This is a genomic window from Deinococcus aquiradiocola, assembly GCF_014646915.1.
GTDB classification, from domain to species: Bacteria; Deinococcota; Deinococci; order Deinococcales; family Deinococcaceae; genus Deinococcus; species Deinococcus aquiradiocola.
On record NZ_BMOE01000002.1, the window covers coordinates 173858 to 289200 of the forward strand.

Genomic DNA, 115343 nt, shown 5'->3' on the forward strand with positions numbered 1-115343 from the left:
GGGTGTCCTGCGGATCGAAGGGCCGCAGGGTGCCCCCCGCCTGCCGAACAGCTTCAGGGTCGTAGGTTCCGAGGGTTCTCGGGTCGATGGCTGAGCCGATCAGGTCGTGATACCTGGCGCGGACGCTGGTGCGGCGGCCGTACGGCCGGATGCCTCCGTACCGTTCGAGCGCCTCGGCCACGGCCGACAGCCGGCTCTTCGAGGGGGTGATCCCGCGGCCGGAGGTCAGCTCGACCTCCTGGAAGCCTGGCATTCCCGCGTGCGCGGCGACATCGTAGAACACGCCCGCCGGGTGAACCGTCAGGTCGCGCACCAGGCCGAGCTGCTCGTCCACGTAGGCGCGCTGCCAGCGGTCCTCCAGGTCACCGGTGGGTGGCCGGTAGACGTCCACCGAGGATTTGGGAACCGCCGAGAGCACCATCACGCCTGGCCGGGCGTCGTCCGGCCGGAGACCGCACCCCGGGCAGTTCGACACCGGAAGGAGGCGGTGACGGCTGACCTGCGCCGTCAGCAGGTCCAGACGCCAGACGAGGCACTCGTGGTCGCCAGCCTCGTGCGTCCGGGCCGCGTGGTGGATGAGGTGCGTCACCTGCGACACCTGCGCGGCACTGAGCGGTCCGGCGTCCACGTGCGTCGGCCGGACGGCCGGACGGTCCGCGTGGATCGCTTCCCGCCGGACTGCGGCGCACCGGGCGCAGCCGGGCAGCCCGGCGCGCCGGTACGGTCCGGCCCACACGAAGCCCGGCTCCTGCCACACACACAGGTACGTCCGGTCCGGCCAGCGCCGCTCATGGGCCTCGACGGCGGCCGCGTCCCAGTGGCACAGGGCGAGCACGTCGACCGGAGGCTGAAGGCACCGTCGGCGCAGCAGGGAGGCCAGTGGACCGTCCCCGTGAACGTGCCGCTTCACCGGGCGACCTGCATTCGTCCTGCCGGGCGCGAGGTCAGCAGTGCCGCGTGAGCCACGAACGGCAGCACCGAGAGCAGCTGCGGCCCGGTGCAGGCCGGGGTGGTGACGCAGCGCCGTCCCCGACGTGCCAGGGCGGCCGCCACCCGCCGACGCAGATCCCCCGCCGCCTCCTGCGGCCCGCTGGCCCAGTCGCCGACCGGACCGAACGTGACCCTGGGCGGCTCGTACTCACGCTCACCGGACGTCCGTGCCTGGAGGTGCTGCACGGCGTCCATCAGACTGTCCCGCCGCGCCTCGGTCAGGGTGGCGGCGACTGCGGCGCTGACCATCACCCCGTTCAGGCTGACCAGACTCAGGGGCAGGGCCAGCCCGTTCGGGCACAACCACAGCTGGACGTCCTGATCCCCGAGGTCCAGCATCCGCACGAGTCGCCGGGCATCCGGATCGTCGAGCGGCTGCATGTCCCGGATCAGGGACGGAGAGGCGCCGCCGAGCGTCTCCGTCAGGTAAAGCCGCAGCAGTGCCCGTTCCTCCGCCTGCGCCCAGGTGTCGCCACTGGCGGTCACCAGAGTGCCGTCAATGAGGTCCGGGGCGCAGTCGAGCAGGTCGCCGCTCAGCACGTCCGCCATCAGGGCCGGACCTTCCGCCTGCACGAACCGTCGATGCTGCAGGTGCTCGATCGCGCGCCTCATGCACTTCACGCGGGCTTCCGCTCCGCTCAGGCCGGACCCGTACACCGCCGGGCCCCCCTGGCCGAGCTGAGCCTTGATGACATGCAGCGGCAACTGCGTCAGGTTCAGTTCGCCGAACTCGGTCACGTGGCCACGGTCCCCGATCAACGACACGGCCGCCCGCGCGAAATGCTCCGGCGCCAGCGACGGCCGATGCAGCAGACCTTCCAGCCGCACCTGTCGCGCGTCGGCCGAATCCCGGTACTCGGTCGTCGTGGTGGCCAGGGATTCCAGGTTCAGGGTGTTCACCCTGAAGGTTTCCAGTTCGACGTTCAGGGTATGGGGCTTCCCCCGGTCCTCGTCCGACCCGCAGACCCAGCGCATCATGTCGTATGCCGCCACGTTCGCCAGGTACCCGGCCGTATGCGGTGACCAGTACTCGCTCGACGGCGGCTGGTCCGCTGCGCCCCACTCGCTGAACTGCGGATCCAGCTGAGCCCACCAGTCGATCCAGGTGTGGCTGGGCCGGACAATGGGCCCCAGCCAGGCTTCGTCTCCGGCCACCATGATCGGCATCATCCACACGGACCGGTTCAGCAGGAGGGTGGTGACGTCGGCGTACCCGGCCGGGGCCGTGGAGAGCGGCGCGACCACCACGATGTCCGCGTCCTGAAGTGCCACGGTGAGGTCTGCGCCGACGGTGATGCTGACCTCCGGGTCACGTCCCCGCAGGTCAGAGAGCGCCTCCTCGATCCAACGGCACGCCTCGGGCGGTGGTGCCGGGTAGACGGCCGTACAACGGACGCCCAGCTGAGCAAACGCCACAGCCTGCCCCGGCGTGAAGTCCGGATCGCCGACCACCAGCACCGACTGCTCACGCAGGTGCTGGAAGCGGGCCGCGCCGGACCCGAAATGGGAGTCCAGAAAAGCAATCTCAGCCTCGAAGGCCAGGACGAGCGCTGCCGGAAGCGTATGCGGCAGTTCGTCAGCCGCGTCGACCAGCAGGCTGTTTTTGTGGAGGATCTGAATCAGGCGGCGGAGCTTGTGTTCCGCTGCCGGTGGCATGCCCGCGACCAGTTCCGCAAGCTCGCGCGTGCCGTCAAGGCGTGGGGTCAACCGTTCGAGCGCCTCGAAAAGTCCGGGGCCGTCCAGCTGAAACCAGCGGCCCTCGCGGTGAAAGGCGACGCCGTTGTCCTGTCTGTAGTACGTCACATCGCGCCGAAACTTGGGTTTCATGTCGGTGCTCCAGGAATGACCGGGGAGCACGACGGGCTCCCCGGAACGGCGGTTAGAGCTGCTGCAGGGCGTTTTTGCAGCTGCCGTTGGTCTGCTGACCGCTGGTGCAGCACGAGGCCCCGATCTCGACCATGCCGTGACCCAGGCTCCAGCTCTCGATGGTCTCGTCCGCCAGGTCATCGAGCAGGTCGAAGTCGAAATCCAGCACCGCCGTGTTCAGGTTCAGCTCTTCCATAAAAACCCCCGGTGACCAGTGAGAGGGACGGCAGGGCGGGCGATCCGCCCAGTTCCGATGCACCGACGGACTGCCAGGTCAGGACAGCCGCCGGGAAACATCCAAGGTCAACCCCGGGAGACCGGGGGAGGTGGCACGCTTCCGCCACCCTGATGGGCGCCAGGGTTGATCACGATCCCGCCGCTGTTCTCGGCCAGCAACGGGACCGAGTTGACCGCCCGGTGAGGGAACGAGAACCAGGCCAACACGAAAAGCCCCAACATGATCAGTGTTCGTTTCATGACGTTCCTCCGACGGTGCCGGCCTTGCTGGCGTGCGTTCAGACTAGGAGCACGCGGGAAAAGATCGGAGAATTCCCCCCGGACCCACCGGCCTTCCAGGGAAAACGACCGACGATCAACACCGCAGAACACCGCCCGGCAGGCCTTCCCGGACCACGTCACCAGATACAGACCGGATCGTGGCAGCGGTTATTATTGGAGCGGCGCTGAGGTGCTGGTGGGTGCCGACGCAGCCGGTCCGTGATCGAGGCCCGAAACGACGTTCGGAGGAAGGAGTGCTGGAAGCAGACCAGAGCGCCGATGTTCCCGTAGTCTTCCAGCACGGCATCCCGGTTGCCGGGAAAGACGAACTCACGCGGCATGAACTGCTGGACGCCTTGACGCGCAGCCACGCGCCGCTGGTGATCATTCACGGCCCCCTCGGCTTCGGCAAAACGGTCCTGGCCTCCCAGTACGCCCGCAGAACCCCGCGCGTCCTCTGGCACTCCGCACACGCACGGGAGTACCAGGCGACCCTCACGCAGACCCTGCAGCGCTTCACGCAGGAGGACGGACAGGCCGGACTGTGGGTAATCGACGACGCGCAGGCGCTGTCGGTCCTCGATCACGCCCGGCTGAGCGACTGGCTGAAGCAACGCCCCGAATGGCACCTGATGCTGGTGTCGCGCACGGACCTGACCTCCAGCTACACGTCCCTCGTGGTTGACGGGCGGGCGCAGGTGATCCCGCCCGACAGGCTGACCTTCCAGCCGGACGAGGTGGAGACGTTCTGGCACGGTGCGGACACCGGCGCCGAGCGCGCCGCCCTCCAGGGCTGGCCGCTGGGGCACGCGCTGTTCAGGAGCCTCGGAACTGCGGCGTACCAGAGCCTGGGTCAACTGCTGGAGGAGACGTTCCCGGTCGTCTGGCCCCTGCTGCCCTCCCTGGCCCTCACGCCGGACTGGGCGCAGGCGGTCCGGCCGGCGGGCGCTCCAGACCTCGCGGACGGCTGGCTCGCTGACCTGCTCGCTTCCGGCTTCCCGCTGCTGCGCGGCGCACACGACCGACTCGGGCCGCTGCCGGTCGTCCGGACCGTGCTCCTGCAGCACCTCATCAGGGATCCCGCCGCCCACACGGCGGCGGTGGCGCACCTGCGGCGCGTGACGCCCGACGAACCGGGGCGCCGCCGACTCGTGGAACACTGCGTGCGGTTCGGCTTCCGGGAGGACGCGCTGGCGCTCGTGCACGAACTGGCGGACGCGTACCGCGCGTCCTGGAACTTCTCTGCCCTGATCGACCTGCTGGGCAACGTGCCGGTCACCTGGCGGGACGACCGACTCGCCGCGATGTACGGTCACGCCCTGATCGAGACGGGTCAGGCCGCCCAGGGAGAGGTGGTCCTGCGGCGTCTCAATGCCGGCGGTTACCGTGACGCCGAGGTGCTGCACGCCCTCAGCGCCCTCGCGGGACGCCAGGGGCAGCATCACCGTCAGCTGCGGCTCGCCCAGGAGTCCCTGGACCTCGGCCTTCCGCAGGACACGTCGTGGAAGCTGCGCCGCGACTGTGCGTACGCGCTGCTCAACCTCGGGGACATCGAGACGGCCACCCGAACGGCGCAGCAGCTGGTCGAGGAGTGCGAGGACCGTGACGCCCTCGAACCGCTCGCCGAGAACCTCTGCCTGATGCAGGTGGTCCACCTGAAGGCCGGGCGCCTGTACGCGGCGGAACAGTGCCTGAAGCGGGCGCTGCAGCTCTACGCCGCGCTGGGACTGGTGGACCGCAGCCTGCTGCTGCTCAACGACCTCGCCGACCTCAAACGGCTTCAGGGGGACGTTCAGATGGGGCATCAGCTGATCCGGCAGGCGCTCGACCTGTGCGCGGCTCATCCTCACCCCATCGCCCCTGTGCTGGAGGAAACCCGGGGCGACCTGCTGATGATGGAGCAGCGGTACGCCGAAGCGCGCCTGCAGTACACCCGCGCGGCAGACCTGTGCCAGCAGCACCTGCTGGAAGCGGTGACGCAGCGGGTGCAGTTCAAACTGGCGGAAACCTGCTGCTTCCTCGGTGAAGCAGTGGAAGCGGACCTGCACCTGCGCCGGGCCCGGGGTTCGTACGCGGGCAACACGGCCCTGCAGCACTTCTACGAAGGCATGCTGCTCTTCCACCAGGGGAACGCCTCGGCCAGCCGCGCCGCCCTCACGCAGGCATCGGCCCTGGGGGTCAGCATTGACCGCCGGGTGCGCCTGCATGCCATGCTGGCCGAACTTCATGACGAGCCTGCCGAGTCGGCCGTTCACGTGCAGGCCCTGCGGGACCTCCAGGCCCAGAACGAACTTCATCTCCCGAGCCTGCTGACCGGCGAACAGTCCCGTCTGGGCGGATGGCTGCAAGCGGCCCTGACCCATGCCCCCCAGCCCGCACCCGTGCCTGTGACCGTCCGGGAACCGAGTCTGCGGATCGTCACGTTCGGCACGTTACAGGTCTGGTACGGGGACTTGCCAGTCAGACTGCCGTTCGCGAAAGCGGGCGAGCTGCTGCTGTACCTGCTCCTGCACGGCCCGACCTCCAAGGAACGGATCGTCGACGCCCTCTGGGACGGCTCAGCCGAGAAACGGCACGCCGACTACTTCAAGGTCAGCATACGGCAGCTGCGGCTGAGTCTCAGGTCGGCCACCGGCCACGAAACGCCCATCCCCCACCAGGCGGGCCGCTACGCCCTCCATCCGGACCTCCGAATCGAGGCGGACTGCTCCGCCCTCGGCCGCGCCCTCAACAGCGCGTCCGCCACGCAACTTCAGGAGGCGCTCAGCGCGTACACCGGGGACTTCCTGCCGACGTCCTACGCCACATGGGCCTGCGAGGTTCGGGCACACATGATGGAAGACGCCATGACCGTCGCGTTGCGCCTGGGCCACCATCCGGCCCTTGACTGGCAGGCGTCGGTCCGAGCGTTCGAACGCGCCCTCGAGATCGATCCCATGCGCGACGAACCCTACCAGGCATTGATCAGGCGGTACGAGGAGATCGACAACACCGAGATGGCCCGCAAGTACCAGCGCGCCTGGCAGAAGGTCCTCAGCTGAACAGTCAGGCGAGACGGCTTCAGGGCGTATCAGCCGAACTGCTCGAGAAGTATCGACTCACCTGAACGGCCCGAATGACGGCGCCTGGAGGAAACACGACCCCGGCGACCTCAAGAAAGCATGCCCTTCCGCCGCTTCCTCCGGTTCAACCGACCAGCCCTGAAACGGCTGAACACGATCGGCCGTACGAGCCATGCCGACGAGATGGAGGCCATCAAGCATTCCGAGGACTCGGGCATGCGATGAACGGGAAACGGTCCCCACCCCACCGCGCCCGGGTGAGGGTGGGCGGATCAGACCCAGGCCCGAACCGCGTGGCGGGCAACCAGCGGCAGGAAGCTCAGTGCACTGCTGGCCGCCCGTTGTCAGGAGGATCACGCCCTGACCGTGGTGTAACGGCCTCTCACTTCCCGGAATAGGTGTGAGCACGCCACCGGATCGACATCATAAGGTTTTGAGCTGAACTTGTAGAGTTCAGCCGAGCGAAGCGAGCACCAAAAAGTACGGTTTGGAGGAGATGGAAGGGATGTCGGTGCTGCTTCCGGCATCCCTGGAATCGGATCAAAACCGTATCAGACTGAAGCGCAGGCAGATCCGGTACCCGTCCACTGCGGTTCTTCTCGGTAATCACCCACGAGTCTGCCCGCAAGCGCAGATTGCCTGGATACCCGTCAATCGGAATTGAACAGGAATGAAACCAAACGGGGCTGAACTCCTGGCGTTCAGCCGAGCGAAGCGGGCACCAACAGGTCCGGTCTGGAGGAGGTGAAAGCGGGCGAGCGTCCTCATGGACGCTGATGTGCCAGGGATGCCAGTGCTGTTCCCGGCATCCCTATGAAACTGTATGACAGCCTGTTCCGGCATCACTGCCATTCATCCCTGGCGTGCACGTCGAGAGAGTACCCTTTCATAACCCTTCCCGTCAGTCAGGTGGGCAGCAGCCATTCTCCAGCCGGACGTGCCCGTGCGGCCGCAGTCGGCAGCACCTCCAGTTGACTCTGGCCGCCGTGCAGCCGCACGACACGCTGGGCGTGCGCAATCGTGCCTCTGCGGTGGGCGATGAACAGGCAGGTGCGTCCCTGCTGTACTGTGGCCAGGGCCCGCAGGAACTGCATTTCAGTCCAGGGATCGATGTTGGCCGTGGCTTCGTCCAGCACCAGGATCGGCGGTGCCTGCAGCAGGATCCGGGCCAGCACCACCAGCTGGCGCTGGCCGAGCGAGATGCCCTGCCCGCGTTCGCCGACCCGGGTATTCAGGCCGTCCGGAAGCTGCTCGGTCCACCCGGGCAGCAGGGCCTGTGCGGCGGCCTCCGCCTCTTCGGTGCTCGCCCCGGCGCGTCCAAGCCGGACGTTGTCCATCACCGTGCCGGCAAATAGGAAGGGATGCTGAGACACGTAGCCGACGTGGCGACGCAGTTCGGCAACGTCGTACTCTTCGATCGGAACGCCGTTGATCAGCAGGGCACCGCCCTGAGCCCGGTACTGTCCGGTCAGCAGTTTGGCCACCGTGGATTTTCCTGCACCCGTCTCGCCGACCAGCGCCACTGTCTCTCCGGGCGTCAGGGTCAGGGAGAAACCGTCCAGCACGGATTCTCCCTCGCGGTACGCGAAAGTGACGTCCTGAAGTTCAATCCGCGCTGCAGTCTGCGGCAGGGACCGGCGTCCGGTATGCACCGGTGCCGGATGGTCAATCAGGGCGAACACCCGCTCGGCGGCCGCCAGGCCCTGCTGAAACTGACTCCAGAATGCAGCGATGCCGGTCAGGGGCAGGACGAAGTAGTCGAGTGCCTGCACGAACAGGTACCACTGCCCGATATCGATGCCCCCGGCAATCACGGCCCGGCCACCCAGATACGCGACCAGCAGGACCGCCACGCCCGTCAGCACGCCCAGCACGGGGTAGATGGAACTGTAGATCATGCCCTGCTGCACCTGCAGGCGGTAGGCCGTCTCGTTCACGGCCCTGAATTCCTCGAGGAGCACCGACTCCTGCCCGAAGCTTTTCGCCACGGCCAGACCGCCGATGGCCTCGCTGATTGAGGTGTTGATGTTCGCTACCGCCCGCTGGGTCTGCTGGGTGCTGCGGCGTGCCCAGGCGCGAAACAGGGCGGCCACTCCGACAACCACGGGGATCAGCAGCGTGACGGCGGCCGCGAGCGGTGCGTGGACGCTCCAGAGCATCACCAGTACCCCCGCCACCAGGACCAGCTGACTCACGGCGCCCAGCGTCAGGGTCACCGTCAACGAGAACGACTGCGTATCCCCGGTGATTCGTGACACCACCTGGCCCTGGGTGGTGGTCTCGTAAAAGCGCGCGTCCTGCCGGACTGCCGCTCTGAACGCCTGCTCCTGAAGTTCCATGACGACGTTCGCCATCGCCTGCCGCGTCCAGACCCGCTGGATGTACTGCAGGGCCCAGCTTAACGCGCCCGCCAGGGTGACCGCCAGGACCAGTCCCGCCGTGAGCGGCAGGTTGTCGACACGTGTGCGGGTGAGGGCCTGCGAGACACCGTACGGCACTGCCAGTCCGATCAGGGTCGAAGTGAGCAGCGTTCCGGACACGCGCAGCAGCAGTCCCCGTTCATGCTGAAGGAGCGCGAGAATGCGCCGCAGCAACTCCCGGTCCGTGTACTGACGGTCGTACGACTCTGCCGAAAGGCCGTCCAGGATGCCGCTCATGCCGATCTTCCCATGACCGGTTCAGGCGTGTCGCCGTTCGTCTCTTCCGCCAGTTGCAGGCGCTGCTGCGGTTCAGCGGCCAGCAGGTCCGAGAGTGTGTCGAAGACGCGGACCTGCCCCGCCTGAAGCAGCACGATCCGGTCGACCCGCTCCAGGTTGGCCCAGCGATTGGTGACCATCACCACCGTCCGTTCCGGATGGCCTGCCCGTAACCCCTGCTGGACCAGCAGGCCAGTCGGCTCGTCGAGCGCGCTGGTCGGATCGTCCAGCAGCAGAATGGCCGGACGACGGATCAGGGCGCGTGCCACGGCGATGCGCTGCCGCTGCCCGCCGGAAAGACGCACGCCCCGTTCCCCCACCAGGGTGTCCATGCCCTGAGGCAACGCCAGCACGAATCCGCTCGCCTGAGCGTCGGTCAGTGCCTGCAGGATCTCGTCATCCGACACTGGCCGGGAACTCCCGAACCGGACATTGTCCGCCACCGAGCGGTTGAACAGGAACACGTCCTGTTCGACCATCGCCACCTGGGGTTTCAGGGACGCGGGGCTCCACGCTTCCAGCGGCTGATCGTCCAGCAGCACCTGTCCCGATTCCGGTTCGAGAACCCCGTTGATCAGCTGCAGGAAACTGGTCTTCCCGCTCCCCGTGGCCCCGATGACCGCCACCGTCTCGCCGGCACGGATCCGCAGGCCAACCCGGTCCAGCAGCAGCTGCCCCCCCAGTCTGAACGTCAGGTCGCGCAGACCCACCTCACCCTTCAGCGTGGCCGTGTGCTGACCGGCCCGCGCCGCCGGAGCCTCCCGCTGAAGGAGTTCAAAGATGCGCGCGGCGGAAGCCAGACCGAACTGAACGAGCGACAGGCCGTACAGGGGAACGCTGACGGGACTCTGGAACTGCGCGAACAGGCCCATGAAGGCCACCACCTCGCCCAGCGAGAGCACACTCGACGTGTGCAGCCACAGCGCGTGGGCCAGAGCGGCAGCGAACCCCACGGCGTACAGCAGCGTCGGCAGGTACCGCGCCTCGGCGCCCGCCTGGGCGATCAACGCCTCCCGGTACCCGGCGGCAGCCGCTCCGAAACGCCCGGACATTTCTGCCTGCAGACCGTGGGTCCTCACCACGTCCAGACCGTTGACCGTCTCCGACGCGACACTGTTGAGCTGACCGAACTGTCCGCGCGCGGACCAGGTGAGCGGCTCCAGCGCGGCACTGTACCGCCGGATCATCCAGAACGCCCCTCCGCTGAAGAGGACAGGCACGACCAGCAGGACAGGTTTGAGAAGCGCGATCCCGACGAGCGGCAGGACGGTCGAGAGGGCCGAGGAAAGCAGCATCGTCATGCCCGGCAGCACCATCACACTGAGCATCTGCGCGTCTCCCGTGATCCTGGCCATGAGGTCACCGCTGCGTTCCCGGGCATGAAACGCCAGGTCCCTCCCCAGCAGTTCGCTGAACGCCTCCTCGCGCGACGTCTGCTGCAGACGTTCACTGAGGGCCTGCCCGGCTGCCCCCGTCGCCATTCCCGCCAGGAAGCGGACCAGCAGCAGCCCGAGCAGCCACCACACGAACGGCGTCAACGCCTCGGCCGTCCTGGACGTCGAGAGGACGCGGTCGACGAGGCGACCCAGCAGGACGGCCGTCATCACCAGCGACGCGCCGTGCGAGATCTCTCCGACCACCGTCAGGATGAGCAGTCCAGGGCGTACCGTCAGGTGAGACCACAACCAGTGCCGCAGGGACTGCCGGTTGAAGGTGCGTCGGATGGGATCGGGCAGTCCGGCTGCTTGGGTCATGCTCCCTCCTGGTATCCACCAAGGACGTCGTTCGGTGGGGACACCTCTGCACCCGTTGTAACGGCAGGAGGGAAAACTTCAGAAAAAGATCTGTCTGAAGCTGGTTGGCGTCCGGGCACTCACGTCCGGGTCCCTCTGCCTGGATGCATCCCCCGTGTCAATAAAAGCCTTCCGGCCCCACGGTGACCGGCGGCGACACACTCGGATTCGCCTGCTGCCGGGTTCATCGTTCGCCTCCGCCCGCGTCCCACGCCATCCGGCCTAGCCTTTGTGCCTCGTCTTTAGGCCAGCCGACGGACGCTGGACGCGCGCCCCCCGGGTAGGCTCTGGAGCGTGCCGTCCGCATTCCAGAACCCTGCCTCCATCTGTCCTGCCCGAGCCGCCTGATGGCCCGGCCGCGCAGTGTCCCGTCCCCGGAGGAGCAGCTCCGGCAGCAGCGTGCCCTCGGCCGTTCCGCGACCCGGGTGGATATCGTCCCGGCAGCGGCGGGGGACCCGGGCCTGAGCCTGTTCGCCGGACCGAGAACCGTGCTGGTGGGACCGACCGACTCCGGCCATGACCGCCTCCCATGGCAGCTGTACCCGGCCGACAAGCTGGACGGGGCGCTGCGGACGCTGCACGCACAGATTCTCGAGGAGGCGCACGCCCTGCCGGACCTGCTCGCGGGTCTGGATTCGGCTGATCCCGAGGCGGCCGCGCCCCGATCGGTGCACCGGCGACTCGGGCGGATGCTGGCCCTGCGCAGCATGCTCGAACTGGCCGCCGCCTGGGAGGACGCGCCCGCGCCCGGGCAGGTCGCGCCCGGCTGGACATCCGGCCCGGACCGCCGGGTCGGCGTGCTGCCGTGGCACGCGTGGTGGGTGCAGGTCCGGCAGGGCTGGCACCTGCACCACCTCAGCCGCTGGCACGCCCCGCACCGGGGACCCGGCCCCTGGAAGGACCTGACTGCCGCGTGGATCACCCGGGCCGCCCTGCTGGAGGACATGGGACCGGACGCGCGGCCGTGCTCACCGCTCTGCGCGACGCCGGAAGGCCGGGAGCGTCAGCGGACGGCCCGGCCGGACGCCCTCTCCCGGCCCCCGGGGACGCCCGTGGCGACGCGGGTGGACACCGACCCGGACGCCTTCGCGCGCCGCGTCAGGCTGGCCCTGAGTCTGATTCTCGAACCGGCCCTGGCGGGCTTCCTGCCGGACGAGGTGCTGGCCGCCGTGCAGGGCACGAAGAGCGGCACCGCCGCCCTGTCGCGCCTGCTGCCCGGCGTGACCGCCGGACCGGTACAGGCCCTGGCGTCCATGCTGCGCGCGCAACTTCCGCACTCGGGGCACTTCGCGTCCGGTGTGGGTGCCCGTTCCGCCGTGGCCGCCGGTCCCTGCCCTGTGCGGCGTGGTGCCTGGACAGCCGCCCGGGCCGCGTTCGTCTCGCCGCTCCAGTGCCTGCGGGCCGAGGCGGCCGCCGGTCCCCTGCACCTGCTGGTGCCGGGACTGCCGCACGCCGGTCTCGGCAGTCCTGCCCTGCAGGAAGAGCGGCTCTCCGGCGCGCTGGAGGAGGTCACCGATCTGTTCACGGCCGTGGCGGCCCTGCCGGCCGAGCAGACCCTGCCGCTGCCTGACCTGAGCGGGCTGCTGACCGGGCGGGGCTTCCTGCGACTCGGCACGCACGCGCCACCCCAGGCACGCACGGAACCGCTCCCGGCGACATTCGCCGCGGACGACGTGTGGCACCGCGAGCGGGCACTGGCCCTCCTCACGGTTCCCGGACTGACGGAAGCGGTGGCGGCCCTCCAGGCAGTGAACGTCGCCCGGGAGCGGGGCCTGTCGGACGCGCGGCGCGAGGTGTGCCTCGCCAGCGGACTGAGCGCCGGCGAGCTGGAGGAAGCGACCGGTGGAGAACGCGCCTTCGACCGGACGCCCACCGACGCCGGACTGGAGCGGACCCTCCACTGGTCCGGCGGCATCTGGTCCGTGGTGCTGGCCCGCCACCCGCAGGACCTGATCTCGGACGGCCGGACGCTGTCCCACTGCGTCGGCTGGGGCGGCTACGCCCACAGCGTGCGTGCCGAGCGGACCCGCATCGTCCGGGTCCTGGCGTGTGACCCTGACGGGCCGCTGCCGGTTCCATTGCTGACGCTGGAACTGAAGCGGGCAGGGGAGGGCAGCGCCCGCGCCCAGTCCGGCTGGGTGCTCGCTCAGGCGCGCGGAGCGAACAACCGCCCCCCGACCCGCGACGAGGCGGCCCTCCTCACCCTGTGGGCCAGAGAGGTCGGCGTCCAGCTGGACGGCCAGAGCGAGGTGGCGCCCCTGAACGCCGCGGCCGCCCGAGCGGACGCCGCGCGGCTCGCCGTGGACTGGGTCGCCGTGGACCAGGAGACGCTCCCGGAGGACGGGGAGGCGACCCCCACGCCGCCCCCGATCGTCCTGCAGGCCGCAGTCGCGCAGCTCGCCGCAGCGATTTCCGCCCGCTGGACCCCGGCCGCCACCCGCACCCACCAGGAAGGCCTGCGCCGCGTGGCGCAGCTCGTGGAGCGGGCCCGGCAGCACCTTCAGACTGAACTCCTCCGGCTGCACGCGGCCGGCGAGCCACGGCTCACCGGTTCGGTCCCCGGAGACGCCCTGCTGCCCGGCACGGGCCTCCTCACCCTGGCGCGCGACGAGCGGCCACTGCTGCAGGCACTCACTCAGGCCGGGCACGGACCCACGCGGCCGGTCGGCCTGCGCATCGACGCCCGAATCGCGCTGCAGATCGACGCCGACCTGCACGCCCAGGAGCGTCGGCACACCCTGGACCTGAGGCCCGGCCGGCGGCCCGGCGAGATCGCGCTGCACTTCGTGGCGGACGGCCACGGTTCCGTGAACACCTACCTGAGCCCGGCCGGTCTGATGAACACCGGACTGCTCGATCCCCTGCACGCCGGGGGCGGCGGGAGCTGGAGCTGGGGTGTCCCGCGCCGCCGTCAGGCCGGGCTGACGCTGCTCTCCTCCCTGCTCGACGAACCGCTCGGCCCGCTCGCCACGGCCGCCACCGCCGCCACCCGCCAGCCGGGCGACACCCTGCGCGCCCAGCTGCACGCCTGGACCGGCACGCCCGCCGCCCGGCGATCTCTCGCACACCACCGGAACCGCAACGCTTCAGCAAACCGGAGTTGACCGGTCCGGCCTGCAACGCAGACCCGGCGCGGCTCTCCCAGGCCCCAGGAAGGCCCGCTCACTCGGACGACAGCGGCATTCTCGCCACACGTTCGTCGGCGCTCGTCGTCCGCCTGTCTGAATGCTCAAGTCGGACCGGGGTCGGCCGGTGACCCTTCACGGGCGTCAGGGTGTGGGGGCAGACACCTCCTGAATACGGACCAGGTTCCCGGCGGGATCCCGGAACGCGCAGTCGCGCACGCCGTAGGGCTGAAGGACCGGTTCCTGCACGACCTCGGCGTCGCTGGCCTGCAGCCGTTCGAAGATGACGTCGAGCTCGGTGGTGGCCAGGATGATGGTGGCGTAACTGCCCTTGGCCATCATCTCGGCGACCGTGCGGCGCTCGTCGTCCGTGATGCCGGGTGTCGCCTGCGGGGGGTACAGCACGATCGAGGGGCTGGCCTGACCTTCAGCGCCGAGCGTGATCCAGTGAAGGCCGTTGTAGCCGACGTCGCTGAGCACCGTGAACCCGACGGTGTCACGCCAGAAGGCCAGCGAAGCGGCCGGATCGGTGTGGGGCAGAAACGACTGATGGATGGAGATGGGCATACATTCACTGTAGACAACGCGCACGCTCCGGCGCTTCTCCATTCCTGCTCCGGCGGTCACTTCACCGCACGGGCCGGGTCACCTGTTTCGCCACGCAGGGAGGCAGGCCCTGCGTCGTCCACCTCTCACGTTGCCGGTAGGCGCCGGGCGACACCCCGACCAGTTCGGTGAAGCGGGTGGTGAAGGTCCCGAGCGACGCGCAGCCCACCTCGAAACAGACGTCCGTCACGCTGAGGTCACCACGGCGCAGCAGCATCATGGCCCGCTCGATCCGGCGCGTCATGAGGTAACGGTACGGAGATTCGCCGTACGCGCGTCGGAACTGGCGACTGAGATGCCCGGCAGACAGATGCACGCCCCGCGCGAGTGCCTCGACATCCAGCGGCTGAGCGTATTCCCGGTCGATGCGGTCACGCACGCGCCGCAGCCTCGCCAGATCACGCAGGTGAAGACCAGGAGTCGCCATGCCCCCATCATGCCACCACCGTACGGCGTCGGCCGACCCTGCCGCACGCAGGATGAACGGCCGCACGCGGTGCGCGGAAGCGGGGCCCCACGCGGCCGCTGGACTTCGTGTCGCCCGGGCGTACACTGGGTCCATTCCCCAGCGCACCCGCCTCCGTTCGGGGACAGGAGGTCCTGATGTCGCTCCCGACTCCCCCCGGTCCCGCTTTCGCCGAGATGGCCCTCCTGATCCGTGGCTATCAGCTCTCCAGGATGATCCAGGTCGCGGTTGCCCTTGGCCTGGCCGACGAGCTGAGCGGCGGCCCGCAGTTCGCCCACACGCTCGCGCTGAGGGTCGGTGCGGACCCTCAGATGCTGCTGCGGCTGTGCCGGGCGCTGGCGGCGTTCGGGGTGTTCGAGATCGGCGCCGACGGCCGTATCGGGCAGTCCGTTCATTCGGCCACCCTGAGGAAGACAGCCGCGCCGACGCTGTACCACGCGGCCCGGTACTGGGACGCCCCCCACCAGAGAGAAAGCTGGGCGAATCTGGAACACGCCGTGAGGACGGGCAGCCCGGCCTTCGAAGGGGTGTACCACATGCCGAAGTTCGAGTACCTGAAGCTCCACGCCGACGAGGCGGATCTGTTCGACCTCTTCATGCAGCACGGTCCTGACGAACGTCAGGCGGCGGTCGCGGCCGCCTCCGACTTCACGGGTGCCCGTGTGGTCGTCGACGTCGGAGGCGGCAACGGGGCCCTGCTGGCTGCGGTCCTCGGCCGGTACCCGGAGGTTCGTGGCCTGCTGTTCGATCAGGAAGCGGTGGTGGCCGGCGCGGCGCGCGCACTGGGCGGACTGGCGGAACGGGTCGAGATCCAGGCCGGGAGTTTCTTCGAGCGCGTGCCGCCGGGCGGGGACGTGTACCTGCTGTCGCTGATCCTGCACGACTGGGACGACGCGCACGCCCTGAAGATCCTGACGAACGTCCGGACGGCGATGCAGCCACACCAGCGGTTGCTCGTCATCGAACGGGTGCTGGGCGAGACAGAAGGCCCCGATCCCATGACCTTCCTGTCGGACATCAACATGATGGTCAACCTGCACGGCCGGGAACGCACCCGTGAGGAGTTCGCCGCCCTGTTCGGGAAGTCCGGCTTCGGACCGCCCCGCCTGTACCGCACCACCTCACCGTTCCTCGTCGTCGAAACCTGGAGCGTCTGAGCTCCCTTCTGACACGGTGTTGAGCTGAACTTCTGGAGTTCAGCCGAGCAGAGCGAGTACAAAAAAGTACGGTTCTGAGGAGAGGGAAGGGGTATCGGCGGTGTTCCCGCCATCCCTGAAACCGGATCAAAACCGTAGGACATCGTCAGGAAACGAGTTCCGGACCGTTCGTCCCTTCGCGGTCAACTGGACTCAGTTGATGTTCTACGGCGTGCCTCTCTGAGATCAGTCTGCCGACCATGCCCGCCACGAGGCGAGCCGGCGTCTGACCGCGTGTCACCGACCTGCGGTTCCTGACGGGCGAACAGGGCAGGCCACATCTGTCGCATCTTCCTTCAGGCCGCACCTCTAAGATGAACGTGATGTCGGCCCGGACGCACCGCCTGCAGAACGCGGGGCCCGTGCTGTTCCGGTGCCCGGAAAAGGATCCCACATGAAACGAAGCCAGATCATTCACCTCACGCTGCTGACCGGCATCTCGACCCTGACGGCCTGCGGCTCGCACGACACCGTGCAGGTCCCACCGGTGTACATGCGGACCGCCTACGCCAGCAATCAGGCGTGCCTGCAGGAGTACCGGAACATGGGCGGCCTGGATACGCCCTGCGTGCAGCAGAACGGGTCCTGGTACGGTCCGTACGGGTACCACACTGGCAGCAACTGGTACTACGTCGGCTACACCAGGGCCGGGAAGGTCATGACCAGTGGCGTCACCTACAACCGCGCGAGCGGGAAGATCAGCGCTTACCGGGACGTGAACGTGCTCGGCAGGATCGCTGCGGCGGTCAGCCGTGCCGCCCCGAACCGTACTCCAGTCGGTGCCGCCACGTCCGCTCGCGGGACCTTCGGCAGCAGCACCTCAAGGTCCGCCACGGTCAGCAGCACCTCAGGGACCAGCACTGTCAGCAGCACCACGTCCAGTCGCCGCACGTTCAGCAGCGCCGTCAGCCGTGGCGGGTTCGGCAGCAGCAGCCGCGGCAGCTTCGGCGGCTGACGTGCAGCGCGTCACGCTGCCGCCCCGGCCGGACGCGGCGCAGGCGCTGCTGAACGTCGGGATCGACTGGGCGACCGGGGGCTACTGGCAGGAGCAGGCCGCCTACGCCTTCACGGACGAGGAGATCACCCGGATCGAGCAGGCCGGGCAGCGACTGGTGGACCGCCTGATTGAAACGGCCGGTCACAGCATCGAGCACGGACGACTCGCGGAACTCGGCATTCCCGCCTGGCTGCATCCGGCCATCGAAGCGTCCTGGAATCGCCGTGACGAGAGCGTGTACATGCGGCTGGACCTCGCTTTCGACGGGCACGCCCTGCATCTGCTGGAATGCAACGGGCAGACCCCGACCTCGCTCATCGAGGCGAGCGTCGCGCAGTGGCACTGGCTGGAACAGCAGCAGGCCCTCGGGCACCTGCCGCCCGGCAGTGACCAGTACAACCGGATTCACGAGGCGCTGCTCGAACAGTGGCAGCACCTGCAGGCGCGCGGGGTGACGGACGTGCATTTCGCAGCTGGCGACAGCCGCGAAGACTGGGCGACCGTCACGTACCTGCGGGATCTCGCCGTGCAGGCGCACGTCAGCACGGCCGCACTGAACGTCGAAGACCTCGGCGTCAGCCCGGAACGGCTCACGCTGGTCGGCCTGCGTGGCGAGGAGATCCGGCACCTGATGTGGCTGTGGCCGTTCGAGTTCGCGTGGGAAGACGTGGCTGCCGAACAGCTCAGCCGCACCCGCACCCGTTTCATCGAGCCGCTCTGGAAGGCCGTGCTGTGCAGCAAGGGCCTGCTCGCCCACCTGCACGAGCGTTACCCGGACGACGAGAACGTCCTGGCAGCCAGCCTGAAACCCGGCACCCTCGGCGGTGAAGTGGTCCGCAAGCCGCTGTACTCCAGGGAAGGGCAGAACGTCACGATCATCGGCGCGAATGCCGACGCCACCCCCGGGCATTACGGGGACCTGCCGGTCGTCGAGCAGCGGTACACGTCCCTGCCGTCCTTCCCTGCCGCCGACGGGAGTGTGCGGTACCCCGTGATCGGCCTGTGGGTGGCGGGCACTGAGGTCTGCGGGATGGGCGTCCGGGAGGCGGCCGGGCGCATCACCGACGACCGGGCGAGCTTCGTGCCGCATTACCTGCTCCCGGGTCAGGCATGACCGTCCGGCCGCGCCTGCAGGCCCGGGTTTTCGAGGTTCTCGACCCGGACGACCGCCCCGCCCCGATCGAACGGGCCCTGAACCTGGCGCTCAGCGCCCTGATCGTGCTGAACGTCGCTGGAGTGGTCCTGGGGTCCGTCCCGGCCGTCGAACGCCGCTTCGGCGCGGGTCTGCACCTGCTGGAACTTTTCAGCCTCGGGGTGTTCAGCGTGGAGTACGCCGGGCGCGTCTGGACCGCGCCGATGAAATCAGGGGCACTTCCCGGCTGGCGAGGGCGGCTGCGCTGGATCTTCAGCGTGATGGGCCTGATCGACCTGGGCGTCCTGCTCGCCCTGGCACTTCCCGGGTTGGGCGGACTCACGGCCTTCCGGAGTCTGCGGCTGCTGAAACTGGTCAGCATCCTGAAATTCGGGCGGTATTCCGGGTCGCTCAGCCTGATCGGGCGCGTGCTGCGCAGCCGACGCGAGGAGCTGCTCACCACGGTCCTGATCGTTTTCGTGCTCGTGCTGATCGCCGCGACGGCACTCTTCAACCTCGAACGCGGCAACAAGGGCTTCGAGTCGATTCCGGCCGCCATGTGGTGGGCCATCGTGACGCTCACGACCGTGGGGTACGGCGACACCTACCCGCTCACCGGGGCCGGACGGGCTGTGGCCGGCTTCGTGATGCTTCTCGGGATCGGCATCGTCGCCCTTCCGGCAGGCCTGATCGCTTCGGGCTTCAACGAGGAACTGCAGCGGCGCAAAACTCCGGGCACCGGCGCCCCGGACCAGGGACACGCCCCCACCCCCTTCTGTCCTCACTGCGGCGCACGCCGCATTCCTGATCAAGCTCCGACCGAACCGTTCGTCACGCCGGACCCTTGAACGTCCGCCCAGGCGAGCATACCGACAGGGTGTGTCGGCAGACTTGCGAGCCGGGCGACGTTCACGCCGGATGCCAGGCACAGGTCCCGGCCGGATCGACTGTCAGTTCTGCCCGTCACGGTTGAGCACGAGATCCGCGGTGTCCAGCACGACCTGCAGTCACTCCCGGTCACTGCAGCAGGACGCGGTGACATGGCAACGGGTCTACCGGCACGTCTTCGTGGTCGACGTGGCCTTCCCGCACGGTGCGTCCGCGCTGCTGCATCCAGGCCCGGGCACTTCGTTTGGGCCCACTGCGCCGGAACACGTTGCTGACCCTGCGTCCAGCCTACGACGCTGGCTCTTCGCGGCCATGCCGCCGTTTCCCTGCCCGGAGCTGAGTGCTCCGGCGTGCTCGACGTCGAAAACGCCGTGGCGCTACCCTGGGGCATGTCTCCGTCATCTTCAGGCCTGCCTGCAGCTCACGTTCAGGGAACACGCTAGCGGTGCCGGGCGCCCCGTGGGAGCAGCCGGGATGGGAACAGCATGCCCGGGCATGGATCGCCGATCAGCTTGAACGCTATGGCCTGCGTTGTGACGGGGAGATCGAGCCGGTCCATCGCCTGCCGTGGTCCAGGGTGCTGAGGGTGCCGTCCGGACGGGGCGACCTGTACTTCAAGGCCTCCCCGCCGGTCTTCGGGCATGAACCGGCCCTCACGCGGACCCTCGGTCAGCTGTTCCGGGACCGGGTGCCCGAGGTGCTGGCCGCGGACCCGGAACTCGGCTGGCTGCTGATGAAGGACGCCGGAATGACCCTCCGTTCCGCCGCGTCGGGCGACGAATGGCTGCGGTGTATGGACACCGTCTTCGCCCGGATGGCGGTACTTCAGATGGGGTGCGTGGATCACTCCCCGTCGCTGCTCGCGCTCGGCGTGCCGGACCGTCGCCTTGCCGGCTTGCCGGAGCACTTCGCGCGTCTGCTGGATGAGCAGGAGCACACTCTGACGCCCGCGCCTGACGCCCTGACCCCGGGCGAGATCCGGGAGGGCCGCAGGCTGCTGGGGTCCTTCGCTGATCTCTGCTCGGACCTCGCCTCGCGCGGCGTGCCCGAAACACTCCATCACGACGATTTTCACGACGCGAACGTCTTCGTGGACGTTCGCCTGCAGCGGCCGAGGGTGGCGGACTGGGCGGAAAGCGCGGTGACCCACCCCTTCTGTACGCTGACGGTCGGACTCCGCAGCGCCGCGCACAATGCCGGGCTCCTGGAGGACTCACCCCGGCTGGGACGGCTGGTTGACGCCTACCTGGAACCCTGGTCGGCTCACGGGACGCTGCCCGAACTGCGGGAGGCGCTGAACCTGGCGCTGCGGGTGGGGCGGATCGTCCGTGCGCTCACCTGGGCACACCTGACCGCTTCTCTCCGTCCTGCCGAGCAGCGGCAGGAGAGCGCGGCTCAGGGTTGGATCCGGATGTACCTGGACGCGGAACGGCACCTGCAGGCGTGAGCGTCCGTGTGACGTGCGGAAAGGCCGTGTGACCTTCAGCGGGAAGATTGAAGGGGCCTTACCCTGAAGGCGACCCTGCCGTCCTTCGTGACTGCTCCGGACGCGGCGCTCGGCGGCGTTCCACCCGGGTCAGCTCCGGCCCTCGACCGGCGGTGACCGGACGCTTCGAGCGGTCCCGCACCGCTGCTTCACTGTGCTGCGCCTTCAGCTGGGGGGTTGACCTTCCTGTGGCTGGAACTTGTAGCGTGTCTGCGTATGCGAGGTCGCCTGATCATCTCCCGGTTCGCCGTCCTGACCGGTCTGTCTCCGAAGACCCTGCGGTACTACGACGAGATCGGCCTGCTGCGACCTGCGGACGTGGACGACCTCAACAGCTACCGGTACTACAGCGTCACGCAGATCGACCGGGCTGTCCGCATTCGTCGGTGGCGCGAACTGGGCCTGCCGCTCGAAGAGATCCGGGACCTGATCGAGCATCCGGCCCGCGTCAGGGACGTGCTCTCCCGGCACGAGCGGCGACTGGGCACTGAAATCGAGGAGCGTCAGCGGGCGCTTTCGGTGCTGCGCACCTACCTTCAGGAGGACCCGATGAACTACCGTACCGAACAGATTCCCGCCCGACAGACCCTGAGCATCCGCACGCGCCTCCACCCCCCTCACTATGAGGTCATTCCGGAGGCGATGGGGGAGCTGATGACGCACGTCAAGGCCAGAGGCTACCTGGTCGATCGCCCGAGTTTCTTCGTGCACGACAACGACGACCAGGGTGAGGGCAGTCTTCTGGAGGTCTGCGTTCCTGTCGTGGGGAACGTCGAGGGTGACGGCCGGATCGAGGTGAGGACGTTCGAGGGAGGACGGGCGTTCATCGGGCGGTTCGTCGGTCCTTACGACAAGACGGGGGCCGCGTACTACACGGTGGTCGAGGAGGCGTTGCGGCGTGAACTCACGATCACGGGCGTGACCGCCGAATTTCACGTCAAGGGCTTCTCGGATACCCCCAATCCCGAGGAGTACGAGACAGACATCGCGTTCTTTCTGGAGGAGGGGGGTGAAGACGGCTGACGGGACCCGGCGGCCGGGGCAACGCGTGGGCTGAAGTGTCGGGAGCGCTGTGCCGGATTGAGCCGGTTCGGCGGCAGGACGTATCCGCCGGGGACGGCCGTTCAGGAGGCCTCACCGACGAATGGTCAGGCCGGGAACGCCCTGGGTCTGGAGGGAAGCCTTCCGCTCCCGCCCATGAGTTACCGTGGGGAGACGAGCATCCGCCGGTCACGGTCCGTGATCCGCTTCATCTGCCCAGGAGGACGTATGACCCACCACCAGATTCCCGTGGCTCCCGGCCTGCCCCTGATCGGCAGTCTGTTCCCGATGATTCGGGACACCGAGGGCTTTCTCGCCGCGCAGTACCGCCGGTTGGGCCCGTGCTTCCGGGTCAGCGTGCTCAACACCTCCATGGTGGTGCTGGGTGGTCCCACGGCCGCTGAAGTGATGGCGGGCAACACCGGAGAACTCGATGCCTGGAAGGTCTGGGAGGGCATGATCCGCGAGTTCGGCGGGCGGCAGGTGCTGACCATGCTGGAGGGAGCCGAGCATCAGAAGTACCGGGCAGCGACCCGGAACGGTTTCGCCAGGAGCCGGGTGCTCGAACAGCTTCCGCTGGTGATGAACCTGACCAGGGAGGCGCTGGACCGCACGAACGTCAGTGGGCACCTGAAGGTGGTGCCGTTCGCGCAGCGGCTGGTGGCCGACTGTATCGGGACCCTGACCCTGGGCCGGAAGCCCGGAGTGCACCTGGCTGATTTCATGACGTACTGGCATACCCAGCTGGCGGTCCAGCTGGTCAAGTCGGCTCGCCCGTCGGCGCTTCGGCGGCCCGCCTACCTGAAGGCCCGGGCCAGTGCCCGCGCGTTCGCTCAGGAGGTGCTCGGTCAGGACGCACGGGCGATGACGTCCACCTACGTCGATGACCTGCGTACCCTGGCCCGGACCCAGCCGGAGCTCATGAACGACGAGGAGCTGCTGTTCATGATGCTGATCCCGTACGTGGCCGGGCTGGACACGGTGGTGAACGTGCTGTCGCTCAGCCTCTACGAACTGTACCGGCGTCCGGAGGTGCTCGCCCGAGTGCGGGAGGAGGCGCGCCCGCTGGTGGAGGCGGGCCTGCCTGCCGCCCGCCTGCGTGAGTTGAAGGTTCTGCACGCGGTGGTGCTGGAAGTCATGCGTCTCTACCCGATTGCCAACAATCTGCTGAGGTACGCCACCCGTGATTTCGAGGTCCAGGGGTTTCCGGTCCGGCAGGGCGAGCAGGTCCTGATGGCCCTGTTCGCGTCTCAGTGGGATCCGGACCTGTTCCGGAATCCCGATCAGTTTGACGTTGACCGTTTTCTCGATCCCCGGAACGAACACCGGCAGAAGGGGGCCTTCCAGCCGTACGGGTCGGGGGCGCACACCTGTCTGGGCGCGGGCATGGCAGAGGCGCTGCTGGCGTCGATCCTGGCGACGGTGGTGACGCACGGCCGCTTCGAGCTGTACCCGAAGGCCTTCAGGATGAGGCCCTTCCACTCGGCGAACCTCTCACCGGATCTGCGACTGACGCTGCGCCGACTTCAGTAGCGGTCCCGTCTGCTGTGGCGTCAGGTCGGCCTTGCCGGGGGTTCCGGCGGGGTGCGGGGTTGTGTCTGTCAGTCGCTGGCCTGCAGGCTGGGGTGTGGGTGGCGGTCGAGGCGGGCGCTGAGCAGGGTGAGCAGCAGACCGCCCGTGACGAAGAGGGCGCCGATCCAGGGGGTGGCGCGCAGGCCCAGGGTGCTGCTGACGACGAGGCCGCCCACCAGGGCACCGACGGCGATGCCGAGGTTGAACGCCGCGATGTTCAGGGCGCTGGCGACGTCCACTCCGCCGGGCGTGTAACGCTGCGCGAGCTGCACCACGTACACCTGCAGGCCCGGGACGTTGGCGAAGGCGAGGGCGCCCATCAGGAACAGGGTGACGACGGCGAGGGCCGGGTGCGGCGCGGTGAAGGTGAAGCCGAGCAGCACCACGGCCTGCGCGAGGAACAGTCCCACGAGTGCGCGGACGGGGTCGCGGTCGGCGAGTCGGCCGCCCACGATGTTCCCGATGGCGATGGCGACCCCGTACACGAGCAGCAGGACGCTGACCATGCCGGCACTGAAGCCGCTGATCGTTTCGAGGACGCTGCCGAGGTAGGTGAAGGTGACGAAGGTGCCGCCGTATCCGAGGGCGGTCATGCCGAGGACGAGCAGCAGGCGCGGGTGCAGGAGGACGCGTGCCTGTGTGTTGAGGGGGGTGGCCGCGCCGCGCGGCAGGGTGCGGGGGAGGAGGGCGCCGGTGGCGAGCAGTGAGACGACGCCGAGTGCGGCGATGATCCAGAAGGTGGCGCGCCATCCGAGGTGCTGGCCGACCCAGGTGCCGGCGGGCACGCCGAGGGCGGTGGCGAGGGTGAGGCCGGCGAACATGGTGGCGATGGTGCTGGCGCGTTTCTCGGGTGGGACGAGGCTGGCGGCGATGGTGCTGCCGACGCTGAAGAACACGCCATGCGCGAGGGCGCTGAGGATCCGTGCCGTCATGAGCAGCGCGTAGTTGCCGGAGAGGGCGGCGGCGATGTTCGCGCCGGTGAAGAGGGTCATCAGGCCGAGCAGGAGGTGCTTGCGGGGGAGGCGGCCGGTGAGGGCCGTCAGGATGGGGGCGCCGATGGCGACGCCGAGGGCGTAGCCGCTGACGAGCAGGCCGGCGCTGGGGACGCTGACGCCGAGGTCGGCGGCGATGGTGTTGAGCAGGCCGACGACGACGAATTCGGTCGTGCCGATGGCGAAGGCGCTGACGGCGAGGGCGAGGAGGGCTGGGGGCATGGGAACTCCTTCCGGGTGAGGGTCCGGCGGGCCGGGCGGGGTGAATGTGTTATCCTTTCACATGCTTGCGCAAGCAATCTTTGCGCGCGCAAGTAAGTTAGTCCGGTCGAGCAGACCTGTCAACCCCCGGCCCCCCGGCTCCACCTCCGCCCGCCGTTTCCCACTCCCCCGACGCCGCAGGGCACCCGCGGTCCCGCCGGATCAGGCACACTGGAACGCACATGACCGAACTCGAACACCGCTGGCAGACCCTCGACCGGCACTGGCAGACCCTCAACCGCGCCCTCGAACAGGCCCTTCAGCAGCACGCCCTCAGCGTCAGCGAGTACAGGGTGCTCGTCGCCCTCGAAGCCAAACCCGACCACCACCACCGGATGCAGGTCCTCGCCGAACTCGTCGGCCTCTCCCAGAGCGCGACCACCCGCCTCGTCACCCGCCTCGAAGCGCAGGACTGCGGCCTCCTCGCCCGCTACATGTGCGACACCGACCGCCGGGGCGTCTACACCGAGATCACCGCCGCCGGCCTGCAGAAACTCGCCGCGGCACGCACGACCGTCCACGCCACCCTCGAACGCCACCGAGGCGAGCTGCCCCCCGGCTGAAGGTCAGGACGACCGCGTGACCTTCAGCGTGACGATCTCGAAGGGCTTCACCCCGAAGGTCACCCGGCCCTCCGTCACGTCCAGCGCCCCGTCCTCCAATGCATTGTCGCCTGAAGGGTCTTCGAGCAGGTTCACGCGGCACGCGCCCGTCAGGCCCGCGAGGTGCAGGGTGGCGCGACCGCGCTCCCCGTGCGCCTCATACACGCGCACGATCACGCCGTCCCCGTCCTCGGCGCGTTTCAGGGCGCTCAGGACGAGCGGCAGGCCCGACACGCGCAGCGGCGGCGCGGCGTCCCGCTCGCCCGGCAGCACGACGAGCGGACTGTTGAGGTCCAGGCCCTCCCGCACCGTTCCGGCCGACCGCCAGTCGCCCGCGTGCGGGTAGAGGGCGTACGTGAACTCGTGCGGTCCCAGGTCCGCTTCCGGGTCGGGCCACATCGGGCCGCGCACCACGCTCAGCGCGAGCGTGCCGTGCAGGGCGCTGTGCCCGTAGCGGCCGTCGTTCAGCACGGACAGGCCCGAGCCGGGTTCGGAGAGGTCCAGCCAGCGGTGGGCGCTCACCTCGAACTGCGCGGCGTCGTGCGGCATGTTGCGGTGGTTCGCGCGGGCCTGCGCGCCCATCGCGGTTTCCGCCCACGTCTCGTGCGCGTGCAGGGTGGTGTGCGTCACGGCGCGCAGCAGCATGCGCCGCTCGTGCCAGTCCACGCGGGTCTGGACGTCCAGCCGCTGCCGGTCCGCGTGCAGCGTGAAGTCGCGCACGATCACGCTCTCCCGCCACGCCTGACGGACGCGCACCGTGGCGCGCAGCGGGCCGTCCTGCAGGACCTGCACGGTGCAGGGACCGTCGAGCGGGCGGCCGTTGGCGTGGTCTACCGTCTCGTCGAGGCCGTGCGCGACGTCCCACGCCTCCCAGGCGTACGGCAGGTCCGGGTACGCCAGCAGGCGGTGCCCGTCCGTGCCGAGCATCTCGCGGTCCTGCCGCAGGTCCGTCAGGTGCGTGAGCGTCCCGTCCGGCCCGATCACGGCCCGCAGGCCCCGGTGCGAGAGGACCGCGCGGTCGCCCTCCAGCGCGGCGCGCACCGCCGCCTCCGGGAGGCTCGCCGTGAGGTGGGCGTGGCCTGGGGCAGGGTGGTCAGAGGTGGCGGGTTCCGTGACGAGCGTGACCTGGCCGCACGCGGGAACCACGTGCCGGTCCGCGTGCACGAGCAGGCCGCCCTCGACCTCCTGCGTGGGGAGGCGCTCACCGTTCAGCGTGACGGTCACGTCGCCCGCCACGTCCGGCAGCACGGCCGTGAGGGGCCGGTCCCACAGCTGCGGGTTCGCGACCGTCCAGCGGTCCTGGACAGCGCGCTGCCCGGCCTGCACCAGCTGCCCGGCGCGCGCGACGACGCCCTCCAGTTCGGGGAGGGCCGTGTCGTACACCTCACGGATGCTGGAGCCCGGCAGGATGTCGTGAAACTGGTTGAGCAGCACGGCTTTCCACAGCGAGGCGAACACGTCCGCGCCCACCTCGCCGCTCCAGGCGGTGAGCGCTTCGGCCTCCATCAGGCGGTGCTCCGCCTGCCGGTTGAGCCGCTTCACGCGCGCCTGGGCCGTGAGCGTGCCCCGGTGCAGCTGCAGGTACAGTTCCCCGCGCCACACCGGCAGCCCCGCGCGCGGCAGGCGTGCGAAGAACTCGTCCACCCGCGTCATCCGCAGGCGGGGGAGCGCCGGGAAGTCCCGCAGCACCCGGTAGCGCTGCAGCATCTCGCCGGTCGGGCCGCCCCCACCGTCTCCGTACCCGAAGGTGAAGAGGCTCTCCGGGGCGCGCTCCTCCCACGCGGGCAGGGCGCGTCCGCGCGCGTTCCCCCACGCGCCGAGCAGGTCGCCCGCCTGCACGTCGCCGTTGTACCCGCCCAGGCCGGGACTGTGCCCGCCGGGATTGTCGACGCTGTGCGCCACCACGCGGCTCCCGTCGAGGCCCTCCCAGTGGAACAGGTCGTGCGGGAAGCGCGTCTCCTCGTTCCAGTTGAGTTTCGTGGTGAAGAATCCCGTCACGCCCGCCTGCAGCAGCAGTTGCGGCAGGGCGGGCGTGAAGCCGAAGGTGTCGGGCAGCCACGCGACCGTGCAGGTGCGCCCGAACGTCTCCCGGAAGTACCGCTGGCCGTACAGGAGCTGCCGGGCCATGGCCTCGCCGCCCGTCATCTGCGCGTCCGGCTCGACCCACATGCCGCCCACCGGTTCCACGCGCCCCTCCTGCACGCGCTCCCGCAGCTGCGCGAACAGCTGCGGGTCGTCGTGCTCCAGCCACGCGTACAGCTGCGCGGACGACTGGTTGAACACGAAGTCCGGGTCGGCCCGCATGAGTTCCAGCACCGTCCCGAGCGTCCGCTGCGCCTTGCGGCGCGTCTCGTGCACCGGCCACAGCCACCCCAGGTCCAGGTGCGCGTGCCCGCTCAGCGCGAGCTGCCCGCGCGCCGGGAACCTCTCCCGCAGGTGGGTCAGACCGGCCCGCAGCTCCGCGAGGGCCTGCCGGACCCGGACGAGCGCGTCTTCCGGCAGCGGAGACGCGGCGGGCAGCGGGTCCGGCGCCCGCCAGATGCCCTGCGTGAACGCTTCACCGCCGCCCAGCGCGTGCAGCCGCGCGAGGTGCGCGTCCGCGCCGCTCGGCCAGTCCAGGCGGCGCAGCACGCCCTCCGTCACGTTCAGCAGCGCGTCCGTCACCTCCGGATCACGCTCCTGCAGGGCGCGCGCGGCGGACGCCGTGACGGAGAGCGTGAGCGCGAGTTCCTCCACGTCCGCCTGCGGGACGCTCAGGCGCGCCGCCTCCAGGTGCGGTCTCGGGACGGGCGACCCGAACAGGCCGCGCGCCACGGCCTGCACCTCAACCGTCACGGAAGCGCCCGCCGAGACGCCCGTCCCGAGCGGAAGGCGGCGATGGTAGGGGTTCAGGCCGCCCCGGTACACCTGCTCGCCGTCCACGCTCACCGTCACGAGCGCCTCGCCGCCCACGTCGAGCTCCAGCACGAGCATCCCGCCCGTCAGGGCGTCCGGGACGCGCGCCGCTCCCCGCAGCAAGGCGGGGGCGTCCCGGCCGTCCGGGCCGGTGACCGCAGTCGGGCCGGTGCCCGCCGTGCGTGCCGGCCACGCGTCCCCCACCCGCAGCGGTGCCTGCGGCCCGCCCGGCGCCTGGAAGGTCCAGTCGTCCACCGTCACCCACGTCCGGTCCCGCCACGCGCCGATCGCCTGCACCTGCGCCTCCAGCGCCCGCAGGCGCCGCTCCGCGAGGGAGAGCGTCACGCGCTCCTCCCGCCGTCCACGGCGTGCAGGACCGTCTCGGCGAGCAGGCTGTTCGCCCACGCGAACCACGGGCGCGAGTACACGTCCGGCGCGTCCGGGTCGAAGGACTCGTGCATCAGGTCGGTCCCGGCGGTCGTGCCCGCCAGCACGCGCAGCAGGTCCCACGTCTCGGCACGCCCGGCGTCGTCCGGCTGCGCCGTCAGGGCCTGCATGCACAGCGCGATGGGCCACACCCGGCGGCCCGGCGTGTGCGGACTGCCGACACCGGCCGCGTGCGCTCCCGCGTGCCGGTGCGGGTTACTGGCGCTCAGCACGAAGTTCCGGGTGTTCAGGTACAGCGGGTCGTTCGGCGAGCAGTACCCGAGGTAGGGGAGGGACAGCAGGCTCGGCACGTTCGCGTCGTCCATCAGCACATGATGCCCCAGGCCGTCCGTCTCGTACGCCCAGATCCGCCCGAACTCCGGGTGCTCCACCGTGCCGTGCGCCTCCAGGCCCGCCTGCACGCTGCCGGCGAGTTCTGCCGCGCGCCGCGCGAGCTGCGGGTCGCCGTACACGGCCCGCGCGAGGTCCGCCGCGCGCCGCAGCGCGACCACCGCCATCGCGTTCGCGGGGATCAGGTACGGGTACGTGCACGCGTCGTCGCTCGGCCGGAACCCGGACCAGATCAGGCCCGTCACGGCGCACGGCGCGCCCCGCCCCGCGTCCGGGAGGGTGTCGGTCGGCAGGACGCAGTACTCGGCGGGCCGCTCGAAGGTGTACGCGCTGCGGGCCGCGTGGTCCTGCTCGGCCGTCATCACGTCCAGGATCACGTCCAGCGCGGGCCGCAGCGCCGAGAGCGGGTCCGCGTCGCCCGTCTCCCGCCAGTACCGCCAGGCCAGCAGCACCGGCGCGCACAGGCTGTCCAGCTCGAACTTGCGTTCCCACACCTCCGGGCCCGGCGCGGGTCTGTCGAAGGAGTACTCGCTGCCGGGGTGCCGGTTGAAGGCGTTCGCGTACGGGTCCTTCAGCACGAGGTGCGCCTGCTGCCGGATCACGCCCGCCACCAGGGCGCGCACCTCCGCGTCGTGCGCGCACAGCGGCAGGTACGGCGAGACCTGCGCGGCCGAGTCCCTCAGCCACATGGCGGGAATGTCGCCCGTCACCACGAAGGTCCGCCCGTCCCCCAGGTCCTCCAGCGTCGTCTGGAAGGTGTTCGGGTAGCAGCGTTCGAACACCTGCGCGAGCTGCGGGTCGTGCGGCAGCGCTGTCCGGACGCGGGCGACAGTGGCGTGCATGGCGGGCGTCAGGGCGCGCCGCGCGTCCGGCATGGGCGTGTTGTGGACGGGCGGCTGAGCGGGCCGGGGCGGCGTGACGGAAGGCTGGGCGGCGGGCGGGCGGGCGTCCTGAAGTCGATTCACGCGGGAAACCATCCTGAGCGCGACCCCGTTCCGGGGCCGGGAGGGAAACGGAGAGGGCAGCGCCGCGCGCCGGAAGCGGGACACGCGGCGCGCAGCGAAAGACGGGCGGGGCAGGGGAGTGCGCCCCGCCCGGCCTCAGTTGCAGCTGGACTTGTACACGTACTGCGAGAACGCGGGCAGCTTGATGTTGCTGACGGTGAGGCCCACCCCGCCTGTCGGGATGTTCTTCGGGACGCTCTGACCCATCAGGGCGCGGCGGGCGTTCTCGACGGCGAGGGCGCCCATCTCGGCGGGCTTCTGCGCCACGATCGCCTGGATCTGCCCGGCCTTCAGCGACTGCACCAGGGCGGGCGCCGCGTCGAAGCTCACGACGCTGATCTTCTCGCGCCGTTCCTGCGGCAGCTGCCGGATCGCGCCGGCCGCGACGAGCGCCTCGTTGTTCGCGATGAGGAACATGCCGGTGATGTCGGGGTTCGCCGCGAACGCCGCGCTGAACGCGGACGCGTCCTCGCTCGCCCCCTTGTACACCACCTTGATGTTGCGGTGGTTGGCTTTCATCTCGTCGAGGAAGCCCTGGATGCGGTCGGCGACGGTGGTGATGCCGGGCGTGATGGGCGGCACGAGCGCGGTCCCGGTGTTGCCCATCAGTTTCGCGAGGGTGCGGGCCGCTTCCGCGCCGAGCGCGCGGTTGTCGGAGGAGATGTTCGTCACCACGAAGCTGGAGTCCGCGAGGCGCGTGTCCACCCCGATGATCTTGATGCCCTTGTCGCTGGCGGCCTTGAGCGGCGCGTACAGGGCGCGGCCGTCGTTCACGGCGATGGCGATGGCCTGCACGTTGCTGGCGGTGACGGCGTTCACGACGGGCGTCTGCATGGTGGCGTCCCAGCGGGGCGCGCCCTGCACCGTGAGCTCCACGTCCCCGAGGCGGCGGGCGGCGGCCTGCGCGCCGCACTGCATGGAGGTGTAGAAGTTGTCGGTGGTCGTGCCGAGGATCAGCGCGATCCGGTACTTCTTGCCGCTGGCCTGCGCGTGCGCGGGGCTGACGGACGCGGCGAGCGTGAGAGTGGCGGTGACGGCGAGGGCGGCGCGGGCGATCATGGTGTGCTTCTTCATGCTGGACTCCTGTGGCTGGCCCGGTACAGGCCGTGAAGGGTGGATTCGGGTCGTGCGGGTGGAGTGGGGGAGGGGGTCAGCCGCCTTCGGTGCGGCCGCGGCGTTTCACGAGGTCGATGTACACCACGCCGATCAGGACGATGCCGACGATGATGTACTGCCAGTACGGGAGGACGCGCATCATCACGAGGCCGTTCGAGAGCACGCCGGGAATGAACACGCCGACGGCCGTACCGACCACGGTGCCCGTCCCGCCGAAGAGGCTGGTGCCGCCCAGCACCACGCCGAGCAGCGCGGTGAGGTTGTCGCCCTGGTGCGCGGCGAGGGTGGTGCTGCCGAACCGGGCGAGGCTCATGAAGCCCGCGAGGCCCGCGCCCAGCCCGGAGATGAGGTACAGGGTGATCGCGACGCGGTCCACGTTGATGCCTGCCCGGCGAGCCGCCTCGGCGTTCGAGCCGATGGCGCAGGTGTACTGCCCGAAGCGCGTCTGGGAGAGCACGAACGAGCCGATCAGCACGGCGACGCCCGCCACGATCACCGGGACCGGCAGGCCCAGCAGTCGGCCCTGGCCGATGGCGTCGAGCATGGGTTTCGGCACGTCGTACAGGTCCACGCCGCCCGTCAGGACGTACGCGGCGCCCTGCGCGACGCTGAGCGTGCCGAGCGTGACGATGATGCTCGGCACGCGCGCCTTCACGATCAGGAAGCCGTTCACGAGTCCGGCGACGAGGCCCGTCCCGAGGCAGACGAGCAGGCCGAGCAGCACCGCGCCCCACCCGCCGTCCGCGCCGCCCACGCGGCCCATCGCCGTCGCGCCGAGCACGCACGACAGGACGAGGACCGCGCCGACCGACAGGTCGAACCGGGCGCTCGTCATGATGAAGGTCAGGCCCACCCCGAGCAGCACGATGCCGGAGTAGTCGACGACCAGCGTCTGCAGGTTGTAGAGCGTGGCGAACTTGCCGGGAAACAGGGCCGAGAACACGGCCATCACGACGAGGAGCGTCCCGGTCGTCAGCATCGCCTGCGATCCGGCGAGGCGGCGCAGGGTCAGGCCCATGTGGCCCGGAGCGGCGCGGTCCGTGCGGCTGGAGGCGCTCACGCGGCCCCCGCGCTCTGGACGTTCAGGCCCGTCATGGCGGCCACGACTTCCTCGATGGTGGTGTCGTCCTTGCGGAACGTCGCGACGCGCCGCCCGAGCCGCAGGATCTCGATGCGGTCGGCGACCTCGAAGACGTGCTGCATGTTGTGGCTGACGAGCACGACGGCCACGCCGGACGCCTTGACGCGCAGGATCAGGTCGTTGACGTTGCGGGCCTGCACCACGCCGAGGGCGGCGGTGGGTTCGTCCATCAGGACCATCTTGCTGGCCCAGACCATGGCGCGCGCCACGGCGACGCCCTGCCGTTGCCCGCCGGACATGCCGATCACCTTCGCCTGCGCGTCCTGGATGTTCACGCCGAGCCGCGTGAAGGCCTCGACGGTGCGGTCGTGCATGGCGCGCCGGTCGAGCATCCCGAGCCGGCCGAGCAGGCCGGGCCTCAGAATCTCGCGGCCGAGGAAGAGGTTTCCGGCGGGGTCCATGTCGGGGACGAGCGCGAGGTCCTGGAAGACCGTCTCAATGCCGAGGTTGCGGGCGTCGAGGGGGGAGTGCAGCGTGACGGGGCGGCCCTCGAAGTACACCTGGCCGTCGTCGGGCGTGACGGTGCCGGTGATGGCCTTGACGAGGGTGCTTTTGCCTGCGCCGTTGTCGCCGAGCAGGGCGACGACCTCGCCGGGGTAGACGCTGAAGTCCGCGCCGCGCAGCGCTTCGACCTGGCCGTAGCGTTTGGTGATGCCGCGCGCTTCGAGGAGTGGGGTGGGGGGGGCGGGGTCGGTCATGGGCGCTCCTTGGGGTGTGGGCGGTCGTCACGGTGCGTGGGGGCACCATGACGGGCGGTCGTCCCGTACTGGCCGGGGCGTCGAATCCTTTATGACAACGTTGACATGACTGTACCCGGACCCCCATCCCCTGTCAATACGCCCCGCGCATGCGCAGCCCCCCTGTACAATCGGGCGCATGAGCCGCCGTCCCACCATGCACGACGTCGCCCGCATCGCCGGCGTCAGCGCCAAGACGGTCTCCAGAGTCGTGAACAACGAGACCCCCGTCGACCCCCTCACCCGCGCCCGCGTCCAGCAGGCCATCGCCGAACTCGGCTTCCGCCGCAACGAACAGGCCAGAAGCCTCCGCCCCGGCCAGACCTCCGCCCTCATCGGCCTCGTCACCGGCGACCTCGGCAACCCCTTCTACTCCGCCATCGCCCGCGGCATCGAGGACGTCGCCCACCGCCGCGGCCACCTCCTCCTCACCACCAGCAGCGACGAACGCCCCGACCGCGAACGCCAGCTCATCGACGCCCTCCTCCAGCACAACATCGAAGGGCTCATCATCGTCCCCACCCTCGGCCAGCACGACTACCTCTCGCCCGCCTTCCTGCGCGGCCTGCCCGTCGTCGCCGTCGACCGCCCCGTCCACACCCACCCGCCCCTCGACACCGTCCTCCTCGACAACCGCCACGGCGCCGCCCTCGCCGTCACCTCACTCCTGCAGGCCGGTCACACCCGCGTCGCCGTCATCGACGGCGAGAGCGCCGTCTTCACCGGCGCCGAACGCATCGCCGGCTACCACGACGCGCACCGGCAGCAGAAGGTCACCCCGGACGCCACCCTGCTCCGCCAGGGCTTCCACGGTGAAACGCAGGCCGAGACCGCCATGACCGACCTCCTCGACCTCCCTGCACCCCCCACCGCCGTGTTCGCCACCAACAACCGCATCGCCATCGGCGCCCTGAACGGCATGCACCGCCGCAAACACTGGATTCCGCTCGCCGTCTTCGACGACTTCGACCTCGCCGGCATGCTGCCCACCCCCGTCACCGTCGTCGCGTACGACGCCGTCGAGATGGGCCGTCAGGCAGCCGAACTGCTGTTCGCGCGCCTCGACGGCCTGAGCGCCGACCCGCAGGTGCGGACACTGCCCGTCACCGTGCACCAGCGCGGTCCCGGAAACCTCGCTGTGAACTGAGGCCAGCCGGCTGACGGGAGTCCGGGACGACCTCGGTGATCTATTATTTTATACACTCGACCGTTTAGACTGCTCCGCCGGAGACGAAAGCAGTATTTTCTTTTCTGCATCTCTGGACTTCCACCTCGTCCAGACGCTTTTCACCAAGCTTGGGCATGGGCGGAGGCGCTGGGCCAACGTAAATTTAGACCCATGTCATGGTTGATTTGTTCCCGATTTTAAATCATTCTTGAGGTATGCCCTCTCCTGCCCTGCCGGACCTGCGCGTGGCGCTCTCGTCGTTCGACGTGGACGGGGTGTGGGAGGCGGTCGCGCCGTTGCTGCCCCCTCATCCGCTGACGCGCCGGAATCACCGTTCGGCCCTGAAGCGCTACCTGACGTTCGCGCGGGCGCAGGGCGCGGACGTGCTGCGCCCTGACCGGGTGTTCCTGGAGGCGTACGCGCTGTCGTTCGCGCCGCTGGACGCGGGGCACGCGGCGGCGCTGCACTCGCGCCTGCGGGCGCTGTACGCGGCGTTCCGGACGCTGGGCCTCCTGCCTGCCACCTACGATCCGCTGCTGGGCCTGAAGCCCCCGCGTCCGCAGGCGCGTCCCGGGGAGGGACGGGCGCATTACGCGCCTGCCGAGGTGGACGTCCTGCTCGCGCACGTGGACGGGGAGGAGGAGCGGGCGCTGGTGCTGCTGGGCGTCCGGGCGGGCCTCACGACGGGTGAGGTGGTGCGCTTCACGTGGGCGGACGCGCAGCTCACGCAGGCGACCGTGCGGGCAGGCGCGCGCCTCGTCCCGAAGGACGCGCGGCTGGACGACGCGCTGCGTGCCTGGGCGGCGCGGAACGGGGGCCTGCTGGCCGACGGGACGGTCTTCTCGTTCCGGGACACGTTCGCCGTCAACGCGCGCCTGCGGCGCCTGTGCCTGCGCGCGAACGTCCCGTACCGCCCGTGGACGGCCCTGCGGTCCGCGTTCGCGCTGCACCTGTGGCAGAGCACGCACGACCCGGCCGTGATGGTGCGTCACCTCGGGCTGAGCAGCCTGAAGGCCGTGGAAGCGTACCGGCACATGGAGGACGCCCTGCGGGAGAGCGGGAGGAAATGACGAGCGGGACACCGTCCGCGGCGCTTCGTGAAGCGGGCTTCACCCAAGCGTGGTGCGCGAGGCCGGAATTCACGCGAAGCTGAGGGCCACGGTTCAGCTGCAGGGCCCACCGTGACGCCCCGCCCGTGCCTTGCGGCGGGCCGCGCCACGCGGACCCTGCCCCCATCCGAGACTCGAACCCTGTGGAGGTTCCATCCATGACGCAGACCGACCCGTCCCCCCGGGACACCGACCGAACCCCGCCGCACGTCCCCGCGGACCTGCCCGTGACGCTCACCGTGAACGGGGAGGAGCGCACCCTGACCCTCGACCCGCGCGTGACGCTGCTGGACGCGCTGCGCGAGCACGCGCACCTGACCGGCACCAAGAAGGGCTGCGATCACGGGCAGTGCGGGGCCTGCACCGTGCTGGTGGACGGCACGCGCGTCCTGAGCTGCCTGACGCTGGCCGTCATGCACGACGGGCAGGCCGTCACGACGGTGGAGGGCCTCGGCACGCCGGAGGCGCTGCACCCGCTGCAGGACGCTTTTCTCCGGCATGACGGGTACCAGTGCGGGTACTGCACGCCGGGGCAGCTGTGCTCCTCGGTGGGCGCGCTCGACGAGATCGCGCGCGGCGTGCCGAGCCACGTGACCCAGAACCTGGACGACGTGACCTTCAGCGCCGAGGAGCTGCGCGAGCGCCTGAGCGGGAACATCTGCCGCTGCGCGGCGTACCCGAACATCATCGCGGCCGTCAGCGAGGTGCACGCCCGGCAGAACGGGGCCGCCCCGCAGGAGGGCGCGCAGTGAGGGCCTTCACGTACGAGCGCGCGTCCACGCCCGAAGCGGCCGCCGGGGCGACCGTGGCGGGGGGCGCGAAGTTCATCGCGGGCGGCACGAACCTCCTCGACCTGATGAAGCTCGACATCGAACGCCCCTCGCACCTCGTGGACATTGGTCGCCTGGACCTGAACCGCGTCACGGACACGACGGACGGCGGGCTGCACGTGGGCGCGCTCGTCACGAACACCGACCTCGCCAGCCACCCGCGCGTGATGGCCGAGTACGGCGTGCTGTCACGCGCGACCCTGGCAGGCGCGTCCGGTCAGATCCGCAACAAGGCCACCACAGGCGGGAACCTGCTGCAGCGGGCGCGCTGCTCGTACTTCTACGACACGAACCTGCCGTGCAACAAGCGCGAACCCGGCAGCGGCTGCGCGGCCCTGACGGGCCTGAGCCGCCCGCTCGCGGTGATCGGCACGTCGGACGCCTGCATCGCGCAGCACCCGTCGGACATGGCCGTCGCGCTGCGCGTGCTGGACGCCACCGTGAACACCCTGCAGGCCGACGGCACGACGCGTGCCCTGGCCCTGGACGACTTCTACCGCCTGCCGGGCGACACGCCGCACCTGGAGACGACGCTGGAGGCGGGTGAACTCATCACGGGCGTCACGCTGCCGCCCCCGGTCGGGGGCACGCACGTGTACCGCAAGGTCCGTGACCGCGCCTCGTACGCCTTCGCGCTCGTGTCGGTCGCGGCGATCCTGAACGGCCGGGAGTCCCGCTTCGCGTTCGGCGGCGTCGCCCCCCGCCCGTGGCGGGACGAGCAGGCCGAGACTGCCGGAGCCGGGTCCGCACCTGACGGGCGTGCCCGGGCCGTGATCGGCACGGCCTTCGCGGACGCGCGCCCCACCGAACAGAACGCCTTCAAGATCCCGCTGCTGCGCCGCACGCTGACCGCCGTGCTGGAGGAGCACGCCACTCCCGGAGAGCCGAAATGAAGTTCGACCAGCCCGCCACGCCCAACCCCATCGACCAGGAACGCGTCGTCACGCGCCCCCACACCCGCATCGAAGGCCCGCTGAAGGTCACCGGGCAGGCCACGTACGCCTACGAGTACCAGCTGCCCGAGGCGCCCACGTACGGCTTCGTGCTCGGCGCCGGGATCGCCAAGGGCAAGATCACGGCCATCGACACGTCGGCCGCCGAGGCCGCCCCGGGCGTGCTGCTCGTCCTGACGCACGAGACCATGCCCGCGCAGGGCAGGTCCGACACGCCCGTCCCGCAGCAGGAGGACGCGTCCCCGCAGCTCGCCGGGCCGGAGGTGAACCACTACCACCAGGCGGTCGCGTTCGTGGTCGCCGAGACCTTCGAGCAGGCGCGCGCCGCCGCCAGCCTGATCGAGGTGACGTACGAGGCGCAGAGCGGCCAGTTCACCCTCGCGGACACGGTGGACAGCGGCAAGGAACCGGACGACGCGGTGGACAGCGTCGTCGGGAACTTCGACAAGGCCTTCGGCGCGGCCGAGGTGACGGTCGACCTGACCTTCACCACCCCGGACCAGTCGCAGGCGCCGATGGAGCCGCACGCGACCGTCGCGCACTGGGAGGGCGAGCAGCTCACCGTGTACACCGCGCACCAGGTCGTGCACTGGGTGAAGCGCGGGCTGGCCCTGACGCTGAAGGTCCCGCAGAAGAACGTCCGTGTCGTGAGCGCCTACGTGGGTGGGGGTTTCGGCACGAAACTGCTGTACTTCTCGGACGCGGTGCTGTCCGCCGCCGCCGCGCGCCTGCTGGGCCGCCCCGTCAAGACGGCGCTGCAGCGCCCGCTGACCTTCAACAACACCTCGCACCGAGCCGCGACCATCCAGCGCGTCCGGCTCGGTGCGGACCGTGCCGGGAACCTCGCGGCCGTCGGGCACGAGGCGTGGACCGGGAACCTCCCGGGCGGCGACACGGAACCCGCCTGTGAGCAGACGAAGTACCTGTACGCCGGGGAGCACCGCCGCATCCAGACGCGCAAGACGGAACTCGACCTGCCGCCCGGCGCCAGCATGCGCGCGCCCGGCGAGGCCGTCGGGATGCTCGCCATCGAGGGCGCGATGGACGAACTCGCCGAGAAGCTCGGCCTCGACCCGGTCGAGTTGCGCCTCATGAACGACGTGCAGTTCGACCCGGAGAAAGGCCCGAAACGCCCGTTCTCGTCCCGCAGGCTCGCGCAGGCCCTCCGGACCGGCGCGAAAGCCTTCGGGTGGGACGACCGCCCGCGCACGCCAAAGGAGCGCCGGGACGGCGAGTGGTTCATCGGGTACGGCGTCGCGTCCGCGTTCCGCACGAACCTCGTCAAGCCGTCCGGCGCGACCATCCGCCTGGAGCCCGGCGGGACCGTCACCGTCGAGACGCAGATGACCGACATCGGCACCGGCAGCTACACCATCCTCGGGCAGGCGGCTGCCGAGATGCTCGGCGTGACGCTGGAGCAGGTGCAGGTGCGCCTCGGAGACAGCGAGTACCCCGAATCCAGCGGGTCCGGCGGCTCGTGGGGCGCGAACAGCGCCTCGGCGGGCGTGTACGCCGCGTGCGACGCGCTGCGCCGCGACCTCGCGAGGAAGGCCGGGTACACGTACGCGAACGCCGTGTTCCGGAACGGCAAGGTCTGGCAGGGCGCCGAGTGCACCCTGCTGAGCGACCTCGCCGGGAAGGAAGGCGTGAGCGCCACCGGCAGCATGACGTACGGCGACCTCGACGAGCAGTTCATGCAGGCGGGCTTCGGGGCGCACTTCGTGGAGGTCCGCGTAAACGCCTACACCGCCGAGATCCGCGTGAACCGCGCGCTGAGCGTCGTCGGGGCGGGACGCATTCTGAACCCCACCACGGCCCGCAGCCAGTGCCTGGGCGGCATGACCATGGGCATCGGGTCCGCGCTGATGGAGGAACTGCACGTCGACCACGACCTCGGCCTGTTCGTGAACCACGACCTTGGCGAGTACCACGTGCCGGTGCACGCGGACATCCCGGACATGGACGTGATCTTCCTCGACGAGCTCGACGACGCGTCCAGCCCGCTGCGCGCCAAGGGCCTCGGGGAACTCGGGATCAGCGGGGTCGGCGCGGCCGTCTCGAACGCCGTGTACAACGCCACGGGCGTCCGCGTGCGCGACTTCCCGATCACGCTCGACAAGGTCCTCGCCGGCTGGGACGACTGATCCGGACTCCGGACGAGACGCGTTCCGCAGCGGACAGCGGGGGAGGGCAGGCCCGGTCGGCCTGCCCTCCCCGCTGCTCTGCCCGCTAGCATGCGGGCATGACTTCTTCTCTTCCATCCGTGCGGGCCGCGTCCGGGCGTGACGTTCCCGGCATCGTGGCGCTCGTGCGGGAACTCGCGGCGTTCGAGGCGCTGGAGCATGAGGTGCAGCTCACGCCGGAGCGCCTGAACGCGGCGCTGTTCGGGGAGCGTCCGGCAGTGGAGGCGGTCGTCGCGGAACTGGACGGTCGCCTCGTGGCGTATGCGCTGTACTTCACGAACTTCTCGTCGTTCCTGGGCCTGCCGGGCCTGTATCTGGAGGACCTGTACGTGCAGCCCGCCCAGCGGGGCGCGGGGCTGGGAGAGGCGCTGCTGCGGCACCTGGCGGGCGTGGCCGTGGCGCGCGGGTACGGCCGCTTCGAGTGGACGGTCCTCGACTGGAACGTGGACGCGCAGCGCTTCTACCGCCGCCTGGGCGCGGACGTGCTGCCGGACTGGCGGGTGTGCCGCGTCACGGGCGACGCCCTCGGCGTGCTGGCCGTCCCGCAGGCGCGCACGGCCGGCTGATCCCGGATTGCGCTGACCTCCGGGTGTTCAGCCGGGCGGTGCGAGCGTCCGCCGAGCGCGCCCCCGCTCTGGCCGGTTCAGAAGACCTTGCTGCCGAGTTTCGCGGCGGTGAGCGGGACGAGCGGGGTCGCCTCGCCGCTGTCCGCTCCGGGCACCTGCACGCCCAGGATCAGCACCTCGGACGTCACGTCGCCCACCTGCCGGGCCGGGAAGTTCAGCACGCCGAGCACCTGCTGGCCCACCAGGGCGTCCGGGGACGCCTGCGTGAAGCGGCCCACGCTGGTCTTCACGCCGTACTTCCCGAAGTCGACGGTGAGGCGGTACGCGGGTTTCGGGGCGCCGGGTTCCGGGTCCGCGCGGACGATCCGGCCGAGGCGCACGTCGAGGCGGCCCAGGGTGTCTTCGGGGTCCACGGCCTGTTTGAGGGGGGTGGGCATGCGTTGCTCCTTCCGGGCGGACGCGCGCGGCGTGCCGTCCGGGCTGCAGGATACCGTGCGTGCCGGAGTTTCAGCCTGCCGGGGTGGGCGCGTAGCGGAGCAGCAGCACGCCGCCCGGGTACGGCCGGGCTTCCGTCAGGGTGAGCGTCTGCGGGGCGTGCCCGTCCGGGAAGAGGCGCTGGCCCGCGCCGAGCGTGACGGGGTACACGAGCAGGTTCAGTTCGTCCACCAGTCCGGCGCGCAGCAGGGTGAGGGCGAGGTCGCCGCTGCCGTACACGAGCAGGTCGCCGTCCAGCGTGTCCTTGAGGCGCGGCACGTCCCGTTCGACGTCCTGCAGGACGGTGGTGTTCTGCCAGGTGGCGTGCGTGAGGGTGCGGGTGACGACGTACTTGGGGACGGCGTTCATGCGGGGCGCGCCGGGGTCGGCGCTGCCGGGCCACGCCTGCGCGAAGGCCTCGTACGTGCGCCGACCGAGCAGCAGGGCCTGCGCGGCCTGCATTTCCTGCGCCTTGAAGGCCGCGATGTCGTCACTCCAGTAGGGGGCGCTCCAGGCGGGGTGTTCCATGACGCCGTCGAGGGTGAGGAATTCGCTGATCACGAGTCTGGCCATGGGGACGCTCCGGGGGGATGGGAGGCTGGGCGGGGGACAGGCCTGCTGAACTGAACGGTACTGCCCGTTCAGTCTGGCGCAGCGGCGGGCGGTCCGGCAAGCGTGGCGCCCGGACGCGCCGCCTCACGTCCGGCCGGTGAATTCCAGCGTGCCGTCGTCCAGCGGCGAGAACTGAATGGTGTACTTGTCGAGCAGGTAGTTCTGGTACACCTGCCACGGCCGCCGCGATCCCTGTTTCGGCAGCTGCCCGGCGCTGCGCGTGATGTACCCGGAGCTGAAGTCCAGCATCGGGCGTTCCTCGACGCCCGCGCCGCGGACGGGCCGCACCACGCGCTCCCCGCGGCGGCGCATGCGGTTCAGCAGGCGGCACACGTAGTCGGCGGTGAGTTCCGCCTTCAGCGTCCAGGAGGAATTCGTGTACCCGAACGCGTACGCGAAGTTCGGCACGCCGCTCAGCATCATGCCCTTGTACAGCAGGGCCCGGCTCACGTCGAGCGGCTCGCCGTCCAGCGTGAAGCGCACGTCGCCCAGCACGTTGAGTTTCAGGCCGGTGGCCGTCACGACGATGTCGGCCGGGAGGTGCTCTCCGGACGTGAGCTGCAGGCCGCCGGGCGTGAAGGCGGCGACGGTGTCGGTCACGACGGTCGCGCGCCCGTCGCGGATGGCGGTGAACAGGTCTCCGTCCGGCACGGCGCACACCCGCTGGTCCCACGGGCGGTAGCTGGGCGTGAAGTGACGCGCGTCGAAGCGCTCGCCGATCGCCTCGCGGGCCGCCTGCAGCAGGTTCGCACGGAAGAGGTCCGGGTTGCGGCGCGCCACGCTGTAGTAGAAGAGGCCCGTCAGGATGTTCTTCCAGCGCACCAGGGCGTGCGCGACGGGGGCGGGCGCGAGGCGGCGCAGGCGGACGGCCGTCTCGTCGGTCCCCGGGCGGCTCGCCACGTCGGACGGGGAGCGCTGCAGCATCGTGACGTGCGCGGCCGTGCGGGCGAGCGCGGGCACGAGCGTCACGGCGGTCGCGCCGCTGCCGATCACGACGACGCGCTTCCCGGCGTACGGGAGGTCCGGCGGCCAGAACTGCGGGTGCACGATGCGGCCCGTGAAGACCCCCTCGTCCGGGAAGGTCGGGCGGTGCGCCTCGTCGTAGCTGTAGTACCCGCTGCACAGGAACACGAAGCGGGCGCGGCGCGAGGTGGTGCGGAGCGTTCCGTCCTCGTCCTGGTGTTCGGACGTGACGGTCCAGAGGGCGTCCGGGGTGGACCAGTCGGCGCGCGTGACGCGCTGCCCGAACCGGACGCGCCGCGTGACGCCCGCCTCGTCGGCGGCCTCGCGGATGTACGCGCGGATGTCCTGGCCGTCCGCGATGGACTGGTTGCCCTCCCACGGTTTGAAGCTGTACCCGAGCGTGTGCACGTCCGAGTCGGAGCGCACGCCCGGGTACCTGAACAGGTCCCAGGTGCCGCCGATGGCGTGGCGCGCCTCGAGGATCTCGAAGGTCTGTCCGGGCGAGCGGGCGAGCAGGTGCCGGGCCGCGCCGATGCCCGACAGGCCCGCCCCGACGATCAGCACGTCGAGCGGGTCACCGTCCGGGGTGGGCGCAGCAGGCCGCGGGCGGGGGGTCGCCCCGGTGCGTCTGGAGGTCCACCACAGGCCGGCGGCGGCGAGCAGGCCGAGCGTGAGCAGCAGGGAACGGTTCTTCATGGGTGGGAGTCCAGTGTTCCGTGACGGAACGGGGGCAGCCCGCGGGCGATGGGCCGCCGGACGGGGTGGGGCAGCTGTGGATGTGGGGGCCTGGCCTCCAGTATGCACGGGGCACGGCCCGCCGTCACCGGCCTTCAGGTCAGGTCGCCCCGGGCGTGGAGGGCGAGCGCGGCGCGGCAGACGGCCTCCTGCGCGCGGACGAGCATCCGGAAGCGTTCGCCGTACACGGTTTCGTCGGGCGCCTCGGTGATCACGGTGACGGGGCACAGCAGGTGGGTGGCGGGCCGCAGCATGAACGGCCAGCCGTCCACGAGCTCGAAGTGCGGTGAGAGGGTGTGGGCGGCGTGGGCGCGCAGGGCGCGCCGCGTGAGGTCGCGTACGTCCGGCAGGGCGTCCAGGACCTGCGCGGCGGCGTGCGCGAGCGCGCGGGCCTGGCCCGCGAGGTCCGGGCGGTACAGGACGATGGTGAGGAACCCGGTCGGGACGGCCCACGACTCGAAGCCGTGCGGCGCGTACCCGCTGAAGGGCCGCACCCATTCATGCGCGGGATAGCCGTGCAGGTTCAGGTGCAGGTCCGCCTGCACGGCCCGCGCGGCCCAGTCACGGGCGCCTGCCTCCCAGCGGGTGTCGCCGGCCCGGAGTCTCGCTTCGAGGTCGTCGCCGGGCGCGGTGTAGCGGGCCGCGTGGTGCATGTGCTCCGGCTGGCGCTGCGTCAGGGCGCGGTGCAGGTCGGCCCCGTCGGGGTTTTCGAGCGGGAGGACCGCGAAGGGCCGCGGGCCTGCCGCGAGGGTGCGGATGAGGTTCAGGGCGGCGACCGGGCCGGTCGTCTCGTTGGCGTGCTGGCCGCCCGTGACGAGCACGCCGCCCCCCGCCGCGGACGCACCTGCCGCGGCGCGCAGCACGGCGGGAACGGGTCGGCCGCGCGCGCTCGTCGCGGGCACCGTCCAGGTGAGCCCGGCGTCCCGGGCGGCGGCGCGGGCCTGCGCCCATACGCGGGCCGGGGCGAGCGGACCGGACACGGCGCCGCTCCAGCCGTCCGGTGGGTCGGGCGGTTCCCAGGGGGGGGCCACGGCGGCGTGCGACCGTGCCGGGAAGGTCAGGTGCACCGTGACGCGCGTGTCCTGCCCGGGCGCGGCCAGCACGACCGGAATGATCCGGCCCGGCATCAGGGTGCGGGCGTCCACGCCCAGGCCCGCCCGCGCCTTGAGGGCGTCCAGCGTCCCGAAGTACAGGTCCTCGGCGAGCGCCTCGGTCATGCTGACGCGCTCGCCGGTCAGGGCGAGCGGCACGTCCGGTTCGGACGCGTGCACCGTGACGCGCAGGTCCTCCCAGGTGGGCTGCGCGGCTGTGCCGTGCACGGCGGCGTGCAGCCCCGGCATCACCTGTTCCGCGTACCAGTCCCACACGAGTTCCGCGTCCGTCGGGAACGCCTCACGGTGCAGGTCCGGGCCGATCTGCACCGTGAGGCGTCCGGTCGGGGCGAGCACGTCCCGGCCGTCCAGCGTCACGCGCGCGCGGAGCGGCACCTCGCACTGTCCCTCCCAAAGCGGGCGGCCCGCCCGGCTGAGCTTCGCCCGGTACACGCCCGGTTCGTCGCCCTGCGCGGCGCGGAACTGCACGCCCTCGTCTTCCAGTTCGGCCGACAGCGGGTACAGTTCCTGCAGGAACCGCCCCGTCGCGCCGGGCGGGTACGTGACGCTCAGGGTGTCGGCCCCGCTGCGGCGCCACACGGGACGCACCTCCTCCGTCAGCCAGAAGTACGCCGTCTTGTACGCGCTGCGCACCCGCACGCGGCCCGGCACGCCCCGCACCCGCAGGAGGTCCTGCAGCTGGCCGCGCAGCACCTCGCGCAGCTCCGGGGATTCCGACACGTACGCCCGGACCGTCCACGCGTCTCCCGTGGGCCGCGTGCCGAGCAGGTCCGCGAGACGGTCTCGCAGGCGCGTGCCCTCCCACGGGAAGGTGGCCGTCCAGGTGCGCGAGGCGCGAGGTGCCGTGTCCGGAGCGGGGGTGTCCGGGGTCACGCGCGGGTCACTTCGTGACGGTCCAGAACTGCTCGCTGTTCGCGGGGTTCGGCACCCAGCCGCTCAGGGTGGCGCGCGTCGCGCACAGCGGGCGCGAGTGCACGACCGGGATGCGGACGGCGGCCGCGTCGGTCAGGTCGTGCACCTGTCCGTACAGGCTCGCCTGCTGCCCGCGCGTCTTCGCGGACGCGGCGCGCACCAGCAGGTCCTGCACCTGCGCGTTCCCGTAGTTCGAGTCGCTCACGCCGCCCGGCCCGTAGAAGGCGTCGTAGAAGTTCGCGGGCGCCCCGAACTGCCCGGTCCAGCCGATCATGTACATGTCGAAGCCGGGCGCCTTGTTGCGGTCCGCGAGGTACGTCGCCCAGTCCTCGGTGCGCAGCGTGACCTTGATGCCGACCGCCTGCAGGTCCGCCGCGAACGCCTCGGCGATGGGTTTCGGGGTGGGGAAGTACGGGCGGGACACCGGCATGTACCACAGGTCGAGGGTGAGGCCGTTCGGGTACCCGGCGTCCGCGAGGAGTTTCTTGGCGGCGGCCGGGTCGGACGTGACCGCGCCGACCTTGCGGCTGTTCGCCCAGCCGAGCGCGGGCGGCAGGAAGCTGTTGTCGGCCGTGCCGAGCTCCCCCCAGAAGGCGTCCACCACGGCGCGGCGGTTCAGGGCGAGCCGGATCGCCTGGCGGACCTTGACGTTCTTCAGCGCTTCCTGCCGGGTGTTCAGGCTCAGGAAGCCGACGTTGAAGCTGGGGCGCAGCACGGCCGTGAGGGCCTTGTCGGCGCGGATGGCGGGGAGGCTGTCGGGGTTGAGGTCGCAGGCGAAGTCGACGTTCCCGGTCCGCAGTTCGTTCAGGCGGGCGCTGGGGTCCTTGATGGACCGGATGACGAGCGCGTCCGTGCGGGGACGGCCGCCCCAGTACGCCGCGTTCGCCCTGAGGCTCACCTGCACGCCGCTCTGCCAGGTCGTGAGGACGTACGGGCCGGTCCCGACCGCGCCGCCGGCGGGCGTGCCGTACGCCGCGCCGGCCTTGCGGACGGCGGTGGGGCTGGCGATGCCGAAGAAGTTCGCGCCGATCATGTCGGGGAAGTTCGCGAGGGAGCGGGCGAGCGTGAACACCACCGTGTAGTCGCCGTTCTTGCCGACGCTCTTCAGGACGCTGTCGGGGCCTCTGGACGGGCCGAACACGAGTTTCCAGCTTTCCCAGGTCTTCTGTTCGCCTGCGCTGCTGGCGGGGTTCCACCAGCGGTTGACGTTGAAGATCACGGCGTCGGCGTTGAAGGGCGTGCCGTCGTGGAAGCGGACGTTGCGGCGCAGGTTGAAGGTCCATACGCTGCGGTCGGCGTTCGCGGTCCAGCTGCTCGCGAGGCCCGGCGTGAGGGTGGTGGTGCCGGGGCGGACCTTGGTGAGCGTGTCGTAGATCTGGTTCTGGACGATGGCGGAGTTGGTGTCGTTGATGTTGCCGCTCTCCAGCGAGACGGGGTCGCCGCCGCTGCCGTACACGAGGGTGGCCGCGCCGGCGTGACCGGCGAGGAGGAGGGTGAGGCCGAGCAGAATGGACCGGGGAGCGCGCATGAAGACCTCCAGGGGGAGCGGGGGCGGGTGGGGTGCGGTCAGGGGCGGGTGAGGGCGCGGGCGGCGCCGGTCAGGACCTGCACGCCGATCTGCAGGGCGTCCTCGTCGATCCTGAAGTGCGGGTGGTGGTGCGGCGCGGCGATGCCTTTCCCGGGGTTGCCCGCGCCGATCAGCACGAAGGCGCCGGGGGCGCGCGTGAGGTACGCGCTGAAGTCCTCGCCGCCCATGGTGGGCGTGGCGTCCATCAGGACGTGCTCGCCGAGCGTGTCCGTCACGACCTGCCGCAGCACCTGGGTCACGGCCGGGTCGTTGACGGTGGCGCGGTAGCCGCGCGTGTACGTCATGGTGTGCGCCGCGCCGAAGGCGGCGGTGACGCCGCCCACCAGGCGGTCCAGCTGCGCGGGAATGGCGTCCCGCAGGGCGGGGTCGAAGGTGCGGACGGTGCCGGTGAGGGTGGCGGTGTCGGGGATGACGTTGTCGGCGTTCCCGGCGCGCAGGGTGGTGACGCTCACGACGGCCGGTTCGAGCGGGTCGCGCAGGCGGGACACGATGGACTGCATGGCCGTGATGACGTGCGCGGCGATCACGACGGGGTCAGTCGTCTCGTGCGGCATGGCGGCGTGCCCGCCCTGGCCCTTCACGGTGATCTCGAACACGTCGGGGGCGGCCATCAGTGCTCCGGCCTTCAGGGCGACCCGGCCGACCGGGAGGGTGGAGAAGAGGTGCGTGCCGACGGCGGTGTCCACGCCGTCCATGACGCCTGCGTCCACCACCTGCTGCGCGCCCCCGGGGAAGAGTTCCTCGGCGTGCTGGAAGATGAAGCGCACCTCGCCGTGCAGGTCGCGGCGTTCGCGGCTGAGGGTGAGGGCCGCGCCGAGCAGCATGGCGGTGTGCCCGTCGTGCCCGCAGGCGTGCATGACGCCCTGCCGCGTGGAGGCGTAGTCCAGGCCGGTGTCCTCCTGGATGGGGAGGGCGTCCATGTCGGCGCGCAGCAGCACGGTGCGTCCGGGCGCCGCGCCGTGCAGGACGGCGAGGACGCTGGTGGGGGTGGGGCGGGTGACCTTCAGGCCATCCATGTGGCGCAGCTGCGTCTCGACGTAGTCGGCGGTGTCGTGTTCCTGGAAGGAGAGTTCCGGGTGGCGGTGCAGGTGGCGGCGCCACGCGGTGACCTGGGCGGTGAGGTCGGGGTCTGGGACGGCGTGCATGGGCCTCCTGCGGGAGCGGGCGTGGGCGGCGTGGCCGGTGGGGGGTGTCCCGCCGGGGGTGATGAATGCTCTCAATCAGAAGAGTAGCATATGACTGAATTCATTCAAGAGGAGCGTCATGCCGCCCGAATCCCACGATCACCCCACTCAGGACCACTCCACCCGGGCCGCGCCCTTCCGGGACCGTCAGGGCCTCACGGACCTCCTGCACCGCGAGCTTCCGGCCCTCACCGGCGCGCAGCGCGTGCTGGCCCTGCACGTCCTCGCGCACCTCGAACGCGTGCCGTTCCTGAGCGCCACCGACCTCGCCGCCGCCGCGGGCGTCAGCCAGTCGTCCGTGACGCGCTTCGCGGCCCGGCTCGGCTTCACGCGCTACCCGCACTTCACCACGGGCGTCGGCGAGGCCCTGCTGCACGACGCGCCCGCACACGCGCCCGCCGAACGCTTCGAGCATGCCCCGCCCGGCAGCCCGCACGCGGCCGTCCTGCGCGGCGAGACGCTCGCCCTGCAGGCCCTCGGTCCGCTGCTCGACCACCCCGACTTCCGGCGGGCCGCCTCGTTCCTCGCGGCGGCCGATCACGTCGTCGTGGCGGGCTTCGCGGCCGCCGCCGCGCTCGCCGTGCACGCCAGCCTGTACCTCTCCAGGCTCCGTCCCGGCACGGGACTGCACACCTCCGTCGACGCGGCCCTCATGACGCAGGCGCCGCACTGGACGCCGCGCCACGCCGCCCTGCTGATCGCCGCGCCGCGCCCCGCCACCGACACCGTCCGTTTCCTCGGCCTGCTGCGGGCGCAGGGCGTGCCGGTCGTGCTCGTGGGCGACCCCGCCAGCGTCGCCGTCCTCGGCGCGGCAGACGTGACGCTCGTGGTGCCCGTCACGCTCGGCCCCACCACCGCCGTCCCCGCCGCCATGCTCACCCTCGTCAGCCTGCTCGTGGACGCCGTGGCCCTCGAACAGCCGGAACGCTCCCGTCACGCCCTGCGCCGCTTCGAGCACCTGAGCGCCGCCGGGGAGCTCTTCGTGCAGGGCGCCCCCCGGACCGGCACACACGAACAGCAGGAAGAGGCAGGGCCGTGACCGGGCCTTCAGGCCGCGCTGCAGGCACACACATGACCGCGCCCTACAGTGGGTCCATGACCGTGAACGCCGGTGATCTCGCTCCCGACTTCCTCGCCTTCCTGCCGGAACCGCTCCGCACGGCCGACTGGACGGTCCTGTACTTCTACCCGCGCGGCAACAACCCGCACTGCGTGATGCAGTCGCGCCGCTTCCAGGCGCTCCTCCCGCAGTTCAGGGAGGCTGGCGTCCGGGTGGTCGGCGTGAGCGTCGACACGGCCGAGGAGCAGGGGTACTTCCGGAACTTCTGCACCCTCAGCTTCCCGCTCATCAGCGACGCCCGGCACGAACTCAGCGCCCGCTACGGCGTGCTGGACAGCGCCGTGGTGGACGGCGAGACCGTGACGTACGCGCGCCGCGAGACCTTCCTGATCCGCCCGGACGGACGCGTGGCCCTGCACTGGACGCAGGTGGACCCCGACACGCACGCCGCGCAGGTGCTCGGCGCCGTGAAGGCCCTGACGAACATGCCCGCCTGAGCGCCCCGCGGGACTTCAGGCGGACGGCGACGCGAGCCGCGTGCAGTCGCGGCCGTCGCGTTTCGCGGTGTAGAGCGCCTGGTCGGCGGCCGTCAGCGCGTCGAGGCCGCCGCCCCGGCCGACCATGGAGGCCCCCACGCTCACCGTGACCGTCTCGGCCACCGCAGGGACGGGGGAGCGCGACACGCTCCTGCGGATGCGTTCCGCCAGCTCGCGCAGGTACGCGCCGCCCACGCCGCGCGCGATGACCGTGAACTCCTCCCCGCCGTAGCGGTACGCGCGGTCACTGCGCCGCAGGGCCGTGCAGAGCCGGGCCGCCACCTCGCGCAGCGTCGCGTCGCCGGTGGCGTGCCCGTGCGTGTCGTTGATGCGTTTGAAGTGATCGATGTCGATCACGAGCACCGCGTCGTCCGGCCCGAGGTGCGCGCGGTCATGGTCGAACTGCCGCCGGTTCGCGAGGCCCGTCAGCTCGTCGGTGCTGCTCAGGCGCTCCAGCTGTCCCTGCAGGACCTGCATGGCGTGCAGGTGCTCCCGGAGCGCCTGCGCCGCCTGTTCCGCCTCGCGCGACTGCCGGAGGGCAGCCTCCGTGCGGTGCAGCACCTCCATGCTCTTGACGTGCGTCTCGTGTTCGTAGCGGTGGCGGGCGTTCGTGGCGTCCAGCAGCACCCGCAGGGTCCGGCAGGCGGCCGCGTGGTCGTTCACGGCCTCCTCGGCCCGGGCGCGCAGGTCGAGGAACTCGATACGGAGCTCGGCCCGCATGGGGTGCCAGTCTTCCAGGTCGCGCAGCATCTCGATGGTCGTGAACGGCGCGCCGCAGTCGAGTTCCACGCGGGCCGCCGCGCCACGCAGCTGCAGCATCGACTCGCTGTGCGTCGGCGCGTCCCGGTGCGCGTCGAGCAGCGCGAACGCCTCACGGATCCGGTCGCGCGCCTGGTGCAGGCGGCCCGCACGGCGGAGCAGCGCGACCCGCAGCGTGACGTAGAACGGCCAGAACGACCACGCCGACGCGCGCAGCAGCAGGTCGTGCCCGCGCGTGACGTACGTGTCGGCGAGCGCGTCGTCGCCCAGCATCATGTGCACCTCACCGATGTTGAGGGCCGCGATGCCCTGGATCGCCGGAGCGCAGTCGGCGCGGGCCAGCAGATCGTACGCCCGTTCGAAGTACGTCAGGCCGCGCCTGGGGTCGTCGAAACTGATGAGGACGCCGATGTCGTTGTTCGCGGAGGCGTGCATCTCGGTGTCGCCGAGCGCCTCCACGATCTTCAGTTCCTCGCGCAGCAGTTCCATCGCGCGGGCCGCGTGCCCCGCCTCGTTCAGCACGACCGCCTGCACGCTGAGCGCCCGTGCGAGCCAACCCTCCTCCCCGGCCGTGCGGAGTTCCGTTTCCGCGTCCGTCGCGCACTGCAGCGCCACGTCGAGCCGGCCCGCCCGCCAGTGCAGGAAGCCCTGCACGACGCGGGCGTACCCGGCCTGTGCGGGGTCGGCCAGGCCCTGCGCGGCCCACTCGGTCGCAGCGACCGGGTCGGTGAAGCGCCGGGCCCAGGCCCGGTCCATCAACGCCGAAGGCTTCATCACCCCTTCAGTATGTGCCTCGGGTCGCACATGCGTCTGACGGTTCGCTGTGAATGAACGGCGCGCCGCGGTGGAGCGTGACAGCCGTGTGAGGTTCCAGGACATAGGATGCGCGTACCGTGACCGTGACCGACCCGCCTCCATCCGCTCCGCGTCCCGCGGTGTGGCGGGGCGTGGGCGTCACGCTGGCCGGTTACGCCGTGACACTCGCGCTGCTGCAGGCGCTGACGGTCTCGCGCGGTTCCGCCCGGGCCGCGTGGACGCCGGACGCGGTGCTGTCGCTCACGTGCGCGGCGCTGCTCGTGACGTGCACGCTGTGGCTCATCCGCCTGCAGCACAGCCTGCGGACGGAACTCACGGTGGCGCTCGTGGTGAGCATGGGGCTGCTGGCGGACCTGCTGGCCCTTCAGGGCCTGTCGGTGCTGCACGGGGCGGCCCGGCCCGACCCTGTGCAGCTGCTGCTCGGGGCGTCGTGCGCCGCGAGCCTGGTCGTGCTGACCGTCCGGGGCACCGTCGCGAGCAGGCTCGGACAGCGGCACCTGCAGCAGGTGCAGGAGACGGACGTGCTGACGGGCGTCCTGAACCGCCGGGGCGTGCTGCGGCAGTACGTGGCCATCCCGCCCGGCGCGGAGGTGAACGTCGCGCTGCTCGACGTGAACGACCTGAGGCGTCTCAACGAGAAAGACGGACACGACGCCGGTGACGCGTACCTGCGGGCGATCGCGGACCTGCTGCGCGCCCTGCTGCCGAGGGAGGCCGTGCTCGGCCGCTGGGGCGGTGACGAGTTCATGGTGCTGTCCCCTCGACCGCTGCGGGCCCTGCCGCTGCTCGACGACCCGCGCCTGCGGGCGTTGCGGCGCGACCCGGACCTGCCGGTCCTCGCGGTAGGCGAGGTGAGCGTCCCGGCGGGCGGGCCGCTCGAGCGGGTGGTGGCCCTGGCATCCGAGCAGATGTACGCGCAGAAGGCCCGCGACTACGCCGCCCGTGCCGCGCAGCGGCAGGGGCTGCACGTGGACCTGAACGCCTTCCCGCGCTACCTGCAGACGCTGGAAACACTCGACGACATCCTGCGGCTCGGCCTGCGGCGCGCGGCGGACCTCGCGGGCTTCGAAGCGTGGTACTTCATCCGGCACGGCGACCCGCTGGAGATCACGTACCAGGACGCCCTGCACGGGGACGCGCCCGACACCCTCACGTCACGCCCCATCCGGATCGTGGACGCCGTCGTGAATGGGCAGGAGACGGTGTTCGCGTCGGACTACGAGCGCAGCGAGCATGCCGAGCCGTTCTGGGTACGGGCCGGGATCAAGAGCGTGATCGCCGCGCCGGTCTGCGTGAACGGCGAGGTGACGTGCGTGCTGGCGTTCACGTCACGTCGCGGGTGGCCGACCATCACGCCCGGCACGCGCCGGCTGCTGGAGGGCGTCGCCGTGCACCTCGGGCACCACCTCGAACGGCAGGACGCGTACGCGCGCATGCAGGCGTCCGTCGAGGCAGGCATCACCGGCATGGGCATCATCCTGGAGGCGCGGGACCTGGAGACGGCCGGGCACACGGCGCGCGTGGTGAGTGCCGCGCTGCGGCTGGGGCGGGCGGCCGGGCTGGACGACGAGGAGCTGGGGGCGCTACGGCTGGGCGCGTACCTGCACGACGTCGGGAAGCTCGCGATTCCGGACGCGGTGCTGCTGAAGCCGGGGCCGCTCACCGACGCCGAGTGGACCCTGATGCGCTCGCACGCGGAACGGGGCGCCCTGATGGCCGCGCGGCTGCCGAGTGTGCCGGAAGGATCGCTGCAGGTGGTGCGCTCGCACCATGAACGCTGGGACGGGGGCGGGTACCCGGACGGCCTGGCGGGCGAGGGGATTCCGCGGCTGGCCCGGATCTTCAGCGTGTGCGACGTGTACGACGCCCTCACGAGCGGACGGCCGTACAAGGACGCGTGGACGCACGAGGCGGCCGTGGCGGAGCTCCTCGCGCAGCGCGGCCTGCAGTTCGACCCGGCGCTCACGGACCTCTTCCTTGAGGCGGTGCAGCCGGGCCTGTCGGGGGCGCGGCGTTCGGACCGGGTGGAACGTCAGGCCACCTCCTGACGTCCGGACATCCCGCACCCGAAAGCAGAAATGTCAGGAGAACACATTTTCATGACATGCAGCCCGCAAGATGAGCGTTGCGTATGAACAAATCCCTGCTCTTCCTCACGCTCGCGCTCGGCCTCTCCAGCTGCAACCTCCTCGACGCGGGCAAACCCGCCGTGCAGGACGTGGTCGTGCTCGGCCTCAACGACTTCCACGGCAACCTCGAAGCGACCGGCTTCGCGGGCATCAAGGTCCCCGACCCCAAAGACGCCACCAAGACCATCAACCTGCCCGCCGGCGGCGCCGAGATCATCGGCGGTTACGTCGACAGCGTCCGTACCACCAACCCCAACACGCTCTTCGTGGGCGGCGGCGACCTGATCGGCGCGTCCCCCGTCACCAGCAGCCTGCTGCGCGACGAGCCGAGCGTCATCGCGCTCAGCAAGATCGGCATGAAGGCCAGCGCGCTCGGCAACCACGAGTTCGACCAGGGCCTCAAGGAACTGCTGCGCATGCAGAACGGCGGCTGCGACAGCAACGACACCACCAAGGCCTGCAAGTTCGACGCGAACTACCCCGGCGCGAGCTTCAAGTGGCTCGGCGCGAACGTCGTCGACAAGACGACCGGCACCCCCGTCTTCAAACCCTACGACATCGAGACGACCGCCAGCGGCGCCAAGGTCGCCTTCGTCGGCGCGGTCCTCAAGGGCACGCCCGACATCGTCACCCCGGACGGCGTGAAAACCCTGACCTTCCTCGACGAAGCGAGCAGCATCAACAAGTACATCCCCGAGATCAAGGCGCAGAACGTCGACGCGATCATCGTGCTGATCCACCAGGGCGGCACCGCCAGCGACACCTACGACAAGACCGGCTGCAACACCCTCACCGGCCCCATCGTGGACATCGCCGCCGCCGTCGACCCGGCCGTCACCGCCATCATCAGCGGCCACACGCACCAGGGCTACAACTGCGTCGTGAACGGCCGCACCGTCATCCAGGGCGACTTCTACGGCCACCTGCTGCAGCGCCTCGACCTCAAGCTCGACACGAAGGCCCACAAGGTCCTCGAAGTCAAGGCCGCGAACGTCGTCATGGACACCCGCAGCATCGCCAAGAACGCCGACATGACCGCCCTGGTCGCCAAGGCCAAGAGCCTCACCGACGCCGTGAAACTCCAGCCGGTCGCGCCGATCGCCGCGGCCAGCATCAGCCGCACGCAGAACGCCGCCGGTGAAAGCGCCCTCGGCGACGTCATCGCCGACAGCCAGCTCGCCGCGACGAGCGACGCCGCGCACGGCTCCGCGCAGATCGCGTTCATGAACCCCGGCGGCATCCGCGCCGACCTGATCGCCAGCCTGCCCGGCAACACGGTCAGCTTCGGCGACGTGTACGCCGTCCAGCCGTTCGGGAACACCCTGACCGTCATGACGCTCACCGGCGCGCAGATCAAGACGCTGCTCGAACAGCAGTGGACGAACCTCGCCAGCCCCCGCATCCTGCAGGTCAGCAAGGGCTTCACGTACACCTACACCCCCACGTACGCCGCGGACGGCAAGACGCTTACCGCCGTCAGCGTCGATCCCGCCAGCATCAAGCTGAACGGCGCGACGCTCGACCCGGCCGCGCAGTACCGCGTCACGGCGAACAACTTCGTCGCGGCGGGCGGCGACAGCTTCGTGATCTTCAAGAGCGGCACGAACGTCCTGCAGCAGCCGAACCTCGTGGACGTCGACGCGTTCGCCGCGTACCTCAAGGCGAACAGCAGCACCCCCGTCGCCGCGCCGGTCCTCAACCGCATCATCAGGAACTGAGGGAAACGTGCAGGGCCGTCCCGCCGCGCCACCAGCGCGGCCCGGGACGGCTCTGCTTCACTGTCTCCAGAACCCCGGGACGGCCCGTCCCGGCCACCCTGCGCGCAGAACACGTCCGGGAATACCGTCCCAGACGGTATTGTTTCGACTTCCTCACAGGAAGGCCAGGAAGGGGCCTCCAGGCGCTGCCGAGGGGTACAGGAGGGGGGAAATGCCGGAGGGCGGCAGGTGAAACGCGCGGCCCGGCTGCTTATTGATACTAATGTGAATTAGTGCGAAACAGAATCCCAGCGACCGCGCACCGGTTCGGGAGGTCGGCCTACGGAATCGGTGAAGGTCGGCGGAACGTGTGCGGCCCACGGGCGCTTATGGTGAGGCATGACCTCCCACCCCTTCGTCTACCTCCGGCGAGCCTCGTGAACCCGCGGGGCGTGATGGCGCTCACCGTGCTGGGTCTCGGGTACGGCACCGGTGTACTGCGACTGCCCGTGCACGGCTGGCGACCGACCACGACGGAGGACGGCATCGGTCCCCTCACGGTCAGGCACTACTGGCTGGACGTCAGTGGAATGCCGCTCTCCCGAGCAGAGACGGTGCAGACGGCGCTTCAGTCGCTGCCCGACCTGTTCCCGCCGGCACTGGCGGTCTTCCGGCGCGTCCGGCCTGGCCCGGAAGCGACCCGGCCGGGGGACCTGTTCACCGTCCTGATGTCCGGCGTGAGGCGCGGCCGGGTCCGGGTGGCCGAGGTGACCCCCGAGCATTTCGTGCTGCAGACGCTGCGGCAGCATTCCGAGTCCGGCACGCTCGAGTTCCGGGTGGACCCGCTGCCGGACGGGGACCGGCTGTCCGTCGTGTCGCGTATGCGGTCGAGCAGCTGGTTCGACCGGGCCGCGTACCTGACCGGGGTGGGGATCGTGCAGCGCATGACCTGGGAGACGGGCCTGCGGCGCGTCCAGGCGCGCGTCGGCGGACGGAAGATGGCGCACGGGACGAGCACGCAGGAATGGCCGTGAACCCTGCCGCATGACCGGCAGCAGGAACCGGCCGCTCCCTCTGCAGGGGCGGCCGGTTCAGGGCATTTGCTCAGTTCTTGGCGAGCTTCAGCTGGTACTTGTTGAACGGGCTGTTGTCGTCGCCGCCACTGGCGATGGTGTAGCTCGACACGAGCAGGTAGTACGTGCCCGCAGCCGGGAGGGTGAAGCTGACTTCGGAGTCCGAGTCGATGCGGGGCGTGCCGCGGTCGTCGTTCTCGGTGAGGACGGTGGTGCCGTCCGGTCCGATGAGGTACAGGTACGAGTCGAGCGACCCGCCGATCTCGCCGGCCGCGAGGACGTTCGCGGTGATCTTGTCGCCTGCGGCGCCCGTGAACTTGAAGTAGTCGTTGTCCTGCGGTCTGCCGAAGATGTACGCGGTGGACGTCGTCTGACCGTAGGTGATGGTCTTGGCGTCGGCGGGCGTGTCGTTCGGCTCGTAGGGGTCGGCGGGGTTCAGGTCGGGCGAGCTGGCGGTCAGCACGATGTTCTTGCGGTCGGGGCTGGTCGCGGTGCTGCCGGACGTCGCGGTGAGCGTCCCGACGTACGTGCCGCGGTCCTCAGGGAGGCCGCCCGTGACGCTGAGGTCCGCTCCGGCCACGTACAGGTCGTACGTGCCGGGCGCGATCTCCGCGAAGTTGCCCTGGCCGGTCGCGTCGGTGGTCGTCATGTACTGCGGGGTGGGGTCGTCGGTGGCGCCCGCGCGGTAGCCCTGCCCGCGCAGGATCACGTCGGCGAGGATGCCGGGGTGCGTGCCGGTCCCGTCGATGTACTTGACGTTCACGCTGACGTTCGCGCCCCTGGCGGGCAGGGTGTCGCAGGTCTTGAAGGTCGCGGCGAGCTTCCCGGCGTCCAGCAGGCCCCAGCCGGTGTCGCGGTCGAATCCGGCGGCGTTCGAGCCGATGCTGCCGTTCGCGGTCGTTTCCAGCATGCGGCGCACCTGGTACGGGGTGGCGTTCGGGCACTTCTGCAGCGCGAGGGCCGCCATGCCGGCCGTGTGCGGGCTGGAGAAGGACGTGCCGGAGATCAGCTGGCGGCCGCCGCCGAGCCAGGTGGGGAGGGCCAGCATGTTGTCCTGGCCGGGCGCGGAGCTGCTGATGTGACGGCCGGTGGTGGAGAAGGTCGTCTTGCGGTTGCTGGCGTCGAGCGCGCCGGAGGCGATCACGCCGGGCAGCGCGGCCGGGTACTGGAACTCGTCGTGGTACGAGTTGCCCATGCTGGCCACGACGACCGTGCCGTTCGACATGGCGTAGTCGAAGGCGTCCTTGACGGCCCCGAAGGACGTACCGCCGCCCCAGGAGTTGTTGAGGACGCGGGCGCCGTTGTTGGTGGCCCACACCGCGCCGCGGGCGATGTAGAAGCTGGAGTAGAACTCGTTCTCCGTCTTGTGGGCGGGGTTGATGACGACCGGCATGAACTTCGCGTCCGGCGCGACGCCCACGATGCCCTTGCCGTCCTTGGGCGACACGATGCTGGACGCGACGGCCGTGCCGTGCTCGGCGTACGGGCTGCTGTACGCGGCGACGTACTCGGCGGGGTCGGTATACACCTTGTCGAGGAAGGGGTCGTAGGCCTTGCCGGTCCAGTTGGGGTTCAGGTCGGGGTGGGAGACGTCGCCGGGATCGTCGAGCACCGCGACGAGGACGCCCTTGCCGGTCACGCCGGCGTCCCAGGCGGCCTTGGCGTTCATGTGGCGCGGGTCGAGGGAGTACTGGGGGAGTTCGTCGAAGATCTGGTCGGCGCTGGCCGCCTGCGCGGTGAGGCTGGCGGTGCCGACGCCGGGGGTGGGCGTCTCGCCGGTCACGACGCTGTTCGGCAGGGCGTAGCGCAGGCCCGCCTGTTTCATGGCGGTGCCGGACACCTTGAGGGCGTCACCGGTGACGCGGACGAGGGCCACGCGAATCTCGGGGATGGTGGCGACGACGACGCCGTTCACCTTCGAGACGGCGTTCTGCAGGGACGCCTGGTCGGTGTACCCGACCACCAGTTCGTTCTGGACGTACTTCAGGGCGCCGCTGCTGACGACGGTGCTGCTCGCCTGGGGGGCGGTGAGGGCGGGGGTGCTGGTCGTCTGCTGGCCGCAGGCGGCGAGCAGCGCGGTGATGGCGATGACGCCGATGGTGTGGGTGGTGATCTTCCGCATCGTTGCTCCTCTCACGGTGCTGTGGGGTTCCCGGGTCCGTCGGTCGCGGCTCACTGCGCGCCCGTGATGAAGTCGTAGTTCTGGTTGACGGCGCGCGTGGCGGGGATCGGTCCGACGGTGCTGTCGGGCCAGGTGTACACCGAGTACGCGGAGACGCGGTTCCCTTCGCTGGGCGCGTACTTGTACGCGATGCCGGAGTACATCTGCCACTGGTAGGGCCGCTGGGGCTGCAGGGGCGCGCCGAACACGTTGAGCGGCAGGGACACGGTGTGGGCCGCCGCGTCGATGGGCGCGAGGTTCGGCTTGGCGGGGACGTACACGCCGGCCGTGTCGGTCAGGATGCTGCCGGCGCTGGCGGGCTTGCCGATCAGGGAGCCGCTCGAGATGAACACGAGGGCGTTGCCGGCGCTGACCTTGTTGCCGGTGTCGCCGGTGCCTTCCTCGACGCGGATGAGGGCGTTCGCGGCGTTGCCGGGCAGGTTCGGGCCGCTGAGGTTGAAGGTGTCGCGCAGCTGCAGGTTGTACCCGGCGCCGTCCGCGCCGATGGCGAGCTGGTTCGAGCTGATCTGGAAGGTGGGGGTGAGGCTCACGCCGGTGCTTTCGTTGGCGGGCGACACGAGGAGGGGCGCGAACTGCGCGAGCGGCGTGGTCTGCGTGGTGTTGCTGCTGGCCGTGTTGCTGCCGCGCGCCGTGACGCGGTACGTGAAGGTCTTGCCGACCGCGAGGTCGCTGCTGTTGTCGCGGTAGTAGAAGGGACGGCTCGCCTGGTTGGTGGCGGAGCAGCTGGCGCTGGCGCCGCCGCCGACCGTGCCGACCTTGGTGAACGTGGTGCCGTCGGCGCTGCGTTCGATGTCGAACGCGAAGGGTTTCGCGGTGGCGGCGGTGTTGGTGTAGCACCAGCGGAGTTCCACGAAGAGGCCCGTGCCGGGCGCGGCGGCGTTCGGGGTGGGGTTGGCGGCGTCACCGCCGGGCGCGACGTAGGGGGTCGTCCAGGCGCCCTCCTGCTTGAGCGTGAACGCGGTCGCGGCGGCCATGGTGGGCGCGACGACGGTGTTCTGCGCGGTGCTGGAGGTGTTGATGAGCGTGACCGGGACGATGTAGCGCGAGTAGTTGTAGTTGAAGTCCACCGCGACGACTTCCAGGTACAGGGGATCGCCTGCTGCGCTGCCGAACCCGTTGATGAAGTTCGGGAAGGCGGCGTTGGGGAGGTTCACGGCGCCGGAGGACGACACGGCGGCTTCGACGGGCGGCGCGAAGTTCCAGTTGTTGGCGGTCGCGGCTCCGGTGACGGAGGACGAGCCGGGCGTCCGGCCGATCTGGGCGTACATGACGCGGACCGGGCCGAGGTGGTTGGAGTCGCTGGCGGTCTTCACGGCGAAGTCCACGGCGTTCGTGAAGGTCGCGCCGCTCAGGGGCGTGGTGCCGTCCGCGCGGGTCAGGACGAGTTTCGCGCCGTCGGTGCTGGCGGACGTGTCGAAGGCGGGCCGCTGGATGAGGCGCACGGGGGCCGTGCCGGTCCCGATGACGAGGCCGTACAGGTCGCTGCCGCCGTACCCGGCCTTGCGGGCCTTGAGGTCGTACGTGCCGGGCGCGAGGTTCGCGACGGTGAAGGACCCGTCCGCGCCGGTCGTGACGGTGTCGACGGGCGTGCCGCCGGACGTGATGGTGACGGTGCTGCCGGCGAGGGGCGCGCCGATGTTCTGGTCGACGATGGTGCCCTGGATGGCGCCCGTCCCGGTGGGGATGGCGACGCTGACGCTGTCGCTGCCGGAGCCTTTGTTTCCGGCGGCGTCGTAGGCGGTGGCGGTGTAGGTGTGGCTGCCGTTGCCGCTGCGGGTGACGGGCACGCTCAGTTCGTAGGGCGCCGTGGCGTCCTCGCCGAGTTTGGTGGTCCCTTCGTAGAATTCGACCTTGGTGACGCCGGTGTCGTCCGTGGCGGCGGCCGTCAGGGTGACGTTTCCGGCGGCCGTGACGGATTTCGGTGCGGCCGTGAGGGTCACGGTGGGCGCGGTGGTGTCGGTGGGGGTGGAGGCGGAGTTGCAGCCTGCCAGCAGTGCGCCGAGCAGGAGGGCTGAACCGATCGCGTAGGGTTTCAGGACCATGGGACGATGACTCCTTGTGAGAATAGGACGGGAAGTCCACGCCTGTGCGGTGTGGCTCTGCCGGAACGCTCTTTCCTGCGTGAATATGGCGACCTCTCCCCTCCAGGTCGGTATTTCGTGAAGTGAATGATAGGCGGCTACGAAAGATTCACAATGAAGACCAGGTCACTTTTTGGTGTCGATATTCAACCGTTCCTTTAGCCAATCATCATCAATGCGGCCGCGCCAGGATGTGGCGTACCGGCACAAACTGACGACATGATCACAATTGATTCAAATAAGGATTGTAGATACGCCAAATTGAAAAAAAGACGCCAACTTTCTTTACGCGTGAAAGAACCGGTCGGATCACGTGCGACTCTCCCGCTCAGGCGGCATACGCTGGCCTGCATAATCATTCGTTCAGCAGCGCAACGAATTCGGGCAGCCGAACGAAAGTGCTGCCCGCTCCTCACCGCCCAGCGAACGGTCAGGGGCCACGCTGAAGGTTCAGCAGGTTCCGCTCGATCCACTGCACGACCGGCCGGATCTGACGCTCCATCTCCAGGGAGTCACGCGTGTCGCTCCCGTCGTTCAGGTACGTGTACCCGAACACCCGGCCGTCCCGCGTCTCGACCTCCCCTGTCAGCGTCACGACGCGCCAGCCGGATCCGGCCTTCGCACCCCAGTACCGGGACGCGAGGTTCGGCGTCACCGGGCGGCAGCAGCCGGACGACAGCATGTCCCGGAACGCCGATCTCGTCGCGGGAGCGAGCATCCGGCCCGACATCGTCCCCACCATCAGGTCCGTGTACGCCCGCGCGGTGCTGGTGTTCTGGATGTACACCTCCAGGTCCGGCGTGTATGCCGGACCGTGAAAGGAGACGTCGAGTGCGCGCTCCACGTCCGGACCCGTCACCGCCCGCGACGCCGCGATGAGGGCTGCCGCCGTCCCGAGCCGAGCCTCGAACGGCTGGCCTGCGTACCCGCGCGCACCGGCAGCCGTGTCGCCCGTCAGGACCTGCGGCGCGAGCCCCGCCTGCGCGCCCCACCAGGCCTTGGTGGTGAGCAGCACGGTGGTGCAGGCACTCCTCGCCCGCACGATCCGTGCGAGCCGCTCCGGGCCGTACGCCAGGTGCAGGATGTCGCTGGCGGTGTTGTCACTCAGGATGATGGCGCGCCGCGCCAGCTTCAGCAGGGTGTTCGTGCCGGGCGGGTAGCTCTCGATGCTGCGGTTCTCGGCCGTCGTCGTGAAGGGTGTCCCGAGCGTGAAGCGTCCCGCGTCCACGTCCTGCAGGACGCCCTGCACCACCAGCGGCTTGAAGCTGCTCGCCAGGGGATGCACGGCGTCCGGATCGCCGAGCGTCACGGCCCGCACGGCCTTCAGGGTGACGGGATCGTACTCCGCGGCGTAGAAGCTCACGCGGCCCGTCACGCCGGACGGCAGCGGAACGGCGCTCACCGTGGACGGCACGCTTGCCCCCGACCCGCAGCGCAGGGCAGGCTCTGGCGCGGGTGGCACCGGGGGCAGCGTCGGGGCGGGGCCAGCCGGGGGCGACGAGTCCGGGAGGACCGGCGTGGACGGCGGCAGGGCGGGCAGGGCCTGCGCGGTCACGGGCGCGCCGCAGAGCAGCAGGGACAGCAGGGCCGTCCGCAGGCGGCTCACCGGGACCCCCTGCTGCTCAGGTGCCGGATGGCAGGGCCGGGCGGTCGCCTCACGAGGGCTCCGTCCCGGTGGTCGGGTGCCCGGACCGCGCGATCCGGTCGAGCAGTTCAGCCATCAGGTGCCGTTCGCCGGGCGTCAGGACCGCGATGTCCGGGAGGCAGGAACGCAGCTGGACGGCCACCGGACCGACTCCGGAGGGTGGGCCGGGCACGGCGGCCGAGATGCCCGCGAGCGCCGTCTCACGGGCCAGCCGCGACAGTGCAGGGTCGCGCTCCGCGGGGGGAAGCGACAGCAGCGTCAGGATCAGGCCCCGGCAGGCCGAGTGGTACAGCACCGCCGCGTGTTGCACCGGGACGCTCAGCCGTCCGGTCCGGGCCAGCTGCTGCAGTTTGAGATTCAGGCTGGCCCATCCGGCATCCCGGTCCGGCTCCTCCTGTGGATCGCCCGCCATGAGGGCGTACACGGCGGGGTGCGTCAGGCCGAACTGGACCTGCAGGTCCCACCCGGCGCGGAGCTGGTCGAGCGGGTCGAGGTGCACGGGCAGGCGCTCCTTCTCAGCCATGAATGCCGCGTAGCCGTGCGAGGCGACGGCCGAGAGCAGGCCGCGTTTGTCGCCGAACAGGCGGTAGAGGGCCGGGGCCTGGACGCCGGCGGCCACCGCCACGGCGCGCGTGGTGAGGGCGTCGCGGCCCTCGGCGCCGAGCAGCCGGACGGCCGCGTCGAGAATCCGGGCGCGCGTGGCGTCCTGCGGGCCCTGGGGAGCGTCTGGGGGTGGCGCTGGAGACATCGCCCTGACTATAGGGGGTTTCGTCGGTGACCAGATCGGCGCGTTATCAGTGATAACTTAATTCTGTTACCATTGATAAGAACAGCCTCGACGCCGTTCAGGGAGCAGACCATGATCGTGATCACCGGCGCCACCGGCACCCTCGGCAGCAAAACCATTCAGGCTCTCCTCACGCGCTTCCCCGCCGCGCAACTCGCTGTCAGCGTGCGCGACCCGGAACGCGCCGGGAACCTCCTGACCCTCGGCGTGCGCGCCCGGCAGGCGGACTTCAGCGACCCGGACGCGCTGCGGCACGCGTTCGAAGGCGCGTCCCAGGTGCTGCTGGTGTCGTCCGGAGTGCTGGGCGAGGCTGGCGTGCAGCTGCACCGGAACGTTGCCGAGGCGGCCCGGGACGCCGGAGCGCGGCGCGTCGTGTACACCAGCCACATGGCCGCCTCGCCGCAGTCCCACTTTCCGCCGATGTGGACGCACGCCGCGACCGAAGCCATGCTCGCACAGACCGGACTGGCCTTCACCGCCCTCCGGAACGGGTTCTACGCGAGCAGCGCCCTGCAGCTGATGGGAAACGCCGCGCAGTCCGGCGTGATCGCCGCGCCGCAGGACGGACCCGTCTCGTGGACCACGCACGACGACCTCGCGCTCGCGGCCGCCACCGTCCTCACGGACGAGGGCCGCTACGACGGCCCCACCCCACCCCTGGTGGCCGACGAGGCGCTCACCCTCGAACAGCTCGGCGAACTTTTCGGCCGCCTCACCGGGCACCCCGTCCGCCGCGAAATCATCCCGGAGGCAGACCACCGGCAGGTCCTCCAGGCGCGCGGCCTGCCCGCTGACCGCGTCGAGACCGTGATGGGACTCTACGCGGCCGCCGCACGGCAGGAGTTTCTCAGCCGCGACCGAACGCTCGGCACGCTCCTCGGCCGCGCACCGACGACCATGCGGGCAGTCCTGCAGGCCATGCTGGGCCGTTGAGAACAGGGCCTCCGCTCGAACGCAGCTTCAGCGGCGGAACAGCCCGCCGAGCCGCTTGAGCAGCGGAGCGGGGGGCGTCGTCTCGTGTCCGCTGAGGGTCGTCCGGCCCGGCAGGTCCTGAGGCACCGGCTCCGGGCTGGGGCCGTGACGGCCCACGACGACGTTCGGGCGGACCTGCTCGTCCGCGAGGGCGAGCTCCTCCTCCGGGAGTTCGTCGTCCCAGTCGTACACGTGCTTCGGGGCCGGGCGGTGGGGTTCGTTCATGCGTGCCTCCAGGCGACGGGCGCTGAAGGTCAGGGTACGCCAGGGGGTCTGACGGAGTTCTTGCAGCGTCCGGTCAGGCGGGCGGGGCAGTGCCGTCCGGTCCGGACCGCTGCCCCCGCCGGGCGGGATACGCGAGGAATCCGGCGAGGGCCGCGAGGACGCTGAGCGCCGCGCACCACAGGCTGACGCGCCGGAACCCGGCCACGAAGGCCTGCCGGACGTCCAGTTTCAGCGCGGCACGGGTGGCGGGCGGGAGGGACGCGGGCGGCGTGACCTGGGCGAGCCGGTCCGCCTGCGCGAGCATGGCGGCCGTCACGGCGGGCGGCAGGTGACGCGCCCCCACCCGCGCTTTGAGGTCGGCGCGGAACCCGCCGAGCATCACGAGGCCGAGCGCGGCGACGGCCAGCAGGCCGCCCGTGCGGGACACGGCGTTGTTCACCCCGGACGCCGTCCCGCCCTGCCGGTCGTCCACACTGCCGAGCACGGCACTCACGAGCGGCGCCACCGTGACGGCCAGCCCCAGTCCGAGCAGCGTGACGGGCAGCAGGAAGGTCCGGACGTACCCGCCGCCCACACCGGGCACCGCGAAGGCGAGGAACGCCGCCGCGCAGACGGACGGGCCGAGCGTGAGCGGCACGCGCGGCCCGACCCGCGCGCCCCACGCGCCCGCGAAGCGCGACAGCAGCGTGAGCAGCAGCGCGAGCGGGACGAGGGCCGCGCCCGCCCCGGCCGGCGAGTACCCCTGCACGCCGATCAGGTTCAGCGGCAGGAAGAACGTGGCCGCGCCGAGCGCCCCGTACAGCAGCAGGGTCAGCAGGTTCGTGCCGCGGAAGGCTGCGCTGCGGAACAACGGCAGCGGCAGCATCGGCGCGGGCGTGCGCGCCTCCCACAGCACGAACGCCAGCAGCAGCAAGGCCCCCAGTGCCCCGAGCAGCAGGACCGGCAGGCCAGCCCCCGGCGCGCTGCGGCCCGCCTGGATGAGCGCGAAGGTGACGCTGCCCAGCCCGAGCGTCACGAGCACCGATCCCCACACGTCCGGACGCGCGGCCGTCTGCGGGCGGTCGTCCGGCACGCCGCGCAGGCACCAGAGGGTCAGCAGGGCGAGCGGCACGTTGATCAGGAACGCCCAGCGCCACGACAGCGCGCCCACCAGCACCCCGCCCAGCACCGGGCCGAGGAGGTTCGTGGCGGAGGTCGCGGCGGACCACACGCCCACCGCCCGCCCGCGCCCCGCGTCGTCGAAAGCCGAGCCGATCATGGCGAGACTTCCCGGGATGAGCAGCGCGCCGCCCGCGCCCTGCAGGACGCGCGCCGCGATCAGCACGCCGAGCGTCGGGGCGAGGCCGCACAGCAGCGACGCGAGCGCGAACACCAGCACGCCCAGCCCGAACACGCGCCGCCGCCCGAACGCGTCCCCCAGCGCGCCGCCCGTCAGGATCAGGGACGCGAGCATCAGCATGTACGCGTTCACGACCCACTGACTGCCCGCCACGCCCGACCCGAACGCGGCCTGCACGGCATTCAGGGCGACGTTCACGATCGACCCGTCGATGAAGGCCATGCTGGACCCGAGCACGGTCGCGGCGACCGTCCAGCGTTGCAGGGCCGTCCAGGGTGCGGCAGTCGGAGCGGGATCGTCCTGTGGCATGGGGCCTCCCTGTGCAGGTACGGCCAGTGTACGTCGGAACCGTCAGGTGATCGCTGGCGGGGTGGCGTCCGCGTCTGCAGGCAGCGTGAGCGTGAAGGTGCTGCCGTCCGGGGGAAAGGAGGTGACGGTCACGTCGCCCCGCATGGCCCGCGCGAGACCGCGCGCAATGGTGAGGCCCACACCGCTCCCGCCGCCACCTGCCGGGCGGGACCGGGAGCGGTCCGTACGGTAGAAGCGTTCGAACACCCGCCGCTGATCCTCCGGCATTACGCCCGGCCCGGTGTCCTGCACCCGGAAGGCCACGCCCCCCGGCACGGGGGCGGCTGTCACGGTGACGGTCCCACCGGGAGGGGTGTACTTCAGGGCGTTGCCGATCAGGTTGGCGAGCACCTGCGCGACGCGTTCCGGGTCCGCGTGAACGGCGAGGCCGTGCGGCGCAGGCCTCACGTGCAGCGCCAGGTGACGTTCGGAGGCCAGCGGACCAAAACGGTCCAGCGCGCCGAGCAGCAGGTCCGGTACGGGAACAGTGCAGGAGCGCAGGTCGACGGTACCTGCCTCGACCCGCGACACGAGCGCCAGATCGTCCGTGAGGCGCTCCATGGCGCGCGTCTCGCGCAGGACGGCTGCCGACGCGTGCGCGGGCGGCATCACGCCGTCCTGCAGCGCCTCCGCGTACCCCTGCAGCGCCGTGAGTGGCGTGCGCAGTTCGTGCGCGACGTTCGTGATGAGTTCTACCCGCGATGCCTCCACGTCCGCGAGGCTGCGCGCCATGCGGTTGAAGTTGCGGGCCAGGGCCGTCAGTTCGTCCTGTCCGTCCTCCGGGAGCCTGCGGCGGTAATCGCCCTCCGCGATCGCGAGACTGCCCTCGCTGAGGCTCTGCACGGCCCGCACCACACGCCTCGCCGCCACGTACGCGGCGAGGAAGGCGACGCACATCGCGATGCCGGACGCGATCAGCAGGGCGCTCGTGAGGGTGGTGCGCATGCCCCGGCTCAGGTCGTCGCGCAGTGAGCGGCCCACCGGGCCGATCAGGCGCTCCATCTCCTGCACGTGATGCTGGATCAGGGTGGGGGCCAGCACCTCTGCCAGCACCAGCAGGGCCGCCACGGTCAGGACGACCACCAGCGCGTGCGACAGGAACAGCCGGACGAGCAGCTTCATGCGTCGGTGTCTCCCGTCACGGCGTGCCTGGATCGCGGAACCGGTATCCGTGGCCGCGCACCGTCTCGATGAAGGTCGGCGCCTCCGGGTCGTCGCCCAGCTTGCGGCGCAGCACCTGGATGTTCACGTCTACCACACGTTCCGTACCGCCGAACCCGGCCCCCCACACGCGCTCCAGCAGGCGCTCACGGCTGAACGCGACGCCCGGGTGACGGGCCAGCGTGAGCAGCAGCTCGAACTCGGTGCGGCTGAACGGCACAGCCGTCCCGGCAAGCGTGACGGTGCGGGCCTGCGCACCGATCACAAGGTCGCCGAGCGTAATGACGTCTCGTACGTTCGCGCGGCGCAGCAGGGCCTCCACCCGCGCCAGCACCTCGCGCGGACTGAAGGGCTTGACGACGTAATCGTCCGCGCCGTCCTTCAGTCCGCGCACACGGTCGTCCTCGTCGCCGCGCGCCGTGAGCAGCAGCAGCGGCAGGGCCGGGTACTGCAGGCGTGCGCGGCGGATGAGGTCCACGCCGCTCTGGCCGGGCAGCATCCAGTCCACGACGACCACGTCCACGGTCCCCAAATGACGTTCGGCGTCCATGCCGTCGCCGGACACGACGACTTCATGCCCGTCCCTGCCGAGGTATGCGTTCAGGATCTCCAGCACGGCCGGATCGTCATCCACCACCATCACTCTCGCCATGCCCCTCCCGGACTTCACCGGCCCCCACCGGGCCGGGCCGCTGCCTTCATGATGCACTTCATCGACGTCAGCGGTTCAGCACCCACGACCGGTACAGGTACATCTCGCCAGCCTGGGCCACCACGATGTCCCGGGCGAGCTTCAGGACGCGAGGGTCACCGCTGCGCTCCAGGGCGACGCGGGCCATGTCGATGGCAGACGCGTGGTGCGGCAGCATGCTGCGAACGAAAGCTTCGTCCGCGTCGTGGGCCTGCCCCACCTCGGCGACCATGTCGTGCATGGACGCCATGATGCTGGCCGCCATGGCGCGGTCCGGGCCGCCCAGGGGACGCAACAGGGCCGTCATGGTACCGATCTCTGACTGCTGCGTGCGGATGACAGCGTTCGCCCATGCACGCACCTGGGTGTCCCGGGTGCGTTTGAGTACGGCGCGCGCCATGTCGAGGGCAGCCTGATGGTGCGGGACCATCATGCTCAGGAACGCCCGGTCGAAGGCCCGGCCGTTCAGGCGCGACAGGGTCGGCCCTGCCGCCGTCATGCCGGACGGCCCGGCAGCGGAGACGGCGTGACCGCCCGGATGCGCTCCGGGCTGGCCGGGCTGCGCGAGCGCCGCGCCAGTCAGGCAGGAGGTCGTGAGGAGGAGGCGAACTGCGGCATGACGGAACGTGTTGGTCATGCGGCCCAGGGTAGGCGGTACGTGTCTGAATCGTGTAAACGGACCTGCGCGCGGGTGTAAGGTGGGACCGGCCACGGTCACAGGCAGCGGCGCGCAGCGTGAGGCCGGGGCGAGGAGGAAGGATGCCGAACACGATCTTCATCACGGGCGCCTCGACGGGACTGGGGCACGCCACGGCCCTGCTGTTCGCGCAGCGCGGCTGGAACGTCATCGCGACCATGCGCGACCCGGCGGCCGCCCCGGACCTCGCCGCGCACGCACAGGTCACGGTCCTGCCGCTCGACGTCACGAAGCCGGAGCAGGTGCAGGACGCGGCGCGGCGCGCCCTGGAGCTGGAGGACGTGGACGTGCTGTTCAACAACGCCGGGTACGGCCTCGCCGGGCCGTTCGAGGGTGCCAGCGACGAGCAGCTCGTCCGGCAGCTCGACACCAACCTGCTCGGCGTGATGCGCGTCACGCAGGCCTTCCTGCCGCACTTCCGGACGCGCGGGGCAGGCGTGATCGTCACGACGACCAGCATCGGCGGACTGGTGACGTTCCCGTTCAACTCGGTGTACCACGCGACCAAATGGGCGCTCGAAGGCTGGAGCGAGAGCCTCGCCTTCGAGCTGAAGCCCTTCGGGGTGCGCGTGAAGACGGTCGCGCCGGGCGGCATCCGCACGGATTTCGCGGGCCGGTCCATCGTGGTCACGCAGCACGACGCGTACGCGGACGCGCTCGGGAAGACGATGGCGGCCTTCTCGAAGCCCGAACGTCAGGGGCTCGGGTCGAGCGCCGAGCAGATCGCGGAGATCGTGTGGGAGGCCGTCACGGACGGCGAGGACCGCGTGCGGTACGTGGCGGGCCGGGACGCGCAGGCGACGTACGCGCAGCGTGAACAGGTGGGCGCCGAGACGTTCCGTAAGGGCGTCGCGCAGGCGTTCCTGGGCGAGTGAGCCGCGGGCAGACGCTCCCTCGGTCCTCCTTCCGGGCGGAGCGGGCGTCCCGGCGTGACGGGCGGCAGAGGTGAGTCCACTTTGGGTGCCGGATGCGGGGAGGCCCCGCCTGCCTGACCTGTCCGGGTCCGGGCCGCAGGAGTTCCGCCGGTGACGACTCTCCCCTCCCCGTCCCCCGCCGGGACCGGTCTGGCCGTGCAGGTGGACGTCGCCGTGATCGGCGCGGGGCAGGCGGGCCTGTCCGCCGGGTACCACCTGCAGCGGCGCGGTCTGACGCCGGGGCGCGGATACGTGATCCTCGACGCCTCTCCCGGTCCCGGCGGGGCGTGGAGGGAGCGCTGGCCGAGCCTGACGCTCAATACCGTGAACCGCGTCCATGACCTGCCGGGCCTGCCGTTCACGGACGTGGTCGGCACGCAGGCGGGGGAAGTGCAGGCGTCGCTGGCCGTGCCGGCGTACTTCGCCGAGTACGAGCAGCGCTACCGGCTGCCGGTGTACCGGCCGGTCCGGGTGGCGCTCGTCACGCCGCACGGCGCCCGGCTGCGCGTCGAGGCGGACCGGGTGACGCTGTCCGCGCGCGGCATCATCAACGCGACCGGCACCTGGGACGCGCCGTACATCCCGCCGTACCCGGGCGCGGAACGCTTCCGGGGCCGGACGCTGCACACCCGCGACTACCGTACCGCGCAGGCGTTCGCGGGACAGCACGTCGTCGTGATCGGGGGCGGCATCTCCGCCGTGCAGCTGCTCGACGAGATCTCACGCGTCACGGACACCACCTGGGTCACGCGGACGCCGCCCGTCTTCCGGGACGGTCCCTTTGGCGAGGAGGCCGGGCGGGCCGCCGTGCGGCTGGTGGAGGACCGCGTGCGGGCGGGCCTCCCGCCGAACTCGGTGGTGTCCGTGACGGGCCTTCCCGTGACGCCCGCCGTGCAGGCCATGCGGGCGCGCGGCGTGCTGCGGCGTCAGGAGATGTTCAGCGAGATCACCGAGGACGGCGTGCGCTGGCCGGACGGGCGGACCCTGCGGGCGGACGTGCTGCTGTGGTGCACGGGCTTCCGGAGTGCCCTGGATCACCTGGCACCGCTGATGCTGCGCGGCGAGGACGGCGGGATCGTGATGACGGGCCGCCTCGCGACGCAGGCTGCGCGGGACCCGCGCGTGCACCTGGTGGGGTACGGGCCGTCCGCGTCCACCATCGGTGCGAACCGGGCGGGAGCGGCAGCGGCAGCGGAACTGCTCGAATTCCTGAAGCGGCCGTGACGTGCGGGCGGCGCTTCAGGCGGCGGGGACGGGCGGCCGGAAGGTGCGCAGGCGCAGGGCGTTGCCGAGCACGAGGACGCTGGAGAGGCCCATCGCGGTCGCCGCGAGGACCGGGCTGAGGCGCCACCCGAACGCGGGCGTGAGCGCGCCGGCCGCGACGGGAATGAGCAGGACGTTGTACGCGAAGGCCCAGAAGAGGTTCGTGCGGATGTTGGCGAGGGTGCTGCGGCTGAGCGCGACGGCGTTCGGGACGCCGCGCAGGTCGCCGCTCATCAGGATGACGTCGGCGGTCTCCACGGCGACGTCCGTGCCGGTCCCGATGGCGACGCCGACGTCGGCCTGCGCGAGGGCGGGCGCGTCATTGATGCCGTCGCCGACGAACGCGACGCGTCTCCCCTGCGCCTGCAGGGCGGCGACGGCGGCACTCTTGCCGTCCGGCAGCACCCCGGCGAGCACAGTGTCGATGCCGAGCTGACGCGCGACGGCGTTCGCGGTGCCCGCGTGGTCGCCGGTGATCATGGCGACCTGAAGGCCGCGCGCGTGCAGGGCCTGCACGGCAGCGGCACTGCCGGGCCGGACGGGGTCGGCGACGGCGATCACGGCGGCGAGGTGTCCGTCCACGGCGGCGTACAGCGGGGTGCGGCCCAGGTCGGCGAGGCGCGCGGCAGCGTCCGCGAGCGGCGCGGTGTCGAGGCCCAGGCGCGTCATGAGGTGCCCCGCGCCGACCTGTACGTCGTGCCCGTCCACGCGGGCGCTCAGGCCGAAGCCGGGCATGGCCTGCACGTCCCCCGGCTGCGGGAGGGTGAGGCCCTCGGCGGCGGCGGCGTTCACGATGGCACGGCCGACCGGGTGTTCGCTCCGCGTCTCGGCCGCCGCGACGAGCGCGAGCACGCGGGCGCGGTCGAAGCCGGGCCGGACGTCGAAGTCCGTGAGGGTGGGGCGGCCCTCGGTGAGGGTGCCGGTCTTGTCGAGCGCGACGACCTGCACGCCCTGCAGGGCCTCCAGTGCGGCGCCGCTGCGGAACAGCACGCCGAGTTCGGCGGCGCGGCCCGTGCCGACCATGACGCTGACAGGCGTGGCGAGCCCCATCGCGCAGGGGCACGCGATGATCAGGACGGCGACCGTGTCGATCAGCGCGGTCTGGAAGGCGCCTGGACCGCCGAACAGCATCCACGCCAGGAAGGTGACGGCGGCGACAGCCAGCACGACCGGCACGAATACCCGCACCACGGCGTCCGCGAGGCCCTGGATGGGTGGTTTGCTGCCCTGCGCGCGTTCCACCATCCGGATGATCTGCGCGAGGGCCGTGTCCTGCCCGACCCGCGTGACGCGGAACCGGAAGGTGCCCGTCCCGTTGACGGTGCCGCCCACCACGGCCGCACCCACGGTCTTCTCGGCGGGGACGCTCTCGCCGGTCAGCATGCTCTCGTCCACGAAGCTGTGGCCGTCCAGCAGTACGCCGTCCAGCGGGATCTTCTCGCCGGGGCGCACGGTGATCACGTCGCCGGGCGTCACGTCGTCCACCGGCACCTCGGTTTCCGTTCCGGCGCGCAGGACGCGGGCCGTGCGGACCTGCAGGCCGAGGAGGCTCTTCATGGCGTCGCCGGAGCGGCCCTTCGCGAGCGCTTCGAGGTACTTGCCGAGCAGCACCAGCGTGATCACCACGGCGCTCGCCTCGAAGTACACGTGCGCGGTGCCCGCCTGGAAGAAGCCGGGGGCGAGCGTGACGAGAACGCTGTAAGCGAACGCGGCGGTCGTGCCGATCATGACGAGGGTGTTCATGTCGGGCGAACGGTGCCGCAGGGCCGCCCAGCCCTGCCGGTAGAAGCGCCGTCCGGGGCCGAACTGGACCGGCACGGCGAGCGCCAGCATCAGGACGTTCAGGCCCGCGCCGAGGTGCGCCGTGAGCCACATCTCGGCGGGCATGAACAGCATGGGCAGCATCGCGAGCAGCAGGAGCGGCACGGCGAACACGGCGCTGAACGTGACGGCGCGGCGCTGGTCGTGCAGGTCGCGTTCGTGCGCCTCGCGCTCGACGTCGGTGGGGTCCTCGCCCGCCCGCGCTTCGGGGACGGCGTAGCCGCTGTCCCGCACGGCGGCGCGCAGCAGGGCGGGCGTGACGGCGGCGGGCAGGTACGTGACGGTGGCGCGTTCGGTGGCGAGGTTCACGCTGGCCGTGAGGACGCCGTCCAGGCGCGTCAGGGCGCGTTCGACGCGGTTCACGCAGTTCGCGCAGGTCATGCCCTGCACGGGAAATTCGGCGGCGCCGGTCACGGGCTCGTACCCGGTCTCGCGCACGCGGTCCAGGAGGGCCTGGGGGGTGGTGAGGGCCGGATCGTAGTGGACGGTGGCGCGTTCCGTCGCGAGGTTCACGGCGACGTCCAGGGTGCCTTCCGTCTTCCTGAGTCCGCGTTCGACGCGCCCCACGCAGTTCGCGCACGTCATGCCCTGCACTCCGACCTCCAGCGTCTTCATTCCATTCGCTCCTATCCCCCCCAGGGGGGTACAGAAGCATGATAGACGCGCGTCTGCAGGCACACAAGAACCTGCGCACCTTCAGGGAACGGTGAAGGTGCGCCGCACGGCACGGATTTGGCCGGGAGGAGGCCGCCCCCCTCCTGGGGAGGGTACGGGATCAGCCGTTCAGGCGGGCGTTCAGGGCCGTCCAGCGGCCACGGGCGTCCCTCAGGGCGTCCGTGCGGGCCGGGTCGGGCCGGATGACGCTCGCCCCGGCGGCCGCGGCGCGCACGGCGGCCAGCGTATCCGGGCCGTGCCCGAGCAGGGCCGCGCCGATGGCGGACGCGTCCGGCGCGCCCTGCGAACGGACGGGCGTGCCGAGCGTGTCGGCGAGCAAGGCATTCCAGACGGGCGCGCGCGCGAGCCCCCCGGTGGCGGACACGGTCCCCTCCCCTGCCGGGGGGTCGCCCTGGCGGATCAGGTCGTGCACGGCCGCGAGGCTGAACGCCACGGCTTCCAGCGCCGCGCGCGCCACGTGGGCGCGGGTGTGGCCCAGGCGCAGGCCGTGCACGGTGGCCGTCAGGTCCGCCCGCCAGGACGGGCTGCGTTCGCCGGTCAGGTAAGGGAGCAGCGTCACGCCGTCCGCGCCGGGCGGAGTACGCTCCGCGTCGCTCAGCAGCTGCCGGAAGCCGTCCCGGGGGGCGAGGTCCGTGTACCACTGGCCGCGCACCCAGTCGACGAGCAGGCCGCCGTTGTTGATGGCGCCGCCCGCGAGATGCGTGTCCGCGTCCAGGCGGTACGTCCACGTGCGGGCCAGCGGGTCGAGCACGGGGCGCGCGGTGAGCCGCCGGGCCGCGCCGCTCGTGCCGACCGTGAGGACCGTCTCGCCCGGCCCGGCGCCGCTGCCGAGGTTGGCGAGCGCGCCGTCGCTGCTGCCCGCCAGGACCGGCACGCCGCGCCACGCGCCCGCCCGGACCGTGCCGACCGGCGACGCTGCGCCGAGGATGGGCGGCAGGAGGTCGGCCGTCACGCCGAGCGCGGCGAGCAGGTCGTCGTCCCAGGCACCGGCGCGCAGGTTCATCAGGCCGGTGGTGGACGCGAGGCCGACGCTGGTGCCCCACGCGCCCGTCAGGTCGTGCAGCACGAGGTCCGTGAGCGACACGGCGAGCGCCGCACGGCCCAGCAGGGCAGGGTCGTGCCGCGCGAGCCACCACAGGCGGGCCGGGTGGTACGGCGTCTGGACCGGGCAGCCGGTACGCAGGTAGGCGGCCTGCGGGTCGAGGGCCGCGCGCAGGTCCGGCAGGGTCGCGGCAGGCCGGGTGTCCGCCCAGGTGAGGGCCGGGGCGAGCGGCGTTCCGGCGCGGTCCACGAGGACGAGGCTGTGCATGGCGGCGCTCGGCACCACGGCCCGCACGCGCCGGGCGGGCAGGTCGGCCTGCAGTCGCGCCAGCGCCTCGCGCGCGGCCCGCACGACGGCCGCGGGGTCCTGCGTGGCCTCCCCGGCGTCGCCCGCCGTGTGCCGCGACACCCCGAGCGGGTAGCCCACCTCGTGCCGCGACACCACGCGCGCCGAGGCGTCCAGGGCGAGCGCCTTGACGGAGGTGGTGCCCAGGTCCAGGCCGACCACGAGGGCCTGGCCGGTTGTGTGGTTCCGGGCGGGCGCGTCCGTCAAAGCACCGCCAGCATCCCGCCGTCCACGTAGATCACCTGACCGTTCACGAAGCTGGACGCGTCCGACGCGAGGAACACGGCCGCGCCCGCGAGTTCGCGCGGGTGGCCCCAGCGACCGGCGGGCGTGCGGGCCCTGACCCAGCCGCTGAACTGTTCGTCCTGGACGAGAGGTGCAGTCATGTCAGTCTCAAAATACCCCGGCCCGATGCCGTTCACCTGGATGTTGTGTTCGGCCCACTCAGCGCACATGGCTTTCACGAGCATCTTCAGGCCGCCCTTGCTGGCGGTGTAGGGGCCGGTGGTGCGGCGGCCGAGTTCGCTCATCAGGGACAGCGTGCAGATGATCTTGCCGTGCCCCTGCGCGATCATGCCGGGCGCAGCGGCGCGGGAGACGAGCATCGCGGAGGTGAGGTTGTTGCGCAGCACCTCGTCCCAGGTGTCGAGGGTGACGTCGGTGAGCGGCACGCGGCGCTGGATGCCGGCGTTGTTGACGAGGATGTCGAGCGGGCCGTCCTGCAGGAGTGCCTGCATGCCGGTGTTCACGGCGGCCTCGTCGGTCACGTCAAAGGGGGCGGGGCGGGCCTCGTGGCCTTCGGCCTGGAGGGTCTGCACGGCTGCCCTGACCTTGCCGGGGTCGCGGCCGTTGATGAGGACGGCCGCGCCGTGGCGGGCGAGGCCGCGGGCGAGTTCCAGGCCGATGCCGCCGCTGCTGCCGGTGACGAGGGCGCGGCGGCCGCCGAGGTCGAAGAGCGTCACTCTCGGCCGCCCGGGTGGGGGCGGGCGGGGCGGGGCGGGCGGGCAACCGGGCGTCGGGGTGCGGTCATGGGGGCCTCCGTGGGGGACTTGCAATCTCGGTTTGATAACGTTAACATCCAGGTACCAAATACGCAAATCCCCAGGTCAGCACGCCTGAATGCCGTACCGCACGACGTTTTCACTGCCATTCGCCCTGGCCGTGACACACCTTCCCCATTCCCACGAGAGGTCCGCTTGAGCAGCCCCACCTCCAGAAGTACCGTCACCGGCCGCAAACGCCAGCGCGTCACCATCGCCGACGTCGCCCGCCACGCGGGCGTGGCCACCATGACCGCCAGCCGCGCCCTGAACCGCCCCGAGATGGTCTCCGAGGAACTCCGCGCCCGCGTCCTGCAGGCCGCCGACGACCTGAACTACATCCCCGACCGCGCGGCAGGCGGCCTCGCCAGCGGCACCAGCCTCGCCCTGCCGGTGCTCGTGCCGACCCTGCACCACAGCGTGTACGTGCAGATCCTCGAAGGCCTGCAGGAACGCCTGCCCGCCTCCGGGTACCAGATCATGCTCGGCTCCACCGAGTACAGCCGCGAGAAGGAGGAGAAGCTCGTCGAGGTGTTCCTCGGGTGGCGGCCGAGCGGCATCGTGCTGTCCGGCATCGACCACTCCGAACGCACCGTGCGCCTGCTGAAGTCCGCCGGGATCCCGGTGGTGGAGATCATGGACCTCGCCGTGGCGAGCGAGCAGTCGCAGGCGCTCGACCTGAACATCGGCTTCTCGCACGCGGTGGTCGGCGAGGCCGTCGTGCGGTACCTCGCGTCGTGCGGGTACCGGCACGTCGCGTACGCCGGGACGCTCACCGAACTCGACCCGCGCAGCGTGCGGCGCATCCACGGCTTCCAGACGGCCCTGATGCGCCTGGGCCTGCCGCACCACCTGATCGGCCGCAGCGACCTGCCGAGCAGCCTCGCGGTGGGCCGCGACCTCGTGACGGACCTGCTCCACCGCCACCCCGAGATGGACGCCGTGTTCTTCGCGAACGACGAACTGGCCGCCGGGGCGCTCTTCGAGTGCCAGCGGCGCGGCATCCGCGTCCCGGAGGACCTCGCGATCATGGGCTTCTCCGACGAGGAGATCGCCTCGCACCTCAACCCGGCCCTCACCACCGTCCGCATCCCCCGGCACGAGATGGGCCGCCTCGCGGCCGACCTGCTGCTCGCCCGGCTCGCCGGGACGCTCGGCGCGCAGCCGCCCATCGACGTCGGCTTCGAGATCGTGCAGCGCCTCACCACCCTCGCCCCCCCTCACCTCAGCCAGGAGCCGTCATGACCGCAGCCCAGGACCGCCCTCACCTCCTGATCACCGCCCCGATGATGCCCTTCGTGATGGAGGCGCTGGAACGCGAGTACGTCACGCACCGCCTGTGGGAACAGCCGGACCGGGACGCGTACCTGCAGGCGCACGGGCACGGGGTCCGCGCCGTCGCCACGAACGGCGGGGTGGGCCTGCCGCAGGCCGTGATGGCGGCCCTCCCGGACCTGGAGATGGTCGCCATCTACGGGGTGGGCCTCGACGCCATCGACCTGCACGAGGCCGCCCGGCGCGGCGTGCGCGTCAGCACCACCCCGGACGTCCTCACGAACGACGTGGCCGACCAGGGCGTCGCGCTGCTGCTGGCTGCCGCGCGCCGCGTTCCGTTCGGGGACCGGTACGTCCGCGAGGGCCGCTGGGCGCGGGAGGGCGAGATGCCGCTCACCACGCGCCTCGGCGGGAAGCGCGCCGGGATCGTCGGCATGGGCCGCGTCGGGCAGGCCATCGCGCGCCGACTCTCGGCGCTCGACATGCACGTGTCGTACACGGACCGCGCCTCCATTCCCGCCCTGCCGTACCCGCACCGCCCGGACCTGCTGACGCTGGCGCGCGAGGTGGACGTGCTGGTGGTCGCGGCCGCCGGGGGGCAGGACACGCGCGGCATCGTGAACGCCGAAGTGCTCGGCGCGCTCGGACCGGACGGCCTGCTCGTGAACGTCTCGCGCGGCAGCATCGTGGACGAGGCCGCCCTGGTGGCCGCGCTGCAGGACGGACGGCTCGGCGGGGCGGCCCTCGACGTGTTCGCCGCCGAACCGCGCGTCCCGGAAGCACTGCTCGGCATGGACCAGGTGGTGCTCGCCCCGCACGCCGCGAGCGGCACGCGCGAATCCCGGCAGGAGATGGGCGAACTGGTCCTCGCGAACCTCCGGGCGCACTTCGCGGGGCAGCCGCTCCCCACGCCCGCCCGCCTCCCGGAGCGGCGGGCGTGAAGGCGCTCGTCATCCACGCCGCGCACGACCTGCGCGTGCAGGACCTCGCCACGCCCGACCCCGCGGGGGACGAGGTGCGCGTGCGGCTCGGCGCGGGCGGCATCTGCGGCTCGGACCTGCACTACTACGGACACGGCGGGGTGGGCGACTTCCGGCTGCGCGAACCGATGGTGCTCGGGCACGAGGTGGCGGGCGACGTGACGGCCGTCGGGAAGCGCGTGACGCGCGTACAGGTCGGGGACCGGGTCGCCGTGAACCCGTCCCGGCCGTGCCTGCACTGCGGGGCGTGCCTGTCGGGGCACAGCAACCTCTGCCCGAACATGCGCTTCTACGGCAGTGCCGCCCGCTACCCGCACGTGCAGGGCGCCTTCGCCGAGGAATTCCTGGCGCGCGAGGACCAGTGCGAGGTTGTCCCGGACCACCTGAGCTACCGGGAGGCCGCCTGCGCCGAACCGCTCGCCGTGACGCTGCACGCCGCGTCGCAGGCGGGACCGCTGCTCGGACAGACGGTGCTGGTGGTGGGCGCCGGACCGATCGGGGCGCTGCTCGCCGCGTCCGCGCGCCTCGCGGGCAGCACGGCCATCACGGTCACGGACCTGCAGGACGCGCCGCTCGCCGTCGCGGCCCGCATGGGCGCCACGCGCACCGTGAACGTGACGGCGGACGACGCGGGCAGCGGGTACGACGTGGTGTTCGAGGCGTCCGGCAGTCCGGCGGGCCTCGCGTCCGCACTCGGCGCCGTCCGGGCAGGCGGACGGGTCGTGCAGGTCGGGATGCTGCCGCCCGGCGTGACGGGCGCGCCGCTCAACCCGCTCATCTCACGCGAGGTGACGCTCGTCGGCAGTTTCCGCTTCCACCGCGAGTTCGCGTGGGCCGCGCGGCTGCTCGCGGACGGCCGGGTGGACGTCACGCCCATACTCACGGCGAGCTTCCCACTCTCGCGGGCGCCGGAGGCCTTCGCGCTCGCCGGGGACCGCTCGCGCGCCGTGAAGGTCACGCTCACTCCGGACGAGGGAAGCGTGTGACCGCGCACACCCCCCGGAGCACGCTCCCCCGGACGACCCAGGCCTCCGGCCCGGGGACGCCGCTGCTGGAACTGCGCGGCCTGAGCAAGGTGTTCGGCGGGACGCGCGCCGTGGACGACGTGAGCCTCACCCTGCACCCCGGCGAGATCCTCGCGCTGCTCGGTCAGAACGGCGCGGGCAAGAGCACCATCATCAAGATGCTGGCCGGCGTGCACGCCCCGAGCGCCGGTGAGATCCGCGTGCTGGGCGAGCCGCTCGGCAGTTACGGCAAGGCGCCGCCCATCGCGTTCATCCACCAGGACCTCGGCCTGGTCGACTGGATGACCGTCACCGAGAACCTCTCGCTCGGCCAGCCGTACCCGAGGCGCGGCCCGTTCATCGACTGGCGTGCCGCGAAAGAGCAGGCGCTCCGCACGCTGGAACGCGTGGGGGGCGGCATCCGCCCGGACGCGCGCGTGCAGTCGCTGCCGCGCACGGAGCGCGCCCTGGTCGCCATCGCCCGCGCGCTGTCGGTGCAGGCGCAGGTGCTGGTGCTGGACGAACCGACGAGCAGCCTGCCCGCCGCCGACGTGCAGCGCCTCTTCCGGGTTCTGCGCGGCCTGCAGGCCCAGGGGGTCGGCATGATCTACGTGTCGCACCGGCTGGACGAGGTGTTCCAGATCAGCGACCGCACGGTCGTGCTGCGCGACGGCCGCAAGGTCGGCGAGGCCCCCACGCGCGACACCGCCCCCGAGGCGCTCGTGACGCAGATCGTGGGCCGACGCCTGGAGCAGCTGTACCCGCGCGCCCCCACGCCCGCAGGCGGAGCGGCGCGCCTGGAGGTGCAAGACCTGCAGCCGGACGGCGCAGAAACCGTCACCTTTCACGTGCAGCCGGGCGAGGTGCTGGGCGTCACGGGCCTCAAGGGGGCGGGGCAGGTCGCGGTGGGCCGCTCGCTGTTCGGCCTGCACGGCCACGCCGGGCACGTCACCCTGAACGGCCGCCCGGTCGACACCCGGACGCCCGGAGCGGCCATGGCGAGCGGCATCGGCTTCGTGAGCGCCAACCGGCGCGAGGAGAGCCTCGCCCTGCCGCTCAGCGTGCGCGAGAACTTCTTCATGAACCCCGCCCTGCAGGGCACGCCCTTCCTCGGGCGACTGTCGGCCGCCACCGAGACGCCGCGCGCGCAGGCGTGGGTGCAGCGGTACGGGGTGCGGCCCGCCGACCCGGAAGCGCCGGTCGAGACGCTGTCCGGCGGCAACCAGCAGAAGGTCGTGATGGCCCGCTGGCTGGAGTTCGGCGGACAGCTGCTCATTCTGGAGGAACCGACCCTCGGGGTGGACGTGGGCAGCAAGGCCGACATCTACCGCCTGCTGGCGGGCGCGCTGGAGCGCGGCCTGGCCGTGCTGCTCGTCTCCACCGACTTCGAGGAGATCGCGGGCGTCGCGCACCGCGCCCTCGTGTTCGACCGTGGCCGCGTCGTCAGGGAACTCGGCGGCGACACCCTCACCCTGGAGCAGCTGAACCTGTGGGCGGCCGGCGGCGCGGCCCTCCAGTCCTCATCGCCGCAAGGAGCGACCCATGCAGTCCCTGAAGAGTAACGCCCTCGAACCGGACCTGAGCGACATCCAGCAGCAGGGCCTGCAGGGCGCCGTCAGGCGCGCGGCGCGCCTCATTCCCAGCTACGGCGTCGTGCTGCTCACCCTGGCATTGATCGTGCTGTTCAGCGTGCTGCTCCCGCAGACCTTCCCGACCTGGACGAACGCCCGCCTCATCATGGGCAACCAGGCGGTGACGGCCCTCCTGGCACTCGCCGTGATGATTCCCATGGTGGCCGGCAAGATCGACATCAGCATCGGGTACGGCGTGGTGCTGTTCGAGATTCTCAGCGTGAGCCTGCAGACGCAGAATCACCTGCCTTGGCCCGTCGTGATCGGAATCGTGGTGGTGCTCGGCGCGCTGCTCGGCGTGGTGAACGCCATGCTGGTGGAACTCGCGCGGATCGACGCGTTCATCGCGACGCTCGGGACCGGCACCGTCGTGTACGCCATCGCCCTGTGGTACACGAACGGGCAGCAGGTGATCGGGGCGCTGCCGCCCAGCTTCTTCCGGCTGAGCGGCGGGAACCTGCTCGGCCTGCCGCTCCCGGCCGTGTACGTGCTCGTGCTGAGCGTCGTGATGTGGCTGGCCCTCGACCACACCCCGGTCGGACGGTACCTGTACGCGGTCGGCGCGAACCCCGAAGCGGCCCGCCTGAACGGCGTGAACACCCGGCGGTACATCGTGCTGGCCTTCGTGGCGAGCGGCGTCATCACGGCGCTCGCGGGCGTGATCCTCGCCTCGAAACTGCGGATCGGGCAGATCGGCGTGGGCCTCGACTACCTTCTTCCGGCGCTCGTCGCGGCGTTCCTCGGCTCGACCACCATCCGGCCCGGCCGGGTGAACGTGTGGGGCACGCTCGTCGGCATCGTGATCCTCGCGGTCGGCATCTCGGGCCTGCAGCAGCTCGGCGGGGCCTTCTGGGTCGAGCCGATGTTCAACGGCCTGACCCTGCTCGTCGCGATCGGCCTGGCGGGCTTCGCGGGCCGCAAACGCAGCGCCGTGAAACGCCTCCCCCCCCTCCCCTCCACGGACCTTCCCTCTCAGCCCGGCACGCCCGGAAAAGGAGAACCACAATGAAGAGCACCGCTGTCCTGAGCACCCTCGTCGCCGTGACCGCCGCCGCCTCCCTCCCCGCCCACGCGCAGGCCAGCGACCCCGTCCTCAGCAAGGCCAGGGCCTTCGTGGCGACCGCCGCCGCCCAGGCGAACCGCTGGACCGGCCCCACCACCGGACCGAAAGCGCAGGCCGGCAAGACCGTGGTGTACGTGTCGAGCGACCAGCGCAACGGCGGCGCGCAGGGCGTCGGGGTGGGCGTGCAGGAGGCCGGGAAGGCCATCGGCTGGACGGTCCGCGTCCTCGACGGGCGCGGCACGGTGTCCGGGCACGCCGACGCGCTCGGGCAGGCCATCGCCCTGAAGCCGTCCGCCATCATCCTCGGCGGCTTCGACGCTGCCGAACAGGCGGACCTGCTGGAACAGGCGAACGCCGCCGGGATCGTCGTGGCCGGCTGGCACGCGGGCGCCGCGTCCGGCCCGATCAGCAGCCCGAAGGTCTTCACGAACATCACGACGTCCGCCACCGCGACCGCCGAGGCCGCCGCGTACTACGCCATCGCGCGCAGCAACGGCAAGGCCGGCGTCGTGATCTTCACGGACAGCGCCTACGCCATCGCCCTCGCGAAGAGTGACGCCATGGCCGCCATCATCCGGCAGTGCAAGGGCTGCACGCTCCTCGAAACGCGGGTGCAGTCGCTCGGCAGCGCCACCAAGGACATGCCGACCGTCACGGCCAGCCTCCTGCAGAAGTACGGTCAGAAGTGGACGTACTCCCTCGGCATCAACGACCTGTACTTCGACGGGATGCTGCCCGCCCTGACGGCCGCGGGCATCCAGCCGACCGGGCAGCTCGCGAACGTCTCCGCCGGGGACGGCAGCCAGAGCGCGTACCAGCGCGTCCGGACCGGGCAGTACCAGGACGCCACCATTCCCGAACCCGTGAACCTGCAGGGCTGGCAGCTGGTCGACGAGCTCAACCGCGCGTTCGCGGGCCAGAAGCCCAGCGGCTTCAGCATCCCGGTGCACATCGTCACCAAGGCGAACATCGCGTACGACGGCGGCGCGAAGGACACCTTCGACCCGCAGAACGGGTACCGGAACGTGTACCGCAAGATCTGGGGCAGGTAAGTGCAGGACCCCGTGAACCTGCTGGACCTCGCCGGGGGCAGGGTTTCGGGGCCGTTCAACGAGGTCGTCATGGCGGGCGCAGGCCACCGCGTCCGCCTGACGCTCACCACCTCGCCCGGACCGTGGCACCACCACCCGAACACGCCGGAGACGTTCATCGTCCTGCAGGGCGTGCTGCGGCTGGAGTTCCGGGACGGCACGCGGATGGACCTCGGTCCCGGCACGGCGTACAGCGTGCCCGCTGGGGTCAGCCACCGCAGTCTGAGCGCGCGGGCCGTGAGCGTGAGCGTGGAAGTGCAGGATCAGCAGGTGGTGCTGGAGGACGGATGACGCAGGGAACGGAACGGCAGACCGAAGTGAGCGACGAGCGCCTGCGGCCCCTGCTGCAGGACGGCGCGGCGCTGGAGTGCCTGTACACCGGCGCGACGTGGGGCGAGGGTCCCGTGCAGCTGCCGGACGGGCGGGTCGTGTGGAGCGACATTCCCGGCAACCGCCTGCTCGTGTGGCAGGAGGGCGAGCCGGTCCGGGAGTACCTGAACCCCTCGCACTTCCAGAACGGGCACGCGCTCGACCACGAGGGCCGCATCGTCGGCTGCTCGCACGGCGAGCGCGGCATCGTCCGGCAGGAGCACGACGGCACGTGGACGATGCTGGTCGGCGAGTACGGCGGGCGGCGCCTGAACAGCCCGAACGACGTGGTCGTCGCGCGGGACGGCAGCATCTGGTTCACGGACCCGCCCTACGGGCTGATCCAGCCGCACGAGGGGTACGGCGGCACGCAGGAACAGCCGGGCCAGTACGTGTACCGCCACGACCCCGTGAGCGGCGAGACGCGCGCCGTGGTGCTGGACATGGTGTGCCCGAACGGCCTGGCGTTCAGTCCGGACGAGTCGGTGCTGTACGTGGGCGACACGGCCGGGACGCACTCCGGCGAACGCTACTGGCAGGAGGCGCACCATCACATTCTCGCGTTCGACCTGCACGGCGGCGAGGCCAGGAACGCGCGCGTGTTCGCGGAGGTGTCGCCCGGCTTCCCGGACGGGTTCCGGGTGGACGAGCACGGGAACGTCTGGACGAGCAGCGCGAGCGGCGTGCAGGTGTACGCCCCGGACGGCACGCGCCTCGGTGAGATTCCCGTGCCGGAAGTGATCGGGAACCTCACGTTCGGCGGACCGGACGGCCGCACCCTGTACATCGCCGCGAGCCGCAGCCTGTACCGCATCCGGGTCGCGGTGCGCGGCACGACCACGGCACGCCACCACACGCCCCAGGAGGGACCAAGGCCTTGAACGACGACACGACCCCCCTCACCCCGGCGCCCCTTCAGGCCACACCCGCTCGCCCCGCCGTGGCCCTCATCGGGACGGGCCTGATGGGGCGCCCCATGGCGGAGAACCTGCTGCGCGCCGGATTCCCGCTCACCGTGTACGACCGCTCGCCCGAACCGCTCGCGCTGCTCGCACGGCAGGGCGCGCAGGTGGCGGGCACGGCCGCAGGCGCGGCCCGGCACGCGGACGTGGTGATCACCATGCTGCCGAACGGCGACATCGTGAACCGGGTGCTGCTGGACGACCTGCTGCTGGACGCCCTGCGGCCCGGCACGCTCCTGATCGACATGAGCAGCATTCACCCCGGCATCGCCCGCGACCACGCAGCGCTGCTCCTGTCCCGTGGGCTGGCGTACCTCGACGCGCCCGTCAGCGGCGGCACGGTCGGCGCGGCGCAGGGCACGCTCGCCATCATGGTGGGCGGCCCCGAACGGGACGCGCAGCGCGCTGACGCCGTCTTCCGGGCGCTGGGCTCCCCCACGCACGTCGGCCCGCACGGCTCGGGGCAGCTGTGCAAGCTCGTGAATCAGGCGATCGTGGCCGTCACGATCGGCGCGGTCGCCGAGGGCCTCACGCTCGCCCGCGCGGGCGGCGCCGACCCGGCCCGCGTGCGGGAGGCCATCATGGGCGGCTTCTGCCAGAGCCGCATCCTGGACCTGCACGGGGCGCGCATGGTGGAACGCGAGTTCGAGCCGGGCGGCAGCATCACCAACCAGGTCAAGGACCTCGACGCGGTGCTCGACGTGGCTTCCCGGCACGGCGTGCAGATGCCGCTCACGCACACGGTCCGGGACCTGTTCGCGGACATGGTGGAGCGCGGCGAGGGCGGCCGCGACCACAGTGCCCTCGTCACGCAGATCGAACGGCTGGCGGGCCTGGACGCCGTGAAGGGCCCCGCCTGAACGCGTCCCGGCGGAGGCTATACCGTTTCCCTGCCCGGCGCGCGGTACGGTGACGCCCATGACGGATGTCCTGCAACGCTCCCTGCACGCCTCGGCGGCCGCTCACCCCCTGCTGGCGGGAGTGGCGGTCTTCTGCGCGAACGACCTGCTGTTCGTGCTGCTGCTCGCGCTGGCGGCCGTGGCGTGGCAGGGCCGGGCGCGCGTCACGTGGGGCTTCGCGGCGCGCGCCCTGCTGTCCGGGGTGGTCGCGGCGCTGCTCACGCTGGCGCTCAAGGGCGTGATCGTGGACGTGCGGCCCTACGTGGCGGAAGGGTACCTGCCGCTCGCGCACGCGGCCAGCGACAACGGCTTCCCGAGCGACCACACGCTCGTCGCGGCCCTCCTGGCGGGCTGGGCGTGGTGGATCCACCCGCGCGCCCTGCCGGTCTTCGTGGCGGGCACGGTCGCCGTGCTGCTCGGCCGACTCGCGATCGGCGCGCACCACACCCTCGACGTGCTCGGCAGCCTGCTGTACGCGCTGCTGGGCCTGGCCGCCGGGACCCTCTGGCGGCCCGCCGGAACATGGACGGCCCGCACTGTCCTGCCCGCGAAGCGCTGACCGTGGATGCACGCCCGCGCGTCAGACGCCGATGTTCAGGGTGACGGTGACCCGGTCTCCTCTGCCGAGCGTCTCGGCGCGCTGCACGGCCACCTTGACCGGCACGAGGTAACGGCCGTCCTTCGGGAAGAGGGAGGTGCGCCACCCGGTGTCTCCGATGCTCGCACGGACAGGGATCATGCCCCAGCCGTACGTGACGAGGGCCGCCGCGGCCCGGATGGCGTCCGCTTCCGCTTCCGGGACGGGCGCGAACAGGTAGGGCGCCGGGCCCCGCCACTCGATGAGTTCGGTGCTGAACTGGAGTTGCACGCCTCCAGTATCGGGCATGACGGGGCACGGTGGGGCGGGCAGGTCATACGGTGTTGAGCTGAACTTGTCGAGTTCAGCCGAGCGGAATGCGGAGCCGCCGCCCGGCCACGAGTACCCACAGGTCCGGCGTTGAGGAGATGGAAGCGGGCAGGCGTCCCCATGGGTGCTGTCACGTCCAAGAAGGGCTGTCGGCGCTGTTGCCGTCATCCGTGTCATTGGATCAACACCGTATCATCTCCTGCCCGCCGGGCCGCGTTCAGTATCGGGCCAGCCTGCGCCATGCCGGGCGCAGGCGGCGCGCGAGGAGGGCGTCGGCGTGCCGGAGCAGCAGGTCGTTCGGCACGGCCTGCGGCCGCAACTGCAGGACGTGCCGGGCGATCTGCAGGTCCGTCATGCGCGGCGCGAGGAGAGCGAGGACGAAACTGGCGACGGCGGTGCTGCGGCTGACGCCCGCGAAACAGTGGACGTGCAGGCGGGCGCCCGCCGGGAGGCGGCGCGCGAAGCGTTCCACTTCGAGCAGGTGCCAGGCCTGCGGCGCGCCCGGCCCGTCGTCCTCGGTGTCCTGGAAGGCGAGCGTGAGGGTGGGGACGCCCGCGGCGAGTACGGCGGGCGGCACGTCGTCGTGCGGGTCGCGGATGCTGATGACGGCAGTCACGTCGCCGAGGTCGGGGAGGTCCGCCTCGCCGCTGACACTGATCGGAAGGGGGGCGGTGCTGTGCGTGTTCACGGGTGTCCTCCTGAGGTGACTGGCGTGGGGGCCGGGAAGACCATGATGCCCCGCCGCCGAATGTTTCGCTGAACGATATGCGGACGCGGCGCGACCCTCCCCGTTGTCTGAATACACTCAAGAAAACCTCATGACATGGCTCATGATGACGTGATAGAAGTAGCCCGCCCATGAACACGCGCCTCCAGTCCGGTCGCCCGCCGCGCCGTACCCTGTCCCTTTCCTCTCGCCACACACATCCTGCACGTCGCCCTGATCGCTGGGCCGACCTCTGGCCTGCGGTGAGCCGGTGAGCGCGGACATCCTGATCGCCCTGAGCGTCCTCCCGCTGCTGCTGTGCGCGTGGAGTGTCGGCGCGGTGCGCCGGGTCTACCTGCGGTCCCACTACCACGACCGCCCGAAACAGCTGCCTTGGGCCGTGCTGATCGCCCTGCCGGGCCTCGTTGGCCTGGGTCTGGTGGCTGCCTGGGACGTGCTGTCGCTGCGCCCAGGGGCCGAGCCGGCGCAGGTCTGGTGGTGGCTCGGGGTGGCCATCAGCGTCCTGGGGACGGTCGCCGCCTGGGGGGACGACACCTGGCGGCTGCAGCAGCGTCTCGCGTTCCGGCGCTGAACACGTCGGCGGGGAGCGCCTGCGTGAGGTGGCGCGGCCCGCTGTCGTGAGGGCCGCGTGCGTTCATGAATCGGGGGCGGGCCGACATCTGCCCACCCGGGAAGTTGAGGTTTCCTTTACCTTATGGTGAGGCTGTTCTCAGAAGCGGCCCTGTGTGAAATTTTGCCGCCACGAGGGATTCACTCAGCAGGTACAGTTAGCACCGTCAGTCTCACGCTTCCCATCAGCAAAGGATGTGCCTCCCATGTCGAAGTCCACGCGCGCTGCTCTCTTCCTTCCGCTCACCGTCCTGATGCTCTCCGCCTGCGGTTCCACCCTCACGCCCGGCACGTCCAGCGCGGTCCGCTACGATCAGGTGACCACCGTTCCCCTGCAGGCGGGCGACACGCGCGCCAGCATCGAGACCGCCACGGGCGGCAAGGTCCTCACGTGGCAGGACGGCGGGTGCGGTACCGGCGAGGGCGCGTGCGCCGCGATGGTGGGCCTGCCCGCGCAGACCAGTTTGGGCACGCAGTCGCTCGCGCAGACGCTGGCGCGGCGCCTCGGACGGGCCGTGCGCGTGGAGCACAACCGCGACGCGTTCAGCATCGGCGAGAAGACCACGGCCGGGATGGAAGGCTCGCGCGTGGTGTGGGCCGGTGGCTCCCGCGTGGTGTGGGCCGGCGGATCGCGCGTGGTGTGGGCCGGCGGCTCCCGCGTCGTGTGGGCCGGCGGCACGTACACGCCCGTCCCCGAGAACAGCGGCACCTGGGCGCAGATTCAGCTGCAGTCCGCTCAGGACAAGGCGGCGCGGCTCGGTGAGGGCGTCACGGTGGCCGTCATCGACACCGGCATCGACCTGACGCACCCGGCCTTCCAGGGCGCGCTGACGGACCCCTCCACCTGGCAGGACTACGTGGGCGGCGACGTCACCCCGCAGGAGGAAGGCGTCTACGGGGAGGGCGGGTACGGGCACGGCACGAACGTCGCCGGGATCGTGCTGCAGGTCGCGCCGCTCGCGAAGATCATGCCGATCCGTGTGCTGGGCTCGGACGGCTCGGGCGACCTGAGCAGCGTCGTGCAGGCGATCTACTGGGCGGCCGACCACGGCGCGAACGTCATCAACCTCAGCCTCGGCACGACGCAGGATTCCGACAGCGTCAAGGCGGCGATCCGTGCCGTGAGCGCCAGGAACGTGCTGGTGGTGTCGTCCGCCGGCAACGAGGACCAGGACAAGATCACCTACCCCGCCGCGTACGCCGGGGACCTGCAGGGCGTGCTGAGCGTCGGCAGCGTGGACGCGCAGGACGTGAAGTCGGAGTTCTCGAACTACAGCGGCAAACTGAAGGTCGTCACGCCGGGCGAATCGGTGTATGCGCCCGCGCCCGAGAACACCATGGCGGCCTGGAGCGGCACGAGCATGTCGTCCCCGATGGCGGCCGGCGCGCTCGCACTCGCGCTCGGTCAGGGGAACGTCAGCGCAGCCGGACTGATCGGGAAACTGACCGGCAGTGCCGACAGCGTCGACGGGATCGCCGCCAACAGGGACTACCGCGGCAAGCTCGGCAGTGGCCGCCTGAACGTTTCGGCGTTCGTGACGGCCGCCGTACAATAAGCCGCTTTGTCTGACCTTCCCACCACTCCTCCTTCCGGTTCAGATTCCGCCGATCCCGTCGCCGCCAGGGCACTCGCGCAGCTGCGTGCCCTGGAACAGTCCCTGCTTGACCTCCTGAACGCGCCCCAGCCGTCTTCCGAGACGCTGGGGCTCGCTCAGGAGTTCGTGCAGCGGGCCCGTGAATCGTCTGACCCGGCCGTGGAGGGCGGCGCGCAGGAACTGCTGGCACGCGCTCACCTTCAGGTGGACGCGTACCGGGAGGCGGCAGCGGCCCTGCGGGAGGCGACCCGCCTGCACGGCGTGAGCGGCGACGCGCACCGGCAGGCGGACGCGCACGTGCTGGCCGGGAAGATGCACCTGAACCTCGGGCAGTACGACGAGGCCGAGACGCACCTGCAGGCCGCGCTGCGCCTGCTGGACGGCGCGGACCTGCCGGCCCTGCACGCCACGGCCCTGAATCACCTGGCGGGCGTGCAGTACGGACGCGGCGACGCGAGCGGAGCGCTCCTCACGCTGGGGGACGCGCTGAAGCTGTGGACGGCGCACGGAGACGCGCGAGGCCGCACGCACTGCCTGACGAACATCGGAACGCTGCAGCACGCGCTCGGGCAGTACCACGCGGGAATCGTGTCGCTGACGGAGGCGTACGGGACGGCGCAGCGGGACCTGCACGACCCGGAAGCCGAGATGTTCATCCTGAACAGCCTCGGCGACCTGCATGCCGCGATGCGCGACCACGGGCTGGCGATGGAGGTGACGCGCGGCGCGTTGGAGATCGCGCAGCGCCTCGGGCACCGGCTGATGATCGCGACCGGGCACCTGAACCTGGGCACCTTCGCGCTGGAGGCGGGACTGGACGCCGAGGCCGAAGCGTACCTGGAGACCGCACTCGCCCGGAACCGCGAGATCGGCAACGGGACCGGGGAGCTCGCGACGCTCGACAGCCTGGGCCGCGTGTACGCGCGAACCGGGCGGCACGCACAGGCGACGGAGGCGTTCGCTGCGGCCCTCTCGCTCGCCGGAACGCTCGAGGACTTGCCGGGCGAACTTGAAACGCGGCTGCACCTCGCCGAAGCGCACGTCGCAGCGAACGAGCCGGACCACGCCCTCCCGCACCTGGAGCGCGCCCTGAGTCTCGCCCGGTCGAGCGGCAACCCGCGCATGGAGGCCGACGCGTTCCGCCTGCTGAGCGACGCGGCCGAACAGAAAGGCGAGTACCGCGCGGCCCTGCAGCACACCCGCGAGCACCTGCGCCTCAAGGATTCTCTCTTCCACGTGGAACGCGACCGGCAGACCCGTAACCTCAGCATCCAGTTCGAGGTGGAACGCGCCCGGCACGACGCCGACGTGTACCGCGTCCGGACGGAGGTGGAACAGGACGCCCGGATCGTCGCCGAGCAGCTCGTGCTGGAACGCACGGCGGAGCTCGCGCGGGCGCAGCAGGAGGTCGTGACGCGCCTCGCGGTCGCCGCCGAGTACCGCGACGACACCACCGGCGAGCACACGCGCCGGGTGGGCCGCGCCGCCGCCCGCATCGCGCGCGCGCTCGGGTGGACGGAGGAACGCGCGCGCCTGCTGGGCATCGCGGCCCGCCTGCACGATGTCGGCAAGATCGGCATTCCCGATTCGGTGCTGCTGAAACCGGGCCGTCTCACGCCCGACGAGTTCCGGCTGATGCAGGGCCACACCCGGATCGGGGCGCGCATCCTGTCGGGCGGCCGTTCGGAACTGCTGCGCCTCGCGGAGGAAGTGGCCATGACGCACCACGAACGCTGGGACGGGCGCGGCTACCCGCAGGGCCTGAGCGGTGAGGACATCCCGATCAGCGGGCGGATCGTGGCGCTCGCGGACGTGTACGACGCGCTCACGCAGGCCCGGCCGTACAAGGCCGCCTGGACGGCGAAAGACGCACTGACAGAACTGAGGCGGGCGTCCGGCACGCAGTTCGACCCGCTGATCGTCCCGACGGCGCTGCGCGTGCTGGAAGGACTGCACGAACAGGCGCTCGACGACGCCGAGCACGACGGGGACGTGATGGACCGCGAGGACACCACCCGTATCCTCGGCGTGTTCGATCAGCTGCTGCTGGAACGCACGCGGGACCTCGAAGCCGCGCGGCAGGAGGCGGAACGGCGCGGATCGGCCCTCGCGCGCCTGGAGGTCACGGACGCCCTGACGGACCTCCCGAACCGGCAGGCTTTCGAGTCGGACCTGGAGGCGGCGTTCCTCACGCACAGGGAGGCCGGGCTGACCGCCGGGCCGGGCGAGGTGCACCTGCTGACCTTCGATCTCGACGACCTGAAAGGCGTCAACGACCGCCTGGGCCGCGAGGTCGGCGACCGGGTCCTGCGGGCGTTCGCGCTGGCACTGCAGGACGCGCCGGACGACCTGGGACGGGCGTACCGGCTCGGCGGGGACGTGTTCGCCATGATCGTGCACGCGCCCGTCACACCTGCACAGGCGGACGCCCTCCGTGAACGTCTGCTGACGTCGGCCAGGCAGGCGGACCTGCCGAGCTTCGGCGTGAGCGTGGGCGCGGCGTCCGCGCCCGGCGACGCCGCCACGCCCGGCGAGCTGCGCCGCGCGAGCGAGCGCCGCATGCTGGCCGACAAACGCCGCCGCCGCCAGCCCTGAACAGGCCCCCTGACGGCAGCGGCCACTGCTACAGTCAGGACATGCCGCTCCACCCTGACGCCGCCCTGCCTGCCGCTCCCGAACCTCCGGATCCAGGGGGAAAGCCGCTGGCGTTCTCACGCGCGGAGCGGGACGCCGTGTACCGCGCGATCCACGAACGGCGAGACGTGAGGTCGCAGTTCCTGCCTGCACCTGTCCCGGACGAGGTGCTGACGCGCCTGCTGACCGCCGCGCATCACGCGCCGTCCGTGGGATTCATGCAGCCGTGGGACTTCATCCTGATCGACGACCCGGAGGTGAAACGCGCCGTGAAGGCCCTGTACACCGGGGCGAACGAGCAGGCGGCGCGGCTGTTCGGCGGGGAGCGCGGGGAGCTGTACCGCCGCCTGAAACTGGAAGGCATCGAGGACAGTCCCCTGAACGTGGTGGTGACCTGCTCGCGCACCCGGGGCGGGCCGCACGTGCTGGGGCGCACGTCGTCCGTCGACATGGACCTCTTCAGCACGTGTCTGGCGGTGCAGAACTTCTGGCTGGCGGCGAGAGCCGAGGGGGTCGGGGTGGGCTGGGTCAGCATTCTCGACGAGCAGGAGCTCGCGCGGCTGCTGCAGCTCCCGCAGGACGTGGTGCCGCTCGCGTACCTGTGCGTGGGGTACGTCACTGAGTTCCTGCCGGAACCGGAGCTGCAGGCGCGCGGGTGGCGGGCACGCCTGCCGCTGGAGGACCTGCTGCACCGCAACCGCTGGACGCCGCGCGGGCCGACCTGACGCTCGGCGGGCCCTGAACCTCAGCTGTGGGGCACGACCTCCCGTGGAAGCCAGGCGTGCACGCGTCCGGCGATCTCCTCCCACTCGACGGCCGTCTGACGGCCCGCCTCGAAGTCGCGGGTGAGGTCGGCGTGCAGCGCCTGCAGCCGCGCGTCGCCCTTCGGGACGGTGACGCCGGTGTGTGAGTGGATCAGGAACACGAGGCCCGCGAGGCCGCTGTCGCGCGTGAGGCTCAGTTCGAGCGGGCGGCCCAGCAGGCGCGGCACGTCGAAGGGCGCGTACATCGGCCAGAACTTGTTCAGGCCGTCCGCATGAATCCCGGCGCGGGTGCGGTGCGCGTCCCGGCCGAACAGCGGGTACTGGGCGGGCACGCCCTGGCCGAGCGTGTCGTACAGCGCCGCGAGATCGTTCAGGACGTGGAAGTCCGGCGAGCCGTCCGGCATGAACCCCATGCCGAGCAGGTGCAGGAGCACGCCCTCCAGTGGGGCGTTCCCGGTGCGTTCACCCTTGCCGAGCAGCGTGCCGTTGATGACGGCGCAGCCCGCCGTGACCGCCGCGAGGCAGTTCGCGACGCCGAGGTGCGTGTCGTTGTGCGGGTGGAACTCCATCAACTCCGGCGGCACCCCTGCCGCCCGCAGGGCCTGCACGAGGCGCGGCACGCTGCGCGGCCATTCGACCGTCTCATAGGGCAGGCCCAGCCCGAGCGTGTCGCACAGCCGGAACTTCGGGCGCTGCGCCTCGCCGTACCTGGAGGCGAGGTCCTGCACGGCCGTCACGAACGGCAGCAGGAACGCTTCCGGGGCGCGCGTGGCGTCCTCGAGGTGCAGTCTGGGCCGCAGGCCCGCGTCCAGCACGGCCTGCACCGCGTCCAGGTACGTCGTGGCCGCCTGTGCGCGTCCGCCGGGCGTGAACTTGTGGAAGGTGTGGTAGTCGCTGGCGCTGGCGAGCATGCCGGTTTCGCGCACGCCGAGCGCCGACACGAGGTCCGCGTCGCGGCGCGTCGCCCGGATCCAGGTGGTCGGCTCGACGGGCGCGCCGCTCGCGTGGCGTTCCACGGCGGCCTGCAGCATGGCGCGGTCGGCGGGGTGGTACACGAAAAATTCCGCCTGCCGGACGGCGCCGCTCGTGCCGGTGAAGGCGCACATCAGGTCGTAGATGCGGACGCCCTGCTCTGCCGTGAGCGGCAGGCCGCCCTGCTGTCCGTCGCGGTGGGTGGTTTCGGTCGTCCAGGCCTGTGCGGGCAGGGTGGCGGGCGGCGTCCAGCGGTACTGCGGGAAGCGGTCCGGGGGGAAGGTGTCCGGGTAGAGTTCGGGCGTGGCCGGGTCCGGGACGGCGTGCGTGTGCGGGTGCGTCATGGGTCCTCCTGCCCTGAGGGTGCGCCACTTGACTCGGGGCGTCAATCTTGATTCGGGAATCAACTGTGCGGGTGCTACGGTGGGATATGGCGACGACCCTGACAGCCTCCGAGGCGACCGAGCGGCTCGGCGTGAACCGCGCGACGCTGTACGCGTACGTGAGCCGCGGCCTGATCCGCTCCGAGGCAGGCGAGGGCCCCAGCCGCGCCCGGCGGTACTCCGCTGAGGACGTGGAGACCCTCGTGCGTCGGCGCGACGACCGCCGTGACCCGCAGCGCACCGTGCAGGGCGCGCTGCGCTGGGGCGCGCCGCTGCTGGAGTCCGAACTGACGCTCATCCGGGACGGGCAGGTGTGGTACAGGGGGCGGGACGCCGTGCGCCTCGCGGAGCGCGCGACGCTGGAGGTCACGGCGGGCCTGCTGTGGACGGGCGAGCCCGTCCCGGTGCCGCTCCCGCTGCGCCTGCAGTTCGCGCACCTGCCGCTGCTGCCCGGCACGGGCCTGCTCGAAGCGTACGGGCACGCCCTCACGCTGGCGGGCGCGCGGGACCTGCAGGCGAGCGACGCGCGCCCGCAGGCGCAGGCGACGAACGCCGCCCGGGTGCTCGCCCTGATGTTCGCGGTCACGGAACGCGCCGGGAGCATCCCCGCCGCGCCGGACCTGCCGCTGCACGAACGGCTCGGGCGGGCCTGGGCGGGCGGAAACGCGGCCCTGACGGACCTGCTGCGCCGCGCGCTCGTCCTCACGGCCGATCACGAACTGAACCTGTCGAGCTTCACGGTGCGCTGCGCGGCGTCCAGCGGCGCGAGCCTGCACCACGCGGTCCTGGCAGGCCTGTGCGCCCTGCAGGGACACCGGCACGGGCTGGGCGTGCAGGCCTGCCAGGAGCTGCTGGGGGACACCGAAACGCACGGCGCGCGGGACGCCCTGCGCCGCACCCTGCGGCACGCGCGGACCCTGCCGGGCTTCGGGCACCCGCTGTACCCGGACGGCGACCCGCGCGCCGCCGCGCTCCTCGCGCCGATCCAGGCGGCCTTCCCGGACCATCCCGCCGTGCGCGCCGCGACGGCCCTCACGCGCGCCGTGCAGGACGACCTCGGGGAGCGGCCCACCGTGGACCTCCCGCTCGCGGTCCTCGCCCGCCTGACCGGCGGACCACCTGAGCGCGGCGTGGCACTCTTCGCGCTCGGCCGCACGGTCGGCTGGCTCGCGCACGCGGCCGAGGAGGCAAGGCAGGGGCAGCTCATCCGCCCGCGCGCGCGGTACGTCGGCCCCCCTCCCGGCCAGGACGACCTGCGGCCCGTCAGCCTTCCCGGCCTGCACGCACGGTAGCATCAGGCATGACGACGCCCACCGCCGGCGCGGGACGCCGCGCATGATCACGCCTGACCTGCTGCGCCCGCTGGACCTGTTCTCGTCCCTGACCGACGACGCGCTGGAGGACGTCGCGCACGTCAGCGCCGACGTGCGCCTCAACGAGGGCGAGTACCTGCTGCAGGAAGGGGACGCCGCGTCCTTCTACGTGCTGCTCGAAGGCGAGATCGACGTGACGAAGGAAGTGAACGGCGTCGTCCACCCGCTCGACACGTACTTCCCCGGCGACTCCTTCGGGGAACTGCCGATCCTGCTCGGCTCGCCCGCCGCTGCCACACTGCACGCCCGGACCGCCATCCGGGCGCTGAGGCTCGAACCGCTGGACTTCACGGCGCTCCTCGCGCAGTCGGAGGGCCTGTCGGCCGCCGTGATGCGCAACCTGACGCGCCGCGTCGGGAACCTGAAACGCGCGACGCTGCAGGGCGCGCCCGCCATCACCACCCTCGTCGGCGAGGCGGCCGACCTCGACTGCCTGGGCCTGCGCGAATTCCTGGCGCGCAACCAGCTCCCATTCCGCTGGCTGGACCCCGCCGACGGCTGCGACCTGTCGGACCTGCCCGCTGAAGCGCAGCAGGCGCCTCAGCCGACGGTCGTGCTGCCGGACGGCGAGGTGCTCAGCCGCCCGCACGTCCGGGACCTCGCCGAGCGCCTCGGGCTGCAGGTCGCCCCCACCCTCGGGGAGTACGACCTCGTCGTGATCGGCGGCGGCCCGGCGGGGCTCGCGGCGGCCGTGTACGCCGCGTCCGAGGGCCTGTGCACGCTGCTGGTCGAGAAGAACGCCCCGGGCGGGCAGGCGGGCACCAGCAGCCGCATCGAGAACTACCTCGGCTTCCCGAACGGCCTGAGCGGCGACGAACTCAGCGCCCGCGCCCTGCGTCAGGCCCGGCGCTTCGGCGCGGAAGTCCTCGCGACGCGCGAGGTGACGGCCCTGCACCCCGGCCACGGCGCGCCGCACGAGGTGGAACTCGACGGCGGGGAGCGCGTGCAGGCGCGCAGCGTCATCATCGCGACCGGCGTGGAGTGGCGCACCCTGCCGCTCGCGGGCGCCGAACGCCTCACCGGGCGCGGCGTCATGTACGGCGCCGCCCGGACCGAAGCGCCCCGCACGCGCGGCCGGGACGTGTACCTCATCGGCGGCGGGAACTCCGCCGGGCAGGCCGCCATGCACTTCAGCAGCTACGCCGAGCGCGTCACCCTGCTCATCCGCGCGGACCGGATCGAGAAGGGCATGTCGCAGTACCTGATCGACCAGCTGCACGGCAAGGCGAACGTCACCGTGTGCCTGAACTGCGAGGTCACGGCCCTGCACGGCGAGGCGGCCCTCGAAGGCCTCACGGTCCGCGACACCCGCAGCGGCGAGGAACGCCACGTGGACACGGACGCCCTGTTCGTGTTCATCGGCGCGGACGCCCGCACCGACTGGCTGGACGGCACCGTCAAGCGCGACGAACGCGGCTACGTCTGCACCGGCCTGGATTTCGGGCGGGAGGACTGGCCGCTGCGGCGCGACCCCTTCCTGCTGGAGACGAGTCTGCCCGGCGTGTTCGCCGTCGGCGACGTGCGGCGCGGCTCCATCAAGCGCGTCGCGGCGGGCGTCGGCGAGGGCAGCATGAGCGTCGCCCTGGTCCACGAGTACCTCGCGGGCCGCGACTGAACACGGAAGGTGCGGTGGGATCGGGACCGCGGCGGACGTCAGTCTGCCTGCTCGGCTCGCCGCGCCCATCCAGTCATGGCAGCGGGGCGCGTTCGGCCGTCACCCGGCCCGAGGACCATTCCCGTGCAGCCGGGAGGCGCGCGGGTTCGAAGTACTGGTTGACCCGCACGCCGTCGTCCCGGAAGCCCAGGCCGGACAGTCCCGGCGGGTCGCTCGACCAGTCGAGGCCGTCCGCGTCCTGCCAGAGGTGCAGGGCGCGCAGGCTGCCCGTCACGCGCGCCCGGATCTCCGGTCCGGTCCGGCCGAGGCGGCGCAGGTCGAGGTACACGTTCACGCCGCGTCGTCCGGTCTCGTCGGCACTCAGGTAGTACAGCAGCGTGCCCCTGGGAAACATGTGCAGGCCGTCCGTCCACAGGTCGAGCACCGTGTCCAGCTCCCGGTGCCGGGGCAGGCCGGCGGCGTCCAGCAGGTCGTGAACGGCGTCCCGGTGCACCGCGTCACAGGGACGCACGTACCATTTCGCGGTGAGGGGGCGGACGGGGTGGTACTCGGCGCCCAGCATGGCGGGACCCCGGCCGCAGGGCAGGGCGGCGATCACGCCGTGCAGGTGCGGGACAGGCAGATCCTGCAGGGCGGCCAGCCAGAAGTCCGTGAGCGTCTCAAAACGGCGCCGGTACGCGGCGAGCGAGTAGTAGACGCGCAGTCCGCCGCCGGTCCCGGCAGAGGGCAGGGTCAGCCACGCGCCGAACCTCGCGTCCATCCGGGCCAGCTCCCCGGGCGGCAGCAGCGTCTCCCACAGGGTGCGGTGGGTGGCGGTCCAGCGTCCGGCACCCGTCTCCTGCAGCAACTGCTCCGCCAGCCGCCACTGGTGGGGCAGGCGGAACGGCAGCGGCACGCCGAGCGGACCCGGGTCGACGTTCACGCGCCAGCTTCCCCCGTCGGCGGTCCAGGTGTGCCCCCATTCCCAGGGGGCACCGCTGGCGGTGAGGGTGGAGCCTCGCCGCGACCGCATTCAGGTCACCTGAATCTTGTCGAAGGTCCCACCAGGGCCGGTGAGTCCCGTGGCGCCCGTCGCCCCTGGATTCCCGTAGTTCGCCGGTCCCTCGGGATTGCCGGGATCGTAGTCGGAGTGCGAGTACGAGGTGGGGAGTCCGCGACCGGTCGCGCCGTTCGGGCCGGGCGCACCGGCCTGCCCACCGACCCCTCCGGACCCGCCGATCCCGCCGGAGACGGTCACGTTGATGGGCGCGCCGCCCGTCAGGTCGTTCTTGTAGCGCAGGGTGAAGCTCCCTCCGGCACCGCCGTCGCCGCCTCGACCGCCGGTGGCCCCGTCGCCGCCGTCACCGCCGCGTCCCCCGTGCGCGTTCGCCTCGCAGTCGGCTCCCCATCCGCCCGGTCCGCCCGGTCCGCCGGGGCCACCCTGACCGCCCTGGCCGCCCTGACCGCCGACGCCGCCCTGACAGCTGACCTGGATGCCGCCCAGGAAATCGTTCACGACGAGCGTGACGTGCCCGCCACTGCCGCCTCCCGAGGCGGCCGCCCCGTCCACACCACGCGCGCCCTTGCCGCCCCAGCTGCCGCGCGTGGGTTCGTTGTCGTCCCAGGTGCCGCAGTCGGCGTCCTGCCCGGGCTGTCCGGACGCTCCCATGCCCCCGGGGCTGCCCGGCTGCCCGTTCTGACCCGCGTTGCCCTGCGCGATGATGTTGAATCCCATGTCGGTTCCTCCCTTGATCGGCGGCTACGGTGTGGAGCCGGGGGCGGGCCGCCGCCACGCCCGCTCCTGCACGGGCTGTGTCCGTGCACCTCTGCGGTCCCGGGTCACCTGTCGTCCCGGGTCGGTCAGCGCCACTGGCGGCGCCTGCCGAACCCCGGCTGCCGGGGTGGGATCAGAACCCCTGGACGGAGTCGGCCTGGATGATCAGCGAGGCGCCCTGCACGACGATTCTCGCGTTGGCTTCGATCACCAGCTTCCGTGCCTTGAGGAGGTGGGTGCTGCCCGCCACCTGCAGGACCGCGCCGCTCTTCACGGTCACGTCGTCGAACAGGAATCGCCCGAGGTTGAAGTTCGGACGGTCCGTGAGCCTCAGACGGTCGAGCGTGGTGCCGAGCAGCCCGGTCGGGGAGACCGGCCGCAGCAGGTTCCACACGAGCTGCGCTTCCGCCCCCTGAGATTCCGGCACCCGGTTGATGAATCCGCTGAAGCGGCCCAGATCCACCCGGTTCGTGCCGGGCACCATGGCCGGGCGTCCGGACTGACGCTGCAGCGCCTCCTGGGTCGAGGTCTGGGCGGCGGTGAACATCGACGTGAGGCTGGGTTCGTCGATCATTCCGAGCCGGACGAGGTCCGTGAGGGAGGTCAGGGTCTCCCTGACGGCGGCGTCCGCGAGCGCGCGCGGCGGGTGCTCGATGTCGAGCATGAGGGTGGTGTGTTCCTGCACGATCAGATCCACGGTGACCTCCTGGGTTCGGGGCCTGCCTGCTGACCCCAGGTGGACGTCCGGGTGCCGGACGCCGGGCGTTCCCCGTTCCACGTGAGCGCCTGAAGGTGCGGCTGTCCTGTGCGTGGTTCCGGGGACGGTCGGGGGGTCCGGCCTGCCATCACGGTGCGCTTCGGGGCGTACCTCAGGAGTCACCCGCACGGATACGGCAGGTAACGCGAGTCCAGTGTCCGGGCCAGCCGTGGCCGTTCACGGCCCGTCGGTGCCGTCAGGCGGAGAGAATCCGGCAGGCGTACCGCCCGCCCCCCGGCTGAACCTGCGAAGCCTGCAGCCGTGAGACGTGCAGCACCGTGGGCGGGTGCGCGGGCCGGTTGTGGCGGTCGCAGTTGGCGGCGTTCACGTGCACCGTCCCGGCACGAAGCTGCGACCCGCGTCCCTCGTGGATGTGCCCGAACACGTGCACGGCCGGGCGGACCCGGTCCAGGGCGTGCAGCAGGGCCGGGCAGCCGACGTGCAGGCCACCGTGCAGTTCGTCGAGCAGGTCGGCGGGCGGCCCGTGCGTGACGAGCACGTCGACGCCCGCCGGGACGCGCGCCCAGTGGTCCGGCAGGTCACGCGGGTCCTTCATGAACGCGTAGTCGGCGTGGGCGGGCGTGACGGGACTGCCCCAGAAGGTCACGCCGCCGCAGGTGACGCCGCTGTCCTGCAGGTACGTGACGTTCGGTGGCAGCAGGGTCCGGGCGCGGGCGGCGTCCCGCTCGAAGACCAGGTCGTGGTTCCCGGCGACGAGGATGCGGTGCGTGAAGGTCCCGGCGCGGCTGAACCACGCGAGAAAGGCGCGCGCCTCCGCCACCGTACCGCCATGCGTGAAGTCCCCCGCGTGCAGCAGCACGTCCCCTGGCGGGAGCCGGAGGGTCCCGTGGTGACCGTGGGTGTCGGAGAGGCAGACGACCTGCATACCTCACCATAAACCTCATTGAACACCGTCAGGGACGCATTTGTCTGGACTCGCCGCCAGGGCCGGAGGGCCGCGCGAGTCCAGCCGGGCGCGGCCCGTGCCCCACGTCACACACGTCTCTTGACGCGGCGGCCCGCAGCGTGCAGCCTGAGGGCATGACCGTGCACGACACCTCGGCCCTGCACGACCCCGCGAACCGTCAGGCGTTCGAGACCTGCATCGCGCTCACCCTGCAGATGGTGGCGGCCGTGGAGTTCGGACCCGCCACCGCCGGGGAACGCCCGTCGCGCGACATGCTGCTGCAGTGCGCGGTGCAGGTGGAACGCAACGCGCGCGAGATCACCGTCCTGTCGCAGTCAGGAGGGATGGACATCACGGCGCTCGGGGAACGCACGTACCGGCAGCTCGCGTCCGCGCAGGACGACCCGCTGCGCGTCGCGTACCACGCACTGCACTCCGCGGCGTTCCTCGGCCTGGAGCACGGCGCGACCACCGCAGCGATGCTCGCGACCGTCGCGGTGGCCCTGCGCGTCCTGGCCGGACAGGGCGCCACCTTCGTCAACTGAAGGGGTCGCCAGTTTCCGGTTCAGTCGAGCTTCAGACCGCGTTTTAGGGCAGCTGTGCCGCTGGCGATGAAGGCCCGGGAGACGGCGGCGTCCGGCGCGAAACGCTCGCTGGCATGGTACCCGCCCGGCACCTCATGCAGCTCGCAGGGGACGCCCGCGGCATTCAGTCGCCGGGCGTACTCGCGGTCCTCGGGGAAAAAGAGGTCAAGGGTACCGACACCGATCCAGCCGGGCGCGAGGCCTCGCAGGTCCTCGCGGCGGGCAGGAGCAGCATACTCGGGAGCGTGACTCTCCTGCGGGGCGCGGCCCAGATACGCGGTCCAGCCCATGCGGTTCGAGCCGGGGCTCCACACGTACTCGCCGCGTCCGGCATGGTCCGGCCGGAGGGTGGTGCGGTCGTCCAGCATGGGGTAGAGCAGCAGCTGGAACGCAGGCGTGACCTCGGCGCGGTCGTGCGCGAGCTGCACGAGGGCCGCCGCGAGTCCGCCTCCGGCACTGTCGCCCGCGACGGCGATCCGGCCAGGGTCGATGCCGAGTTCCGTGGCATGCAGGGCCGTCCAGCGAAGTGCGGCGTAGCAGTCTTCGAGCGGGCCTGGGAACGGCGTTTCTGGTGCCAGGCGGTAGTCGACGTTCACGACGAGCAGCCCGAGCTCCGAGGCGTAGCGTTCGCCTTCCGCGTGGTACCCGTCGGCGCTGCCCATCACGTACCCGCCACCGTGGATCCACAGGAGGGCGGCCGTGTTGCGCTGACCGCCCAGCGGACGGTACAGGCCGACACGGACAGGCGGCGCGCCGCCCCCGACCGGCACGTGCCGGACCTCGAACGACACGCCGGTCGGGGGCGGCAGCGGGCGCTCCCGGCGACGCAGGACGCGCACGATGCCTGGCGTCATGCTGGGAACACGGAACCTCAGCAGGGGGGCGCGCAGCTGCGGATCAAGGCGCCGATACGTGCGGGCACGGCCCACGAAGGCGAGCGCCGCCGCGAGGGCCGCCAAAGCCCACGCCGCGCGGCGGAAAGTGGTGCGGGGTGTGTCGCGCATGCCTGCAGTGTAGGCGCGTCCGCCCGTCCCCGAACCGGGCAGGCCTGAAACGCGGCGCAGGGGAAGGAAGCGGCCCGTCCGGTGGCCGTTCCCTCCCCCGCCCTGCGCTTCAGGCCTGCGGCTGCAGTTCGACCTTCAACCAGCCGGGCTCGCGCTTGTCGAAGGCCTCGTAGGCGCTGATGGCGTCCTCCATGTGCTCGTGCTCGGTGATGATGCGGGTGGGGTCCACCACACCGGCCGCGACGAGGTCCACGAGCTTCGGGATGATGGTCCGGTGGTTACAGTTGCCCATCCGGACGGTGAGGTTCTTGTTCATGGCCTTCCCGAGCGGGTAAGAGGTCACGTCCGGCGAGTACACGCCGATCACGCCGATCTGCCCGGCCTTGCGGACCATCTCGATCGCCCACTCGGCCGCCTGGGTGGGCGCGTCACCGGGCACCCACTGGCCGTCCGGGGTAGGGTCCGCGTCCGGCGCGAACTTCTCGACCTCCTGCTCGAACTGCCGTTTCTTCTCGGCGTCAGGTCGTGCAGGGCCGTGGTGGGCGTGCTGGGCGTCCACGCCGACCGCGTCGATCACGCAGTCCGCACCGGTCTGCTCGGTCAGCCGTAGGACGGCCTTCACAGGATCCTCTTCCTCGAAATTGATGGTCTCGGCGCCGTTCTCGCGGGCCTTGCCCAGGCGGTCAGGCAGGCGATCCACCGCGATCACGCGGGTCGCGCCCTGCAGTTTCGCGCTGATGATCGCGAACTGCCCGACCGGTCCGCAGCCGAGCACGACCACGACACTGCCGGTCTTCACGCCAGCGAGTTCAGCGCCGAAGTACGCGGTGGGAAAGATGTCAGACAGCAGGATCGCCTGTTCGTCCGAGACGTTGTCCGGGAGTTTCACGAGGCTGGCGTGCGCGTACGCGATCCGGGCCTTCTCGGCCTGCAGCCCGTCGAACGGTCCGGAGAGTTTCGGTCCGCCGTAGAAGGACGTGCCAGCGGCCGGGCCATTGGGATTGGCGACGTCACACTGCGCAGTGTTGCCCATCCGGCACTGCGGGCAGGCGCCGCAGGAGACGGTGGACGGAATCACGACCCGGTCGCCGGGCGCGAAGTTGCGGACGTCCTTGCCGACCTGTTCGACGACGCCGACCCCCTCATGCCCGAGGATGGTGCCGGGCACCATGCCGCTCATGGTGCCGCGAATGAAGTGGAGGTCCGTACCGCAGATCGCGCTGGCCGTGATCCGCACGACCGCGTCGGTGGGCTTCTGGAGTCTGGGTTCGGGAACGTCGTCGAGTCGGATGTCGCCTATGCCGTGCCATACCACTGCTTTCATGGAGCCTCCCTAGGTCCGCTTCAGTCGCGTCCTGTGTGCGAGACCATTGTTCCCGGACGGACGGGCAGCCAGGTGCCGCGGCCCTTCATGCCGGGTTGGCAGGACACTGCGGGAAACTTGAGCGTCTTCCCAGGGGGTGTTCATGCCCGGTGCGTGGCCCTGACCGGTCAGAGGAACGCGCCGAGGTGTGAATGTCCGTCAAGGCGACCTCCGGGTGGAGGGTCGGGCACATCGCGATCCGTCCGGCACCATCCGCACCAGCTGCGGGCCGCGCCACGACCGGACACAGGCGGATCTGCCCCCCGGCGACCCCGGGACGTCCCGGGCGATCACCTCACTGCGCTACCTCAAGGTCGGCAAACGGTGCGTCGATGATCACTCGGTTTTGTTCATCCGTAGCGAGAGCGCCTCCGACCGTCAGCTGCGACTGCTGTCATCTCCTCGACCATTTCGGTACGGTGCCCCTCCGCAAAGCCCACGATTGACCGCCTTCAGGGTCCCCGGATGTCGTCGGGGGCGTTCCCGCCGACTTCACCGCCCGTCCTCGCGAAGGTCGCCCCGGCAGCGTTGAAGACGCCGCCCCCGCCCTGCGTGGCCGAATTGCCGTTCACGCTGCCGGACCGGACGGCCAGCGTCCCGTCGTTGTAGATCCCGCCGCCCGCGCCGCCCAGGGCCTTGTTGCCGGTGACGCTGCCCCCGGAGAGGTTCAGGACCGTACCGGCGCCCACGCGGAAGCCGCCACCCGTCCCGGCAGCCGAGTTGCCCCTCATGGCGGCCCCGTCGAGGTTCACCGTGAGTCCCCCGGGATCTTCGCTGCCCATGTTCACGCCACCGCCGCACTTCCCGGCCGTGTTGCCCTGGAGGACGAACGTGCCGCCGAGCGTGACGGTATTCAGCTTCCCCGTCGGCGCCCAGACGCTCAGCCCGCCCCCGCAGTCCTGCGCCGTGTTGTTCTCGATGCGGCCGCCCGTCAGCGTCGTCGTCACGTCACTGTTGATGGCGCCTCCATTGAGGCCCGAGGTGTTGCCGCGCAGGACGCCGCCCGTCATCTCGAACAGGGCCGCGCTGCGGTTCACCTGCAGTGCCCCGCCGTACCGCGACGCGCTGTTGCCCTCGAAGGTCCCGCCCGACAGCGTGAGTGCGCCGCCGCTGTATAGGTTGATGGCCCCGCCGCTCATGCTGCTGTTGCCCTTGAAGATGCCACCACTGATCAGCAGCTTTGACTGGTTGAAGATCGCCCCCCCGCCGTTGTTGACCGTGCCGGTGGTCTTGTTGTTCTCGAAGGTCCCGCCCGAGATGCTCACCACCGGTTTGAATCCATCGGAAATGTAGATGGCCCCCCCGACGTAGGTGGAGGTGTTTCCCCGGAACGTGCCGCCCTCGATGGTGGTGTCGTTGCCGAGGATCAGCGCCCCGCCCGCGCAGCCGTCTGAGCCGGTCGGGCCGCTGGTCGCTTTGTTCGGGTAAGTGCAGCTGTTGTTCTCGAACAGGCCGTCCTTGATGGTCAGCAGCGCCTTGCTCGCGCCACCGGTTCTCAGGACCCCACCGGTGTAATACGCCGTGTTGCCCCGGAAGGTCCCGCTCTCGATGGTCAACACGCCCGTGTTGGCGACGGCTCCGCCGGAACCGGTCGATTCGTTCTCAATGTCCGGCGTGGGCACGGTGGCGGTGTTGCCGGTCATCGTGACGCCCCTGAGGGTCAGGGTGCCGCTGCTGTAGATGGCGCCGCCGTTGTTGGCGGTGCCGCCCGTCAGGGTCACGCCGTCGAGCGTCAGCGTGCCGCGGTTGAGCACGAGTCCGCCCCAGGTGGCCCGGCTGGTCGTCTGACGCCCCAGGCTGGCGCTCACGACCGGCTGCCCCAGTCCTTTCGTGAAGGTTCCGCCCGTCACATGAACGTTCGCGCCAGCCGCCACTTCCAGCGCCCGGCCCTTCCCCCCGGCGTCGAAGGTCACGCCGTCGGCCAGCAGCGTCACGTCCTTGCTCAGGCTGAGCGGGCCGGCGAGGTTGACCGTCCCGGGCGTCTGAAACCGCAGCGTGTCGCCCGGCTGGGCCGTGGCCAGCAGGTCGCGCAGGGTACCCGGCCCGCTGTCGGCGAGGCTGGTGATCGGCGTGCCGATCGGTGCGGCCACCCGGTTGCAGGCTGTCATGGTGACGGACAGCAGCACCAGGGCGCGGACGGGACGGGCGAGTCGACATGCATTCATGGTGAACCTCCGGCAGTGGCTGCACCGCCACCAGGGTGAAGGCCCGCGACTGGACCGCCGGCCCGTTCAGGGCAGGTCGGGCGGCCGGGCGGTCCGGACGAGCGTGTGCTCTTCGAGCCACTCCAGCAGCGCGAGTGGCGTCTCGAAGACCCCGACCGTCCGGTCGTCCCGGTCGCGGACCGTGGCGCGCCACGGCCCCCCCTGGCGCGCTGTCCATTCGAGCGCGACGTTCAGTGTCAGCTGCTGCGTGACGCGCTCCTCGTTCATCCCGACATGACTTCCCCCCCCCCCGCCCCCCCAGGCGCACCGCGAACTGGCTGGTGTTCCGGCGGTGAATCCACCGGGACCGCGGCCCCTGGGACGCGCGGCGGCGTTCCCCGGTGCAGTCAGCGTAGGAGGGTGAGCGCTGCAGTTGCGTTTCATTTGCGTGCGTCCGCTACACTCTTGAAGACTCGTCGTGCTGCCGTCGTCCCCCGTCCAGAGGGAACCCGATGCTCGAACTGAACGTAATGGGCTGGCCACGTCTGACGCGCGCGGGACGTCCGGTCGCCGTCCGGTCCCGCCGACTGCTGTTTCTCACGTACCTTGCCCTGGAAGGTCCCGTGGAGCGTCGCCGACTCGCCGCGGCGTTCTGGGACGGCCAGGAACCCGAAGCCGCACGCAGTCGCCTGCGGCTGGAACTTCACCGCATCGCACGGTCGGACCTGCGGGACGCCGTCGTGATCGACGGCGAAACGGTCGCGGTGCAGCTCACGTGCGACGCCGTCGCCCTTGCAGACGCGGTCCGGGCGGGCCGCTGGGCCGAGGTGGCCGATCTGGCCCGGGGACCGCTGCTGGCGGAAGCGGCGGTGGACGTCCCGGCCCTGCAGGCCTGGCTGGAAGCGGCCCGCGCCCGGTACGCCGGGTGGGCGCGCGACTCGCTGGAACAGCTCGCGGGGGCGGCCGACCGGGCAGGCGACGCCCCGGGAGCGCTGGAGGCCGAGCAGCGCCTCCTCGACCTTGACCCGTACTCGGAGGAGGTGTGCGCGCGGGTGCTCGCCCGCCTGCACGCCCTCGGGCGGGTGCAGGACGCGGCCACGCTCGAAGCGCGGTTCAGGATCCGGTACCGCGACGAACTCGGCGCCGCGCCCCGCCTGCCGTCCTCCGCCCAGCGCAGTCCACTCACGCCTGAACGCCCCGCTGCCCGCCGCCCGTCCCTGGAGGCTCCACCGTTCGTCGGCCGGGACGCGACGCTCCGCGCCCTGGACGCCTGGGCGCAGACGGCGGCGCGCGTGGCCCTGCTGACCGGCGAGGCCGGCGTCGGCAAGACGCGTCTCGCGCACGAGTGGACCGGGCGGCGCGGCGAACGCGCACTCGTCCTGCGCGGCAGTCAGCTGGGTCAGGGCGTCCCGTTCTCGGTGGTGGGAGAGTGCCTGCATCACATCGGAGAGGCGCGCCTGCAGGCGCTGGCGCCGGTCTGGCGGGCCGAACTCGCGTCCGTCTGGCCGGACCTCGCCCCGGACCAGCGCGCACGGCCTGCTTCGAACCTGCCCCGGCTGCTGGAAGCCGTCTCCGAAGCCCTGTACGTCGGCCTGGAGGGAACCCTGATCGTGCTCGACGACCTGCACTGGTTCGACCCGTCCAGCGTCCAGGCGGTCGCCCACGCTCTGAACCGCTGGCGCCTGCCCGGCCCGCTGCGCATCCTGGCGACCGCCCGGCCCGGCGAACTGAACAGCCACGGCCCGGTCCTCGCGTGGCTCGACGACCTCGAACGTTCCGTCACACTCACGCGCACCGAAGTCCCGCCTCTCACGGAAATGTCGGTCCTCAACCTGATCCGGCAACTGTCCGGCTCGCACCAGGCGACCGGTTTCGCACGGAAACTCCATGCCCTGAGCGGCGGGAACGCCTATGCCCTCCTCGCGTTCCTGCAGGGCCTCATCGAGCGGGACGTCCTCCGCGCGCCTGAAGAGGAGCACCTCCCCTGGACGCTCACGGTGGACCTCGACCACCTCGACCGGCACCTGCCGTCCACGCTGCGCGACCGGCTGGTCCAGGCGGTCAGCGGCGCGGGCCGCCCCGCCCTGCGCTGGATGGAAACCGCGGCACTGCTTGCCCCTCCCTTCGACTTCCAGGCCGTACAGGCCGGGTCCGGACTGACGGAGGACGACGCCCTGACGGCCCTGGAGCAGGCGACCGCGCACCGCTGGATCGAAGCGGCGGACCCCGCCGGGTACCGCGTGCGGCACGACCTGCTGCGTCACGCCCTGCAGCATCAGCTGCAGCGGGAACGGAAGCGCGTCGTGCACGGGCGCGTCGCCGCGCACCTCATCCGGACGGCGGGCGCACCCGCACAGGTGGCCCACCACCTGCAGCAGGCCGGGGATCGCTCCGGGGCCGTCCCGTACTGGCTGGACGCCACACAGCAGGCCGAGGCCGTGTGGGCGCACGAAGAGGTCCTCGACACGCTCGCGCACGCCCTCGAATGCGAGGACGACGCGAACCGCCGGACGGACCTGCACCTGCGCCGCTGCCAGCACTTCAAGGCCCTGAACGACCTCGGGGGCTGGGACGCGGAACTCGGCCTGCTCGCGGCAACCCTCCAGGGGACATCCGAGGCGAGCGACACGCAGCGGCTCGCGTACGTCCGCGAACGCACGCACCTGCTCTGGAGGAGCGGCGACCACGCGCAGGCCCTCGCGTTCAGCGAACCGTGGAGCCACGGGGCCGTCACGCCCGAACGCACCGCGCTCCTGCACGACCGGGCCGTCATCCTGTACCGGGACGACCGGACCGGCGAGGCCCTGAAGATCCTCGAGACGGCCCTCGCCGACCTCGACCCGGCCTGGACGCGCCTGGAAGCGAACCTCCACAACGCCCTGGTCCTCTGCTGTCTCGAGCTCGGCCTGATCCGGCGCGGACTGGCGCACGCCGAACACGCCATCGAACTGTTCGGCAACCTGCAGCTCAGGGACGGCCTCGCGAGCGCCCACGCCAACCAGGCGCTCATCCACGCCGCACTGGACGACCGCGCCGCGCAGCGTCACGCGCTCGAAACCGCGCTGCGTCACGCCACCGAAGCCCAGAACATCCACCTGCAACGACAGTGCCTCGAATCCTGCTGCGACATCGCCACCGAGGACGGCGACTGGCCCCGCGCCGCGACCCTCGCGACCCGCGGCCTGGAACTGAGTGAACTCATGACGGACCACACCGGCATTCAGGACTTCCAGGCGCGCCTCACCCGACTCCGCAGTGCCCACCGGCCACCCCCCACCCACAGCAATCCCGCATGACCCAAGGAGGAACGATGAAACACTCAGGAACGCACAGGACCACGATGCTGGGCCTCGCCCTGCTCACCACTCTGCTCGGCGGGACCAGGGCAGCGCAGAAACCCACACTTCCCGTCGTCCAGAACAAGGTGAGTACGTGTCCAACGGAGACGATCGAGTTCGGCGGGTCATGTATACCGCTTCCTCAGAAGGCTCCGGGCGTCTTCTGCCGAAACGACAAGGCAATCTGCAATGTCGTCATCACGTTCACAGAGTGTTCCGGCGCCTCCTGCAAGGTCTACTACACCCGCGTCATCCCCGAGAGCCTGACACAGTTTTACCGGAGCCGCCTCACGGTCGCAGATACAGTGAGCCGGAACATCGGGACCGGCAGGCAGGCCTTCTACGGCAATCTGGACCTCAAGTCCGTCTTCAGCAGCGCAAAAACCTACGACATCCTGAACATCATTCCTGACCCCCGGAACAGCGCGCAGGGCGTCATGTACATCAGGCGCAACTGACCTGCACGCACTGGCCACACTGAACCGAGGTCGGCGGACCGAAGGAGAACTTCACCGGCACATCGCTCGACCTGCTGGATGTCCTGTCACACGCGAGGAGCGCCCCATGAAAATACTGATGAGGGGCGGCGAGTCAGCATTCCACATAGGGCAGGTTGGGCGGGAAAGCAGTTCGGGGACGAGCGGTTTCAGGACATCGCCCGGACGGTGCGCCGCAACGCCACCATCGACTGGCACCTGCGTGAGCAGGCGCGGGCGAATCTGCGCCGGATGGTCAAGGGGTGCTGCGCAGGCACGGGGACCCGCCGGACAGGCAGGAGCATGCGAGCCGCACCGTGACCGAGCAGGCCGAACTGTTCGCGCAGCACGCCGCGGAGTGACGTCCGGTTCGGCTGCCTGGCCCGCGCCGGCCGGGGGGCTTGCGCGCCGCCGTGCCGTGGTGCGCACAATGGGGGTGGAGGTCCGGTCCGGCCCGGGGGGGGCGGTGAGCCGTCTTCCCTGTGGCGTGGGGCGGCCGTCAGCCCCGGAGGTGCGATGAGACACCACCTGTTCATCCGGCTGTCCACCCTGACGCTGCTGATGCTGGGCAGCGTGCACGCGCAGGCCGTTCCGAGCCGCGTGGAGCTGATTCTGGACGTGTCGGGCAGCATGTTCGCCCGGCTCGGGGGCGGGCAGACACGCATTGCGGCGGCGCAGGCGGTGCTGACGGACCTGATCGGCCGCCTGCCGGACGCGCCGGACCTGAACGTGGGCCTGCGGCTGTACGGGGCGCGCACCACGCCGGGGGAGGGTGGCGCCTGTCAGGACAGTGAACTGGTGCTGCCGCTGCGGGGCGTGGACCGGGCGGCGCTGCTGGCGCGCGTGAACGCGGCGCGGCCGAAGGGGGCGACACCCATCGCGTACAGCCTGCAGCAGGCCGCGGCGGACTTCCCGGTGGGGGTGGGCCGGAACCTGATCGTGCTGGTGACGGACGGGCTGGAGTCGTGCGGCGGGGACGTGAAGGCAGCGCTGGACAGCTTCAGGGCGCGCGGCATCGACGTGCAGTTGCGGGTGATCGGGATCGACCTGGATGCCCGAGCGCAGGCGGCGTTCGGGGGGGTGGGCACGTTCGTGAACGCCCGCAGCGTGCCGGAACTGGCGAGCGCGCTGGGGCAGGCGGTCACGCCCGTCGCCGCGCCGCGAGACACCCGCGTGCCCGTGCGGGTGGAGTTGCGCAGTGGGGGCCAGCCGGTCCGCAGCGGACCCACCGTCTCGTTCCGTGGGGTGGTGGGCGGCGAGACGGTCCCTTTCGCGCCGGACGGCGGGGTGTACGGGGCGTCGCTGCTGCCGGGGGCGTACGTGGCGACCGTACGGACGGCGCAGGGCGAGCAGACCTTCGGGGGCCTGACGGTGCAGGGCAGCGGCGAGAACCGGTTCGCGTTCGACCTGACGCCGGTGGGTGCAGTCACCCTGCGGGTCACGCCGGCGCAGCCGGTGGCGGGCGGGCGGGTGCACGTCGAGTTCAGCGGTGCGCCCGCGGGACCGGACAACTGGGTGACGGTGACGCGCGTGAGCGATCCCGAGGACGCCTACCTGGATTACGCGCGGGTGAGCGGCGCGAGCGGCGCGCTGGACCTGAACGTCCCGGACGAAGAGCAGCCGTTCGAGGCGCGGTATCACCTCGTGAATCCGGACGGCAGTTCGCGTCTGGTCGGGCGGAGTGCGCCGTTCACGCCGCGCCGCGCGGCCGCCACGGTGAAGGCACCGGCGCAGGCGGTGGCGGGCTCGGCCGTGCAGGTCAGCTGGACCGGCCCGAACAATCCGGGTGATTACGTGACGGTCGTCCCGGCGGACGCGCCGGACAGCCGGTACGACGCGTACTTCTACACGGCGAGCGCCAATCCCGGCAGGCTGCAGACCCTGCTGACGCCCGGCGCGTACGAGGTGCGGTACAACAACGCCGACTCTACCCGCGTCCTGGCGCGCGCGCCGCTGACGCTGACCGCCGCGACGTACGGCGTGAAGGGCCCGGAGTCCGCGGTCGGCGGCAGCCGCATCCAGGTCGGGTGGACCGGCCCGAACAACCCGGGCGATTACGTGACGGTCGTGGCGAAGGGCGCGCCGGTGGGGACGTACACCTCGTACTTCTACACCCGTGACGGGAATCCCGGCTCGCTGAACGTGCCCCTGAATCCGGGCGAGTACGAACTGCGGTACTCCAGCGAGGCGAGCAGTCCGAACCCCACCCTCGCGAGCGCGCCCCTGAAGGTCAGCGGAGCCACGTACGGCCTGCAGGCCCCGGCAAGCGGCCCGGCGAAAGGCAAGATGCAGGTGCGCTGGACTGGTCCGAACAACCACGGCGACTACGTGACGATCGTGAAGCGGGGCGCGCCGGTCGGGGACTACCTCTTCTACTTCTACACGCGGGACGGGAATCCCGGCACCCTGCAGCTCCCGGACGCTCCCGGCGAGTACGAACTGCGGTACTCGACTGAGGCCGCCAGCCCGAACCCGACGCTGTTCAGCGTGCCCTTCACCGTGAAGTGAGTTCCGGCCGGGCCTGGTCGCCCTGAAGGATCACGGTGCGCTGACACGGCGGTGCTTGAATCCCCGTCGTGTTCGCGTCCATCCGTCCTGCAGGTCCTGCTCTCCTCCACCGCCATGACCCTCACCGCTGAGCGTTCCGCTGTTCATGCCGAACTGCAGCGGGCCGCGCTGGGCCTTCCGCTGCGCCGGCGGCCGGTGGAGGTCCGCGCCACGGACCGTCTGAAGACCCTGGAGGGCCTGTTGACGCTCGATCAGCCCGCCGAGGGGGGGTGGCAGGCCGGGCTGCCTCGGCTGCGGCCCGAGATGCTCCGGCGCGACCGGGCGTTCATGGACCTGGGCGTGCAGGTGCTCGTGAACCCGCCGGACGTGCTGAGCGTGCCGCTGCTGCTGGAGTGGCGGGAGCGCAGCGAGCCGGGCGACCAGGGCAGCGGGTACCGGACGGCGGACGTGACGTACCACGGGGTGATGGGCGTGCCGCACGAGGAGTTGCTGCCGCAGCTCGAAGCGCGGCTGGCCGGGCAGTTCCGGGCGGTCCGCGGCCTGGAAGCGCGGCTTCCCGGCCTGCCGGGCGAGGCAGCGCTCACGGAGACGACCGGGTTCGCGGTGGACGTCATGCGGACCCTGGCGGCCCTGCGGCCCTTCTGGGATCCGGCGACCCGGACGGTGGCGCTGGCGGGTGCGTGGGCGTACGCCCGCTGCGGCTGGTCCGCGCCGGTCCTCACGGACGCGGGCGCGTTCCTGGAGGCCCTGCACGCGCAGAGTGCGGACATGTTGACGCGCCTGCTGCTCGCGGCGCTTCCCGGACCGGTATGACGCGCGCGAAGGACTGGGCCGTGCGGAGCGAGGCGCGCGGCGGTCTCGCGCGGGACGCGACCCTGCCGCTCTCGACGCTGCCGCCGGACCTGCAGGCGGTGCTGGAGCATGCGACGCTGCTCGTCACGCAGTCCGCGACCGCGCATGACCAGGTGTGGCCCCCGGTGCTCGAGGCGCTTATCCGGACCGCGCCCAGCATCGAAGGCGCGACGCTCGCCGTGCGGGACGGTGAGCATTTCGTGATCCGGGCGCAGCACGGGTACGCGCCGGACCTGCTCGGCCTGGAGTTGCCGCTGTACGCAGAACGCGCGTGGTACGGCCTGAGCGATCAGGACTGGCGTGACGGTCGCGCCCGGCTGCTGGAGGAGGAGGAGGTGCAGGCGCACGTCGGCTGGATGAAGCGCACGCTCGGGCACCTCCCGCACTACGCCCGGCTGGAACGGTTCGGTCGGCTGCCGGAGATGCGCTGCTCGCTGCACGTGCCGCTCGTGCTGGACGGCGAGGTCCGCGCGCACCTCAACCTCGACGGCTACGCGGGCCCGGCCCTGGGCGCCCCGGGCAGCGCGTCGTGGGTGCAGGGCTGCACGGCCCTCCTGACGATGCTGCTCGCGGTGGTGAACAGCGCGCGGCGTGCCGGGCAGTTCCAGCGGCTGCGGGAGGAACGTGACGCCCTGCGCGTTCATCTGCAGCTCAGCGAGCGGCTGCGGCGCTGCACGCAGCACGACGAGATCCTTCAGGTCGGACTGCGGCTCATTCAGGAGGGGTTCGCGGCCGAGACGGGCCTGCTGATCGGTCCGGCGCACGTCACCTGCACTGACGGACGCACGGTGGACCGCGCGGCCCTGCGGCCGTCTCCGCTCGGGTACACGGTCCTCGCGGCCGGGGTGCTGGGTCATCCGGAGGCGCTGGAACTGCTGACCGTGCCGTGCGGGGACGGGCACGTGCTGGGCCTCGCGTGGCGCAGCGGGCACATCCGGCAGCCGGACCTCGTGACGGCCGCGCTGCTCGACGTGGCTGAGCGGGCCGAGCAGGCCGCGGCGAGCGAGGCGCAGCACGCCACGCTGCGGCAGGCGAAGGACGGGGCGCTGTTCCTGGCGGGGCTCGCGCTGGAAGCGCGTGACCTCGAAACGAGCGGGCACACGGAACGGGTGGTGGCGCTCGCGGCCGAGCTTGGCGCGGCCCTGGGGCTGTCGGACGAGGAGGTCCGGGCGCTGCATGCCGGGGCGGCCCTGCACGACATCGGCAAGCTGAGCGTCCCGGACGCGCTGCTGCTGAAGTCCGGGCCGCTCAGTGAGGACGAGTGGGTGCAGATGAGGCGTCACCCGGATCTCGGGGCGACCTTCGCGCGCCGCGTGCCGGGCCTGCCGCAGGATTCGGTGGACGTGATCCGGCACCATCACGAACGCTGGGACGGGCGCGGGTACCCGCTCGGTCTGGCGGGGCAGGCGATCCCGCGACTCGCCCGGATCTTCAGTGTGGTGGACGCGTACGACGCCCTCACGAGCGTCCGCCCGTACAAGGTCGGCTGGGCGCCGGCGGAGGCGCTCAGGGAGCTGCAGGCGCAGGCGGGCCGGCAGTTCGATCCGCACGTCGTGCAGGTCTTCTGCGACCGGATGGCGGTCCGGGCGGCCCTGGCCGTCTCCTGAGCCAGGGAGACGCGGGCCGCCCGTCCGGGTTCGTGTTCAGGGTTGGGGCTGGCGGAGCCGGTCGAGGGTCTGCGTCAGCCAGGCCCGGTCGGCGCGCAGCAGGGCCAGCTGGCGGGAGACGGCGAGGTCGACGCCGAAGAGGCCCTGGCCGAGGGTGCCTTCGTGGGTGGGGACGCGCTGCAGGCCAGAGATCTGGTCGTCGATCTGCGTGGCGCGTTCGTTGAGCAGGTCGAGCACTTCCGGTCTGGGGAGCTGGTTGAGGAACATCATGCCCAGGTCGCCGTAGAAGGCGACGGGTTCGGGCCGGGCGAGGTGGGCGCGCAGCAGGTCGAGGAACTGCGTTTCGCCGGTCTCGGTCAGGCCGTACACGCGCCGGGCCGGGCGGTTGCCGGACTGTTCGGTGGTCGCTTCGATCAGGCCGTTCTTTTCGAGGCGGTCGAGCGCGGCGTAGGCGGTGGCTTTCTTGAGGGTGGTGAAGCGTCCGAGGTTGCGTTCGATGAATTCGTTGAGCTGGTAGCCGTGCTGGCGCTGGCCTTTGAGGAGGCCGAGCAGCAGCAGGGTGTTCGGGTCTGAAGCCATGCACACAGATTAGTCCAGCCTTGACTAGTGTGCCAGCAGGGGCGTAGAGTCAATGCAGGAATAGTCAAACATGACTAGTCAGAACGGACGTACAGTCCACATCTCTCATCTCAAGGAGTCCCCCATGTTCCTCGCCCTGCGCGAACTTCAGCATTCCCCCTTCCGGTCCCTCCTGATCGGCGGCATCGTCGCCCTGATCGCCTTCATGGTCTTCATGCTGACCGGCCTGACCCGCGGCCTGGCGCGCGACAATGCCGCCCTCCTGCTCGAAACCCCGGCCAGCCACTTCGTCACCACCCGCGACGCCGAAGGGGTATTCACTCGGTCCTTCCTCACGCCGGCCGACGTGCAGCGGATCACCGCCGTCGCCGGGAACGCCGCCACGCCCCTCGCCCAGAGCTTCGTCAGCTTCAGCGGCGGAGAGCGGCAGCTCAGCGGCGTCCTCCTCGGCGTGGACCCCACCAGCTTCCTGGCCCCGGCCGTCACGACCGGTCAGCCCCTGACTCCCGGCGCCCCGGGGGCCGTGGTGGACCTCTCCCTGCAGAAGGACGGCGTGAAGCTCGGAGACACGCTGACCCTCAGGCCCGGCGGGGAGACGCTCAGGGTCACGGGCTTCACCCGCTCGGCCCGGCTCAACCACCAGCCGGTCGTCTTCGTGACGCTCGCCCGCTGGCAGGCCCTCAACCCCCGCAGCCGGGACAGCGTCAGCGCCGTCGCCCTCCGGACGGACGCCCAGGTCGCAGGCACCGCCGGCACCCTGAAGGGCCTCAGCGTGTACACCCGCGCCCGGACCCTTCAGCTGCTCCCCGGCTACCGGGAGGAGCAGGGCAGCCTCACCATGATCCAGGTGTTCCTGGTGATCGTCGCCGCCTTCGTGATGGCCGTGTTCTTCTACGTGCTGACCATCCAGAAAACCGCGCAGTTCGGGCTGCTCAAGGCCATCGGGGCGAGCACTAGGACGCTGGCGGGCAGCCTCGTCACGCAGATGCTGCTCCTGACCGTCACCGCGGTCCTGACGGCCGCCCTCGTCACGGCCGGGATCGTCCGCGTGCTGCCCGCCGGGATTCCCTTCGCCCTGACGCCGCTGACGCTGCTCGCCGCCTCCGCGCTGCTGACCCTGGTGGCCGCCCTGAGCAGCCTGCTGAGCCTGCGCACCGTCGCCCGGGTCGATCCGCTGATCGCCATCGGGACCGTCGCCTGACCTCCGTCCGGCCCGCCCGGTTCAGGTTCGTCCTTCCCTCCCCCCATGCAGGAGCACACCATGACCCTCACCCCGCACCGTTCGCCGTCCACCCCACTCCCCGTCCGCCCGGTCCTCTCCCTGCAGGGCGTCAGCCGAACCTACGGCGACGGTGACGGCACGTTCACCGCCCTGCACCCGGCCACGCTGGACGTTCGTCCCGGGGAACTCGTGGCCGTGAGCGGCCCTTCCGGCAGCGGCAAGAGCACCTTCCTCTCCATCGCCGGGGCCCTGCTGCGGCCCAGCGCCGGACGCGTCACGATTGGCGGTCAGGACCTCACGGCGCTCCCCGCATCGGCCCTCCCCGCCTTCCGGTTGAAGCACCTCGGCTTCGTGCTGCAGAGCAGCAACCTCATCCCGTACCTGACGGTGCAGGAGCAGCTGACCCTGGTGCCGCACCTGGCCGGAGAAGACGGCCGGGACGCCCGGCGGAAGGCGGAGGGCCTGCTGAAGCTGCTGGGCCTTTCGGAGCGGGCCCGGCACTCCCCGGACGCCCTGAGCGGCGGGCAGCGCCAGCGCGTTGCGGTGGCCCGCGCCCTGATGAACGACCCGCAGCTCATCCTGGCCGACGAGCCGACCGCCAGCCTGGACAGCGTCCGGGGCCGCGAGGTGGTCGAGCTGATCGCCCGGCAGGTTCACGAGTGCGGCCGGGCCGCCGTGATGGTCACCCACGACGAGCGCGTGCTGGACCTCTGCGACCGGGTGGTCCACATCGTCGACGGCCGACTGCAGGCGTGACGGCTGTCGGCCCC

The 115343-nt window shown here is 71.2% G+C and carries 93 protein-coding genes (1 of these 93 cut by a window edge); 49 read left to right on the top strand and 44 right to left on the bottom strand.

Features of this window, described 5'->3' with window-relative positions; all coding sequences use genetic code 11:
- From IEY33_RS04675 to IEY33_RS04685, 3 genes are all read right to left on the bottom strand, one after another.
- Window positions 1-835, bottom strand: the 5' end (the start) of a protein-coding gene (locus IEY33_RS04675) for a TOMM precursor leader peptide-binding protein (protein WP_188961109.1). Its footprint begins 938 nt before the window's first position; only the first 835 of its 1773 coding nucleotides appear in the window; it begins with the start codon at window positions 833-835; its stop codon lies beyond the left edge, outside the window.
- A gap of 71 nt (window positions 836-906) precedes the next feature.
- Window positions 907-2817 carry a hypothetical protein gene (locus IEY33_RS04680; protein ID WP_188961110.1) on the bottom strand — a complete coding sequence of 637 codons (1911 nt, stop codon included), beginning with the start codon at window positions 2815-2817 and terminating at the stop codon, window positions 907-909.
- A 52-nt stretch (window positions 2818-2869) separates the two neighbouring features.
- Complete coding sequence (locus IEY33_RS04685) at window positions 2870-3052, bottom strand: thiomuracin/GE37468 family thiazolyl RiPP peptide (protein WP_188961111.1); 183 nt, start codon at window positions 3050-3052, stop codon at window positions 2870-2872.
- 556 nt (window positions 3053-3608) lie between these two features.
- Between IEY33_RS04685 and IEY33_RS04690 the strand changes: the two genes are divergently transcribed.
- Complete coding sequence (locus tag IEY33_RS04690; protein ID WP_188961112.1) at window positions 3609-6395, top strand: AfsR/SARP family transcriptional regulator; 2787 nt, start codon at window positions 3609-3611, stop codon at window positions 6393-6395.
- A 926-nt stretch (window positions 6396-7321) separates the two neighbouring features.
- On the opposite strand, the gene IEY33_RS04695 is transcribed toward IEY33_RS04690, so the two are convergent.
- A complete protein-coding gene (locus IEY33_RS04695; RefSeq protein WP_188961113.1) occupies window positions 7322-9073 on the bottom strand; it encodes an ABC transporter ATP-binding protein in 1752 nt (583 codons plus the stop codon).
- Window positions 9070-10866, bottom strand: coding sequence for an ABC transporter ATP-binding protein (locus IEY33_RS04700; protein WP_188961114.1), 1797 nt, complete (start codon window positions 10864-10866; stop codon window positions 9070-9072). The genes IEY33_RS04695 and IEY33_RS04700 overlap by 4 nt, the downstream gene beginning before the upstream one ends.
- Window positions 10867-11252: 386 nt before the next feature.
- Between IEY33_RS04700 and IEY33_RS04705 the strand changes: the two genes are divergently transcribed.
- Window positions 11253-14009 carry a hypothetical protein gene (locus IEY33_RS04705; RefSeq protein WP_188961115.1) on the top strand — a complete coding sequence of 919 codons (2757 nt, stop codon included), beginning with the start codon at window positions 11253-11255 and terminating at the stop codon, window positions 14007-14009.
- Between the two features lie 165 nt (window positions 14010-14174).
- Here IEY33_RS04705 and IEY33_RS04710 read toward each other — a convergent pair whose 3' ends face one another.
- Both IEY33_RS04710 and IEY33_RS04715 read right to left on the bottom strand, forming a co-directional pair.
- Window positions 14175-14597, bottom strand: coding sequence for a VOC family protein (locus IEY33_RS04710; RefSeq protein ID WP_188961116.1), 423 nt, complete (start codon window positions 14595-14597; stop codon window positions 14175-14177).
- A 61-nt stretch (window positions 14598-14658) separates the two neighbouring features.
- Entirely contained in the window at window positions 14659-15063 is a 405-nt protein-coding gene (locus tag IEY33_RS04715; protein ID WP_188961117.1) for a helix-turn-helix transcriptional regulator, read from the bottom strand.
- 176 nt (window positions 15064-15239) lie between these two features.
- On the opposite strand from IEY33_RS04715, the gene IEY33_RS04720 reads away from it, so the two are divergent.
- The 7 genes from IEY33_RS04720 to IEY33_RS04750 all read left to right on the top strand — a co-directional run bounded on the left by IEY33_RS04720 (window position 15240) and on the right by IEY33_RS04750 (window position 23375).
- A complete protein-coding gene (locus IEY33_RS04720) occupies window positions 15240-16259 on the top strand; it encodes a methyltransferase (RefSeq protein ID WP_188961118.1) in 1020 nt (339 codons plus the stop codon).
- A gap of 433 nt (window positions 16260-16692) precedes the next feature.
- Window positions 16693-17253 carry a hypothetical protein gene (locus IEY33_RS04725; RefSeq protein ID WP_188961119.1) on the top strand — a complete coding sequence of 187 codons (561 nt, stop codon included), beginning with the start codon at window positions 16693-16695 and terminating at the stop codon, window positions 17251-17253.
- A gap of 1 nt (window position 17254) precedes the next feature.
- Window positions 17255-18409: a glutathionylspermidine synthase family protein gene (locus IEY33_RS04730; RefSeq protein WP_188961120.1), complete on the top strand. Its 1155-nt coding sequence runs from the start codon at window positions 17255-17257 to the stop codon at window positions 18407-18409.
- A complete protein-coding gene (locus IEY33_RS04735) occupies window positions 18406-19275 on the top strand; it encodes an ion transporter (RefSeq protein ID WP_188961121.1) in 870 nt (289 codons plus the stop codon). Before IEY33_RS04730 ends, IEY33_RS04735 begins: the two co-directional genes overlap by 4 nt.
- Window positions 19276-19760: 485 nt before the next feature.
- Window positions 19761-20762 (top strand): hypothetical protein, encoded by a 1002-nt coding sequence (locus IEY33_RS04740; RefSeq protein WP_188961122.1) that lies wholly within the window; start codon window positions 19761-19763, stop codon window positions 20760-20762.
- A 255-nt stretch (window positions 20763-21017) separates the two neighbouring features.
- The gene (locus IEY33_RS04745; protein WP_188961123.1) at window positions 21018-21824 is read left to right on the top strand and encodes a MerR family transcriptional regulator; all 807 of its coding nucleotides are present in this window, start codon (window positions 21018-21020) and stop codon (window positions 21822-21824) included.
- A gap of 246 nt (window positions 21825-22070) precedes the next feature.
- Entirely contained in the window at window positions 22071-23375 is a 1305-nt protein-coding gene (locus tag IEY33_RS04750; RefSeq protein ID WP_188961124.1) for a cytochrome P450, read from the top strand.
- 68 nt (window positions 23376-23443) lie between these two features.
- On the opposite strand, the gene IEY33_RS04755 is transcribed toward IEY33_RS04750, so the two are convergent.
- The gene (locus IEY33_RS04755; protein WP_188961125.1) at window positions 23444-24628 is read right to left on the bottom strand and encodes an MFS transporter; all 1185 of its coding nucleotides are present in this window, start codon (window positions 24626-24628) and stop codon (window positions 23444-23446) included.
- A gap of 221 nt (window positions 24629-24849) precedes the next feature.
- On the opposite strand from IEY33_RS04755, the gene IEY33_RS04760 reads away from it, so the two are divergent.
- Window positions 24850-25230, top strand: a complete 381-nt coding sequence (locus IEY33_RS04760; RefSeq protein WP_188961126.1) for a MarR family winged helix-turn-helix transcriptional regulator — start codon at window positions 24850-24852, stop codon at window positions 25228-25230.
- Window positions 25231-25233: 3 nt separating this feature from the next.
- Here the strand turns inward: IEY33_RS04760 and IEY33_RS04765 are convergent, their stop codons facing one another.
- The 5 genes from IEY33_RS04765 to IEY33_RS04785 all read right to left on the bottom strand — a co-directional run bounded on the left by IEY33_RS04765 (window position 25234) and on the right by IEY33_RS04785 (window position 32900).
- Window positions 25234-28509, bottom strand: coding sequence for an alpha-mannosidase (locus IEY33_RS04765; protein ID WP_188961127.1), 3276 nt, complete (start codon window positions 28507-28509; stop codon window positions 25234-25236).
- Entirely contained in the window at window positions 28506-29906 is a 1401-nt protein-coding gene (locus IEY33_RS04770; RefSeq protein WP_229670774.1) for a glycoside hydrolase family 125 protein, read from the bottom strand. Before IEY33_RS04770 ends, IEY33_RS04765 begins: the two co-directional genes overlap by 4 nt.
- 135 nt (window positions 29907-30041) lie before the next feature.
- A complete protein-coding gene (locus IEY33_RS04775; RefSeq protein ID WP_229670775.1) occupies window positions 30042-31019 on the bottom strand; it encodes an ABC transporter substrate-binding protein in 978 nt (325 codons plus the stop codon).
- A gap of 76 nt (window positions 31020-31095) precedes the next feature.
- The gene (locus IEY33_RS04780; protein ID WP_229670776.1) at window positions 31096-32121 is read right to left on the bottom strand and encodes an ABC transporter permease; all 1026 of its coding nucleotides are present in this window, start codon (window positions 32119-32121) and stop codon (window positions 31096-31098) included.
- Entirely contained in the window at window positions 32118-32900 is a 783-nt protein-coding gene (locus tag IEY33_RS04785; RefSeq protein ID WP_188961128.1) for an ATP-binding cassette domain-containing protein, read from the bottom strand. The genes IEY33_RS04780 and IEY33_RS04785 overlap by 4 nt, the downstream gene beginning before the upstream one ends.
- Window positions 32901-33078: 178 nt before the next feature.
- On the opposite strand from IEY33_RS04785, the gene IEY33_RS04790 reads away from it, so the two are divergent.
- The 6 genes from IEY33_RS04790 to IEY33_RS04815 all read left to right on the top strand — a co-directional run bounded on the left by IEY33_RS04790 (window position 33079) and on the right by IEY33_RS04815 (window position 39748).
- Window positions 33079-34086, top strand: a complete 1008-nt coding sequence (locus IEY33_RS04790; RefSeq protein WP_188961129.1) for a LacI family DNA-binding transcriptional regulator — start codon at window positions 33079-33081, stop codon at window positions 34084-34086.
- Window positions 34087-34322: 236 nt separating this feature from the next.
- Window positions 34323-35177 carry a tyrosine-type recombinase/integrase gene (locus IEY33_RS04795; RefSeq protein WP_188961130.1) on the top strand — a complete coding sequence of 285 codons (855 nt, stop codon included), beginning with the start codon at window positions 34323-34325 and terminating at the stop codon, window positions 35175-35177.
- A gap of 197 nt (window positions 35178-35374) precedes the next feature.
- Entirely contained in the window at window positions 35375-35968 is a 594-nt protein-coding gene (locus tag IEY33_RS04800) for a 2Fe-2S iron-sulfur cluster-binding protein (protein ID WP_188961131.1), read from the top strand.
- Window positions 35965-36939: an FAD binding domain-containing protein gene (locus IEY33_RS04805; protein WP_188961132.1), complete on the top strand. Its 975-nt coding sequence runs from the start codon at window positions 35965-35967 to the stop codon at window positions 36937-36939. The genes IEY33_RS04800 and IEY33_RS04805 overlap by 4 nt, the downstream gene beginning before the upstream one ends.
- Window positions 36936-39143 (top strand): xanthine dehydrogenase family protein molybdopterin-binding subunit, encoded by a 2208-nt coding sequence (locus tag IEY33_RS04810; protein WP_188961133.1) that lies wholly within the window; start codon window positions 36936-36938, stop codon window positions 39141-39143. The genes IEY33_RS04805 and IEY33_RS04810 overlap by 4 nt, the downstream gene beginning before the upstream one ends.
- 98 nt (window positions 39144-39241) lie before the next feature.
- Window positions 39242-39748: a GNAT family N-acetyltransferase gene (locus IEY33_RS04815; RefSeq protein WP_188961134.1), complete on the top strand. Its 507-nt coding sequence runs from the start codon at window positions 39242-39244 to the stop codon at window positions 39746-39748.
- Between the two features lie 77 nt (window positions 39749-39825).
- On the opposite strand, the gene IEY33_RS04820 is transcribed toward IEY33_RS04815, so the two are convergent.
- The 6 genes from IEY33_RS04820 to IEY33_RS04845 all read right to left on the bottom strand — a co-directional run bounded on the left by IEY33_RS04820 (window position 39826) and on the right by IEY33_RS04845 (window position 47289).
- Window positions 39826-40185, bottom strand: coding sequence for a tRNA-binding protein (locus IEY33_RS04820; RefSeq protein WP_188961135.1), 360 nt, complete (start codon window positions 40183-40185; stop codon window positions 39826-39828).
- 70 nt (window positions 40186-40255) lie between these two features.
- Entirely contained in the window at window positions 40256-40795 is a 540-nt protein-coding gene (locus IEY33_RS04825) for a dihydrofolate reductase family protein (RefSeq protein ID WP_188961136.1), read from the bottom strand.
- A gap of 123 nt (window positions 40796-40918) precedes the next feature.
- A complete protein-coding gene (locus IEY33_RS04830) occupies window positions 40919-42493 on the bottom strand; it encodes a flavin-containing monooxygenase (RefSeq protein WP_188961137.1) in 1575 nt (524 codons plus the stop codon).
- A 134-nt stretch (window positions 42494-42627) separates the two neighbouring features.
- Window positions 42628-44517 (bottom strand): M14 family metallopeptidase, encoded by a 1890-nt coding sequence (locus tag IEY33_RS04835; RefSeq protein WP_188961138.1) that lies wholly within the window; start codon window positions 44515-44517, stop codon window positions 42628-42630.
- A gap of 7 nt (window positions 44518-44524) precedes the next feature.
- Window positions 44525-46084 carry an ABC transporter substrate-binding protein gene (locus tag IEY33_RS04840; protein WP_188961139.1) on the bottom strand — a complete coding sequence of 520 codons (1560 nt, stop codon included), beginning with the start codon at window positions 46082-46084 and terminating at the stop codon, window positions 44525-44527.
- Window positions 46085-46122: 38 nt separating this feature from the next.
- Window positions 46123-47289 carry an amidohydrolase gene (locus IEY33_RS04845; protein ID WP_188961140.1) on the bottom strand — a complete coding sequence of 389 codons (1167 nt, stop codon included), beginning with the start codon at window positions 47287-47289 and terminating at the stop codon, window positions 46123-46125.
- Window positions 47290-47407: 118 nt separating this feature from the next.
- Between IEY33_RS04845 and IEY33_RS04850 the strand changes: the two genes are divergently transcribed.
- On the top strand, window positions 47408-48367 hold the full coding sequence (locus IEY33_RS04850; protein ID WP_188961141.1) for a MurR/RpiR family transcriptional regulator: 960 nt from the start codon (window positions 47408-47410) through the stop codon (window positions 48365-48367).
- Window positions 48368-48423: 56 nt separating this feature from the next.
- Entirely contained in the window at window positions 48424-48885 is a 462-nt protein-coding gene (locus tag IEY33_RS04855; RefSeq protein ID WP_188961142.1) for a peroxiredoxin, read from the top strand.
- A 15-nt stretch (window positions 48886-48900) separates the two neighbouring features.
- Here the strand turns inward: IEY33_RS04855 and IEY33_RS04860 are convergent, their stop codons facing one another.
- Window positions 48901-50457, bottom strand: coding sequence for a GGDEF domain-containing protein (locus IEY33_RS04860; protein ID WP_229670803.1), 1557 nt, complete (start codon window positions 50455-50457; stop codon window positions 48901-48903).
- A 119-nt stretch (window positions 50458-50576) separates the two neighbouring features.
- On the opposite strand from IEY33_RS04860, the gene IEY33_RS04865 reads away from it, so the two are divergent.
- From IEY33_RS04865 to IEY33_RS04875, 3 genes are all read left to right on the top strand, one after another.
- Entirely contained in the window at window positions 50577-52547 is a 1971-nt protein-coding gene (locus tag IEY33_RS04865; protein ID WP_188961144.1) for a sensor domain-containing diguanylate cyclase/phosphohydrolase, read from the top strand.
- Window positions 52548-52630: 83 nt separating this feature from the next.
- The gene (locus IEY33_RS04870) at window positions 52631-54346 is read left to right on the top strand and encodes a bifunctional metallophosphatase/5'-nucleotidase (protein WP_188961145.1); all 1716 of its coding nucleotides are present in this window, start codon (window positions 52631-52633) and stop codon (window positions 54344-54346) included.
- Window positions 54347-54762: 416 nt separating this feature from the next.
- Window positions 54763-55359, top strand: a complete 597-nt coding sequence (locus IEY33_RS04875) for a DUF1990 family protein (protein ID WP_188961146.1) — start codon at window positions 54763-54765, stop codon at window positions 55357-55359.
- Window positions 55360-55429: 70 nt separating this feature from the next.
- On the opposite strand, the gene IEY33_RS04880 is transcribed toward IEY33_RS04875, so the two are convergent.
- From IEY33_RS04880 to IEY33_RS04895, 4 genes are all read right to left on the bottom strand, one after another.
- Window positions 55430-57520: a S8 family serine peptidase gene (locus IEY33_RS04880; RefSeq protein WP_188961147.1), complete on the bottom strand. Its 2091-nt coding sequence runs from the start codon at window positions 57518-57520 to the stop codon at window positions 55430-55432.
- 50 nt (window positions 57521-57570) lie between these two features.
- On the bottom strand, window positions 57571-59622 hold the full coding sequence (locus IEY33_RS04885) for an Ig-like domain-containing protein (protein WP_188961148.1): 2052 nt from the start codon (window positions 59620-59622) through the stop codon (window positions 57571-57573).
- A gap of 469 nt (window positions 59623-60091) precedes the next feature.
- Entirely contained in the window at window positions 60092-61267 is a 1176-nt protein-coding gene (locus IEY33_RS04890; RefSeq protein ID WP_229670777.1) for a serine hydrolase, read from the bottom strand.
- Between the two features lie 49 nt (window positions 61268-61316).
- A complete protein-coding gene (locus IEY33_RS04895) occupies window positions 61317-62054 on the bottom strand; it encodes a TetR/AcrR family transcriptional regulator (RefSeq protein WP_188961149.1) in 738 nt (245 codons plus the stop codon).
- 111 nt (window positions 62055-62165) lie between these two features.
- Here IEY33_RS04895 and IEY33_RS04900 point away from each other — a divergent pair, with 111 nt between their 5' ends.
- Window positions 62166-63026: an NmrA family NAD(P)-binding protein gene (locus IEY33_RS04900; RefSeq protein ID WP_188961150.1), complete on the top strand. Its 861-nt coding sequence runs from the start codon at window positions 62166-62168 to the stop codon at window positions 63024-63026.
- Between the two features lie 27 nt (window positions 63027-63053).
- Here IEY33_RS04900 and IEY33_RS04905 read toward each other — a convergent pair whose 3' ends face one another.
- The 5 genes from IEY33_RS04905 to IEY33_RS04925 form a co-directional block, all read right to left on the bottom strand.
- Complete coding sequence (locus IEY33_RS04905) at window positions 63054-63290, bottom strand: hypothetical protein (protein ID WP_188961151.1); 237 nt, start codon at window positions 63288-63290, stop codon at window positions 63054-63056.
- Window positions 63291-63363: 73 nt separating this feature from the next.
- A complete protein-coding gene (locus IEY33_RS04910; RefSeq protein ID WP_188961152.1) occupies window positions 63364-64938 on the bottom strand; it encodes an MFS transporter in 1575 nt (524 codons plus the stop codon).
- 42 nt (window positions 64939-64980) lie between these two features.
- A complete protein-coding gene (locus IEY33_RS04915; protein ID WP_188961153.1) occupies window positions 64981-66099 on the bottom strand; it encodes a sensor histidine kinase in 1119 nt (372 codons plus the stop codon).
- Window positions 66100-66115: 16 nt separating this feature from the next.
- Window positions 66116-66790, bottom strand: coding sequence for a winged helix-turn-helix domain-containing protein (locus tag IEY33_RS04920; protein WP_188961154.1), 675 nt, complete (start codon window positions 66788-66790; stop codon window positions 66116-66118).
- Window positions 66791-66857: 67 nt separating this feature from the next.
- Window positions 66858-67466 carry a DUF305 domain-containing protein gene (locus IEY33_RS04925; RefSeq protein WP_188961155.1) on the bottom strand — a complete coding sequence of 203 codons (609 nt, stop codon included), beginning with the start codon at window positions 67464-67466 and terminating at the stop codon, window positions 66858-66860.
- 122 nt (window positions 67467-67588) lie between these two features.
- Between IEY33_RS04925 and IEY33_RS04930 the strand changes: the two genes are divergently transcribed.
- Together IEY33_RS04930 and IEY33_RS04935 are read left to right on the top strand one after the other, a co-directional pair.
- Window positions 67589-68401: an SDR family oxidoreductase gene (locus tag IEY33_RS04930; RefSeq protein ID WP_188961156.1), complete on the top strand. Its 813-nt coding sequence runs from the start codon at window positions 67589-67591 to the stop codon at window positions 68399-68401.
- A gap of 150 nt (window positions 68402-68551) precedes the next feature.
- Window positions 68552-69664, top strand: a complete 1113-nt coding sequence (locus IEY33_RS04935) for an NAD(P)-binding domain-containing protein (protein ID WP_229670778.1) — start codon at window positions 68552-68554, stop codon at window positions 69662-69664.
- A 15-nt stretch (window positions 69665-69679) separates the two neighbouring features.
- On the opposite strand, the gene IEY33_RS04940 is transcribed toward IEY33_RS04935, so the two are convergent.
- From IEY33_RS04940 to IEY33_RS04950, 3 genes are all read right to left on the bottom strand, one after another.
- On the bottom strand, window positions 69680-72139 hold the full coding sequence (locus tag IEY33_RS04940; protein ID WP_188961157.1) for a heavy metal translocating P-type ATPase: 2460 nt from the start codon (window positions 72137-72139) through the stop codon (window positions 69680-69682).
- 160 nt (window positions 72140-72299) lie between these two features.
- On the bottom strand, window positions 72300-73793 hold the full coding sequence (locus IEY33_RS04945) for a gluconokinase (RefSeq protein WP_188961158.1): 1494 nt from the start codon (window positions 73791-73793) through the stop codon (window positions 72300-72302).
- On the bottom strand, window positions 73790-74548 hold the full coding sequence (locus tag IEY33_RS04950; RefSeq protein WP_188961159.1) for an SDR family oxidoreductase: 759 nt from the start codon (window positions 74546-74548) through the stop codon (window positions 73790-73792). Before IEY33_RS04950 ends, IEY33_RS04945 begins: the two co-directional genes overlap by 4 nt.
- A 234-nt stretch (window positions 74549-74782) precedes the next feature.
- Here IEY33_RS04950 and IEY33_RS04955 point away from each other — a divergent pair, with 234 nt between their 5' ends.
- Genes IEY33_RS04955 through IEY33_RS05000 form a run of 10 tightly spaced genes read left to right on the top strand, consistent with a single transcriptional unit; the run spans window position 74783 to window position 84459 of the window.
- Window positions 74783-75871 carry a LacI family DNA-binding transcriptional regulator gene (locus tag IEY33_RS04955; protein ID WP_229670779.1) on the top strand — a complete coding sequence of 363 codons (1089 nt, stop codon included), beginning with the start codon at window positions 74783-74785 and terminating at the stop codon, window positions 75869-75871.
- Window positions 75868-76842, top strand: a complete 975-nt coding sequence (locus IEY33_RS04960) for a 2-hydroxyacid dehydrogenase (protein WP_188961160.1) — start codon at window positions 75868-75870, stop codon at window positions 76840-76842. The genes IEY33_RS04955 and IEY33_RS04960 overlap by 4 nt, the downstream gene beginning before the upstream one ends.
- Window positions 76839-77867 carry an L-idonate 5-dehydrogenase gene (locus tag IEY33_RS04965; RefSeq protein WP_188961161.1) on the top strand — a complete coding sequence of 343 codons (1029 nt, stop codon included), beginning with the start codon at window positions 76839-76841 and terminating at the stop codon, window positions 77865-77867. Before IEY33_RS04960 ends, IEY33_RS04965 begins: the two co-directional genes overlap by 4 nt.
- Entirely contained in the window at window positions 77864-79447 is a 1584-nt protein-coding gene (locus IEY33_RS04970) for a sugar ABC transporter ATP-binding protein (protein WP_229670780.1), read from the top strand. The genes IEY33_RS04965 and IEY33_RS04970 overlap by 4 nt, the downstream gene beginning before the upstream one ends.
- The gene (locus IEY33_RS04975) at window positions 79428-80525 is read left to right on the top strand and encodes an ABC transporter permease (protein ID WP_188961162.1); all 1098 of its coding nucleotides are present in this window, start codon (window positions 79428-79430) and stop codon (window positions 80523-80525) included. The genes IEY33_RS04970 and IEY33_RS04975 overlap by 20 nt, the downstream gene beginning before the upstream one ends.
- Window positions 80522-81631 carry a substrate-binding domain-containing protein gene (locus tag IEY33_RS04980; RefSeq protein WP_188961163.1) on the top strand — a complete coding sequence of 370 codons (1110 nt, stop codon included), beginning with the start codon at window positions 80522-80524 and terminating at the stop codon, window positions 81629-81631. The genes IEY33_RS04975 and IEY33_RS04980 overlap by 4 nt, the downstream gene beginning before the upstream one ends.
- The gene (locus tag IEY33_RS04985; protein ID WP_188961164.1) at window positions 81632-81961 is read left to right on the top strand and encodes a cupin domain-containing protein; all 330 of its coding nucleotides are present in this window, start codon (window positions 81632-81634) and stop codon (window positions 81959-81961) included.
- Complete coding sequence (locus IEY33_RS04990) at window positions 81958-82920, top strand: SMP-30/gluconolactonase/LRE family protein (RefSeq protein WP_188961165.1); 963 nt, start codon at window positions 81958-81960, stop codon at window positions 82918-82920. Before IEY33_RS04985 ends, IEY33_RS04990 begins: the two co-directional genes overlap by 4 nt.
- The gene (locus tag IEY33_RS04995) at window positions 82917-83861 is read left to right on the top strand and encodes an NAD(P)-dependent oxidoreductase (protein ID WP_229670781.1); all 945 of its coding nucleotides are present in this window, start codon (window positions 82917-82919) and stop codon (window positions 83859-83861) included. Before IEY33_RS04990 ends, IEY33_RS04995 begins: the two co-directional genes overlap by 4 nt.
- 58 nt (window positions 83862-83919) lie before the next feature.
- Window positions 83920-84459 carry a phosphatase PAP2 family protein gene (locus tag IEY33_RS05000; protein WP_188961166.1) on the top strand — a complete coding sequence of 180 codons (540 nt, stop codon included), beginning with the start codon at window positions 83920-83922 and terminating at the stop codon, window positions 84457-84459.
- A 21-nt stretch (window positions 84460-84480) separates the two neighbouring features.
- On the opposite strand, the gene IEY33_RS05005 is transcribed toward IEY33_RS05000, so the two are convergent.
- Both IEY33_RS05005 and IEY33_RS05010 read right to left on the bottom strand, forming a co-directional pair.
- Window positions 84481-84768: a DUF1905 domain-containing protein gene (locus IEY33_RS05005; RefSeq protein ID WP_188961167.1), complete on the bottom strand. Its 288-nt coding sequence runs from the start codon at window positions 84766-84768 to the stop codon at window positions 84481-84483.
- A 256-nt stretch (window positions 84769-85024) separates the two neighbouring features.
- Window positions 85025-85495 carry a hypothetical protein gene (locus IEY33_RS05010; RefSeq protein ID WP_188961168.1) on the bottom strand — a complete coding sequence of 157 codons (471 nt, stop codon included), beginning with the start codon at window positions 85493-85495 and terminating at the stop codon, window positions 85025-85027.
- 289 nt (window positions 85496-85784) lie between these two features.
- On the opposite strand from IEY33_RS05010, the gene IEY33_RS05015 reads away from it, so the two are divergent.
- The 4 genes from IEY33_RS05015 (at window position 85785) to bluB (ending at window position 91097) form a co-directional block, all read left to right on the top strand.
- Window positions 85785-86105 (top strand): hypothetical protein, encoded by a 321-nt coding sequence (locus tag IEY33_RS05015; protein WP_188961169.1) that lies wholly within the window; start codon window positions 85785-85787, stop codon window positions 86103-86105.
- 244 nt (window positions 86106-86349) lie between these two features.
- Window positions 86350-87699, top strand: coding sequence for a S8 family serine peptidase (locus IEY33_RS05020; protein ID WP_188961170.1), 1350 nt, complete (start codon window positions 86350-86352; stop codon window positions 87697-87699).
- A 6-nt stretch (window positions 87700-87705) separates the two neighbouring features.
- Entirely contained in the window at window positions 87706-90333 is a 2628-nt protein-coding gene (locus IEY33_RS05025) for an HD domain-containing phosphohydrolase (RefSeq protein ID WP_188961171.1), read from the top strand.
- Window positions 90334-90374: 41 nt separating this feature from the next.
- Window positions 90375-91097, top strand: coding sequence for a 5,6-dimethylbenzimidazole synthase (gene bluB / locus IEY33_RS05030; RefSeq protein WP_188961172.1), 723 nt, complete (start codon window positions 90375-90377; stop codon window positions 91095-91097).
- A 20-nt stretch (window positions 91098-91117) separates the two neighbouring features.
- Here bluB and IEY33_RS05035 read toward each other — a convergent pair whose 3' ends face one another.
- A complete protein-coding gene (locus tag IEY33_RS05035; RefSeq protein ID WP_188961173.1) occupies window positions 91118-92452 on the bottom strand; it encodes a hydroxymethylglutaryl-CoA lyase-like TIM-barrel protein in 1335 nt (444 codons plus the stop codon).
- An 86-nt stretch (window positions 92453-92538) separates the two neighbouring features.
- On the opposite strand from IEY33_RS05035, the gene IEY33_RS05040 reads away from it, so the two are divergent.
- The gene (locus tag IEY33_RS05040; protein WP_188961174.1) at window positions 92539-93783 is read left to right on the top strand and encodes a citrate/2-methylcitrate synthase; all 1245 of its coding nucleotides are present in this window, start codon (window positions 92539-92541) and stop codon (window positions 93781-93783) included.
- Window positions 93784-93826: 43 nt separating this feature from the next.
- Window positions 93827-95479 (top strand): FAD-dependent oxidoreductase, encoded by a 1653-nt coding sequence (locus tag IEY33_RS05045; protein ID WP_188961175.1) that lies wholly within the window; start codon window positions 93827-93829, stop codon window positions 95477-95479.
- 73 nt (window positions 95480-95552) lie between these two features.
- Here the strand turns inward: IEY33_RS05045 and IEY33_RS05050 are convergent, their stop codons facing one another.
- From IEY33_RS05050 to IEY33_RS05065, 4 genes are all read right to left on the bottom strand, one after another.
- Window positions 95553-96401, bottom strand: a complete 849-nt coding sequence (locus IEY33_RS05050) for a hypothetical protein (protein WP_188961176.1) — start codon at window positions 96399-96401, stop codon at window positions 95553-95555.
- 90 nt (window positions 96402-96491) lie between these two features.
- Complete coding sequence (locus IEY33_RS19440; protein ID WP_188961177.1) at window positions 96492-97193, bottom strand: hypothetical protein; 702 nt, start codon at window positions 97191-97193, stop codon at window positions 96492-96494.
- Between the two features lie 172 nt (window positions 97194-97365).
- Complete coding sequence (locus IEY33_RS05060) at window positions 97366-97929, bottom strand: hypothetical protein (RefSeq protein WP_188961178.1); 564 nt, start codon at window positions 97927-97929, stop codon at window positions 97366-97368.
- A gap of 256 nt (window positions 97930-98185) precedes the next feature.
- Window positions 98186-98875: a metallophosphatase domain-containing protein gene (locus IEY33_RS05065; protein WP_188961179.1), complete on the bottom strand. Its 690-nt coding sequence runs from the start codon at window positions 98873-98875 to the stop codon at window positions 98186-98188.
- 155 nt (window positions 98876-99030) lie between these two features.
- On the opposite strand from IEY33_RS05065, the gene IEY33_RS05070 reads away from it, so the two are divergent.
- Window positions 99031-99441, top strand: a complete 411-nt coding sequence (locus IEY33_RS05070; protein ID WP_188961180.1) for a hypothetical protein — start codon at window positions 99031-99033, stop codon at window positions 99439-99441.
- Window positions 99442-99461: 20 nt separating this feature from the next.
- Here IEY33_RS05070 and IEY33_RS05075 read toward each other — a convergent pair whose 3' ends face one another.
- The 4 genes from IEY33_RS05075 to IEY33_RS05090 form a co-directional block, all read right to left on the bottom strand.
- Window positions 99462-100484 (bottom strand): alpha/beta hydrolase, encoded by a 1023-nt coding sequence (locus IEY33_RS05075; protein WP_229670782.1) that lies wholly within the window; start codon window positions 100482-100484, stop codon window positions 99462-99464.
- Window positions 100485-100593: 109 nt separating this feature from the next.
- Window positions 100594-101808 (bottom strand): zinc-dependent alcohol dehydrogenase, encoded by a 1215-nt coding sequence (locus IEY33_RS05080; protein WP_188961181.1) that lies wholly within the window; start codon window positions 101806-101808, stop codon window positions 100594-100596.
- A 491-nt stretch (window positions 101809-102299) separates the two neighbouring features.
- Window positions 102300-104012, bottom strand: a complete 1713-nt coding sequence (locus IEY33_RS05085; protein ID WP_188961182.1) for a hypothetical protein — start codon at window positions 104010-104012, stop codon at window positions 102300-102302.
- A gap of 66 nt (window positions 104013-104078) precedes the next feature.
- Complete coding sequence (locus IEY33_RS05090; protein WP_188961183.1) at window positions 104079-104279, bottom strand: hypothetical protein; 201 nt, start codon at window positions 104277-104279, stop codon at window positions 104079-104081.
- A gap of 242 nt (window positions 104280-104521) precedes the next feature.
- Here IEY33_RS05090 and IEY33_RS05095 point away from each other — a divergent pair, with 242 nt between their 5' ends.
- From IEY33_RS05095 to IEY33_RS05120, 6 genes are all read left to right on the top strand, one after another.
- Complete coding sequence (locus IEY33_RS05095) at window positions 104522-107287, top strand: ATP-binding protein (protein WP_188961184.1); 2766 nt, start codon at window positions 104522-104524, stop codon at window positions 107285-107287.
- Window positions 107288-107301: 14 nt separating this feature from the next.
- Window positions 107302-107787: a hypothetical protein gene (locus tag IEY33_RS05100; protein ID WP_188961185.1), complete on the top strand. Its 486-nt coding sequence runs from the start codon at window positions 107302-107304 to the stop codon at window positions 107785-107787.
- A 78-nt stretch (window positions 107788-107865) separates the two neighbouring features.
- Entirely contained in the window at window positions 107866-108126 is a 261-nt protein-coding gene (locus IEY33_RS19550; RefSeq protein ID WP_373287982.1) for a type I restriction enzyme endonuclease domain-containing protein, read from the top strand.
- Between the two features lie 195 nt (window positions 108127-108321).
- Window positions 108322-110313: a VWA domain-containing protein gene (locus tag IEY33_RS05110; protein WP_188961186.1), complete on the top strand. Its 1992-nt coding sequence runs from the start codon at window positions 108322-108324 to the stop codon at window positions 110311-110313.
- A 114-nt stretch (window positions 110314-110427) separates the two neighbouring features.
- Window positions 110428-111126: a hypothetical protein gene (locus IEY33_RS05115; RefSeq protein WP_188961187.1), complete on the top strand. Its 699-nt coding sequence runs from the start codon at window positions 110428-110430 to the stop codon at window positions 111124-111126.
- The gene (locus IEY33_RS05120; protein WP_188961188.1) at window positions 111123-112772 is read left to right on the top strand and encodes an HD-GYP domain-containing protein; all 1650 of its coding nucleotides are present in this window, start codon (window positions 111123-111125) and stop codon (window positions 112770-112772) included. Before IEY33_RS05115 ends, IEY33_RS05120 begins: the two co-directional genes overlap by 4 nt.
- 36 nt (window positions 112773-112808) lie before the next feature.
- Here the strand turns inward: IEY33_RS05120 and IEY33_RS05125 are convergent, their stop codons facing one another.
- Window positions 112809-113351, bottom strand: a complete 543-nt coding sequence (locus IEY33_RS05125; protein WP_188961189.1) for a PadR family transcriptional regulator — start codon at window positions 113349-113351, stop codon at window positions 112809-112811.
- A 124-nt stretch (window positions 113352-113475) separates the two neighbouring features.
- On the opposite strand from IEY33_RS05125, the gene IEY33_RS05130 reads away from it, so the two are divergent.
- Together IEY33_RS05130 and IEY33_RS05135 are read left to right on the top strand one after the other, a co-directional pair.
- On the top strand, window positions 113476-114552 hold the full coding sequence (locus IEY33_RS05130; RefSeq protein ID WP_188961190.1) for an ABC transporter permease: 1077 nt from the start codon (window positions 113476-113478) through the stop codon (window positions 114550-114552).
- Between the two features lie 60 nt (window positions 114553-114612).
- Window positions 114613-115329, top strand: coding sequence for an ABC transporter ATP-binding protein (locus tag IEY33_RS05135; RefSeq protein ID WP_188961191.1), 717 nt, complete (start codon window positions 114613-114615; stop codon window positions 115327-115329).
- Window positions 115330-115343: the final 14 nt, after the last annotated feature.

Bases quoted from the DNA above. Each gene is read 5' to 3' on its own strand.
- IEY33_RS04680 (WP_188961110.1), bottom strand. From the start codon at position 2,817: ATGAAACCCAAGTTTCGGCGCGATGTGACGTACTACAGACAGGACAAC.
- IEY33_RS04685 (WP_188961111.1), bottom strand. From the start codon at position 3,052: ATGGAAGAGCTGAACCTGAACACGGCGGTGCTGGATTTCGACTTCGAC.
- IEY33_RS04695 (WP_188961113.1), bottom strand. From the start codon at position 9,073: ATGAGCGGCATCCTGGACGGCCTTTCGGCAGAGTCGTACGACCGTCAG.
- IEY33_RS04700 (WP_188961114.1), bottom strand. From the start codon at position 10,866: ATGACCCAAGCAGCCGGACTGCCCGATCCCATCCGACGCACCTTCAAC.
- IEY33_RS04705 (WP_188961115.1), top strand. From the start codon at position 11,253: ATGGCCCGGCCGCGCAGTGTCCCGTCCCCGGAGGAGCAGCTCCGGCAG.
- IEY33_RS04710 (WP_188961116.1), bottom strand. From the start codon at position 14,597: ATGCCCATCTCCATCCATCAGTCGTTTCTGCCCCACACCGATCCGGCC.
- IEY33_RS04715 (WP_188961117.1), bottom strand. From the start codon at position 15,063: ATGGCGACTCCTGGTCTTCACCTGCGTGATCTGGCGAGGCTGCGGCGC.
- IEY33_RS04720 (WP_188961118.1), top strand. From the start codon at position 15,240: ATGTCGCTCCCGACTCCCCCCGGTCCCGCTTTCGCCGAGATGGCCCTC.
- IEY33_RS04725 (WP_188961119.1), top strand. From the start codon at position 16,693: ATGAAACGAAGCCAGATCATTCACCTCACGCTGCTGACCGGCATCTCG.
- IEY33_RS04735 (WP_188961121.1), top strand. From the start codon at position 18,406: ATGACCGTCCGGCCGCGCCTGCAGGCCCGGGTTTTCGAGGTTCTCGAC.
- IEY33_RS04745 (WP_188961123.1), top strand. From the start codon at position 21,018: ATGCGAGGTCGCCTGATCATCTCCCGGTTCGCCGTCCTGACCGGTCTG.
- IEY33_RS04750 (WP_188961124.1), top strand. From the start codon at position 22,071: ATGACCCACCACCAGATTCCCGTGGCTCCCGGCCTGCCCCTGATCGGC.
- IEY33_RS04755 (WP_188961125.1), bottom strand. From the start codon at position 24,628: ATGCCCCCAGCCCTCCTCGCCCTCGCCGTCAGCGCCTTCGCCATCGGC.
- IEY33_RS04760 (WP_188961126.1), top strand. From the start codon at position 24,850: ATGACCGAACTCGAACACCGCTGGCAGACCCTCGACCGGCACTGGCAG.
- IEY33_RS04775 (WP_229670775.1), bottom strand. From the start codon at position 31,019: ATGAAGAAGCACACCATGATCGCCCGCGCCGCCCTCGCCGTCACCGCC.
- IEY33_RS04785 (WP_188961128.1), bottom strand. From the start codon at position 32,900: ATGACCGACCCCGCCCCCCCCACCCCACTCCTCGAAGCGCGCGGCATC.
- IEY33_RS04790 (WP_188961129.1), top strand. From the start codon at position 33,079: ATGAGCCGCCGTCCCACCATGCACGACGTCGCCCGCATCGCCGGCGTC.
- IEY33_RS04795 (WP_188961130.1), top strand. From the start codon at position 34,323: ATGCCCTCTCCTGCCCTGCCGGACCTGCGCGTGGCGCTCTCGTCGTTC.
- IEY33_RS04800 (WP_188961131.1), top strand. From the start codon at position 35,375: ATGACGCAGACCGACCCGTCCCCCCGGGACACCGACCGAACCCCGCCG.
- IEY33_RS04810 (WP_188961133.1), top strand. From the start codon at position 36,936: ATGAAGTTCGACCAGCCCGCCACGCCCAACCCCATCGACCAGGAACGC.
- IEY33_RS04815 (WP_188961134.1), top strand. From the start codon at position 39,242: ATGACTTCTTCTCTTCCATCCGTGCGGGCCGCGTCCGGGCGTGACGTT.
- IEY33_RS04820 (WP_188961135.1), bottom strand. From the start codon at position 40,185: ATGCCCACCCCCCTCAAACAGGCCGTGGACCCCGAAGACACCCTGGGC.
- IEY33_RS04825 (WP_188961136.1), bottom strand. From the start codon at position 40,795: ATGGCCAGACTCGTGATCAGCGAATTCCTCACCCTCGACGGCGTCATG.
- IEY33_RS04830 (WP_188961137.1), bottom strand. From the start codon at position 42,493: ATGAAGAACCGTTCCCTGCTGCTCACGCTCGGCCTGCTCGCCGCCGCC.
- IEY33_RS04840 (WP_188961139.1), bottom strand. From the start codon at position 46,084: ATGCGCGCTCCCCGGTCCATTCTGCTCGGCCTCACCCTCCTCCTCGCC.
- IEY33_RS04845 (WP_188961140.1), bottom strand. From the start codon at position 47,289: ATGCACGCCGTCCCAGACCCCGACCTCACCGCCCAGGTCACCGCGTGG.
- IEY33_RS04850 (WP_188961141.1), top strand. From the start codon at position 47,408: ATGCCGCCCGAATCCCACGATCACCCCACTCAGGACCACTCCACCCGG.
- IEY33_RS04855 (WP_188961142.1), top strand. From the start codon at position 48,424: ATGACCGTGAACGCCGGTGATCTCGCTCCCGACTTCCTCGCCTTCCTG.
- IEY33_RS04860 (WP_229670803.1), bottom strand. From the start codon at position 50,457: ATGAAGCCTTCGGCGTTGATGGACCGGGCCTGGGCCCGGCGCTTCACC.
- IEY33_RS04870 (WP_188961145.1), top strand. From the start codon at position 52,631: ATGAACAAATCCCTGCTCTTCCTCACGCTCGCGCTCGGCCTCTCCAGC.
- IEY33_RS04880 (WP_188961147.1), bottom strand. From the start codon at position 57,520: ATGCGGAAGATCACCACCCACACCATCGGCGTCATCGCCATCACCGCG.
- IEY33_RS04885 (WP_188961148.1), bottom strand. From the start codon at position 59,622: ATGGTCCTGAAACCCTACGCGATCGGTTCAGCCCTCCTGCTCGGCGCA.
- IEY33_RS04895 (WP_188961149.1), bottom strand. From the start codon at position 62,054: ATGTCTCCAGCGCCACCCCCAGACGCTCCCCAGGGCCCGCAGGACGCC.
- IEY33_RS04900 (WP_188961150.1), top strand. From the start codon at position 62,166: ATGATCGTGATCACCGGCGCCACCGGCACCCTCGGCAGCAAAACCATT.
- IEY33_RS04905 (WP_188961151.1), bottom strand. From the start codon at position 63,290: ATGAACGAACCCCACCGCCCGGCCCCGAAGCACGTGTACGACTGGGAC.
- IEY33_RS04910 (WP_188961152.1), bottom strand. From the start codon at position 64,938: ATGCCACAGGACGATCCCGCTCCGACTGCCGCACCCTGGACGGCCCTG.
- IEY33_RS04915 (WP_188961153.1), bottom strand. From the start codon at position 66,099: ATGAAGCTGCTCGTCCGGCTGTTCCTGTCGCACGCGCTGGTGGTCGTC.
- IEY33_RS04920 (WP_188961154.1), bottom strand. From the start codon at position 66,790: ATGGCGAGAGTGATGGTGGTGGATGACGATCCGGCCGTGCTGGAGATC.
- IEY33_RS04925 (WP_188961155.1), bottom strand. From the start codon at position 67,466: ATGACCAACACGTTCCGTCATGCCGCAGTTCGCCTCCTCCTCACGACC.
- IEY33_RS04930 (WP_188961156.1), top strand. From the start codon at position 67,589: ATGCCGAACACGATCTTCATCACGGGCGCCTCGACGGGACTGGGGCAC.
- IEY33_RS04940 (WP_188961157.1), bottom strand. From the start codon at position 72,139: ATGAAGACGCTGGAGGTCGGAGTGCAGGGCATGACGTGCGCGAACTGC.
- IEY33_RS04960 (WP_188961160.1), top strand. From the start codon at position 75,868: ATGACCGCAGCCCAGGACCGCCCTCACCTCCTGATCACCGCCCCGATG.
- IEY33_RS04975 (WP_188961162.1), top strand. From the start codon at position 79,428: ATGCAGTCCCTGAAGAGTAACGCCCTCGAACCGGACCTGAGCGACATC.
- IEY33_RS04980 (WP_188961163.1), top strand. From the start codon at position 80,522: ATGAAGAGCACCGCTGTCCTGAGCACCCTCGTCGCCGTGACCGCCGCC.
- IEY33_RS04990 (WP_188961165.1), top strand. From the start codon at position 81,958: ATGACGCAGGGAACGGAACGGCAGACCGAAGTGAGCGACGAGCGCCTG.
- IEY33_RS05000 (WP_188961166.1), top strand. From the start codon at position 83,920: ATGACGGATGTCCTGCAACGCTCCCTGCACGCCTCGGCGGCCGCTCAC.
- IEY33_RS05020 (WP_188961170.1), top strand. From the start codon at position 86,350: ATGTCGAAGTCCACGCGCGCTGCTCTCTTCCTTCCGCTCACCGTCCTG.
- bluB (WP_188961172.1), top strand. From the start codon at position 90,375: ATGCCGCTCCACCCTGACGCCGCCCTGCCTGCCGCTCCCGAACCTCCG.
- IEY33_RS05035 (WP_188961173.1), bottom strand. From the start codon at position 92,452: ATGACGCACCCGCACACGCACGCCGTCCCGGACCCGGCCACGCCCGAA.
- IEY33_RS05040 (WP_188961174.1), top strand. From the start codon at position 92,539: ATGGCGACGACCCTGACAGCCTCCGAGGCGACCGAGCGGCTCGGCGTG.
- IEY33_RS05045 (WP_188961175.1), top strand. From the start codon at position 93,827: ATGATCACGCCTGACCTGCTGCGCCCGCTGGACCTGTTCTCGTCCCTG.
- IEY33_RS19440 (WP_188961177.1), bottom strand. From the start codon at position 97,193: ATGGGATTCAACATCATCGCGCAGGGCAACGCGGGTCAGAACGGGCAG.
- IEY33_RS05065 (WP_188961179.1), bottom strand. From the start codon at position 98,875: ATGCAGGTCGTCTGCCTCTCCGACACCCACGGTCACCACGGGACCCTC.
- IEY33_RS05070 (WP_188961180.1), top strand. From the start codon at position 99,031: ATGACCGTGCACGACACCTCGGCCCTGCACGACCCCGCGAACCGTCAG.
- IEY33_RS05075 (WP_229670782.1), bottom strand. From the start codon at position 100,484: ATGCGCGACACACCCCGCACCACTTTCCGCCGCGCGGCGTGGGCTTTG.
- IEY33_RS05080 (WP_188961181.1), bottom strand. From the start codon at position 101,808: ATGAAAGCAGTGGTATGGCACGGCATAGGCGACATCCGACTCGACGAC.
- IEY33_RS05085 (WP_188961182.1), bottom strand. From the start codon at position 104,012: ATGAATGCATGTCGACTCGCCCGTCCCGTCCGCGCCCTGGTGCTGCTG.
- IEY33_RS05090 (WP_188961183.1), bottom strand. From the start codon at position 104,279: ATGAACGAGGAGCGCGTCACGCAGCAGCTGACACTGAACGTCGCGCTC.
- IEY33_RS05095 (WP_188961184.1), top strand. From the start codon at position 104,522: ATGGGCTGGCCACGTCTGACGCGCGCGGGACGTCCGGTCGCCGTCCGG.
- IEY33_RS05100 (WP_188961185.1), top strand. From the start codon at position 107,302: ATGAAACACTCAGGAACGCACAGGACCACGATGCTGGGCCTCGCCCTG.
- IEY33_RS19550 (WP_373287982.1), top strand. From the start codon at position 107,866: ATGTCCTGTCACACGCGAGGAGCGCCCCATGAAAATACTGATGAGGGG.
- IEY33_RS05110 (WP_188961186.1), top strand. From the start codon at position 108,322: ATGAGACACCACCTGTTCATCCGGCTGTCCACCCTGACGCTGCTGATG.
- IEY33_RS05115 (WP_188961187.1), top strand. From the start codon at position 110,428: ATGACCCTCACCGCTGAGCGTTCCGCTGTTCATGCCGAACTGCAGCGG.
- IEY33_RS05120 (WP_188961188.1), top strand. From the start codon at position 111,123: ATGACGCGCGCGAAGGACTGGGCCGTGCGGAGCGAGGCGCGCGGCGGT.
- IEY33_RS05125 (WP_188961189.1), bottom strand. From the start codon at position 113,351: ATGGCTTCAGACCCGAACACCCTGCTGCTGCTCGGCCTCCTCAAAGGC.
- IEY33_RS05130 (WP_188961190.1), top strand. From the start codon at position 113,476: ATGTTCCTCGCCCTGCGCGAACTTCAGCATTCCCCCTTCCGGTCCCTC.
- IEY33_RS05135 (WP_188961191.1), top strand. From the start codon at position 114,613: ATGACCCTCACCCCGCACCGTTCGCCGTCCACCCCACTCCCCGTCCGC.